Origin of the sequence: Klebsiella sp. K5-204 (assembly GCF_030128585.1) — a bacterium.
GTDB classification, from domain to species: Bacteria; Pseudomonadota; Gammaproteobacteria; order Enterobacterales; family Enterobacteriaceae; genus Klebsiella; species Klebsiella quasipneumoniae.
On the sequence record NZ_JAKUZS010000005.1, the window covers coordinates 1 to 113,996 of the forward strand.

111 protein-coding genes, 3 tRNA genes and 2 rRNA genes (1 of these 116 running past the window's edge) are annotated in these 113,996 nt (G+C 55.4%); 50 read left to right on the plus strand and 66 right to left on the minus strand.

Annotation, left to right across the window (positions count from 1 at the left end):
- From MKR05_RS13835 to dkgB, 4 genes are all read left to right on the plus strand, one after another.
- A 23S ribosomal RNA gene (locus tag MKR05_RS13835) occupies positions 1-81 on the plus strand; the annotation flags it as partial.
- Between the two features lie 197 nt (positions 82-278).
- Positions 279-394, plus strand: a 5S ribosomal RNA gene (gene rrf, locus MKR05_RS13840).
- A gap of 57 nt (positions 395-451) precedes the next feature.
- Positions 452-528: transfer RNA gene (locus MKR05_RS13845), tRNA-Asp, on the plus strand.
- A 164-nt stretch (positions 529-692) separates the two neighbouring features.
- Positions 693-1,496: a 2,5-didehydrogluconate reductase DkgB gene (gene dkgB / locus MKR05_RS13850; RefSeq protein ID WP_101989289.1), complete on the plus strand. Its 804-nt coding sequence runs from the start codon at positions 693-695 to the stop codon at positions 1,494-1,496.
- 32 nt (positions 1,497-1,528) lie between these two features.
- Here the strand turns inward: dkgB and yafC are convergent, their stop codons facing one another.
- Entirely contained in the window at positions 1,529-2,434 is a 906-nt protein-coding gene (yafC, locus tag MKR05_RS13855; RefSeq protein ID WP_023288494.1) for a DNA-binding transcriptional regulator YafC, read from the minus strand.
- A gap of 104 nt (positions 2,435-2,538) precedes the next feature.
- Between yafC and MKR05_RS13860 the strand changes: the two genes are divergently transcribed.
- The 3 genes from MKR05_RS13860 (at position 2,539) to MKR05_RS13870 (ending at position 5,489) form a co-directional block, all read left to right on the plus strand.
- Complete coding sequence (locus MKR05_RS13860; protein ID WP_023288495.1) at positions 2,539-3,729, plus strand: MFS transporter; 1,191 nt, start codon at positions 2,539-2,541, stop codon at positions 3,727-3,729.
- 102 nt (positions 3,730-3,831) lie between these two features.
- The gene (locus MKR05_RS13865; protein ID WP_072096514.1) at positions 3,832-4,629 is read left to right on the plus strand and encodes an endonuclease/exonuclease/phosphatase family protein; all 798 of its coding nucleotides are present in this window, start codon (positions 3,832-3,834) and stop codon (positions 4,627-4,629) included.
- A gap of 89 nt (positions 4,630-4,718) precedes the next feature.
- Complete coding sequence (locus MKR05_RS13870; RefSeq protein WP_049014291.1) at positions 4,719-5,489, plus strand: class I SAM-dependent methyltransferase; 771 nt, start codon at positions 4,719-4,721, stop codon at positions 5,487-5,489.
- Between the two features lie 59 nt (positions 5,490-5,548).
- Here the strand turns inward: MKR05_RS13870 and mltD are convergent, their stop codons facing one another.
- Positions 5,549-6,916: a murein transglycosylase D gene (gene mltD / locus MKR05_RS13875; protein WP_032428585.1), complete on the minus strand. Its 1,368-nt coding sequence runs from the start codon at positions 6,914-6,916 to the stop codon at positions 5,549-5,551.
- A 71-nt stretch (positions 6,917-6,987) separates the two neighbouring features.
- Positions 6,988-7,743: a hydroxyacylglutathione hydrolase gene (gene gloB / locus MKR05_RS13880; RefSeq protein ID WP_101989287.1), complete on the minus strand. Its 756-nt coding sequence runs from the start codon at positions 7,741-7,743 to the stop codon at positions 6,988-6,990.
- A 32-nt stretch (positions 7,744-7,775) separates the two neighbouring features.
- Between gloB and MKR05_RS13885 the strand changes: the two genes are divergently transcribed.
- Positions 7,776-8,498: a class I SAM-dependent methyltransferase gene (locus MKR05_RS13885; protein ID WP_004204619.1), complete on the plus strand. Its 723-nt coding sequence runs from the start codon at positions 7,776-7,778 to the stop codon at positions 8,496-8,498.
- On the opposite strand, the gene rnhA is transcribed toward MKR05_RS13885, so the two are convergent.
- The gene (rnhA, locus tag MKR05_RS13890; RefSeq protein ID WP_048334094.1) at positions 8,495-8,962 is read right to left on the minus strand and encodes a ribonuclease HI; all 468 of its coding nucleotides are present in this window, start codon (positions 8,960-8,962) and stop codon (positions 8,495-8,497) included. The two genes, MKR05_RS13885 and rnhA, sit on opposite strands and share 4 nt — an antisense overlap.
- Before the next feature lie 64 nt (positions 8,963-9,026).
- Between rnhA and dnaQ the strand changes: the two genes are divergently transcribed.
- Complete coding sequence (dnaQ, locus tag MKR05_RS13895; RefSeq protein WP_004204621.1) at positions 9,027-9,758, plus strand: DNA polymerase III subunit epsilon; 732 nt, start codon at positions 9,027-9,029, stop codon at positions 9,756-9,758.
- A 133-nt stretch (positions 9,759-9,891) separates the two neighbouring features.
- Positions 9,892-9,968, plus strand: a tRNA-Asp gene (locus MKR05_RS13900).
- 59 nt (positions 9,969-10,027) lie between these two features.
- On the opposite strand, the gene MKR05_RS13905 is transcribed toward MKR05_RS13900, so the two are convergent.
- A complete protein-coding gene (locus tag MKR05_RS13905) occupies positions 10,028-10,909 on the minus strand; it encodes a LysR family transcriptional regulator (RefSeq protein ID WP_012968890.1) in 882 nt (293 codons plus the stop codon).
- Positions 10,910-11,012: 103 nt separating this feature from the next.
- Here MKR05_RS13905 and eamB point away from each other — a divergent pair, with 103 nt between their 5' ends.
- Positions 11,013-11,603: a cysteine/O-acetylserine transporter gene (eamB, locus tag MKR05_RS13910; protein ID WP_012968889.1), complete on the plus strand. Its 591-nt coding sequence runs from the start codon at positions 11,013-11,015 to the stop codon at positions 11,601-11,603.
- Positions 11,604-11,631: 28 nt separating this feature from the next.
- On the opposite strand, the gene MKR05_RS13915 is transcribed toward eamB, so the two are convergent.
- From MKR05_RS13915 to fadE, 3 genes are all read right to left on the minus strand, one after another.
- On the minus strand, positions 11,632-12,732 hold the full coding sequence (locus MKR05_RS13915; protein ID WP_072422530.1) for an AI-2E family transporter: 1,101 nt from the start codon (positions 12,730-12,732) through the stop codon (positions 11,632-11,634).
- A gap of 248 nt (positions 12,733-12,980) precedes the next feature.
- A complete protein-coding gene (locus MKR05_RS13920) occupies positions 12,981-13,751 on the minus strand; it encodes an amidohydrolase (protein WP_050533150.1) in 771 nt (256 codons plus the stop codon).
- A gap of 178 nt (positions 13,752-13,929) precedes the next feature.
- Positions 13,930-16,374, minus strand: coding sequence for an acyl-CoA dehydrogenase FadE (fadE, locus tag MKR05_RS13925; protein WP_048296759.1), 2,445 nt, complete (start codon positions 16,372-16,374; stop codon positions 13,930-13,932).
- 239 nt (positions 16,375-16,613) lie between these two features.
- On the opposite strand from fadE, the gene lpcA reads away from it, so the two are divergent.
- Entirely contained in the window at positions 16,614-17,195 is a 582-nt protein-coding gene (lpcA, locus tag MKR05_RS13930; protein ID WP_004145825.1) for a D-sedoheptulose 7-phosphate isomerase, read from the plus strand.
- 74 nt (positions 17,196-17,269) lie between these two features.
- Positions 17,270-18,037: a class II glutamine amidotransferase gene (locus MKR05_RS13935; protein WP_004204630.1), complete on the plus strand. Its 768-nt coding sequence runs from the start codon at positions 17,270-17,272 to the stop codon at positions 18,035-18,037.
- Here MKR05_RS13935 and dpaA read toward each other — a convergent pair.
- Positions 18,008-18,748, minus strand: coding sequence for a peptidoglycan meso-diaminopimelic acid protein amidase (gene dpaA / locus MKR05_RS13940; RefSeq protein WP_023288503.1), 741 nt, complete (start codon positions 18,746-18,748; stop codon positions 18,008-18,010). The genes MKR05_RS13935 and dpaA overlap by 30 nt on opposite strands.
- Before the next feature lie 411 nt (positions 18,749-19,159).
- On the opposite strand from dpaA, the gene MKR05_RS13945 reads away from it, so the two are divergent.
- From MKR05_RS13945 to nqrM, 7 genes are read left to right on the plus strand one after another with little or no spacing between them, the layout of a single operon-like run.
- Complete coding sequence (locus MKR05_RS13945) at positions 19,160-20,503, plus strand: Na(+)-translocating NADH-quinone reductase subunit A (RefSeq protein ID WP_048296761.1); 1,344 nt, start codon at positions 19,160-19,162, stop codon at positions 20,501-20,503.
- Between the two features lie 3 nt (positions 20,504-20,506).
- Entirely contained in the window at positions 20,507-21,745 is a 1,239-nt protein-coding gene (locus tag MKR05_RS13950; RefSeq protein ID WP_023288505.1) for an NADH:ubiquinone reductase (Na(+)-transporting) subunit B, read from the plus strand.
- Positions 21,738-22,532: a Na(+)-translocating NADH-quinone reductase subunit C gene (locus tag MKR05_RS13955; protein WP_060591684.1), complete on the plus strand. Its 795-nt coding sequence runs from the start codon at positions 21,738-21,740 to the stop codon at positions 22,530-22,532. The genes MKR05_RS13950 and MKR05_RS13955 overlap by 8 nt, the downstream gene beginning before the upstream one ends.
- On the plus strand, positions 22,525-23,163 hold the full coding sequence (locus MKR05_RS13960; RefSeq protein ID WP_023288507.1) for an NADH:ubiquinone reductase (Na(+)-transporting) subunit D: 639 nt from the start codon (positions 22,525-22,527) through the stop codon (positions 23,161-23,163). The genes MKR05_RS13955 and MKR05_RS13960 overlap by 8 nt, the downstream gene beginning before the upstream one ends.
- A gap of 6 nt (positions 23,164-23,169) precedes the next feature.
- The gene (nqrE, locus tag MKR05_RS13965) at positions 23,170-23,766 is read left to right on the plus strand and encodes an NADH:ubiquinone reductase (Na(+)-transporting) subunit E (RefSeq protein ID WP_004177335.1); all 597 of its coding nucleotides are present in this window, start codon (positions 23,170-23,172) and stop codon (positions 23,764-23,766) included.
- Positions 23,767-23,778: 12 nt separating this feature from the next.
- The gene (gene nqrF, locus MKR05_RS13970) at positions 23,779-25,002 is read left to right on the plus strand and encodes an NADH:ubiquinone reductase (Na(+)-transporting) subunit F (RefSeq protein ID WP_284118252.1); all 1,224 of its coding nucleotides are present in this window, start codon (positions 23,779-23,781) and stop codon (positions 25,000-25,002) included.
- Between the two features lie 2 nt (positions 25,003-25,004).
- Complete coding sequence (gene nqrM / locus MKR05_RS13975; RefSeq protein WP_004204638.1) at positions 25,005-25,220, plus strand: (Na+)-NQR maturation NqrM; 216 nt, start codon at positions 25,005-25,007, stop codon at positions 25,218-25,220.
- Positions 25,221-25,231: 11 nt separating this feature from the next.
- Here nqrM and MKR05_RS13980 read toward each other — a convergent pair whose 3' ends face one another.
- Complete coding sequence (locus MKR05_RS13980) at positions 25,232-25,447, minus strand: hypothetical protein (RefSeq protein WP_131096065.1); 216 nt, start codon at positions 25,445-25,447, stop codon at positions 25,232-25,234.
- 8 nt (positions 25,448-25,455) lie between these two features.
- Complete coding sequence (locus MKR05_RS13985) at positions 25,456-26,316, minus strand: glycerophosphodiester phosphodiesterase family protein (RefSeq protein ID WP_032453039.1); 861 nt, start codon at positions 26,314-26,316, stop codon at positions 25,456-25,458.
- Between the two features lie 159 nt (positions 26,317-26,475).
- On the opposite strand from MKR05_RS13985, the gene dinB reads away from it, so the two are divergent.
- Both dinB and MKR05_RS13995 read left to right on the plus strand, forming a co-directional pair.
- The gene (gene dinB, locus MKR05_RS13990; RefSeq protein ID WP_072422529.1) at positions 26,476-27,531 is read left to right on the plus strand and encodes a DNA polymerase IV; all 1,056 of its coding nucleotides are present in this window, start codon (positions 26,476-26,478) and stop codon (positions 27,529-27,531) included.
- 2 nt (positions 27,532-27,533) lie between these two features.
- Complete coding sequence (locus MKR05_RS13995) at positions 27,534-27,980, plus strand: GNAT family N-acetyltransferase (protein WP_048296768.1); 447 nt, start codon at positions 27,534-27,536, stop codon at positions 27,978-27,980.
- A gap of 48 nt (positions 27,981-28,028) precedes the next feature.
- Here the strand turns inward: MKR05_RS13995 and pepD are convergent, their stop codons facing one another.
- Positions 28,029-29,486: a cytosol nonspecific dipeptidase gene (gene pepD / locus MKR05_RS14000; protein ID WP_101989286.1), complete on the minus strand. Its 1,458-nt coding sequence runs from the start codon at positions 29,484-29,486 to the stop codon at positions 28,029-28,031.
- Between the two features lie 257 nt (positions 29,487-29,743).
- On the opposite strand from pepD, the gene gpt reads away from it, so the two are divergent.
- The 3 genes from gpt to crl all read left to right on the plus strand — a co-directional run bounded on the left by gpt (position 29,744) and on the right by crl (position 32,008).
- Positions 29,744-30,202: a xanthine phosphoribosyltransferase gene (gene gpt, locus MKR05_RS14005; protein ID WP_002889733.1), complete on the plus strand. Its 459-nt coding sequence runs from the start codon at positions 29,744-29,746 to the stop codon at positions 30,200-30,202.
- Positions 30,203-30,307: 105 nt separating this feature from the next.
- The gene (gene frsA, locus MKR05_RS14010; RefSeq protein WP_023288512.1) at positions 30,308-31,552 is read left to right on the plus strand and encodes an esterase FrsA; all 1,245 of its coding nucleotides are present in this window, start codon (positions 30,308-30,310) and stop codon (positions 31,550-31,552) included.
- Between the two features lie 57 nt (positions 31,553-31,609).
- A complete protein-coding gene (crl, locus tag MKR05_RS14015) occupies positions 31,610-32,008 on the plus strand; it encodes a sigma factor-binding protein Crl (RefSeq protein ID WP_002889793.1) in 399 nt (132 codons plus the stop codon).
- A 97-nt stretch (positions 32,009-32,105) separates the two neighbouring features.
- Here the strand turns inward: crl and csiR are convergent, their stop codons facing one another.
- From csiR to glaH, 6 genes are all read right to left on the minus strand, one after another.
- Positions 32,106-32,798, minus strand: a complete 693-nt coding sequence (gene csiR, locus MKR05_RS14020; RefSeq protein ID WP_023288513.1) for a DNA-binding transcriptional regulator CsiR — start codon at positions 32,796-32,798, stop codon at positions 32,106-32,108.
- A 45-nt stretch (positions 32,799-32,843) separates the two neighbouring features.
- A complete protein-coding gene (gene gabP / locus MKR05_RS14025) occupies positions 32,844-34,244 on the minus strand; it encodes a GABA permease (RefSeq protein WP_050533149.1) in 1,401 nt (466 codons plus the stop codon).
- Positions 34,245-34,379: 135 nt separating this feature from the next.
- Positions 34,380-35,663 carry a 4-aminobutyrate--2-oxoglutarate transaminase gene (gene gabT / locus MKR05_RS14030; protein WP_023288515.1) on the minus strand — a complete coding sequence of 428 codons (1,284 nt, stop codon included), beginning with the start codon at positions 35,661-35,663 and terminating at the stop codon, positions 34,380-34,382.
- Positions 35,664-35,675: 12 nt separating this feature from the next.
- Positions 35,676-37,124, minus strand: coding sequence for an NADP-dependent succinate-semialdehyde dehydrogenase (gene gabD / locus MKR05_RS14035; protein WP_023288516.1), 1,449 nt, complete (start codon positions 37,122-37,124; stop codon positions 35,676-35,678).
- Positions 37,125-37,147: 23 nt separating this feature from the next.
- Positions 37,148-38,416 carry an L-2-hydroxyglutarate oxidase gene (gene lhgO, locus MKR05_RS14040; protein ID WP_032453044.1) on the minus strand — a complete coding sequence of 423 codons (1,269 nt, stop codon included), beginning with the start codon at positions 38,414-38,416 and terminating at the stop codon, positions 37,148-37,150.
- A 27-nt stretch (positions 38,417-38,443) separates the two neighbouring features.
- On the minus strand, positions 38,444-39,421 hold the full coding sequence (gene glaH / locus MKR05_RS14045) for a glutarate dioxygenase GlaH (protein WP_101989285.1): 978 nt from the start codon (positions 39,419-39,421) through the stop codon (positions 38,444-38,446).
- A gap of 466 nt (positions 39,422-39,887) precedes the next feature.
- On the opposite strand from glaH, the gene MKR05_RS14050 reads away from it, so the two are divergent.
- Entirely contained in the window at positions 39,888-40,145 is a 258-nt protein-coding gene (locus MKR05_RS14050; RefSeq protein WP_032453046.1) for a YjhX family toxin, read from the plus strand.
- A gap of 57 nt (positions 40,146-40,202) precedes the next feature.
- Positions 40,203-40,952, plus strand: coding sequence for a cyclopropane-fatty-acyl-phospholipid synthase family protein (locus MKR05_RS14055; protein ID WP_050533125.1), 750 nt, complete (start codon positions 40,203-40,205; stop codon positions 40,950-40,952).
- Between the two features lie 40 nt (positions 40,953-40,992).
- On the opposite strand, the gene MKR05_RS14060 is transcribed toward MKR05_RS14055, so the two are convergent.
- The 12 genes from MKR05_RS14060 to MKR05_RS14115 form a co-directional block, all read right to left on the minus strand.
- Positions 40,993-41,631, minus strand: coding sequence for a glutathione S-transferase family protein (locus MKR05_RS14060; RefSeq protein ID WP_048334109.1), 639 nt, complete (start codon positions 41,629-41,631; stop codon positions 40,993-40,995).
- A gap of 218 nt (positions 41,632-41,849) precedes the next feature.
- The gene (locus tag MKR05_RS14065; protein ID WP_023288522.1) at positions 41,850-43,112 is read right to left on the minus strand and encodes a PTS galactitol transporter subunit IIC; all 1,263 of its coding nucleotides are present in this window, start codon (positions 43,110-43,112) and stop codon (positions 41,850-41,852) included.
- A gap of 88 nt (positions 43,113-43,200) precedes the next feature.
- Positions 43,201-44,196: a 2-hydroxyacid dehydrogenase gene (locus MKR05_RS14070; RefSeq protein WP_044521147.1), complete on the minus strand. Its 996-nt coding sequence runs from the start codon at positions 44,194-44,196 to the stop codon at positions 43,201-43,203.
- Positions 44,197-44,212: 16 nt separating this feature from the next.
- Positions 44,213-44,974 (minus strand): SDR family NAD(P)-dependent oxidoreductase, encoded by a 762-nt coding sequence (locus MKR05_RS14075; protein WP_023288524.1) that lies wholly within the window; start codon positions 44,972-44,974, stop codon positions 44,213-44,215.
- A gap of 11 nt (positions 44,975-44,985) precedes the next feature.
- A complete protein-coding gene (locus MKR05_RS14080) occupies positions 44,986-46,524 on the minus strand; it encodes an FGGY-family carbohydrate kinase (RefSeq protein WP_048296783.1) in 1,539 nt (512 codons plus the stop codon).
- 20 nt (positions 46,525-46,544) lie between these two features.
- A complete protein-coding gene (locus MKR05_RS14085) occupies positions 46,545-47,096 on the minus strand; it encodes a glycerol-3-phosphate responsive antiterminator (RefSeq protein WP_023288526.1) in 552 nt (183 codons plus the stop codon).
- A gap of 14 nt (positions 47,097-47,110) precedes the next feature.
- Complete coding sequence (locus tag MKR05_RS14090; RefSeq protein ID WP_002889868.1) at positions 47,111-47,902, minus strand: class I fructose-bisphosphate aldolase; 792 nt, start codon at positions 47,900-47,902, stop codon at positions 47,111-47,113.
- Positions 47,903-48,418: 516 nt separating this feature from the next.
- Positions 48,419-48,670, minus strand: a complete 252-nt coding sequence (locus tag MKR05_RS14095) for a zinc ribbon domain-containing protein (RefSeq protein ID WP_023288528.1) — start codon at positions 48,668-48,670, stop codon at positions 48,419-48,421.
- 177 nt (positions 48,671-48,847) lie between these two features.
- On the minus strand, positions 48,848-50,245 hold the full coding sequence (gene lpdA / locus MKR05_RS14100) for a dihydrolipoyl dehydrogenase (RefSeq protein ID WP_101989284.1): 1,398 nt from the start codon (positions 50,243-50,245) through the stop codon (positions 48,848-48,850).
- Positions 50,235-51,770, minus strand: coding sequence for a 2-oxo acid dehydrogenase subunit E2 (locus tag MKR05_RS14105; RefSeq protein ID WP_101989283.1), 1,536 nt, complete (start codon positions 51,768-51,770; stop codon positions 50,235-50,237). The genes lpdA and MKR05_RS14105 overlap by 11 nt, the downstream gene beginning before the upstream one ends.
- A gap of 3 nt (positions 51,771-51,773) precedes the next feature.
- Positions 51,774-52,793, minus strand: coding sequence for an alpha-ketoacid dehydrogenase subunit beta (locus MKR05_RS14110; protein ID WP_044521157.1), 1,020 nt, complete (start codon positions 52,791-52,793; stop codon positions 51,774-51,776).
- Positions 52,794-52,804: 11 nt separating this feature from the next.
- Entirely contained in the window at positions 52,805-53,764 is a 960-nt protein-coding gene (locus MKR05_RS14115) for a thiamine pyrophosphate-dependent dehydrogenase E1 component subunit alpha (RefSeq protein WP_002889884.1), read from the minus strand.
- Positions 53,765-54,017: 253 nt separating this feature from the next.
- Here MKR05_RS14115 and MKR05_RS14120 point away from each other — a divergent pair, with 253 nt between their 5' ends.
- Entirely contained in the window at positions 54,018-56,783 is a 2,766-nt protein-coding gene (locus MKR05_RS14120) for a LuxR C-terminal-related transcriptional regulator (protein ID WP_311766171.1), read from the plus strand.
- Between the two features lie 468 nt (positions 56,784-57,251).
- Here MKR05_RS14120 and MKR05_RS14125 read toward each other — a convergent pair whose 3' ends face one another.
- The 7 genes from MKR05_RS14125 to MKR05_RS14155 all read right to left on the minus strand — a co-directional run bounded on the left by MKR05_RS14125 (position 57,252) and on the right by MKR05_RS14155 (position 61,542).
- Positions 57,252-57,584, minus strand: a complete 333-nt coding sequence (locus MKR05_RS14125; RefSeq protein WP_071994601.1) for a TA system toxin CbtA family protein — start codon at positions 57,582-57,584, stop codon at positions 57,252-57,254.
- A 34-nt stretch (positions 57,585-57,618) separates the two neighbouring features.
- Positions 57,619-57,969 (minus strand): type IV toxin-antitoxin system YeeU family antitoxin, encoded by a 351-nt coding sequence (locus MKR05_RS14130; protein WP_032410127.1) that lies wholly within the window; start codon positions 57,967-57,969, stop codon positions 57,619-57,621.
- 20 nt (positions 57,970-57,989) lie between these two features.
- Entirely contained in the window at positions 57,990-58,211 is a 222-nt protein-coding gene (locus MKR05_RS14135; RefSeq protein ID WP_004129348.1) for a DUF987 domain-containing protein, read from the minus strand.
- 15 nt (positions 58,212-58,226) lie between these two features.
- The gene (radC, locus tag MKR05_RS14140) at positions 58,227-58,700 is read right to left on the minus strand and encodes a RadC family protein (protein ID WP_032410128.1); all 474 of its coding nucleotides are present in this window, start codon (positions 58,698-58,700) and stop codon (positions 58,227-58,229) included.
- Positions 58,701-58,770: 70 nt separating this feature from the next.
- Positions 58,771-59,592: a DUF932 domain-containing protein gene (locus MKR05_RS14145; protein WP_162897387.1), complete on the minus strand. Its 822-nt coding sequence runs from the start codon at positions 59,590-59,592 to the stop codon at positions 58,771-58,773.
- A gap of 95 nt (positions 59,593-59,687) precedes the next feature.
- Entirely contained in the window at positions 59,688-60,365 is a 678-nt protein-coding gene (locus MKR05_RS14150; RefSeq protein ID WP_032410130.1) for a hypothetical protein, read from the minus strand.
- 283 nt (positions 60,366-60,648) lie between these two features.
- Positions 60,649-61,542 carry a GTPase family protein gene (locus MKR05_RS14155; RefSeq protein WP_284118255.1) on the minus strand — a complete coding sequence of 298 codons (894 nt, stop codon included), beginning with the start codon at positions 61,540-61,542 and terminating at the stop codon, positions 60,649-60,651.
- Between the two features lie 97 nt (positions 61,543-61,639).
- Here MKR05_RS14155 and MKR05_RS14160 point away from each other — a divergent pair, with 97 nt between their 5' ends.
- From MKR05_RS14160 to MKR05_RS14200, 9 genes are all read left to right on the plus strand, one after another.
- Entirely contained in the window at positions 61,640-62,791 is a 1,152-nt protein-coding gene (locus MKR05_RS14160; RefSeq protein ID WP_127717235.1) for a hypothetical protein, read from the plus strand.
- Positions 62,792-63,191: 400 nt separating this feature from the next.
- Positions 63,192-63,431 carry an AlpA family transcriptional regulator gene (locus tag MKR05_RS14165; protein WP_004129359.1) on the plus strand — a complete coding sequence of 80 codons (240 nt, stop codon included), beginning with the start codon at positions 63,192-63,194 and terminating at the stop codon, positions 63,429-63,431.
- 277 nt (positions 63,432-63,708) lie between these two features.
- Positions 63,709-64,287 (plus strand): inovirus-type Gp2 protein, encoded by a 579-nt coding sequence (locus tag MKR05_RS14170; protein ID WP_071994602.1) that lies wholly within the window; start codon positions 63,709-63,711, stop codon positions 64,285-64,287.
- A gap of 563 nt (positions 64,288-64,850) precedes the next feature.
- Positions 64,851-65,174, plus strand: a complete 324-nt coding sequence (locus tag MKR05_RS14175) for a helix-turn-helix transcriptional regulator (RefSeq protein WP_032410134.1) — start codon at positions 64,851-64,853, stop codon at positions 65,172-65,174.
- Between the two features lies 1 nt (position 65,175).
- Positions 65,176-65,889, plus strand: coding sequence for an arsenical resistance protein ArsH (gene arsH, locus MKR05_RS14180; protein WP_284118257.1), 714 nt, complete (start codon positions 65,176-65,178; stop codon positions 65,887-65,889).
- Between the two features lie 8 nt (positions 65,890-65,897).
- The gene (locus tag MKR05_RS14185; RefSeq protein WP_032410137.1) at positions 65,898-66,443 is read left to right on the plus strand and encodes a sigma-70 family RNA polymerase sigma factor; all 546 of its coding nucleotides are present in this window, start codon (positions 65,898-65,900) and stop codon (positions 66,441-66,443) included.
- Between the two features lie 75 nt (positions 66,444-66,518).
- On the plus strand, positions 66,519-66,881 hold the full coding sequence (locus tag MKR05_RS14190; RefSeq protein ID WP_284118258.1) for an arsenic metallochaperone ArsD family protein: 363 nt from the start codon (positions 66,519-66,521) through the stop codon (positions 66,879-66,881).
- Between the two features lie 20 nt (positions 66,882-66,901).
- Positions 66,902-68,659: an arsenical pump-driving ATPase gene (arsA, locus tag MKR05_RS14195; RefSeq protein ID WP_284118259.1), complete on the plus strand. Its 1,758-nt coding sequence runs from the start codon at positions 66,902-66,904 to the stop codon at positions 68,657-68,659.
- Between the two features lie 124 nt (positions 68,660-68,783).
- A complete protein-coding gene (locus tag MKR05_RS14200) occupies positions 68,784-69,320 on the plus strand; it encodes a GNAT family N-acetyltransferase (RefSeq protein WP_032410141.1) in 537 nt (178 codons plus the stop codon).
- A 34-nt stretch (positions 69,321-69,354) separates the two neighbouring features.
- Here the strand turns inward: MKR05_RS14200 and arsC are convergent, their stop codons facing one another.
- From arsC to arsR, 5 genes are read right to left on the minus strand one after another with little or no spacing between them, the layout of a single operon-like run.
- Positions 69,355-69,780, minus strand: coding sequence for a glutaredoxin-dependent arsenate reductase (gene arsC / locus MKR05_RS14205; RefSeq protein ID WP_017880248.1), 426 nt, complete (start codon positions 69,778-69,780; stop codon positions 69,355-69,357).
- A 12-nt stretch (positions 69,781-69,792) separates the two neighbouring features.
- A complete protein-coding gene (gene arsB / locus MKR05_RS14210; RefSeq protein WP_023305191.1) occupies positions 69,793-71,082 on the minus strand; it encodes an arsenite efflux transporter membrane subunit ArsB in 1,290 nt (429 codons plus the stop codon).
- A gap of 47 nt (positions 71,083-71,129) precedes the next feature.
- Positions 71,130-72,881, minus strand: coding sequence for an arsenite efflux transporter ATPase subunit ArsA (arsA, locus tag MKR05_RS14215; protein ID WP_032410144.1), 1,752 nt, complete (start codon positions 72,879-72,881; stop codon positions 71,130-71,132).
- Between the two features lie 17 nt (positions 72,882-72,898).
- Entirely contained in the window at positions 72,899-73,261 is a 363-nt protein-coding gene (arsD, locus tag MKR05_RS14220; protein ID WP_000855179.1) for an arsenite efflux transporter metallochaperone ArsD, read from the minus strand.
- 47 nt (positions 73,262-73,308) lie between these two features.
- A complete protein-coding gene (gene arsR, locus MKR05_RS14225) occupies positions 73,309-73,653 on the minus strand; it encodes an As(III)-sensing metalloregulatory transcriptional repressor ArsR (protein ID WP_096875271.1) in 345 nt (114 codons plus the stop codon).
- A 201-nt stretch (positions 73,654-73,854) separates the two neighbouring features.
- On the opposite strand from arsR, the gene MKR05_RS14230 reads away from it, so the two are divergent.
- Both MKR05_RS14230 and MKR05_RS14235 read left to right on the plus strand, forming a co-directional pair.
- Complete coding sequence (locus MKR05_RS14230) at positions 73,855-75,615, plus strand: hypothetical protein (RefSeq protein ID WP_284118261.1); 1,761 nt, start codon at positions 73,855-73,857, stop codon at positions 75,613-75,615.
- Complete coding sequence (locus MKR05_RS14235; RefSeq protein WP_284118262.1) at positions 75,537-76,562, plus strand: hypothetical protein; 1,026 nt, start codon at positions 75,537-75,539, stop codon at positions 76,560-76,562. The genes MKR05_RS14230 and MKR05_RS14235 overlap by 79 nt, the downstream gene beginning before the upstream one ends.
- A 268-nt stretch (positions 76,563-76,830) precedes the next feature.
- Here MKR05_RS14235 and MKR05_RS14240 read toward each other — a convergent pair whose 3' ends face one another.
- The 7 genes from MKR05_RS14240 to proB all read right to left on the minus strand — a co-directional run bounded on the left by MKR05_RS14240 (position 76,831) and on the right by proB (position 85,873).
- Positions 76,831-79,971, minus strand: a complete 3,141-nt coding sequence (locus MKR05_RS14240) for a DEAD/DEAH box helicase (protein WP_117040066.1) — start codon at positions 79,969-79,971, stop codon at positions 76,831-76,833.
- On the minus strand, positions 79,968-80,777 hold the full coding sequence (locus MKR05_RS14245; protein WP_032410149.1) for a hypothetical protein: 810 nt from the start codon (positions 80,775-80,777) through the stop codon (positions 79,968-79,970). Before MKR05_RS14245 ends, MKR05_RS14240 begins: the two co-directional genes overlap by 4 nt.
- A gap of 318 nt (positions 80,778-81,095) precedes the next feature.
- Complete coding sequence (locus MKR05_RS14250) at positions 81,096-81,653, minus strand: hypothetical protein (protein WP_071994603.1); 558 nt, start codon at positions 81,651-81,653, stop codon at positions 81,096-81,098.
- A 303-nt stretch (positions 81,654-81,956) separates the two neighbouring features.
- Positions 81,957-83,153, minus strand: coding sequence for a phage integrase central domain-containing protein (locus MKR05_RS14255; protein WP_032410151.1), 1,197 nt, complete (start codon positions 83,151-83,153; stop codon positions 81,957-81,959).
- Positions 83,154-83,316: 163 nt separating this feature from the next.
- Positions 83,317-83,392 (minus strand) — tRNA-Thr (locus MKR05_RS14260).
- 113 nt (positions 83,393-83,505) lie between these two features.
- Positions 83,506-84,759 carry a glutamate-5-semialdehyde dehydrogenase gene (proA, locus tag MKR05_RS14265; RefSeq protein WP_004147253.1) on the minus strand — a complete coding sequence of 418 codons (1,254 nt, stop codon included), beginning with the start codon at positions 84,757-84,759 and terminating at the stop codon, positions 83,506-83,508.
- 10 nt (positions 84,760-84,769) lie between these two features.
- Positions 84,770-85,873 (minus strand): glutamate 5-kinase, encoded by a 1,104-nt coding sequence (proB, locus tag MKR05_RS14270; RefSeq protein ID WP_008805306.1) that lies wholly within the window; start codon positions 85,871-85,873, stop codon positions 84,770-84,772.
- 289 nt (positions 85,874-86,162) lie between these two features.
- Between proB and phoE the strand changes: the two genes are divergently transcribed.
- The gene (phoE, locus tag MKR05_RS14275; protein WP_023288537.1) at positions 86,163-87,215 is read left to right on the plus strand and encodes a phosphoporin PhoE; all 1,053 of its coding nucleotides are present in this window, start codon (positions 86,163-86,165) and stop codon (positions 87,213-87,215) included.
- Between the two features lie 44 nt (positions 87,216-87,259).
- Here the strand turns inward: phoE and MKR05_RS14280 are convergent, their stop codons facing one another.
- Complete coding sequence (locus MKR05_RS14280; RefSeq protein ID WP_032428599.1) at positions 87,260-87,826, minus strand: C40 family peptidase; 567 nt, start codon at positions 87,824-87,826, stop codon at positions 87,260-87,262.
- Positions 87,827-88,237: 411 nt separating this feature from the next.
- Between MKR05_RS14280 and MKR05_RS14285 the strand changes: the two genes are divergently transcribed.
- Both MKR05_RS14285 and MKR05_RS14290 read left to right on the plus strand, forming a co-directional pair.
- Positions 88,238-89,107 carry a DMT family transporter gene (locus MKR05_RS14285; protein ID WP_284118265.1) on the plus strand — a complete coding sequence of 290 codons (870 nt, stop codon included), beginning with the start codon at positions 88,238-88,240 and terminating at the stop codon, positions 89,105-89,107.
- Positions 89,108-89,202: 95 nt separating this feature from the next.
- Entirely contained in the window at positions 89,203-89,868 is a 666-nt protein-coding gene (locus MKR05_RS14290; protein WP_232712561.1) for an HAD family phosphatase, read from the plus strand.
- A gap of 942 nt (positions 89,869-90,810) precedes the next feature.
- On the opposite strand, the gene phnE (MKR05_RS14295) is transcribed toward MKR05_RS14290, so the two are convergent.
- From phnE (MKR05_RS14295) to phnC, 4 genes are all read right to left on the minus strand, one after another.
- A complete protein-coding gene (phnE, locus tag MKR05_RS14295; protein ID WP_284118266.1) occupies positions 90,811-91,695 on the minus strand; it encodes a phosphonate ABC transporter, permease protein PhnE in 885 nt (294 codons plus the stop codon).
- Complete coding sequence (phnE, locus tag MKR05_RS14300) at positions 91,692-92,564, minus strand: phosphonate ABC transporter, permease protein PhnE (RefSeq protein ID WP_023288541.1); 873 nt, start codon at positions 92,562-92,564, stop codon at positions 91,692-91,694. Before phnE (MKR05_RS14300) ends, phnE (MKR05_RS14295) begins: the two co-directional genes overlap by 4 nt.
- 66 nt (positions 92,565-92,630) lie before the next feature.
- Positions 92,631-93,569, minus strand: a complete 939-nt coding sequence (gene phnD, locus MKR05_RS14305) for a phosphonate ABC transporter substrate-binding protein (protein ID WP_032428601.1) — start codon at positions 93,567-93,569, stop codon at positions 92,631-92,633.
- A gap of 22 nt (positions 93,570-93,591) precedes the next feature.
- Positions 93,592-94,434: a phosphonate ABC transporter ATP-binding protein gene (phnC, locus tag MKR05_RS14310; protein WP_284118267.1), complete on the minus strand. Its 843-nt coding sequence runs from the start codon at positions 94,432-94,434 to the stop codon at positions 93,592-93,594.
- An 840-nt stretch (positions 94,435-95,274) separates the two neighbouring features.
- Between phnC and MKR05_RS14315 the strand changes: the two genes are divergently transcribed.
- From MKR05_RS14315 to MKR05_RS14340, 6 genes are all read left to right on the plus strand, one after another.
- Complete coding sequence (locus MKR05_RS14315; protein ID WP_023288544.1) at positions 95,275-95,817, plus strand: helix-turn-helix transcriptional regulator; 543 nt, start codon at positions 95,275-95,277, stop codon at positions 95,815-95,817.
- A gap of 73 nt (positions 95,818-95,890) precedes the next feature.
- Positions 95,891-96,478: a common pilus major fimbrillin subunit EcpA gene (gene ecpA, locus MKR05_RS14320; protein WP_023288545.1), complete on the plus strand. Its 588-nt coding sequence runs from the start codon at positions 95,891-95,893 to the stop codon at positions 96,476-96,478.
- Positions 96,479-96,536: 58 nt separating this feature from the next.
- Entirely contained in the window at positions 96,537-97,205 is a 669-nt protein-coding gene (locus MKR05_RS14325; RefSeq protein WP_072420870.1) for a hypothetical protein, read from the plus strand.
- A 25-nt stretch (positions 97,206-97,230) separates the two neighbouring features.
- A complete protein-coding gene (locus tag MKR05_RS14330; RefSeq protein ID WP_284118268.1) occupies positions 97,231-99,756 on the plus strand; it encodes a fimbrial biogenesis outer membrane usher protein in 2,526 nt (841 codons plus the stop codon).
- Positions 99,746-101,389, plus strand: a complete 1,644-nt coding sequence (ecpD, locus tag MKR05_RS14335) for a fimbrial adhesin EcpD (RefSeq protein ID WP_044521199.1) — start codon at positions 99,746-99,748, stop codon at positions 101,387-101,389. The genes MKR05_RS14330 and ecpD overlap by 11 nt, the downstream gene beginning before the upstream one ends.
- Positions 101,358-102,068 (plus strand): fimbria/pilus periplasmic chaperone, encoded by a 711-nt coding sequence (locus MKR05_RS14340; protein ID WP_023288549.1) that lies wholly within the window; start codon positions 101,358-101,360, stop codon positions 102,066-102,068. The genes ecpD and MKR05_RS14340 overlap by 32 nt, the downstream gene beginning before the upstream one ends.
- 3 nt (positions 102,069-102,071) lie before the next feature.
- Here MKR05_RS14340 and MKR05_RS14345 read toward each other — a convergent pair whose 3' ends face one another.
- From MKR05_RS14345 to MKR05_RS14360, 4 genes are read right to left on the minus strand one after another with little or no spacing between them, the layout of a single operon-like run.
- Positions 102,072-102,761 (minus strand): amino acid ABC transporter permease, encoded by a 690-nt coding sequence (locus tag MKR05_RS14345; RefSeq protein WP_017900979.1) that lies wholly within the window; start codon positions 102,759-102,761, stop codon positions 102,072-102,074.
- Entirely contained in the window at positions 102,751-103,503 is a 753-nt protein-coding gene (locus MKR05_RS14350; protein WP_044521207.1) for an amino acid ABC transporter permease, read from the minus strand. Before MKR05_RS14350 ends, MKR05_RS14345 begins: the two co-directional genes overlap by 11 nt.
- Complete coding sequence (locus MKR05_RS14355; RefSeq protein WP_023288551.1) at positions 103,500-104,318, minus strand: amino acid ABC transporter ATP-binding protein; 819 nt, start codon at positions 104,316-104,318, stop codon at positions 103,500-103,502. Before MKR05_RS14355 ends, MKR05_RS14350 begins: the two co-directional genes overlap by 4 nt.
- A gap of 1 nt (position 104,319) precedes the next feature.
- A complete protein-coding gene (locus MKR05_RS14360; RefSeq protein WP_226327219.1) occupies positions 104,320-105,129 on the minus strand; it encodes an ABC transporter substrate-binding protein in 810 nt (269 codons plus the stop codon).
- A gap of 334 nt (positions 105,130-105,463) precedes the next feature.
- Here MKR05_RS14360 and MKR05_RS14365 point away from each other — a divergent pair, with 334 nt between their 5' ends.
- The gene (locus MKR05_RS14365) at positions 105,464-105,634 is read left to right on the plus strand and encodes a hypothetical protein (RefSeq protein ID WP_002890108.1); all 171 of its coding nucleotides are present in this window, start codon (positions 105,464-105,466) and stop codon (positions 105,632-105,634) included.
- A gap of 116 nt (positions 105,635-105,750) precedes the next feature.
- On the opposite strand, the gene MKR05_RS14370 is transcribed toward MKR05_RS14365, so the two are convergent.
- From MKR05_RS14370 to MKR05_RS14390, 5 genes are read right to left on the minus strand one after another with little or no spacing between them, the layout of a single operon-like run.
- The gene (locus tag MKR05_RS14370) at positions 105,751-106,446 is read right to left on the minus strand and encodes an ABC transporter ATP-binding protein (RefSeq protein WP_004204908.1); all 696 of its coding nucleotides are present in this window, start codon (positions 106,444-106,446) and stop codon (positions 105,751-105,753) included.
- Positions 106,439-107,221, minus strand: coding sequence for an ABC transporter ATP-binding protein (locus MKR05_RS14375; protein ID WP_032453292.1), 783 nt, complete (start codon positions 107,219-107,221; stop codon positions 106,439-106,441). The genes MKR05_RS14370 and MKR05_RS14375 overlap by 8 nt, the downstream gene beginning before the upstream one ends.
- On the minus strand, positions 107,208-108,257 hold the full coding sequence (locus MKR05_RS14380; RefSeq protein WP_008805324.1) for a branched-chain amino acid ABC transporter permease: 1,050 nt from the start codon (positions 108,255-108,257) through the stop codon (positions 107,208-107,210). Before MKR05_RS14380 ends, MKR05_RS14375 begins: the two co-directional genes overlap by 14 nt.
- Positions 108,257-109,156, minus strand: coding sequence for a branched-chain amino acid ABC transporter permease (locus MKR05_RS14385; protein ID WP_002890128.1), 900 nt, complete (start codon positions 109,154-109,156; stop codon positions 108,257-108,259). The genes MKR05_RS14380 and MKR05_RS14385 overlap by 1 nt, the downstream gene beginning before the upstream one ends.
- Before the next feature lie 19 nt (positions 109,157-109,175).
- Positions 109,176-110,282: an ABC transporter substrate-binding protein gene (locus MKR05_RS14390; protein WP_072096492.1), complete on the minus strand. Its 1,107-nt coding sequence runs from the start codon at positions 110,280-110,282 to the stop codon at positions 109,176-109,178.
- On the opposite strand from MKR05_RS14390, the gene MKR05_RS14395 reads away from it, so the two are divergent.
- Positions 110,275-110,418: a hypothetical protein gene (locus MKR05_RS14395; protein WP_032428606.1), complete on the plus strand. Its 144-nt coding sequence runs from the start codon at positions 110,275-110,277 to the stop codon at positions 110,416-110,418. The genes MKR05_RS14390 and MKR05_RS14395 overlap by 8 nt on opposite strands.
- 442 nt (positions 110,419-110,860) lie before the next feature.
- Here MKR05_RS14395 and eutC read toward each other — a convergent pair whose 3' ends face one another.
- The 3 genes in view from eutC to eat are tightly spaced (at most 9 nt apart) and all read right to left on the minus strand, a layout consistent with a single transcriptional unit that may run on beyond the window.
- Positions 110,861-111,637 carry an ethanolamine ammonia-lyase subunit EutC gene (gene eutC / locus MKR05_RS14400; RefSeq protein WP_284118269.1) on the minus strand — a complete coding sequence of 259 codons (777 nt, stop codon included), beginning with the start codon at positions 111,635-111,637 and terminating at the stop codon, positions 110,861-110,863.
- A complete protein-coding gene (locus tag MKR05_RS14405) occupies positions 111,634-113,022 on the minus strand; it encodes an ethanolamine ammonia-lyase subunit EutB (protein WP_023288556.1) in 1,389 nt (462 codons plus the stop codon). Before MKR05_RS14405 ends, eutC begins: the two co-directional genes overlap by 4 nt.
- Positions 113,023-113,031: 9 nt before the next feature.
- Positions 113,032-113,996, minus strand: partial view of an ethanolamine permease gene (gene eat / locus MKR05_RS14410; RefSeq protein WP_032453381.1) — the 3' portion only. It continues 415 nt past the right edge of the window; the window shows 965 of its 1,380 coding nt (coding positions 416-1,380); its start codon lies off the right edge, out of view; it ends in the stop codon at positions 113,032-113,034.

The following is a 113,996-nucleotide window of genomic DNA, read 5'->3' on the forward strand; positions in this document are numbered from 1 at the left end:
CGACGACGTTGATAGGCCGGGTGTGTAAGCGCAGCGATGCGTTGAGCTAACCGGTACTAATGAACCGTGAGGCTTAACCTTACAACGCCGAAGATGTTTTGGCGGATTGAGAGAAGATTTTCAGCTTAGATTCAGAGTTGAGTACGCAATAATTTGCGCAGCAGCAAGGCGACAAGCGAAGGAAAGGAAGGAGCATACTGAAGTATGTGACTGACTTTGCGAGCGCAGGCAACGCAGCTGATGCGATAAAGAATTGCGTACTGAGCACAAAGAATTTGCCTGGCGGCACTAGCGCGGTGGTCCCACCTGACCCCATGCCGAACTCAGAAGTGAAACGCCGTAGCGCCGATGGTAGTGTGGGGTCTCCCCATGTGAGAGTAGGGAACTGCCAGGCATCAAATTGCAGTAAGCCGGGGTGACAACCGGTGGTAATAAAGCGAAAAAATTCGGTGGAGCGGTAGTTCAGTCGGTTAGAATACCTGCCTGTCACGCAGGGGGTCGCGGGTTCGAGTCCCGTCCGTTCCGCCACTTAATAAGAGCCCTGAGCATCTGCTCAGGGCTTTTTTGTTTTATCTGTTTCCGATTATTGCTAAATCAGCAGAAATCCTCTGCATTAATCGCTCTTTTTCCCCTCCACACCATCAGCCATAATTTCACTCGTTAACCGAAATGAACAAATAACGAGGAAAAACATGGCAAACCCTGCATTTGGTCTTGGCACCTTCCGTCTGAAAGATGATGTTGTTATCGCATCCGTAAAAACCGCGCTGGAGCTGGGCTATCGTACTATCGACACCGCGCAAATCTACGACAACGAAGCCGCGGTGGGTCAGGCTCTCGCTGAGAGCGGCGTGCCGCGTGATGAGCTGTTCATCACAACCAAAATCTGGATCGAAAACCTGAGCAAAGACAAGCTGATCGCCAGCCTGCAAGAGAGCCTGCAGAAGCTACGCACTGACTATGTTGATCTGACGCTGATCCACTGGCCGTCACCGAACGATGCGGTGGCTGTTGAAGAGTTTATGGCTGCTCTGATGGAAGCGAAGGCGCTCGGCCTGACCCGTCAGATCGGTATCTCCAACTTCACTATTCCACTGATGGAGCGCGCGATTGCCGCCGTTGGCGCTGAAAACATTGCTACCAATCAGATTGAGCTTTCGCCGTATCTGCAAAACCGTAAAGTCGTCGATTGGGCGCATGAGCACGGTATCCATATCACCTCCTACATGACCCTGGCCTACGGTAAGGCGCTGAAAGATGAGGTGATTGCCCGTATCGCGGCGAAACATAATGCGACTCCGGCGCAGGTTATCCTGGCATGGGCGATGGGCGAGGGGTACGCGGTGATCCCGTCCTCGACGAAGCGTGAGAACCTGGCCAGCAACCTGAATGCGCTGGATCTGAAGCTGGATGATGAAGATCGCCAGGCGATCGCCGCGCTGGATTGCAACGATCGGCTGGTGAGCCCGGAAGGTCTGGCGCCGCAGTGGGATTAATCTCCTGCTTCCGGTATGCCCATCAGAGGTTACTACGACAGCTCCTTCGGGAGCTGTTTTACGTGTTCGCTCAGAAAATCAATAAACGCCCTGATACGTGTGCTGACGGCTCTATCGCTGTAGTACACCGCGCTGAAGGGCATCTCCACCGGCAAACGTTTGTCGGCCAGTAGTTCAACAAACTCCCCACTGGCTATCTCTTTATCCACCATATAATCCGACAGGCAGGCAATACCGTTCCCGGTCAGACACAGTTGCTTGAGCGTTTCCCCACTGTTCGATGATACCGCCGCCTCAATCTCTAACAACTGACCATCGCAACAGGATACCGGCCAGGTGTTCAGAGAGACGGGTTCAGTGAAGCCCAGACATTGATGTTGTTTCAGATCTGACGGATGCTGCGGCACGCCGTAGCGCGAAACATACTCTGGCGAGGCGACGATCTTCCGATAGCTGGTGAACAGCGGTCGGGCGCGCAGGCTGGAATCAGTTAAGGTTCCGGCCCGAATAGCCACATCCACTTTTCGTTCAATCAGATTAATAAATGTTTCTGACGACACGAGCGACAGCGTCATTTCCGGGTAACGCTCGCGAAATGGCTTCACCAGCGGCATGAGAAAATGCAGCATCACCGGCGTCGCGGCATCCACCCGCAGCAGGCCCCGCGGCGTCGTGCGCGTTTCCAGCAGGTCGTTTTCTGCCGCCGCCATCTCCTGCAATACCACCTGCATCCGGCGAAAATAGCGCTCGCCTTCCTCTGTCAGACTGAGCTGACGGGTGGTCCGATTGAGCAGGCTAACACCAAGCTTGGACTCGAGCTTTTTGACTGCCCGGCTGACGGCAGAGTTGGCCTGACCAAGCTGTTCGGCCGCCCGGCTGAAACTCCCGCTTTCCACTACCGCCACAAAGATGGCGATCTCCTCGGATGTGGCTCTCATTATTGCACCTGTGGCAAAATTCTATTGATACTTTGATAGTTTTTGTTATTTATACAACCCTTCATACTACGTGTCATCTTAATCCTGATGCTACGGAGTAAATTATGCCACTGGCGCTATTTGCCTTAACCATCGGTGCCTTCGCAATTGGCACCACTGAATTCGTGATTGTCGGCCTGGTCCCGACGATTGCCCAACAACTCTCTATTTCGCTGCCGTCGGCAGGCCTGCTGGTTTCTATCTACGCACTGGGCGTGGCGATCGGCGCCCCGGTGCTGACGGCGTTAACGGGGCGTATGCCGCGTAAACAGCTGCTGCTGGCGTTGATGGTCCTGTTTACGGCGGGTAATGTGCTGGCCTGGCAGGCCCCGGGATATGAAACGCTGATCCTGGCGCGCCTGCTGACCGGTCTGGCACACGGCGTGTTCTTTTCTATTGGCTCGACAATCGCCACCAGCCTGGTGGCAAAAGAGAAAGCAGCCTCGGCTATCGCCATTATGTTCGGCGGCCTGACGGTCGCGCTGGTAACCGGGGTGCCATTCGGGACTTTCATCGGTCAGCATTTTGGCTGGCGGGAAACGTTCCTCGCGGTATCGATTCTGGGGGTGATTGCGCTTATCAGCAGTCTGATTCTGGTGCCGAATAATATCCCGGGCCGCGCCAGCGCCAGCCTGCGCGATCAGCTGAAAGTCTTAACCCATCCGCGCCTGCTGATGATCTATGCCATTACCGCGCTGGGCTATGGCGGCGTGTTTACCGCCTTTACCTTCCTTGCGCCGATGATGCAGGAGCTGGCCGGCTTCAGCCCGTCAGCCGTGAGCTGGATCCTGCTGGGCTATGGCGTCTCGGTGGCTATTGGCAACGTATGGGGCGGCAAACTGGCCGATAGGCATGGCGCCGTCTCCGCGCTGAAGTTTATCTTCGCCGCGCTGGTTGTGCTGCTGCTGGTGTTCCAGCTGACCGCCAGCATTCACTATGCCGCGCTGGCAACGGTGCTGGTGATGGGCGTTTTCGCCTTCGGCAATGTGCCGGGCCTGCAGGTGTACGTGGTGCAAAAAGCAGAGCAGTACACCCCCGGGGCTGTCGACATCGCATCCGGCCTGAATATTGCCGCCTTCAACGTCGGCATCGCGCTGGGGTCGATCGTCGGTGGACAGACGGTCGAGCGGTACGGTCTGGCGCAGACGCCGTGGATTGGCGCGGTGATTGTGCTGGTCGCTTTGCTGTTGGTGGCCCTGAGCGGACGTTTAGATAAATTGCCACGCCGTTCGGCAGCGCTTTCTCCCGAAGGCTAAGGGTTTCTCGCAATTTGCATTGAAAGTGTATGGGAAAATCCCTATAACAGAATAACCAGTCGTCGTCGGGCTGGTTTCTGTTATCGAGGATTAATGCCCAAATTGCGAAAGAACACCTACGCCATGCGCTATGTCGCCGGACAACCTGCGGAGAGAATATTGCCTCCGGGGGCGTTTGCGGGCGTGAGTCCGGTTTATCCCGCCGGCACGCCGTTAAGCAGCGATGAGAAAATCCGCGTGCTGGTGTGGAATATCTTCAAGCAGCAGCGCGCAGAGTGGCAGTCGGTCCTTAAGAATTTTGGCAAAGACGCGCACTTAGTCCTGTTGCAGGAGGCGCAGACGACGCCGGAGCTGGTCAGGTTCGCGACCACCAACTATCTGGCCGCCGATCAGGTGCCTGCGCTGGTGCTGCCGCAGCATCCTTCCGGCGTGATGACGCTGGCTTCCGCCCATCCTATCTATTGCTGCCCATTGCGCGAACGTGAACCTATTTTGCGTCTGCCTAAATCAGCATTAGTGACTGTCTATCCGCTGCCCGATGCGCGGCTGTTAATGGTGGTCAATATCCATGCCGTTAACTTCAGCCTTGGCGTCGACGTCTACAGCAAACAGCTGCTGCCGATTGGCGATCAGATCGCCCATCACAGCGGGCCGGTGATCATGGCTGGTGACTTCAATGCCTGGAGCCGCCCGCGGATGAACGCCCTGTACCGCTTTGCACGCGAGATGTCGCTGCGTGAAGTTCGTTTCCCGGACGATCAGCGCCGCCGCGCGTTTGGTCGCCCGCTCGATTTTGTGTTCTACCGTGGGTTAAGCGTGCACGATGCTTCCGTGCTGGTAACCCGCGCCTCCGACCACAACCCGCTACTAGTCGAATTCAGTCCCGGCAAGCCTGATTAATTTAAGGTTGGTCAGGCCTGCCATGGGGCAGGCCTGCGCATGCATGGTGCTGCCTTTTATTACTCAAAATACCGTAAGGACAAGACAACATGACAACACGCTCTCACCATGACAACGTCGAAAAGCAGTTCGGCTCCCAGGCCAGCGCCTATCTGACCAGCGCCGTGCACGCCTCTGGTCGCGATCTGCAGCGGCTGGCGGAACGACTGGCTGATTTTCCTCAGGCGAAAGTGCTGGATATGGGCTGCGGGGCAGGGCACGCCAGCTTTACCGCGGCGGGACAGGTTGCCGAGGTGACCGCCTATGATTTATCGAGCCAGATGCTGGAGGTCGTTGCCGCCGCGGCAAAGGAGAAAGGTTTTAGCAATATCGTGACCCAGCAGGGGTATGCCGAAACGCTGCCGTTCGCTGATGCCAGCTTTGATATCGTTATCAGCCGCTATTCTGCTCATCACTGGCATGACGTTGGCCAGGCGCTGCGCGAGGTGAAACGTGTCCTCAAGCCGGGTGGGGTGATGATCGTGATGGACGTGATGTCGCCGGGCCATGTGGTGCGTGATGTCTGGCTGCAGACGGTGGAAGCCCTGCGCGATACCTCGCACGTGCGTAATTATTCCAGCGGCGAGTGGCTGGCGCTGGCGACGGAGGCGGGGCTGGTGATTAATCAGCTGTTGACCGATCGCCTGCCGCTGGAGTTCAGTTCGTGGGTGGCGCGGATGCGTACCCCTGAGCCGCTGGTGGAGGCGATTCGTTTATACCAGCAGAGCGCCTCGGCGGAGGTGAAAGCCTACTTTGAGTTACAGCAGGATGGTTCCTTTACCAGCGATACCATCATGTTTGAAGCGCATAAAGCGGTTTAATACGGACAACAAAAAAGGCACCGGGGGAAGTCGGTGCCTTTTTATCGAACCCTGACGTATCAGGACTCTGGTCGATCGCTGTTTTTCACAAACAGCGTTAGCTGATCGCCAGGCCGAAGATTGTCGGTATCGCTGTTCCAGCGCATGACGTCGCGAATATTAACGCCATGACGTTTGGCGATGCTCGACAGCGAATCACCTTTGCGAACGCGATAGGTGATGCTATCGCTGTTATTCGCCAGACGCTGCGCGCTGCTGCCGGCGCCGATAACCAGGTTCTGTCCAACCTTCAATCCAGAGCCGCGCAGGTTATTCCACTGCTGCAGATCGCGGGTCGTGACGCCGAGACGGGAAGCAATCCCGGAAATGGTATCGCCGGAACGCACCTTATAGCTTCGGCTGGTCAGCAGCGTATTATCCGCGAGCTGCGTCGGCTGTACGGCGGCAATGTCGCCAGAGGCCAGCGATTCACGCAGCTGGGCTGCGTGTTTCTGCGGCACCATGACGTACTTTGGCCCGCTAGCGCCCAGCGTTGACCCCTTTACGCCGGCGTTGAAGGTCTTCAGCTTGCTGACCGGCATACCGGCCATATCCGCGAGCTGAGAAATATCAACCGGACTGTCGAGGCGAACGCGCGCCAGCGCACGGCTTTCATCAGCCGTAGGCAACTTCACGCCGTAACGTTTGCTGTTTTTGAGGATGTCGCTCAATGCCAGCATTTTCGGTACGTAGACTTTCGTTTCATGCGGCAGAGACAGCGACCAGAAATCGGTGGGTTTGCCACGCGAACGGTTCGCTTTCACTGCCTTCATGACCCGACCTTCGCCGCTGTTATATGCCGCAACCGTTAACAACCAGTCGCCGTCGAACATTTTGTTCAGACGTTGCATCATGTCCAGCGCCGCGGTAGTCGATGCGACAACGTCACGACGCGCATCGTAACTGCGGGTCTGTTTTAAACCATAATTGCGCCCTGTGCTCGGAATGATCTGCCAGATGCCTGCGGCATTGGCGCCAGACGTCGCGTGTGGGTCAAAAGCGCTCTCCACTATGGGTAGTAATACCAGTTCCATTGGCATGTTACGTTTCTTAACCTGCCCGGCTATCCAGTACATATACGGCTCTGCCCGTAAAGTTACATCGTGGAGATAGCTCTTATTTCTTAAGTACTTCTGTTTTTGCTCGCGAATCCGGGGGTTATCCGGTATTCCCATCTTTAGCTCGTCGCCTATGGAAGTCCACAGATCCTGGTCTTGCGCGTAGAAGGTTCCATCATCTAACCAGCGCGCTTGACTTGTGAACTTGCCTGCTTCCCCTTGACCAGCCGCAGAAAGGCTCTGTGCTCGCTGTTCGACGGTGCCATCGTGCTTAGACGCCTGGCACCCCACCAGCAGGACAGAGGCGAATAATATCGCTCGTGCCTTCATGTGTGTGTCAATAGTTGCTTAAAAGACGACCAAGGATAACGGCGAAGTTAGCCGATGACAAGAATTAAATATCAGAATTCGTCTTTCTTTGACCTTAACCACGCAAATCGCGCCACAGAGTGTTGCAATTTTGTTTCTTTGTTAATTTTGTCAATTAAATCAACATCATTTACCCGTAAAAATAAATTTATACGCCGCTCGTTTTTCAGAATTACGGGTAGTGTCTTTTGTTTTTTTGCACGTAACTCATTAACTTTATGATAGTAATCGTTTATGTCCCTATCATCAGGCAGGATACTCAACGCAAACTTCATATTCGCTAACGTATATTCATGTGCGCAACATATAAAGGTTTCTTCAGGAAGGGCGTTAATCTTCATAAATGATTGATACATCTGCTCTGCAGTGCCTTCGAACAGCCTTCCGCAGCCGCCGGAGAACATCGTGTCGCCGCAAAACAGATAAGGTTCGCTGTAGTAACAGATATGTCCTAATGTGTGACCTGGCGTGGAGAAAATGGAAAAATCGACCCCGAGAATTGACAGCCGATCGCCATCGTCTACTACCTGAGTAACCCCCTTATCCTGGGTTTCTGCCGGCCCGTAAACCACCAGAGAGGGGAATTTTTCACGTAATTGTTTTACGCCGCCGACGTGATCCTGATGGTGATGGGTCAGTAAAATGGCCTCGGGCTGCCACTGGTTTTCTTCGATTGCCGCCAGAACCGGCGCGGCCTCGCCCGGGTCAACGATGATGCAGCGGCCGTGATTCTCAGTGAGAACCCAGATGTAGTTGTCCTGAAACGCGGGAATACTGATAAGATTCATAAATTACCTCTAAAGCGTAGCGGAAGGTGGCAATGAAGCCGGCAAGGATACCTCATACAGTGACAGCGCCTGAGCATTGGTCCAGTATGCCGTGGGGCGAATACTATCGCGAAACGCTGGAGCAGCAGATGAAGCCGTGGCTGGCTAAATTATATGGCTTTCATCTGCTTAAGATTGGCAATCTGAGCGCGGAAATCAATACCGAAGCTTGCGCCATCTCGCACCAGGTGAATGTCTCGCTGGCGGGAAACCCAATGCAGGTCCGGGCCGACCCGCTGCATTTGCCCTTTGCCGAAAAGTCCGTCGACGCCTGCCTGCTGGCGCATACCCTGCCGTGGTGCAGCGATCCGCATCGCCTGCTACGGGAGGCCGATCGCGTCCTGATCGATGATGGCTGGATGATCCTGACCGGGTTTAATCCGGTGAGCCTGATGGGATTGCGTAAACTGGTGCCGGTGCTGCGCAAAGGCACGCCGTACAATAGCCGTATGTTTACGTTGATGCGCCAGCTGGACTGGCTGTCGCTGCTCAACTTTGAAGTGCTGCATTATGGGCGTTATCAGGTTTTACCCTGGTCGCGGCATGGCGGCAAACTGCTGAGCACCCATCTGCCAGCGCTGGGCTGTTTGCAATTGATTGTCGCCCGCAAACGGACTATTCCGCTCACCCTTAATCCGATGAAGTCAGGGAAAGCGAAAACCCAGCTGCGGCCGGCAGTCGGCGCCACCCGGCAGTGGCGCAAGGGGCAGAATTAGCTCTCCGGCTGGTAGCCGAGGTCGTCCTGAGTGGGATGGGAGGCCGCAGCGCGGGCCAGCTCGTCGCAGCGTTCGTTTTCTGGATGGCCGGCGTGGCCCTTCACCCACTCCCATTTGATCTTATGCTGGCCAAGCGCGGCGTCCAGCCTCTGCCAGAGGTCGACATTCTTTACCGGTTTTTTCTCTGCCGTTTTCCAGCCGCGCTTTTTCCAGTTGTGGATCCACTGGGTGATCCCCTGGCGGACATACTGGCTGTCGGTGCTGAGCACCACCTCGCAATGCTCTTTTAACGCTTCGAGGGCGACGATCGCCGCCATCAGTTCCATGCGGTTATTGGTGGTCAGACGGTAGCCGGCGCTAAAGGTTTTTTCGTGCTGGCGGTAGCGCATGATGGCGCCGTAACCGCCGGGTCCTGGATTTCCCAGGCAAGAGCCGTCGGTGAAAATTTCTACCTGTTTGAGCATCTCTGGTAGACTTCCTGTAATTGAAATCGATTTGTAAACGATAAGTCTGACATAAATGACCGCGATGAGCACTGCAATTACGCGCCAGATTGTTCTCGATACCGAAACCACCGGTATGAACCAGATCGGGGCGCACTACGAAGGACACAAGATCATTGAGATCGGCGCCGTGGAGGTGATCAACCGCCGCCTGACCGGTAACAATTTCCACGTCTATCTCAAACCCGATCGGCTGGTGGATCCGGAGGCGTTCGGCGTGCACGGGATCGCCGACGAATTCCTGCTGGATAAACCCACCTTTGCCGACGTTGCCGATGAGTTTATGGATTACATCCGCGGCGCGGAGCTGGTGATCCATAACGCCTCGTTCGATATCGGCTTTATGGATTATGAGTTCGGTAAGCTGAACCGCGGGATCGGGAAAACCGAGACCTTTTGTAAAATCACCGACAGTCTGGCGCTGGCGCGGAAAATGTTTCCCGGCAAGCGCAACAGTCTGGATGCGCTATGTTCGCGCTACGAAATAGACAACAGCAAGCGTACGCTGCACGGGGCACTGCTCGATGCCCAGATCCTTGCCGATGTCTATCTGATGATGACCGGCGGCCAGACGTCGATGGCGTTCTCTATGGAAGGCGAAAGCCAGCAGCAGGCGGGCGAGATGGGGATTCAGCGCGTCGTCCGCGCCGCCAGTCAGTTACGGGTGGTTTATGCCTCTGATGAAGAACTGGTGAACCATGAATCCCGCCTCGATCTGGTACAAAAGAAAGGCGGAAGCTGCCTGTGGCGTGCCTGATAACCACTAAAATGGATTAAAAGTAGGCGGTTGGGCGATTTTTGCAGCAAACGATTCAAAACGGTAGAAAAAGCGTTGACGGGGTAGAGGGGAATCCGTAATATTCGCCTCGTTCCCAACGGAACAACAACGCGGAGCGGTAGTTCAGTCGGTTAGAATACCTGCCTGTCACGCAGGGGGTCGCGGGTTCGAGTCCCGTCCGTTCCGCCACTATTCAGAAAGCCTGAATCAGCAATGATTCAGGCTTTCGTCGTTTTCGTCGCCGAATTTCAGCGCGCCTCTTGTTCCTCCTGCATACACTGCATGAATACCCGCATCGCCGGACTGATTGCTTTCCCGGCGTGATGGGCGCAGAGCGCATGGATCGTCAGCGGCGTCTCGCTGAACGGCAGCTCGACCAGCGTCCCGCGTTTGAGTTCCTCCTCTACCGCAAAGCGCGGCAGAAAACTCACCCCCAGATTGCCCGCCACGCACTGCTTGATGCTTTCAATACTCCACAGTTCGATGGTGTTCTCCATGGTAATGCCGCGCTGGCGCAGGGTACTTTCAAAAATCTGCCGGAACACGCACTGGGGTTCGTTGATGATAAAGCTCAATGGGATATGCTGCCGCGGGCGCAGGAAGTCGACCGGCGCCTGATCGACTGACGCGACCAGCGCCAGCGGCTGCGGGCCAAGTTCCATCATGGTGAGCGCATCATCGTTGCCAACCCGGTAAAACACCCCCAGGTCGACTTCGTCAGCGAGCAGCGCATCACGGATGCTGTAGCAATTGAGCGACTGCAGTGACAGGCGGACCTTCGGGGCGCGTTGCTTAAAACGCTGCAGCACCGGCGGCATTTTGTACGCCAGCAGGGTTTCACCAGTGGCGACGCGAAGTTCGCCGCCGGGTTCATCGTCCTGGCGCGCCGCCTGGCGAATCGACGCCATCACTTTGGTCAGATCGTAGACGTGCGGCAGGACATTTTTACCCGCGGCGGTGAGACACATTCGTCGGCCAATTTTCTCAAACAGCGGGATGGCAAGCTCCTGCTCAAGCTGCTGGATATGAAAGGTTACGGTGGACTGGGTGCAGCACAGTTTCTGCGAGGCGCGCAGAAAGGATCCTTCTTCGACAACCGTTTTGAAGGTGATAAAGCGTCGCAGATCCATATTTCCTCTTTATATCGACATTCTCGAATTCAGAATGAAAAAACATTCATTTTTTTAAATTATCAGCTTCGGGTACTGTCTGCCAGTCAAGAGGAGAAAACACGTGACACCTACCCTGATTAGCGCCTTTTTAACTTACACCCTGATCACCGCTCTGACGCCCGGGCCGAATAATATTCTGGCGCTGAGCAGCGTCACCGCGCACGGCTTTCGACGGAGCATGCGGGTTCTGGCCGGCATGAGCCTGGGGTTTGTGATCATCATGCTGATTTGTGCCGGGCTGACGTTCACTCTCGTTACCCTGGATGAGGGGATAACCTCCCTGCTACGCTGGGTCGGCGCGGGGTATATCCTGTGGCTGGCCTGGCATATTGCCCGCAGCGACCCGGCCAGCGGTGGGCAGGAGGAGCGGCCTGTCAGTTTCTGGGCCAGCCTGGGGCTGCAGTTTGTGAATGTAAAAATTATCCTGTACGGCATCACGGCCCTGTCGACCTTTGTTCTGCCGGTGACTCGCGAGCCATTCTGGCTGGTGATGATAAGCCTGTTGCTATCAGTAATAGGCGTTGCCGGCAATCTTTGCTGGGCGCTGGCCGGTCAGCTGTTTCAGCCGGTGTTCGAACGCCATGGAAGAGGGTTAAATCTGCTGCTGGCGCTGCTGTTGGTCTGGTGCGCGGTACGAATGTTTATGGAATGAATTAAGGGAGCGTAACGCTCCCTTGAGGTTATTTATCCTGCGCCAGGGCGGGTTGCCCTTCATTTACCCAGGTCATAAAGATCCGGTAACCGATGGCCAGCAGGGTGGCGCCGAGGAACATACCGAGAATGCCGTTAGAGGCCATTCCGCCGAGGGCGCCCAGCAGCACCACCGGCATTGGCGCGTCGACTCCGCGCCCCAGCAGCAGAGGTTTGAGGACGTTATCGGCCATGCCGGCGACGATCAGCAGGATGGTGTAGAAGATATCCATGCCGGTACTGTGGGTGCCGAGACTCCACATTAGCGCAATGGCCGGGGCCGTCACCAGGATCACCGGCACTTGGGCAATGCCGAGGATCAGGGCCAGAATAAAGAAGATCCCGACGGCGGGAATGCTGGCCATCAGCATGATCACGCCGACCAGCAGCGCCTGGATCAGTGCCACCCCGATGACGCCCTGGGCGACCGCGCGGATGGTGCTGGTGCACAGGCGGGTGAGGGTCACGCCTTTATTCTCATCGGTAATACGGATGGCAATACGCTGGGCGCTGATGGCGCCCGCTGCGCCCCAGGCCATCATAATTCCCGAGACGATAAACGAAATAATAAAGCCAATCAGCCCGCCGCCCATGCTGGCCAAAATACTGAGAAACTGTTTGGCAATGTCGCCGATTTGCGAGCGGTAATTACTGAGCAATCCTGGCAGATCGACGGAAGCTCTCATCCACAGGGCGCTAAGCCGTTCGCCAATGATCGGTAACGCGGCAATGCGCGAGGAGGGCGGGGGAATGGTAAAGCTCTGGCTGCCCATCCGGTCGATCATCGCGCTGGCGCTTTCCGCCAGCGAGGTGATCATCAGCACCGTGGGGATAATAATCAGTAAAATACCTAACAGCACCAGCACCACTGACGCCAGTCCCTGTTTGCCCGCTAACAATCCGGCAAAATATTGATGTAAGGGATAGAGCGCCACGGCGAGGATCAGCGCCCAGAGCATCATATTGATAAAGGGAGAAAAGACGGTAAAACAGAATGAGGCCAGCGCCAGAATAAGCCCAAACCGAATAAACATATCGAGAAAGCGGGTGACCAGCCGTTTTTCTATTAACTGAAGATTATTATTATCCATTTTCTATTACGCTCATAAAATATGCATACGCCAACGCTCAGCCGGGTTCACCAAAACAAGCTGGCAACAGAAAAGTCATGCGTTTACAACGCAGAAGTTAATTGAAAATGATCTCCGCCCGTTTGGTTGTGGGCCTTTTAATGAGTGTAGAACAGAAATGAAGGGCGCCCTGTAAATATTCTGTTGGGCGCGGCAAGAGGAAATTCCGCTTTCTTTTCCTGCAGAAGGGGGAAGAAAGCGGAGGGGGATTAATCCAGAGTAAAAGGATCGGCATCGCGCCAGGCGGGGAATTTTTCACGATATTCCTGGAGGGCGCTCAGCGACAGTTCGGCGTCAAGACGAGTGGCCTGATGCGGATCGGCGGTGGCGACAATCTCCCCCTGGGGACTGATAATCCGGCTATCGCCGCGGTAATGATGGCCGTTGCCGTCGGTGCCGACCCGGTTACAGCCGGCGACGTAGGCCTGGTTCTCAATCGCGCGGGCGACCAGCAGCGACTGCCAGTGCAGCGAGCGCGGCGCCGGCCAGTTCGCCACATACAGCGCCAAATCATAGTCGTTAAGGTTACGCGACCATACCGGAAAGCGCAGGTCGTAACAGACCAGCGGCAGGATCCGCCATCCGCGCCATTCAAAGACCACGCGCTTGTCTCCGGCCTTATAGTGATGGTGTTCATCCGCCATACGAAACAGGTGACGTTTATCATAATGATGGACCGTGCCGTCAGGCTCGACCAGCAGGAAGCGGTTAACGGCCCCGCGCTCAGTTTGCAGCGCCGCGCTGCCGGCGATCAGCGCCTGGGTTTGCGCCGCCCTGGCATGCATCCACGCTACCACCTCGGCCTCGGGTAAAGACTGTTTTGCCGCTTCCATCGCAAAGCCGGTGGTAAACATCTCAGGTAAAACAATGATATCGCGCCCGACAATCCCTTCCAGTTGGCGATCAAAATGGCGCAGGTTAGCAGGGCCGTCCATCCAGACCAGCGGTTGTTGCAACAGCGTAATTTTCAGGCCAGGCACAATGGTCAACTCCATTCTCATGAGGGGGTTAGGTTAACTGTAACACCTTATCAGCCTCGCGGCGGTCCGCGGAATATTTTGTTAAAAAAATGCTACTAACAGGAACGGCGGGGGAAGGAGAGACGAAAAAAAGGCGGGGAAAATTCCCCGCCCGGCGTGTGATGTGGTTGTTGTTTTATTATGCGGCTTCAACGTTGCGAACTTTTTCCGGCAGCTTTACCGGCTGGGTTGCCAGCTCCTCTGGCGCAAAGTCGTCAACGTTAATGCTGCGCAAGCGACTGTGCTCTGCTCGGGTCAAAATGGCGGCTTCATCCTGACTGATTAAGCCTTTCGCCAGGGCATGGGCGGCCAGTTCGTCGAGACGGGTGAACGGCAGATTTTTACCCAACTCTTTGCAGATACGCTGGTGGATAGGATCGGCCGCCATCACTTCCAGCAGCGCCTCTTCCAGCAGGCCGACCGGGTTATGCTCGCTCGGCGTCAGGTACTGACCGCGACCGATGCGGGAGCGGGTGGCGCTGGGCACCTGCAGAATTTTAGCGACTTTATGGTCCAGCTTATCCGACGGCGCATGATGATGACGACCGGTCGGGAAGATGACCAGGCGCATTGCGCCAGCCACCAGACGGTTGGGGAAGTTTTTCAGCAGATCGTCGATGGCCTGCTCGGCCTGATGCAGCGCATCCTGCACCCCCCAGTGAACCAGCGGCAGATCGGCTTCATTGCGTCCTTCATCGTCATAGCGTTTCAGCACCGCCGAGGCCAGGTACAGCTGGCTTAACACATCCCCCAGACGCGCGGAGATACGTTCGCGACGCTTGAGACTGCCCCCCAGCACCGCCATCGAGACGTCTGACAGCAGCGCCAGGTTAGCGCTCAGACGGTTCATTTGCTGATAGTAGCGGCGGGTGACGTCGCGGGTCGGCGCGCTGCTGGTGCGTCCGCCGGTCAGGCCCAACCAGAAACTCCGTACTTTGTTACTACCGACATGGCCGATATGTTTGAACAGCAGCTTGTCATAGGCGTTCAGGTCGTTGTTCTGCGCGGCAGCCATCTCCTCCAGCACGTACGGATGGCAGCGAATCGCACCCTGACCGAAGATCATCATGCTACGGGTCAGAATGTTCGCACCTTCCACGGTGATGGCGATAGGCGCGCCCTGATATGCCCGGGCGAGGAAGTTGCCTTCGCCCAGCATAATGCCTTTCCCGCCGGTAATATCCATTGCGTCGATAATGGCGCGCTGGCCGCGGTGGGTGCAGTGATATTTCACGATCGCGGAGAGCACCGCCGGTTTCTCGCCGAGCATAATGCCGTAGGTGATCAGCGACGCCGCAGCATCCATCACATAAGCATTACCGGCAATGCGCGCCAGCGCCTCTTCAATGCCTTCCATTTTACCGATCGAGATTTTGAACTGGCGGCGAATATGGGCGTAAGCCCCGGTCGCCATAGCCACCGATTTCAGGCCGCCGGTGGAGTTGGACGGCAGCGTAATACCGCGGCCCACCGACAGACATTCAACCAGCATGCGCCAGCCCTGACCGGCCATCCCCGGCCCACCGATGATGTAATCGATCGGCACGAAGATATCTTTGCCGCGGGTTGGGCCGTTCTGGAACGGGACGTTAAGCGGGAAGTGGCGACGGCCAATTTCCACGCCCGGGGTGGAGGTCGGGATCAGCGCGCAGGTGATGCCCAGCTCTTCTTCCCCGCCCAGCAGACGATCCGGGTCAGAAAGTTTAAAGGCCAGTCCCAGCACGGTGGCGATAGGCGCCAGCGTAATGTAGCGTTTGTTCCATGTCAGGCGCATACCCAGCACCTGCTGGCCCTGCCAGTCGCCCATGCAGACCACGCCGGTATCCGGGATGGCGCCGGCGTCGGAGCCCGCTTCCGGGCTGGTGAGTGCGAAGCAGGGGATCTCCAGCCCGCGTGCCAGACGCGGCAGGTAATGGTTTTTCTGCTCTTCAGTACCGTAATGCTGCAGCAGCTCGCCCGGGCCCAGTGAGTTCGGGACGCCGACGGTGATCGCCAGAATGCCGGAGACGCCAGAGAGCTTCTGCAGCACCCGCGACTGGGCATAAGCGGAGAATTCAAGCCCGCCATACTCTTTCTTGATGATCATCGCGAAGAAGCGGTGTTCTTTCAGATACGCCCACAGCTCCGGCGGCAGATCGGCCATTTCGTGGGTGATGGCGAAGTCGTTAGCCATCCGGCAGGCTTCTTCCACCGGGCCGTCGAGGAAGGCTTGCTCTTCGGCGGTCAGACGCGGCTGCGGATAGTTATGCAGCTTATGCCAGTCAGGATTACCGCGAAACAGATCCCCCTCCCACCAGGTAGTCCCGGCGTCGATGGCCTCTTTTTCGGTACGCGACATCGGCGGCATGACCTTGCGGAAGGCGCGAAACGCCGGTGCGGAAATCATGGATTTACGCATAGGCGCAAAGTTAAACGGCAACAGAATGATCGCCAGCGGCAGCAGCAGCCAGATATTCCACAGACCGGCCGCGCCGAGCGCTGCGGTCCAGGCGAGCAAGATCACGCTGCTGAGCAGCAGGCTGACCCGGTGATAGAAGAGCGCACCGAGTAAAACAACGGTTGCAACAATACTCAAAATCATCATAGAGAAATGCTCCCTGTGCTTGTAGGAGGTCTGACCACTTGTGATGTATTGGTTGTAGTGCATGCCTTTTTATTTAGCAATGTGTTTACAAAATAATTACAACCTTGCTCACATTGTTGTATGCAAAAGCGGCACATAAAATCAAAAGGGCGGGGGATAACGCAGCCTGCTGCTTCTCGCTTCGGCGGCTATCCGGTACACTGCCAGGGTTATTCCACTCATACTGAAGGATTATCCTCATGTACCAGGATCTTATTCGTAACGAACTGAACGAAGCCGCGGAAACGCTGGCTAACTTTCTGCAGGACGAAGCCAATATCCATGCTATCCAGCGTGCCGCTGTCCTGCTGGCGGATAGCTTTAAGGCGGGTGGTAAAGTGCTGTCCTGCGGCAACGGCGGTTCCCATTGCGATGCGATGCATTTTGCGGAAGAACTGACCGGACGTTATCGCGAAAACCGCCCGGGATATCCGGCCATTGCGATCTCCGACGTCAGCCATCTCTCCTGCGTGAGCAATGATTTTGGCTATGAGTATGTCTTCTCCCGCTACGTTGAATCCGTTGGCCGCGCGGGCGATGTGCTGCTCGGCATCTCCACCTCCGGCAACTCCGGCAACGTAATCAAGGCCATTGAGGCCGCGCGGGCGCAGGGGATGAAAGTGATCACCCTGACCGGTAAGGACGGCGGTAAAATGGCCGGTAGCGCCGATGTGGAAATTCGCGTGCCGCACTTTGGCTACGCCGACCGCATTCAGGAGATCCACATCAAAGTGATCCATATCCTGATTATGCTGATCGAAAAAGAGATGGCGAAAGGCTAACAGGCAGGTGAGTGTGTACTGTTGACGGCGGCCTCGCTTCGGCGCCGTCGTGATTTGTGATGGTGAGGTGATCTATGTGCGAACTGCTCGGGATGAGCGCCAATGTGCCAACAGATATCTGTTTTAGCTTTACCGGGCTGGTACAGCGCGGAGGCGGGACGGGGCCGCATAAAGACGGCTGGGGCATCACCTTCTATGAAGGCAAAGGTTGTCGCACATTCAAAGATCCGCAGCCGAGCTTTCAGTCGCCGATCGCGAAACTGGTCCAGGATTACCCCATTAAGTCCTGTTCCGTCGTCGCGCATATCCGCCAGGCCAATCGCGGGATGGTGGCCCTGGAGAATACGCATCCGTTCACCCGCGAGCTGTGGGGGCGTAACTGGACCTACGCGCACAACGGGCAGCTCAAAGGCTATAAATCGCTGAAAACCGGCAATTTCCACCCGGTAGGTGAAACCGACAGTGAAAAGGCCTTCTGCTGGCTGCTGCACCGCTTAACCGAGCGCTACCCGCGTACGCCGGGCAATATGCTGGGAGTATTTAAGTATATCGCCACCCTTGCGGGGGAACTGCGTGAGAAAGGGGTGTTCAACATGCTGCTGTCGGACGGACGCTATGTGATGGCGTTCTGCTCGACCAACCTGCACTGGATCACCCGGCGGGCGCCGTTCGGCGTGGCAAAACTGCTGGACCAGGATGTGGAGATCGACTTTCAACGCGAGACCACACCCAACGATGTGGTCACGGTTATCGCCACGCAGCCGCTGACGGCCAATGAGACCTGGCATAAGATCATGCCAGGCGAGTGGGCGTTATTTTGTCTCGGGGAGCGTATAGTTTGAGGCCAGCTGCGGCTGGACAACCTCGTGGCTGAGCGGCTTGCTCACCACATAGCGGCCGTCGGTCACTGATACGACCGGCGGTTTGTGGGTTTGCTGGAAATAATCATAGCCAGGCTTCAGCTGTTTCCAGAAATCCGCATAGTAGGAGTATTTGTGGCGTTCCATATTGGCGTTGGTCATGCGGAACGGATAGATACTCACCTGCACGCTTGGCTGACCGAAGACTAAGGCGCCGGTCACGAACTGGAAGATTTCATCGATCCCGCTGTCGGTCATGGCGTAGCAGCCGACAGAGACGCAGTCGCCGTGGATCATCAGGTATTTCCCTTCATAACCATGGGCGCGATCGTAGGCGTTCGGGAAGCCGATATTGATCGCTTTATAGAAGCGGCTGTCGGGTTTGAGCTGGCTGCGAGTGACGTTATAGAACCCTTCCGGACTCTTGAAATCGCCCTGGCGCTGTTTCGGGCCCAGGCCTCCGGAGTAGTTGCAGATCCGATAGCTGTCGAGGAGCTGGTAGGTCTCACCCATTTTGACGTAAAGGTCGAGCATGCGCTCTTCTTTAAAGATCTCAATATAAACCGGTGAACCCATTAATTGCTGCTTATATTCTTTGCTAACCGGCGTCGTCGGGCTGTTGCTGCTGAGCAGCCCGGCAAATGACATGCACGGCAGCAGAAGCATCGCAATAAATAATGCGATTTTGCGCATACTGCTTGTTCCTTGATAAAACAAAATAGCCACATTGCCAGGACGGCAAGAGAGACCCGAAATCAGAGTTTTCTGGATTTAGAGCGCTCACATTAGCATCACGGCATTTTTTCGCAAGGGCGACGTGGCGGCGTTTACAATTCCGCCTCACTTTATACCCTGCCAGCGACGAAAACACAGTGAGAACTTTGCGCAATAGCTCGCATTTTAGAAGCACTTATTGCCTCTCGCGCTACAGCCGACGCTCACGAAATGTTACACTTGCGCCGGTTCATCACCAGAGTAAGAAAGGATGCTTCTCTTCCGTCCTGAGCGCATCTGGCGCCGTTTCGCCCTTTCTTCTCTGCCATTCTGTCAATAAGCTGGCCCCGGCCTGCGTCGGGGTTGAGGTTACGGATACCTGCTAACGATATGATTAAAATCACAAAAGGGCTGGATTTGCCCATAGCTGGCATGCCATTACAGCAGATTTCTTCCGCGCCAGCGGTGAAGCGCGTCGCGCTACTCGGCGAAGAGTACGTCGGCATGCGTCCCGCCATGGCGGTCAAAGAAGGCGATCGGGTCAAAAAAGGTCAGATCCTGTTCGAAGATAAAAAGAACCCCGGCGTCTGCTTTACCGCCCCGGCGAGCGGGGTCGTCAGCGCGATCCACCGCGGTGAACGGCGCGTGTTGCAGTCGGTGGTGATTGATATCGAGGGCAATGACGCGGTGGCGTTTACGCGTTACGCCGCGGACGCGCTGGCTGAACTGCCGCGCGACACCGTGCAGCAGCAGCTGCTGGCGTCGGGCCAGTGGACCGCGCTGCGCACACGGCCATTCAGTAAAACGCCGCTCCCGGGCAGCGTGCCGGCCGCCATCTTTGTCAACGCTATGGATACCAATCCGCTGGCGGCGGAGCCGCAGCCGATTATTCTGGCCGAACGGGCCGCTTTCGACGCTGGCCTTACCGTGCTTACGCGTCTGACCGACGGGAAAGTCCACGTCTGCCAGCCCAGCGGCGGCAAGCTCGGCGGTCATCCTGTCGGCCAGGTCAGTTTTAACCAGTTTAGCGGGCCGCACCCGGCGGGGCTGCCGGGAACGCATATTCATTTCCTCGAGCCGGTGAGCCTGAATAAGCAGGTCTGGCACCTCAATTATCAGGACGCGATCGCCATTGGTAAGCTTTTCCTCGACGGGGAGCTCTACTGCGAACGGGTGATCGCGCTCGGCGGCCCGCAGGTGATATCGCCGCGACTGGTCAAGACGACGCTGGGCGCCAGCCTGGACGATCTGCTGGCAGGCGAGTTGCAGGAGGGGGAAAACCGGGTCATTTCCGGCTCGGTGCTCAGCGGCACCCGCGCCCATGGCCCTCACGCCTTTCTCGGGCGCTTCCATCTGCAGGTGAGCGTGGTTAAAGAAGGGCGGGAAAAAGAGCTCTTCGGCTGGGTGATGCCGGGCAAAGAGAAATTCTCGATTACCCGCACCACGCTGGGCCATTTCTTCAGGCGCAAGCGCTTTCATTTCTCTACCGATACCCACGGCGGCGAGCGGGCGATGGTGCCGATCGGCAATTACGAGCGGGTGATGCCGCTTGATATCCTGCCGACCATACTGCTGCGCGATCTGCTGGCCGGGGATACCGACAGCGCTCAGGCGCTGGGCTGTCTGGAGCTGGATGAAGAAGATCTGGCGCTGTGCACCTACGTCTGCCCCGGTAAGTATGAATATGGCCCTGCGCTGCGCAGCGTATTAACCCGGATTGAGCAGGAAGGATAAGAGATGGGCTTAAAGCATCTGATTGAAAAAATTGAGCCGCATTTCACGCACGGCGGCAAGCTGGAAAAATATTACCCGCTGTATGAAGCGGCGGCGACCATCTTCTACACACCAGGCCAGGTCACCCGCGGCGCAGCGCACGTGCGCGACGCCATCGACCTCAAGCGGTTGATGATCCTCGTGTGGTTTGCCGTCTTTCCGGCGATGTTCTGGGGGATGTATAACGTCGGGCTGCAGACCATACCGGCGCTGCATAAGCTTTACGGCGCCGAACAACTGCAGCAGGCGATCGCCAACAACTGGCACTATAGCGTCGCCCAGTGGTTAGGGGTGAGCTTCAGCGCCGACGCCGGCTGGCTGAGCATGATGACCCTGGGGGCGGTCTTCTTCCTGCCGATCTATATCACCGTCTTTATCGTCGGCGGCTTCTGGGAAGTGCTGTTCGCTATCGTGCGCAAGCATGAAATCAACGAAGGCTTCTTTGTCACCTCGATTCTGTTCGCGCTGATCGTCCCGCCCACGCTGCCGCTGTGGCAGGCGGCGCTGGGGATCTCCTTCGGGGTGGTGATCGCTAAAGAGATTTTCGGCGGTACCGGGCGCAACTTCCTCAACCCGGCGCTGGCGGGGCGCGCGTTCCTGTTCTTTGCCTATCCGGCGCAAATCTCCGGCGACCTGGTGTGGACGGCGGCGGACGGTTTTTCCGGCGCTACGCCGCTCTCCCAGTGGGCCAGCGGCGGCGGTGAAGCGCTGGTTAACGTCGCTACCGGCATCCCGGTGAGCTGGATGGACGCCTTCCTCGGCAATATTCCGGGCTCGATTGGCGAAGTCTCCACACTAATGATCCTGATCGGCGGCGCGATCATCCTCTTTGGCCGCGTCGCGTCCTGGCGCATCGTCGCCGGGGTGATGATCGGCATGGTCGCCACCGCGACCCTGTTTAACGTTATCGGCTCCGACACCAACCCGATGTTCGCTATGCCATGGTACTGGCATCTGGTACTCGGCGGCTTCGCCTTCGGCATGATGTTTATGGCGACGGACCCGGTATCCGCCTCGTTTACCGATAAAGGAAAATGGAGTTACGGCGTGCTGATCGGCGTGATGTGCGTGCTGATCCGCGTGGTGAACCCGGCTTATCCGGAAGGGATGATGCTGGCGATCCTCTTCGCCAACCTCTTCGCACCGCTGTTCGATTACCTGGTGGTGCAGGCCAATATTAAGCGGAGGAAGTCGCGTGGCTGAGAAGAAAAGTAACGATAGCATCGGCAAAACGCTGCTGGTGGTGCTGGTGCTTTGTCTGGTCTGCTCCATCGTGGTAGCGGGCTCGGCCGTGGGGCTGAAATCCCGCCAGCAGGCGCAGCGGGCGCTGGATAAGCAGCGTAATATCCTGGCGGTGTCCGGCCTGATGCAGCCCGGCATGGATGCTGATGCGGTCGCCGACACCTTCGCGGCGCGCATTTCGCCGCGACTGGTGAATCTGGCGACCGGCGAGCTGCTGGAGAAAGACCCGGCAAAATTCAATCAGGCCCAGGCGCTGAAGGATCCGCAGCAGAGTATGGCGCTGGATGCCAGCCAGGATCCGGCGGGGATTAAACGCCGCAGCAATCTGGCGGAAATCTACCTGGTGCGCGACGCGCAGCAGAAGATTGAGCAGGTGGTGTTGCCCATTTATGGCAATGGCCTGTGGTCGATGATGTACGCCTTCGTGGCGCTGGACATCGATGGCCGCACGGTGAAAGGCATTACCTACTATGACCAGGGGGAGACCCCGGGGCTGGGCGGCGAAGTGGAGAACCCGAACTGGCGCCAGCAGTTTGTCGGCAAGCAGGTGCTGGATGACAACGGCATGCCGGCGCTGAGAGTGGTCAAAGGCGGCGCGCGCGCTGGTGACCTGCATGCGGTTGATGGCTTATCGGGCGCCACGCTGACGTCAAATGGCGTACAGCACAGCTTTGATTTCTGGATGGGTGAACTGGGCTTTGGTCCGTTCCTGAAAAAGGTGCGTGAAGGAGGGCTGAACAATGGCTGAACAGAGCGAGATGAAAGAGGTGAAGCGCGTGCTGGTGGGGCCGCTCATCGCCAATAACCCCATCGCCCTGCAGGTGCTGGGCGTCTGCTCCGCCTTGGCGGTCACCACTAAGCTGGAAACCGCCTTCGTGATGACCATTGCGGTGACCCTGGTGACGGCGTTCTCCAGCATGTTTATCTCGATGATCCGCCACCACATTCCCAACAGCGTGCGCATCATCGTGCAGATGGCGATCATCGCCTCGCTGGTTATCGTGGTGGATCAGCTACTGCGGGCTTTCGCCTATGAGACTTCCAAGCAGCTGTCGGTATTCGTCGGGCTTATCATCACCAACTGCATCGTGATGGGGCGCGCTGAAGCTTACGCCATGAAGTCGCCGCCGCTGGCCAGCTTTATGGACGGTATCGGCAACGGTCTCGGCTACGGCGCGATCCTGATTATCGTCGGCTTCCTGCGCGAGCTTATCGGCAGCGGCAAGCTGTTCGGTATCACAGTGCTGGAGACGGTGCAGAACGGCGGCTGGTATCAGCCGAACGGCCTGTTCCTGCTGGCGCCGAGCGCGTTCTTCATTATCGGTTTACTGATTTGGGCCCTGCGTAGCTGGAAGCCTGAACAGCAGGAAAAGGAGTAATCGATGATGGCTCATTACATTAGCCTGTTTGTCCGCGCGGTGTTTGTTGAGAACATGGCGCTGGCCTTTTTCCTCGGGATGTGTACCTTCCTCGCGGTGTCGAAAAAGGTCTCCACCGCCTTCGGCCTCGGCGTTGCGGTGACGGTGGTGCTGGGTCTTGCCGTACCGATCAACAACCTGGTGTATAACCTGGTGCTGCGCGACGGCGCGCTGGTGGAGGGGGTAGACCTCAGCTTCCTGAACTTCATCACCTTTATCGGGGTGATCGCCGCGCTGGTGCAGATCCTCGAGATGATCCTCGATAAGTACTTCCCGGCGCTATACAACGCGCTGGGGATCTTCCTGCCGCTGATTGCGGTTAACTGCGCGATTTTCGGCGGTGTGTCGTTCATGGTGCAGCGTGATTACAACTTCCCGGAATCCATCGTTTACGGCTTTGGCTCCGGCATCGGCTGGATGCTGGCGATCGTGGCGATGGCGGGGATCCGCGAAAAGATGAAGTACGCCAACGTGCCTGCCGGTTTGCGCGGGTTAGGGATCACCTTTATCACTACCGGGTTGATGGCGCTGGGCTTTATGTCCTTCTCCGGCGTGCAGCTATAAGGGCGAATAAGTATGGGAATTATTCTTGGCGTCGTGATGTTCACGCTGATTGTGCTGGTGCTGTCGGGGCTTATCCTGGCAGCGCGCTCAAAGCTGGTGAACGCGGGCGACGTGGTTATTGAGATCAATAACGAAGCGGATAAGCAGATCCGTACCCCGGCGGGGGATAAGCTGCTGAACACGCTGTCCAGCAACGGGATTTTTGTCTCCTCCGCCTGCGGCGGCGGCGGCTCCTGCGGCCAGTGTCGGGTGACTATCAAAGAGGGTGGCGGCGATATCCTGCCGACCGAGCTTTCGCATATTACCAAACGCGAAGCCAAAGCCGGCTGCCGTCTGGCCTGCCAGGTCGCGGTGAAGCAAAACATGAAGATTGAGCTACCGGAAGAAATCTTCGGCGTCAAAAAATGGGAATGCGAAGTTATCTCCAATGATAACAAAGCTACTTTCATTAAAGAGCTCAAGCTGCGGATCCCCGAGGGGGAGGTGGTGCCGTTCCGCGCCGGGGGCTATATTCAGATCGAATGCCCACCGCATAAAGTGGCCTATGCTGACTTCGATGTCCCGGATGAATACCGCTCGGACTGGGACAAGTTCAACCTGTTCCGCTACGTCTCTGAGGTGAAAGAGCCGACCCTGCGCGCCTACTCGATGGCTAACTATCCGGAAGAGAAGGGCATCATTATGCTCAACGTGCGCATTGCGACGCCGCCGCCGAAGGTGCCGGATGCCCCGCCGGGGATCATGTCGTCCTATATCTGGTCGCTGAAGCCGGGCGATAAGGTGACGATTTCGGGGCCGTTCGGCGAGTTCTTTGCCAAAGAGACCGACGCCGAGATGGTGTTTATCGGCGGCGGCGCCGGGATGGCGCCGATGCGTTCGCATATTTTCGACCAGCTCAAGCGCCTGCACAGCACACGTAAAATCAGCTTCTGGTACGGAGCGCGCTCGCTGCGCGAGATGTTCTACGATGATGAGTTTGAACAGCTGGCGCGGGATAACCCGAACTTTACCTTCCACGTTGCGCTCTCCGATCCGCTGCCGGAAGATAACTGGACGGGGCATACCGGCTTTATCCATAACGTTCTGTACGAGAACTATCTGCGCGATCATCCGGCGCCGGAAGACTGCGAGTTCTACATGTGCGGGCCGCCGGTAATGAATGCCGCAGTGATTAAGATGCTGAAGGATCTGGGCGTCGAGGACGAGAATATTCTGCTCGACGACTTTGGAGGCTGACGATGCTGACGGTGTTTGTCGCAACCTTTGTGATTTTTGCGCTGGTGATCCTCGGGATGTCGCTGGGCTACCTGGTGAAGCGCAAGAGCATTCAGGGCAGCTGCGGCGGGATCTCCTCGCTGGGACTGGAGAAAGTCTGCGACTGTCCTGAGCCTTGCGACGCGCGTAAGAAACGTCTCGCCCGCGAGGCGCAGCGCCAGCAGCGGCGCATTTTGTAATCTTTGGCCATTTAGGCCTGATGGCGCTGCGCTTGCCGGACCTGCTGCTTCAGTTTTGTAGGCCGGGTAAGGCGCAGCCGCCACCCGGCATAAAGCGGCTCCGTGCCCGGTGGCGCTGCGCTTGCCGGGTCTGCTGCTTCGGTTTTGTAGGCCGGGTAAGGCGTAGCCGCCACCCGGCAACAACATGCCAGCAACGTGAGGCCGCTTTCGCGGCCTTTTTTAGCCATTGACTCCCTTACTGCCAGCTTTTCGCCTGCGCCGGGGAATCGACCATCACGCCGTCAGCGCCCAGCTCTTTCGCCGTGCGGTAATCTTCCGCACTGTTGATGCCGAAGAAGATAATGTGCGCTTTACCCTGCGAGCGGAAGCAATCCATCGCCTCTTTATCCCAGGTGAGCGTCGCCGGGGAGACCCCTTCCCCAAGGGTGAATTTCTCCACCACCTCTACCTTGCGCTTCAGCTCCAGCCCATACCATTGCTCGCCTTCGCGCTGGCTGGCAGGCTGGCACTGATGGCTGAGCGAAATACTGGCAAGTCTGGTGCGGGTTTCGCTGCGGGTGACGAAGCGGGGAATAGCCGGCGGCAGCGCGGCGATATAGCGGTCTTCGGTGGAATAGACCCGCACGCGATCGAGGCTGTGCGTAGCTTTTAACACCGCAAGCAGGCGCTCGCCCATCACGGTCGGGTCGGCATCCGGAGATTTAATGTCGATGTAGAAGAACGTGTGCGGCCATTGCTGCAAAACGGCTTGCAGCGTGGGAATGGTGGCCTGCCTGCCGCGCCAGGGGTGGCTGTCATCACCCCATTTCCAGCCGGCATCGACTTTCGCCAGCTCGGCGGCGGTCAAACTGGAAACGTTGCCCTCGCTATTGGTCAATGCGGAAAGATCGCTTGACCGGTAGAGCACCGGCACGCCGTCGTGGCTTAACTGCACCGTGACCCAGATGGCCTCGGCGTTATTCTCCAGCGCCAGCTTAATGGCCGGCAGGGTATTTTCTGGCGCATCGCCGGTGCCGCCGCGATGGGCAATCAGCTGCGGGGCGGCCCAGGCGCCGGCGGAGGCCAGCAGGCAAAGTGCGGTAAGTATTTTCTTCATGATTATATCTTCCAGATTTATAGGTTAACTTTATGAAAATAAACATAATTTATTGCAGTTTTATGTTTTAACCGCTTTTCTGGGCGATGAAATAAAAAAAGCATAAAATTCGCAGCGAGTTTTGCTATGCTGTATGGGTATACAGTGTTGAGTCTGACGATGCGTAAAATTATCCATGTCGATATGGACTGTTTCTTTGCGGCGGTGGAGATGCGCGACAACCCGGCGTTGCGCGACATACCTCTCGCGATAGGCGGCAGTCGGGTACAGCGTGGCGTGATTAGTACCGCGAACTATCCTGCGCGTAAGTTTGGCGTGCGCAGCGCCATGCCGACGGCGACGGCGCTCAAGCTGTGCCCGCATCTCACGCTGCTTCCCGGCCGCTTTGATGCCTACAAAGAAGCCTCGAACCATATCCGCGAAATTTTCTCCCGCTATACCTCGCGCATTGAGCCGCTGTCGCTGGATGAAGCCTATCTCGACGTCAGCGACAGCGTGCATTGTCACGGGTCGGCCACCCTGATCGCCCAGGAGATCCGCGAAACCATCGAACGGGAGCTGCGCCTCACCGCCTCGGCGGGGGTGGCGCCGGTAAAGTTTCTTGCCAAAATCGCCTCCGACATGAATAAACCCAACGGCCAGTTCGTTATCGCTCCCCATGAGGTGGCTGAGTTTGTACGGGCGCTGCCGCTGGCGAAAATACCCGGCGTCGGGAAGGTATCGGCGGCGAAGCTGGAAAATATGGGCCTGCGTACCTGTGGCGATGTACAGAACAGCGATCTGGCCATGCTGCTTAAGCGCTTCGGTAAATTCGGCCGTATTTTGTGGGAGCGCAGCCACGGGATTGATGAGCGGGAAATCCATAACGACCGGCAGCGCAAGTCAGTGGGGGTAGAGCGGACATTAGCGGAAGATATCCATGAATGGTCAGAGTGCGAAGCGATTATCGAAAATCTCTATCCCGAACTGGAGCGCCGGCTGGCGAAGGTCAAACCGGACCTGCTGATCGCCCGTCAGGGTATTAAACTGAAATTCAATGACTTCCAGCTGACCACCCAGGAGCACGTCTGGCCGCAGCTGAACAAAGCGGATCTGATTGCCACCGCGCACAAGGCCTGGGATGAGCGCCGCGGCGGACGTGGCGTGCGCCTGGTTGGGCTCCACGTGACGCTGCTCGATCCGCAGCTGGAAAGGCAGCTTTTATTAGGGATTTAACCATGCACATTCGTCCTTACCGCGACAACGATTTACCACTGCTCTGTCGGATATTTCTGCGCGCGGTGCGGGAAACGGCCTGCCGGGACTATACTCCGGCGCAGATTGCGGCCTGGGCGCAGGTGGATGAGACACGCTGGCGGCAAAAGCTGGCTGATGCAAACGGGCTGGTGGCGGAGATAGAGAATCAACCGGTTGGCTTTATCACCGCCATCGGGACGCATATCGATTTGCTCTTTGTCTCGCCGGATCACGGCCGGCAGGGTATCGGCGGCGCGCTTATCGAGGCGCTCTGCGCTCAGTATCCTGCGCAAATCCTGACGGTGGACGCCAGCATTACCGCGAGACCCTGTTTTACGGCCCATGGCTTTAAGGTGGTGGCTGAGCAGCGGGTGGCGGCGCGCGGGGAGTGGTTTATTAACTACCGGATGGAAAGCGCGGGACGCTAAGGTGAGGCGAGGGAGAAACCGGCGGCGGGCTGCCGCCGGTGGTGGGGCTTATTTAGCCGGAATGGCTTTCAGCAGCTCGGTCAGCAGCGTCCAGTACTGGCCGACGCTCTCGATATGGACCTGCTCATCCGGGGAGTGCGGACCGGTAATGGTTGGCCCGATGGAGACCATGTCCATCTCCGGATACGGTTTTTTGAACAGACCGCATTCCAGACCGGCGTGGATGATCTGGATGTTCGGCGTTTTGTTGAACAGACGCTGGTAAGTCTCGCGCACCAGGTGCATTACCGGCGAGTTGGCGTCCGGCTGCCAGCCAGGGTAAGCGCCTTTGGCTTCGGTTTTCGCCCCCGCCAGTTTACCCAGAGATTCCAGCATGCTGACCACATAGTCTTTGCCGCTGTCGATCAGCGAGCGGATCAGGCAGTGGATCTGCACATTTTCATCGGTCATGGTGACGACGCCGACGTTCAGCGAGGTTTCTACTACGCCTTTCGCCACGTCAGAGTTGCGGATAACCCCGTTCGGCGTGGCGTTCAGCAGGCGGATGAAACCGTCGCGGGAGGCCTGAGTCAGCGCCGCTTTGTCGTTCTCTACCGCTTCCAGGAGCACCACCAGGTTCTTCTCTTTGGCCGCCAGCTCGTTTTGCAGCAGCGCCTGGTAAGTATTCACCAGCGCTTTCAGCGCATCGGCTTTATCCGCGGCGACGGCGACAGTAGCGTATGCTTCACGCGGGATGGCGTTGCGCAACGTACCGCCGTTGAAATCGACCAGACGCAGATCCAGCTCATCGGCATGACCGGCAAGGAAGCGCGACAGCAGCTTGTTGGCGTTACCCAGACCGAGATGGATGTCACCGCCGGAGTGGCCGCCCTTCAGCCCTTTTAAGGTCACTTTAAAGCTCTGGAAACCGGCCGGAATCGCTTCGCGGGTCAGCGCCAGGTTTGAGGTGAAATCGATCCCGCCGGCGCAACCCATATAGATTTCGCCTTCTTCTTCGGAGTCGGTGTTGATCAGGATATCGGCCTGCAGCCAGTTGGCCTGCAGACCGAAGGCGCCGTCCATACCGGCTTCTTCGGTCATGGTCAGCAGCACTTCCAGCGGGCCGTGAGCGACGCTGTCGTCGGCCAGTACCGCCAGTGCGGACGCCATCCCGATACCGTTGTCCGCGCCCAGCGTGGTGCCGCGCGCTTTCACCCATTCTCCGTCAATGTACGGCTGGATCGGATCTTTGGCGAAGTCGTGGACGGTGTCGTTATTTTTCTGCGGCACCATATCGAGGTGCGCCTGCAGCGCTACCGGCTTACGGTTTTCCATACCGGCAGTCGCGCCTTTACGAATCAGAATGTTGCCAACCTGGTCGCGTTCCGCGTGTAAGCCTTTTTCTTTTGCCCAACCCATAATGTGCTCGGCGAGCTGTTCTTCGTGATAGGACGGGTGCGGGATGGAGCAAATCTTGGCGAAAATATCCCAAAGCGGCTGCGGGGATAGTTGAGACAGTTCAGACACGGTAAGTCTCCTTACAGACTCCTGCATACAGCGGTTGCAGGACGAGGGTTAGCGTTAAAATACACAACAAGCCCGGGCTTGCGCGATGGGGGTGAGAATACCACTTTCCACCGCCGCAGGTAGTGTAAACAACGCAAAAAGCGTTGCGCAAACCGCTTAACACTGGTTTTTAGTGCGTCAGATCTCTATAATCTCGCGCAACCATTTTCCCCCTCGAACATTATTTAAGCCGTATTACACAGGCTGGGACACTTCACATGAGCGAAAAATACGTCGTCACCTGGGACATGTTGCAGATTCACGCCCGCAAACTGGCCAGCCGTCTGCTGCCGGTTGAGCAATGGAAAGGCATTATTGCCGTTAGCCGCGGTGGACTGGTACCGGGGGCGTTACTGGCGCGTGAACTGGGCATTCGTCATGTTGATACCGTATGCATCTCCAGCTACGACCATGATAACCAGCGCGAGCTGAAAGTGCTGAAACGTGCGGAAGGCGATGGCGAAGGCTTTATCGTTATCGACGATCTGGTGGATACCGGCGGGACCGCCGTAGCGATCCGCGAAATGTATCCCAAAGCGCACTTCGTCACCATTTTCGCCAAGCCGGCAGGCCGTCCGCTGGTGGATGATTACGTGGTTGATATTCCGCAGGATACCTGGATTGAACAGCCGTGGGATATGGGCGTGGTGTTTGTACCGCCTATCGCAGGTCGTTAATTCTTCAGGACAGTGCTATTTACCACGCCCGGCTTGCCGGGCGTGGTTTTTTTTATCCTCTAGCAGGTTACAATATCCGGAGTGGCACTACGACGGAGACTGCACATGTCACAGGCTAACCTCAGCGAAACGCTGTTTAAACCTCGCTTCAAACATCCCGAAACCTCTACGCTGGTACGCCGGTTTTCTGCCGGAAAACCCCAGGCGATGCAGTCAGCGCTGAGCGGCAATCACGTCGAACACTGGTACCGTCTGATCAATCGCTTAATGTGGATCTGGCGCGGCGTAACCCCGCAGGAGATCCTTGATGTGCAAGCGCGCATTGTGATGAGCGAGGCCGAACGAACGGATCCCGAGCTGTTCGATACCGTCATCGGCTATCGCGGCGGCAACTGGATCTTTGAGTGGGCGAAAGAGGCGATGCAGTGGCAGCAAAAGGCCGGGCAGGAAGCCGATCCTTTGCTGAGCGGCCGCCACTGGCTGCATGCTTCGAACCTGTACAGCATTGCCGCTTATCCGCATATTAAAGGCGATGAGCTGGCGGAACAGGCGCAGGCTTTAGCCAACCGGGCGTATGAAGAGGCCGCCCAGCGGCTGCCTGGCGCCCTGCGCGAGCTGGAGTTCACCATTCCTGGCGGTTCGCCGATCACCGGCTTTTTGCATATGCCGAAAGGCGAGGGGCCGTTTCCGACGGTGCTGATGTGTGGGGGGCTGGACTCGCTGCAGACGGATTATTACAACCTGTATGAGAACTACTTCTCACCGCTCGGCATTGCCATGCTGACCATTGATATGCCCTCCATCGGCTTCTCGTCAAAATGGACGCTGAATCAGGATACCAGCCTGCTGCATCAGCACGCGCTGCGCCATCTGGAAAATGTGCCATGGATCGACCATACCCGGGTCGCCGCCTTCGGCTTCCGTTTTGGCGCCAATATCGCGGTGCGTCTCGGTTACCTGGAGCCGCAGCGGCTGAAGGCCGTAGCCTGTCTGGGGCCGGTGGTCCACGGTCTGCTGGTGGATCCTCTGCATCAGGGGCGCGTGCCGGAAATGTACCTCGACGTGCTGGCCTCGCGGCTGGGCATGCATGACGCGTCCGATGAAGCGCTGCGCGTGGAGCTCAACCGCTACTCGTTAAAAACCCAGGGACTGCTGGGACGCCGTTGCCCGACGCCGATGCTCTCCGGCTTCTGGAAGGACGATCCGTTCAGCCCCGAAGAGGAGTCGCGGTTAATCACCTCGTCATCTGCCGATGGCAAACTGCTGGAGATCCCGTTTAACCCGGTGTATCGCAATTTTGATCACGCATTGCGACAGATCGCCCGCTGGATCAACCATAGATTTGGTTAATTTATTGCTAAATTCTATTGGTTTGGTAAAACAGTTGCATCACTAAAGGAGATCGCAATGACGTTACCGAGTGGACACCTGAAAAGTAAGTTGATCAAGAAATTCACGGCGCTAGGGCCTTACATTCGCGAAGAGCAGTGCCATGACAACCGTTTCTTTTTCGATTGCCTGGCAGTTTGCGTCAACGTTAAGCCCGCACCGGAGAAGCGTGAATTCTGGGGCTGGTGGATGGAAATGGAAGCACAAGAGTCACGTTTCACCTATAGCTACCAGTTTGGCCTGTTCAATAAAGAAGGGTCATGGCAGGCGGTCGACATTGACGACCCGGAAGTGAGCGACAGACTGGAAAAAACGCTGCGCGAGTTTCACGAGCGCGCCGCAGCGCTGCTGACCACCTTTAATCTGAAGCTGGAACCGGCCGACGATTTCAGCGAGCCGGTTCGCCTGCGCGCCTGATTGATCTACAGATACGATTCCTCCACGCCCGTGCGGCGTGGAGGAGCGTGACGAAGACTTTGCCGCCCCACCCGCACTCTCCACACCGCCACCTGACTCACACTGCCTGCGGCTGCAGCTTGCCGGCCATCGCCTGCTGAATAATCGGGATCGGCGTCAGTAAGTGCTCGCGCATCAGCGCGCTGGCCTGCTCGGCGTCGCGCGCCAGAATAGCGTCCACCAGGGTCTGATGCTGGACATGCTTATCTTCCAGCATCTCCACCGACAGGACGGTGGTGCGCAGCCAGATAAAACGGTAGCGGGCTGCCAGATCGAAGAGCCGCTCGCGCATTTGCAGCAGATACTGCGAACCGCAGCCGGCGACGATGGCGGTGTGAAACGCCTGGTGGCGCTGGTCCCACTCATCGAGTAAGCGCTCACTTGCCTCGCACGACTCCAGCTTGTTGAGCAGATGGGCGCGGGCCAGCAGCTCCGCCTCCCACTCATCGCCGCCGCGCTCGATGGCGAGGCGCACCAGCATGGCTTCCATGTTGGCGCGCGCGTCGAAGATATCGAGAAGCTCCTGTTCCGACATGGGCGCCACCCGATAGCCTTTCTGATTGACCACCGTCACCAGCCGCTCGGCCACCAGCTGCGAAAGCGCCTCGCGCAGCGGACCGACCCCCAGGGCATAGCGCGAGGTCAACAGGCTCATCCGCAGCTTCTCATCGGGTTGGTAGACCCCGCGGATGATGTCGTTTTTTAACCAACGGTACCCGTCAATGGCCGTCGCCTGGGAAATGGCGGTCATGATCTTACTCCTGAATACTCTTCCCGGCGGGGGCCGGGAACAGGGTTAACGCGTATTTTGCAGCGGCAGTTTTTGCCACAATACCAGCTTTTTCCAGCGCGACATAATCGGTACCGTACAAATAATTCCCAATGCTAACAGGCCGGTAGAGATCACCTCCAGCTGCTGCGCCGGACGGAACAGCATCACCACCAGCACGAAGGTGATAAAGGCGATCACCAGCCATGTCAGGTACGGATAGAGCCACATTCTGAGACGGATCTCGCCGCCTTGCGCCTGAAGGATTTTACGCATCCGCAGTTGCGAAACGGCGATCACCAGATAGACCAGCAGGGCGATGGCGCCGGAGCTGTCGATGAGGAATTTAAACACCTTGGCAGGCGCGTAGTAGTTCACCACCACGGTGAGGAACGCCGCGCCGGTGGAGAGGAGCACCGCCACGTACGGCGTTTTGCTGCGGTTGGTCCGCCCCATGAAGGCCGGCGCATCGCCGCGGCGGCTCAGGGAGTAGAGCATCCGCGAGGCGGTATACAGCGCCGAGTTCAGACAGCTGGTGACCGACAGGAGGATCACGCCGTCCATAATCAGCTTGGCATAGGGAATATGCAGCAGCTCGAGCACCGAGCGGTAGGAGCCGATGCTCTTCAGCCCCGGCATATTCCATGGGATGAGGGCGACGACGATAAAGATCGAGCACAGATAAAAAATAGAGATACGCCAGATCACCGAGTTGGTGGCGCGCACGATATGTTTATCCGGGGTATCCGATTCGGCGGCGGCAATAGTGACAATCTCCGCGCCCATAAACGAGAACATGGTGATCAGCATCGCGCTCAGCACCGCGCCGAAGCCGTTGGGCATAAAGCCGCCGTGATCCCACAGACGCGAAATGCCGCTCACCTCGGCATACGGATAAAAGCCGGTAATGGCGACCGCGCCCAGTACGATAAACGCCAGAATAGCGACCACTTTGCACAGCGCCAGCCAGAACTCGAATTCGCCGTAGTTTTTGACGCTCAGCAGATTACTGCCGGTGAGGGCGAGGGTGATGACCAGAGAGAACAGCCACACCGGGACGCCCGGCACCCATGAATGCAAAATAATCGCCGCGATATTGGCTTCCAGCGGAATAACCAATACCCAAAACCACCAGTACAGCCAGCCGATGGTATACCCCGCCCAGCGGCCGATGGCTTTATCGGCATAGGTGGAAAAGGAGCCGGTATCCGGCGTGGCGACCGCCATTTCGGCCAGCATACGCATAATCATCACCACCAGTAGCCCGGCAAACAGATAGGCCAGCAGCACCGCCGGGCCCGCCTCGGCAATGGCGACGCTGGATCCGACAAATAAACTCGCGCCGATCACCCCGGCGATAGATAACATCGTGACGTGGCGCGACTTCAGCCCCGCCCCTAAATCCTGTGATTGCGACAGTTGCCCCATCATTTACCCTCTCGAAGTGTGTCACCTGGGAGAGCGCCCCGACATTCCCGCGCCGGGGCACGCGTATTATTGTTGTTTTGCAGGTCTCGTCTTTATTCCCTTACTAACGTACTTCGTGTCCGCATGTCTGGTGTGCTATGCCTGTTTCGCCTCGGTAAAGCAGTCGGCGATGATCTTCAGCCCCTGCTCGATCTGCGCCTCTTCGATGGTCAGCGGCACCAGGATGCGCAGCACGTTGTAGTACGGCCCGCAGGAGAGCAGGATCAGACCTTTGTCGCGCGCCCGGGCGACAATATCCGCCGTCAGCCTGGCGTTCGGCCTGCTGTGGTCGCCCTCTTCAAACAGCTCAATGGCGATCATCGCTCCCAGACCGCGCACGTCGCCGATCTCCGGATGATCTTCTGCGATCGCCAGCAGGCCCTGGCGCAGGGTATCGCCGAGCTGGTTGGCTTTTTCCAGCAGATTCTCCTGCTCGAAAATCTGCAATACCGCCAGGGCGGCGGCGCAGGCGATGGGGTTGCCGGCGTAGGTGCCGCCCAGTCCGCCCGGGGCGATGGCGTCCATCACCTCCGCGCGGCCGGTGACGCCCGCCAGCGGGAAACCGCCGGCGATGGATTTGGCGAAGGTGGTGATATCCGCCGCGACGCCCATCTGCTCCATGGCGAACAGGGTACCGGTGCGGCCCGCGCCGCTCTGTACTTCATCGGCGATGAGCATAATGCCGTGCTCGTCGCACAGGGCGCGCAGACGCTGCATAAAGGCCGGGGAGGCGGCATAGAATCCGCCTTCACCCTGCACCGGCTCGATAATGATGGCGGCGATATCTTCCGGCGCGGCATCGTTTTTGAAGATACGATGGATGCTGGCGATCGCCTCTTCATCGCTGACGCCGTGCAGCGCGCACGGATAGAGGGCGCGATAGACGTGACCCGGCATTAAGCCCATACCGGCGGAGTATGGATTCACTTTACCGGTCAGCGACAGGGTGTAGTGAGTGCGGCCGTGATAGGCGCCGGTGAAGGCGATCGCGCCGCTGCGCCCGGTTGCCGCGCGGGCGATCTTCACTGCGTTCTCCACCGCTTCCGACCCGGTGGTCACCAGCAGGGTTTTCTTGGCGAAATCACCAGGCACCTTCTGGTTCATCTTTTCGCACAGCGCCAGGTAGGGCTCGTAGGCCAGCACCTGGAAGCAGGTATGGGACAGTTTTTTCAGCTGGTCCTCCACGGCGGCGACAATCTGCGGATGCAGGTGGCCGGTATTGAGCACCGCGATACCGCCGGCAAAATCGAGATATTCCCGCCCTTCGACGTCCCACACCCGGCAGTTCTCCGCGCGCTCGGCGAAGACAGGATGGATCTGGCCGACGCCGCGCGGGACCGCGTCGTTGCGACGCGCCATCATTGCTTTATTGCTGTTCATCCGTCACTCCTGTTAAAGGCCAATACACATGTATTTGATTTCTAAGTAGTCTTCGATGCCGTACTTCGACCCTTCGCGGCCGAGGCCGGAGGCCTTAACGCCGCCGAACGGGGCGACTTCGGTGGAGATAATTCCGGTATTGATGCCGATGATGCCGTACTCCAGCGCTTCGCCGACGCGGAACACACGGCTCAGATCGCGGGCGTAGAAATAGGCGGCGAGACCGAACTCGGTATCGTTGGCCTGGGCAATGACGTCGGCTTCATCTTTAAAGCGGAACAGCGGGGCCAGCGGGCCGAAGGTCTCCTCTTTCGCCACTTTGGCGCTGTCGGGCACGTTGACCAGGATGGTGGGCTGGAAGAAGTTGCCGCCCAGGGCGTGCGGTTTGCCGCCGGTGACCACCTTTGCGCCTTTGGCGATGGCGTCGGCAATGTGTTCTTCAACTTTGGCGACGGCTTTCTCGTCGATCAGCGGGCCGGTCGTGACGCCCTCCTGCAGGCCGTCGCCGATGCGCAGTTTTTCCACCGCCTGCTGCAGCTTCTCGGCGAAACGGTCATACACCCCGTCCTGGACGTACAGGCGGTTGGCGCAGACGCAGGTTTGCCCGGCGTTGCGGAACTTCGACGCCAGCGCCCCCTCGACGGCTTTATCGAGATCGGCATCGTCGAAGACGATAAACGGCGCGTTGCCGCCCAGCTCCAGGGAGACTTTTTTGATGTCTTTCGCGCACTGCTCCATCAGCTGGCGGCCAATCTCGGTCGAGCCGGTAAAGGAGAGCTTGCGTACCAGCGGGTTGCTGGTCAGTTCGCCGCCGACCGCGCCGGCTGAGCCGGTGACGACGTTGAACACCCCGGCGGGGATCCCGGCGCGATTCGCCAGTTCGGCCAGCGCCAGCGCGGAAAACGGCGTCTGGCTGGCCGGTTTCAGGACCATGGTGCAGCCCGCGGCCAGCGCCGGGCCCGCTTTGCGGGTGATCATCGCCGCCGGGAAGTTCCACGGGGTGATGGCGGCGGTGACGCCGATGGGCTGCTTAATCACCAGCAGGCGCTTGTCGGCCTGGTGGCCCGGAATGGTGTCGCCGTAAATGCGTTTACCTTCTTCGGCGAACCATTCAATAAAGGAGGCGGCGTAACTGATTTCGCCTTTGGCTTCCGCCAGCGGTTTCCCCTGCTCGAGGGTCATCAGACGGGCGAGATCGTCCTGGTTCTCCAGCATGAGATCGAACCAGCGGCGCAGAATATTCGCCCGCTCTTTGGCGGTGAGGGCGCGCCAGGCGGGAAGGGCGCGGTTAGCGGCTTCGATCGCTTGTCGGGTTTCGTCAGCGCCCATTTTCGGCACGCTGCCGAGCTGCTCGCCGTTGGCGGGGTTGGTCACCGCAATCACGTCGCCGTTGGGCGCATCGCGCCACTGACCATCAATCAGCGCCTGCTGGCGAAACAGAGTCATATCGTTGAGTTGCATAATCGCTTCCTGTCTTCAGGGGGTTAACGGGTAAAAGCGGCGTGTAGTGTCTCCACGCTACGTGCCGCACGCAGCGTGCGTCCGGGATTGCTCTGGCTGGCCAGCAGGGTCTGCACCTTGCTGACGATATGCGCGCCGATCGGGATAGCCGACGTCGCCGCGGGTGACGGCGCGTTACAGGTGTGAATGGAACGCGCGGTGGTGACGAAGAGAAAATCGTCGATCAGTTTGCCCTGCGGCGACACCGCCTGCGCCCGCACACCGGCCGGCCACGGGCGCAAATCGCGCAATGTCAGGCTCGGGCAGTATTTCTGCACCAGCCGCAGATAGCCGCTTCGGCACAGCGAATTTTTCATTTCGCCCAGCCCGGAGCGCAGGTTGTTTTGCAGTACCCGGCGAATGCCGGGCGAGGTGAGGATCTCCAGGGTATCGGCCAGCGAAATATCGCGCTTGCGATAGCCTTCGCGCTTCAGGGCCAGCACGGCGTTGGGGCCGACGGTGACGCTGCCGTCGATCATGCGGGTCAGGTGGACGCCGAGGAACGGCATCGCCGGATCGGGGATCGGATAGATCAGATGGTTGACGATCTGATTGTGCTGCGGAGCGAGCTGGAAATACTCCCCGCGGAACGGGCAGATGATAAACCCGGGATCGACGCCGAGCATTTTCACCAGTCGATCGGCCATCAGCCCGGAACAGGTAATCAGCGTCGAGGCTTCATACTCGCCGCCCTGGCGGGTGTGGACGACCACGCCGCTGGCGTGTTCTTTCAGGGCGCTGACTTCGGCGTTGTAGACGATGGCGCCGCCTTTCGATTCGAAGTTCTTCGCCATCGCCGCCGCCACGTCGCGATAGCTGACGATGCCGCTGGAAGGGACGAAGATCCCGCCGAGTCCGCTGATGTTCGGTTCGCGCTCGCGCAGCTCCCCGGCGCTCAGCCATTCCCGCTGCAGGCCGTTGGCGGCGGTGCGATCCCACAGGGCGCGCATCCGCTCCATCTCCAGCGGCGAGGTGGCGACCAGCATCTTGCCGCAGACGTCGTAGCGGATGCCGTTCTGCTCGCAAAAGGCTTTGGTGGCGCGGTTGCCGGCGAGGCAAAACTGCGCCTTGAGGCTGCCGGGCGTGTAGTACACCCCGGCGTGGATCACGCCGCTGTTATGGCCGGTCTGATGGCAGGCCGGGCCGGCCTCTTTTTCCAGCAGCGCAATGCGGGCGTCCGGGTAAATCTCAATTAACTGCATGGCGGTCGACATGCCGATGATGCCGCCGCCGATAATCACGAAATCATACATCCGCTCAATTCCTTCGCCTGAAAACCCTTATTGATGAGTCTGGTAATGATTCGTGGAATACGCAAAGTAGCCGCGCTGGCGCATCAGCTCGCGGCGCAGGTCCGGGTGCGGCGTAAAGCGGTCGCGGCCGTGCAGCCAGAACAGGTTGTTTATCAACAGAAATTTGCCTACCGGAACCGGTACAGAAAGAATGTTTTTGCTGGTCTCCAGCGCGTCGGAGAGGCGGCTCAGCCAGGTGCCTTCTTCGAAATCTTTCGGCTGGACGAACTGGTCGATATAGCGCATCACCGGGCGACCCAGCTGGTCGACGTCGAATACCGGGTGGAAGACATCTTTGCTGACGTTTTTGCTCGGCGGCGCGGCCCAGCGCATCGGGCGGCGGGCGAGCGGGTCGCGGAAGAATTCGTCGAGATGCTCCCAGTCGTCGAGATGCAGCAGCAGGGAATTGCCGCCCTGCATGTTCTGCTCGTCGATCTTCATCATCAGCACATAGTCGGTTTGCTCTTCGACGTAGGTGCCGTCGTTGTGCAGCTCCATCACCCGGTGCGGCTGGCGCAGATAGCTGTCGGAGTTATCGACGTTTTTCACCACGAAACGGGCGTAATACTGGCCGCTCATGGCGTCGAAATTGGAACGGCCAATCAGGTGCGCCACGGCGGTGGCCAGCTTGACCATCTCCTCGGCCTGGCTGACGTTATCGATCCCTTCGCCGTTGATCAGCAGCGCGCCTTCCGCGCGGTCGAGCAGCTTTTTGATCAGCAGCGGCTGCAGCTGGTTGCCGCACAGATCGTCGAGGATCTTGCCCACCTGAAAGCGTAAGAAAGATTTGTACTCCAGCGCCTGCACCGGCCACTGCGCGACCTGCTGCAGAAACTGGGCGGTGGTGTCGGCGGAAAAGGTGAGCTCCAGCAGGCGCGGCGACTGGGCGGAAGGGGCGACGGTAAAGCCAGGGAAGTGTTGAGCTAACGGCGCGGATGTCGGTTTTACTGCGGTCAGGGCGTTCATCAGGATCGTTCCTCGCAATGGAATGGAAGGTCAGGGTGATGTTCATTTCGTAGCCATAAATTAAAAATATCTACATTTTTATAAAATGCGTACGGAATGGCCTTTTTGTTTCTATTTTGTGATCTGACAACAATTATTTAACAATGCGAGGGGGATAAGGCGGTGGTTAACGTTGAGGAACAAAGCGGGTGGCGGAAAAGGCAAAATGCCGGGGAGGGTGAAGGTAAATCATAACGCCGATCACAGTTTTTAATCTGTGCAATACCCTTACCAGATGAAGGTGTTAACATTCAGCCGGTAAATACCTTTCAATGCTCACCGAGGCTTCGATGCTGGAGAATGTCATTATCAGATAATCAGCTTCCCGACCTGCCCAGGCCGGACTGATTATCGCTGCGCTTAAACCTTACGCACACACCTGCGGGTGTAGGCATGTTTTCGCACATGATAATGAACAGGTTTCAGTATGAATTTATCCCGTCAGGAACAACGGACCTTACACGTACTCGCCAAAGGTGGCCGTATTGCGCACGTCCGTGATACCTCCGGCCGCATTACCGCCGTCGAATGCTACACCCGGGAAGGGCTGTTGCTGAGCGACTGCACCCTCGCGGTCTTCAAAAAGCTCAAAACCAAAAAGCTGATTAAGTCGGTGAATGGCCAGCCGTACCGGATCAACACCACCGGTTTGACCAACGTTCGCGCGCAGGCGGACAACCGCTGATACAGCGACCCGGGCAGGGTCGCTGCCCGGGCGTATGGCTCTCAAGGAGAAAAACCCATGATCGATATCCCTCGCATTTTTACTATCAGTGAAAGCGAACACCGTATTCATAACCCTTTTACCCCGGAAAAGTACGCCACGCTGGGGCGGGCGCTGCGAATGGCGCCGGGCGCCTCCATTCTTGACCTCGGCAGCGGCTCCGGAGAGATGCTCTGTAGCTGGGCGCGCGATCATCAGATCGTCGGCACCGGGGTGGACATGAGCCTGCTGTTCAGCCAGCAGGCGGCCGCCCGGGCAGAGGCGCTCGGGGTGAGCGACCGGGTGACCTTTGTGCACCAGGATGCCAGCGGGTATGTCGCCAGTCAGCCGTGCGATATTGCCGCCTGCGTGGGGGCAACGTGGATCGGCGGCGGCGTGGCAGGCACGATTGCGCTGCTGAAGCAGAGCCTTAACCCAGGCGGCATGCTGCTGATCGGCGAGCCATGGTGGCGCAAACGCCCCGCCACGGCGGAAGAGGCGGTTGCCTGCGGCGCGCACTCTCCCGACGACTTCCTGACGCTGCCGGCGCTGGTCGCCCACTTCGGCGAACTGGGCTATGACGTAGTGGAGATGGTGCTGGCGGACCAGGAGGGCTGGGATCGTTATGAAGCGGCGAAATGGCTGACGATGCGCCGCTGGCTGGAGGCCAATCCGCACGATGACTTCGCGCCGGAGGTTCGCCAGCAGTTGACCACCGCGCCGCTGCACCACGTCACCTGGACCCGGGAATATCTCGGCTGGGGCGTGTTTGTCCTGATGGCGCGTTAACCAGCGTGTCGGTAGCGTCGGGAGGCGCTACCGACCATCTTCAGACCTTCAGCTCCTCGTAGCTGACCATGACGTGTTGGCGAAAGGCGGGCCGTGCGGTTAGCCGTGCATAATAGGCCGCAAGATGGAGGAGGGGACGACGGGTGATATCGATTGCAAAGTAGCGGTACAGCACATGACCAAACTGGATGTCGGCCAGGGTGAGCGTATCGCCCACCAGATAGCGACTGCCGGCGAGACGTGCCTCGGCAATCGCCAGCTTTTGCTCCAGGGCCGTCACCGCCGCGGCGATGGCCTGCGGATCCCGCTCGGCGGCAGGCGTGCGCACCACGCGCCAGAACACCGGCGCCGTAAAGCCGAGGGCAATATTCTGCTTTGACCACTCGGCCCAGCGATCAACCTCAGTACGAGCCAGCAGGTCGCCCGGCCAGAAGGCGTCGTCGGCGTAGCGGCTGGCTAAATAGCGAAGGATCGCGCCGGTTTCCCACAGCGGCGGATTATCGCCATCCTGCAGCACTGGCACCGTACGATTGGGATTGAGCTGATAAAACGCCTCGCTGTCGGTACCGCCATAGCGATGGCCCACGTCGAAGCGGAGATAGTCCAGACCAAGCTCGCCAACACACCACATCAGCGCCTGCACGTTAGAGGAAGTTTTTCGGCCCCAGATAGTCAGCATCGGGATCTCCTGTGAACAGGGGAAAGAAGGAGCATAGCAGGTAGGGTTGAAAACGGGAGGGGTCACAAAAGAAATGAGTCACCTCGCCGCGCAGGGGGCGGCCGCGCTGGTCAGATGTTCAAACCAGAGGCGTCGCTGAGCCAGCTATTCAGCGCACAGCATGAGAGGAAGAAACAGAGGGCAACAGTTTGCCCTCTGTTTACTTAAGTGGTCTTGTACTAAGGTGTGGCGCTAAAAAACTCGCCAAATTTGACGGCCAGCCAGCCGACAGGCGTCGTGGCGCCGCCGACGATATTGGTGATCTCGGCCATCCCTTCCGGTACCGGAATATGTGAGTTCACCGCCGCCTGAGTATATTCTTGCGAAATGTCCGTCCCGACATACAGGATGCAGGTCACGATCAGGGTTCCGGTTATGAACATGCGGAACATATTTCGTTTACAGAACGGCGTGACCATTGCCAGCAGGAACATTAACGAAGCCAGATCGACAAAGGGCAGTACGCGGTTGCCGGGCAGAATGATAGACAGCACCACAGCCATAGGGATTAACAGCAGACCGGTCGCCAGTACCGAAGGTTCACCGATCAATAACGCCGTATCCATCCCGATGTAAAAATCGCGCCCCGGAAATTTAGCCTTCAGTTTTGCTTCAGCGGCATCACGAACAATCAACAATCCCTGCACCAGAATTTCAATCATTTTCGGCAGCAGCAGCATGGCGGCTGAAACCTTAATGGCCAGTGAAACGGCAGCGGAAATGTCATATCCAGCCAGGAAGGCCAACAGCAGTCCCAGCACAAACCCCAGGGTAAGAGGCTCGCCAAAAACGCCGAATTTTTTATTAATACTTTCCGGATCGAAATTGATTTTATTGATGAGCGGGATCTTATCAATGATGTAATTACAGGCAATGCCAAACGGCACGTAAGCTATACAGGTAAGATGTGGGAATGATATCCCTTTAAGATTATAGTTTTTTTGTAAATACGGCGCCGTTAAATCTGCGGCCAATAGCGTCAACACAAAAATAGCGAAAGTAATACCGACAGAAAGCCAGTAATTTCCCGTTCCGGCATAGACCACAGACCCCATGATCAGGAAAATCCAGTAATTAAAAATATCGATATTCACCGTTTTGGTTAATTTCAACAGAAGCATGGCCAGGTTGATGACGATAAAGCCCACCACGACGGGCAGCATCAGCGGCGAACCCCAGCCAATAGTCGATGCGGTAGGCCAACCGGTATCAACGACCGTTAACTGCAGGCCGATACGCTCAACCATCGCCTGCGATGCCGGGCCCAGGTTTGTCAGCAGCAGGCCAATCACCAGCCCCACCCCTTCAAAACCAATGCCGACCAGCATCCCTGCTTTAAATGCCGTACCGATTTTAACGCCAAAGCAAAGCGCGATAATAAAGAATATTACTGGCATCATTACTGATGCCCCCAGACTAATAATGCTGTTGATAATATCCATAATGATTCCTTAAAAGGCGGGCGAATTGGGCACGAGTTAACCCGTGCCCATTGGGCCCTGTTAATACCTTTAATGGTTCTTTTAGTATTTAACTGAGTTTCTTTAAAAGGATCTCAGCGAAGCGTTTGGGCGAATTACTGAATGCGTCAATGGTACTCCCGGCAATATGGGGCGTAATGGTCACGTTATTCAGGGTATAGAATGCACTGTCGTCAGGAAGCGGTTCGTCATCAAAGGTATCAAGCGCGGCGCCCATAATTTGCCCGGATCTGAGCGCATCAATCATCTCTTTTTCATTGATTAACCCGGAGCGTGCCGTGTTAACAATGATGGCACTGCGCTTCATCAGCGCGAAATGGTGTGCGTTAATCAGATTTTCGGTTTCCGGCGTCAGGCGAGCATGTAACGAGATAACGTCGGCGCGTTGTACCAGTTCGTCCAGTGAATCGACTTTCTCATAACGTTCATGGCCTGCAACGTACTTATCGTAAAAGATAATCTCCGTGCCAAAGCCGCTGAGAAATCCCGCGACCAGTTGGGCAATATGGCCGAGGCCAACCAGCCCCACGACTTTTCCGCCAAGCTCCGGGATCGCCTGATGGTTCGGGCTGTCTTTACGCCAGTATTTATCACGCAGGGCATCGTGTGACCGGGCGATATTGCGCATTTCCGCCAGGATCATGCCGACCGTGAATTCAGCGACGCTGCGAGCGTTACGCCCCGGGGTGTTCATCACCTCAACGCCCCGGGCGTTCGCCACCTCAAGATTCACGTTTTCCACGCCACCGCGGAGTACGCCTACATATTTCAGCGTGGGTAGTTTATCGAACACCGCAGTATTGACGGGGGCAAACTGAGTGATCAGGATGTCAATATCACCCGCTCCCTGAAGCAGATCTTCCGGTAAGGCCACGGCTTCCGCGCCCTCCTGTTCAACCCGCAGATTATCTTCCTGAAGTTTCTCAATGGAGTCATGTGACCACTCGCGTACTTCGACTTCAATCCCGTTATCCCTGAGCGCTTTCAGTCCTGATTCCATCATTGCTGCATTGATAAACAGATCGGCAATTGCCAGACATTTCATAATGATTCTCCCTCGATTAACGCATCAACATACCGCCGGTAACGTCCAGAGTTGCTCCCGTCATATAGCTGGTCTTAGGAGAAACCATGAAGACACCGATGTCGGCAATTTCCTGAGGCTGAGCCACGCGGCCCACCGGAATACGACTGACGTAATAGTCAGGGTTTTGCTCAATGTTCTTACGGATCATCGCAGTATCCATGATCCCGACGGCGATATTGTTCACATTGATTTTTTGTTTGGCGACTTCACGCGCCAGAGAAATAGCAAAGGCGACCAGACCGGCCTTACTTGCCGCGTAGTGCGCATGTCCCGTCGTGGAGCCGTGGAACGCGGCCTGCGAGGTAATATTCAGAATGCTGCCCATCCGGTCATGCTGCAGGCAGTGATTTACAAATAGCTGGCTGAGATGGAAGATGGCTTTCAGATTGACATTCATCACCAGATCCCAGTCCTGCGGGCTGATCTCGGTGACGTAGCCGCTCAGCCAGATCCCGGCGTTATTCACCAGAATGTCGGCTTTGCCCAGCCTGTCAATACAGGTGGCAAACAGATTTTCCCGGCTCTGTTCGTCAGAGAGATCGGTTTTAACCGCGATGATCTCTACGTTCGCGCTGGCCTTCACCGTTTCGATCAGCCGTTCGGGATGCTCTTCTTCCCGCATATAGGTAAAGCAGATATTGACGCCTTCTTTGGCGAGCGAAAGAACAAACTCTTTCCCCAGGCCGGTTGCGCCGCCTGTCACGATGGCCGTACGATTCGTTAAATTCAGATCCATTTTGTCCTCACTTAGTGCGCGATGTAGTTGCTGCAGCTTTTCCACGGCGACTGCATTTCTGATAACAGGTTTTTATAAAGCTGGTATTTGGTCTGGTAGACCCGGTGATTTTCCGGATTAGGGGAGACGGTGCGTGAGACATGGACCATTTCGTTTGAGGCAGCAAATACCTCTGCAAACCAGCCCACCATGACGGCTGCGGTCATCGCGGTACCCAGGGTCCCGTGCTCTTTGACGTCAACGATTTCCAGCGTGGCCTGGAAGATATCGGCGAATATCTGTAGCCAGACCGGGGAGTTCGTGACACCGCCGGCAATACGAATTGTGCGGCTTAACTTCGGGTTAATATTGCGCAAGCGCTCGGTGTGGTAGAGATGGCTAAAGGCCACGCCCTCATAAATCGCCCGCAGAAAATGGGCTTTTTTATGAAAGCTGTTTACACCGATAAAGCCGGCCGAGGCGTCGGGAATGGTGTTAGAGCCAAACACGAACGGAAAGAACAGCAGGTGGCTTTCATCCGGCGTCGTTGACGAAACCAGCTTATTGCACAGGTCATAGACCGACGATCCTTGCTCGGCGGAGGTTTTCCGATCGCTCTCCATAAAGTTGTTAATAAACCACTCCAGGTTGCTCGCGGAGGTGGGGCTGGCCTCGGTGATGAGCCATTTACCCTCAATGGGATAAATGGAGGTCATAAACAGATCTTTATCAATAACCGGGTGGTCGGTAACGTATTCGTTTATGCTCCAGGTGCCGGTGACGATCGCCATCTTATCGAGACTGTTGATCCCCGAGGCAATGGAAGAGGCCGAGATATCAAACACCCCGCCAGAAACCGGCGTACCTGCGCATAAACCGGTCAGACGGGCCACGTCGTCAGTGATTTTTCCGCAGCATTCCGTTGAGCGTTTGATGGGGGGCAATTTGTCCCGCAGTTCATCAAGTCCCCACCATGCCAGCAGTTCATCGTCATACTTGCAGTCACGTACGTTGATCAGGTTGGTGCCTGAGATATCGGTCAGCTCAAGAAAAGCCTCTCCGGTCAGGTAAAAACGGATCAGGTCCTTGACCATAAAAATATAACGCGCTTTTTGCAGCGTCTCGGGCTCGAAGTCCTTCAGCCATGCCAGCAAGGCGACAGGTTGTCCGGCCCAGATGGACTGCATTGTTTTTGGCAAAATGTCGGTAAGGAATTCTGGCGAGCGTTGCCATCTCTCAACGTACTCTTTTGCCCGGCTGTCGGTGGATATAATGCCGTTACGCACCGGGTGACCTTCTTCGTCAACCAGATACAGACCGTTACCATGACCGGTGACGGCCACACCTTTTATCTGGCTGGCATCAATACCTGATTGCTCAATCGCTTTTTTAATCACTTCGACATTAGCGGCCCACAGCTCATCGATACTGCGCTCTGTGTGGAATTCCCGGGGTGTCAGCATCTGCGTGGATTTTGAGGCGATCGCGAGCACCTGTCCTTTACGGTCATAGATGGCTGCCTTGGTGACGGTTCCACCATTGTCGATGCCCATGACGTATTCATCTTTCATTCGCGTGGACTCCTTATTGGTTACCATAAGCCGGGCTCGCTGGTGGTTATCCCTTTAAATCCGGCATGGAATATTTTATCTACAAGGTATTTGCGCTTAACAAAGCCTCCGGCGATGAATACCACATCAAAGCCTTTCAAATTTCGGCTAATCAACTCCAGACACTGGCAGGCATATTCAGCAGGTAAGATTTCAATTGCGTCCGGTGGACTGTGTTTAACAATATCGAGCGACTGATCAAGCGATCGCGAATCGATAAGTAAAACCCGATATACGGTCAGCAATCCCTCTTTTTTGGCGTAGCGTAGCGCGGAGAGATTGGAAGAAATAACACCATCAACCTTATAATAATTTTTCAGTAGATTGATCCCCGCCTGATCCGGTTTAAAACCACCCAGTAATTCAAGATGAACGAGGACCTTCTTACCGCTTTGATGGCATTTGCCAATCAGCGACTGCAGATTGCCGATATTCGCTTCGGATAGCAGCACATATTCTGACTGGCAGGTTAATGCTTTCTCAAAGTATTTATACTTCCTGATGGAAGGGATGATGGTGTTATTTAAAATCATATTAATTTCCGATGTTATTTAGCCATGTAGAGGCTGTATGCATCTTCCGCTGTTGCGTTTTCATGGATGATGGCATTCAGACCTGCTACCACTTTCGCCGGCTGCGGATCCTGGGTAATGTTTCGTCCCACAGCCACGCCTTTCGCACCCATCTGCATACAGTGCTGAACAAATTTGAAGTAACCATCGATGCCGGTTTTTGGCCCCCCTAAGGCAAGCACCGGCACGCCAGCAGCTTCAACGATCAGTCGGTCCTCTGGTGAACCGGTAAAACGCGTTTTGATGACGTCCGCGCCCAGCTCCACCGCTGCGCGGGCCGATGCAGCGATGATCGCCGGATTGTTAGAGTCATCGCTGGTGACGGGATAACCATACGGGAGCGATTCGACAATCAGCGGTACGTTCCAGCGATCCGCTGCCTGCGCGAGTTGCATCGCCATAATGTGGGTTTTTTCTTCATTGAAGGCGCCGGGGAAGGTCATGCAGACCACTCCCTCGGCAGCGACTTTAAGCGCATCTTCGACGGAAAAAACGGGGGTAGTATCGGGAACGGTATTGTCAAAGATACTGACCGTGCTGTCGACGCGTAACACAACGGGAACGCTGTTCAGCGCTTCACGATAATTCTTCAACATGCCGTACGTGACGAGCGCGCAATCCAGGCCGTGTTCCACCAGAGCAGGGAGCTGATTTATCGTATTATCAATACCATTTGTTTTCGTGGAAAAATAGTAGCCATCCAGCGCTAAGGTCACGGATTTACCATCTTTTGCGAATATTCTTGAGAGACGACGTTCTTTAGACATTTATTTACTCCTGAGATAAAAAACAAAAAAAAGCCCTCAGAGACTCGCGTCTCTGAGGGCTTTCTGTTCACATACCCTTTTGATAATGGTTCGGGAATCCAAAGCATTATCAATGCAATTTTTTAGCAAAGTGAGAAAGGTTTAATTTTTGTTTAAATTAAATCTGTTCTCTTGCGTGATTAAATAACTAACACACGCGATAACTTACTGTCCAGTTGGTATCGTTGAAATGAGAGATTCATCACATCAATATGTTGTATTCTGTGAAAAGTGCCGGGTTAAATACAGAAACCGAACCCTTAAGAAACCAGGCAATAACGCATCCTGACAAGGGGGAGAACGCCAGGCGTTTATTTCATCCGCATGAAGAACCCATCCATGCATGCTCCTGCCTGCAGGTCGTCATCCACAAACGCGCATTTATTCCCGTCCGGATGGCGTACAAAAACGTTATAGCATCGTTGTCGGCATGGCGGTCTGTCCCCCGGAATGATTTTTTCCCGCCGCCCGGGCAAATTACTCGTCCGCTTTGTGCGCCCAGGCAGGCATCGCCGTCAGGTAACGTTTTGCCCGTTTCCGTGATTCCGCTACGCCCACCTTTTGCCAGGAGTCGAGAAAAGCCGCCAGACCGGATACGGCCTCTTCCCAGGATTTCAGATTACCGTCGCTGTCGCTGCAATACGCGCAATATTTATCGCTGGCCCCTTGCGCATCGGGTGCGGACATCGGCATTCCGCAGGCCTGGCAAAACCGTTCGTGCTGTGTCATAGAGCGCTCCTCCTGTCGTTGAGTTGTCTACTAAACATACAGAATTTACGCCTGGCGTTTAGCGTTTCAGATCAATAGATCCTGCCGTAACCGTTCTGGTGGATCTTCTGCCGGGGCGTGCGGGAGGGATAACGGACAACTTACTCCGTATCGCGCAGCTATCGCCTCCCTTATTTCTTATTGATGCAATGGTTGATCGCAGGCCGCGAGGATGGATTCATGCATCGCTTCGGAAAGTGTTGGATGCGCAAAGATCATCGACAGGAGACTTTCATCTGTGGCCTCCAGGTGACGGGCGATGCCAAACCCCTGGATCAGTTCCGTGACCTGTGCGCCAACCATATGCGCGCCCAGCAACTCGCCGGTTTCAGCATCGAAAATCGTCTTCACAAAACCCTCTGTCTCGCCGCTGGCCAGCGCCTTACCATTATTCTGCCAGGAGAACTTACCGATCCTGACGGGCCGTCCCCTGGCCAGGGCCGTCGATTCCGTCAAGCCCAGACTGGCAACCTGGGGCCGGGCATACGTGCAACCGGGCACATAGTCGCGATCAAGCGGGCGGGCGCCTTCGACACCAGCCAGTGTCTCAACGCAGATCACGCCTTCGTGGCTGGCCTTGTGCGCCAGGCACGGCGGGCCGGCTACATCGCCGATGGCATAAAGCCCGAATACGTTAGTGCGACAAGCGGTGTCCGTCTTGATAAAACCGCGGTCTAACTCGACGCCCAGCGTTTCCAGCCCCAGATCTTCAATATTCGGCTGTACGCCGACCGCCAGCAGCACACGTTCGACGTCCTGAGAATATTCGGCGCCGGTGTTTTTCATGGTGCAGCGCACCCCGGTCCCGGTGAGCTGTACTTGCGTCACCAGGGTCTGGGTATGGACCTGAATACCGCGTTTTTCGAATGACTTACGCACTGCTGCAGACACCTCGGCATCTTCCACTGGCAAAATCTGCGACGCCAGCTCGACCAGCGTCACTTTACAGCCCAGATCGTTATAAAGGCTGGCGAACTCGACGCCAATCGCCCCTGAACCGATGATTAATAGCGACCTGGGCAATAGCTTAGGCCGCAGCGCCTCGAAATAGGTCCAGATATATTCGCCATCTGGCGCGATGCCTGGTAATGCGCGTGGTCGGGCGCCCGTGGCCAGGATCACGTGATCGGCCCGGTAATCGCGCGTCTCCCCTCGGGCATCCTCGACCGTTATTTGCCCCTTGCCGCGCAGCCGCGCGGTGCCATCAATGACCTGCACGCCATTTTTCTTCAACAGGTACGCCACCCCGCCGGTGAGCTGTTGCGATACGGTACGGCTAAACTGCACCAGTTTCTGCAGATCGATGTTCACCTCACCCACGCTGATGCCCAGCTGACTGGCATGGGTGATACTGTGCGCGACCTCAGCGCCATGCAACAGCGCCTTGGTTGGAATGCATCCCCAGTTCAGGCAGATGCCGCCCAGATGTTGTTTCTCCACTAATGCGGTACGAAGCCCTAGCTGGCCGGCACGGATGGCGGCCACGTATCCCCCAGGACCACCGCCGATGATCAGCACATCGTATTTATCGTGCATAGCTCGTCTCCTGGATAAACATCAAGGTTGGGGTTTCCGTCAGTCGCCTGAGTTCCCGGAGAAAAGCCGCACCTGCCGCGCCATCGATAACCCGGTGATCGCAGGATAGCGATACCGTCATTTGCTGGCGCGCGACGATTTGCCCGTCGCGTACTACCGCCCGCATTTCGCCGGCGCCAATGGCGAGGATTGCGCTTTGCGGTGGATTGATGATGGCGTCAAACTGCCGGACGCCAAGCATCCCCAGATTTGACACGCTAAAGGTCCCCCCCTGGAACTCTTCCGGCTTCAGCGTGCCCGCTTTGGCCCTGGTCACCAGCGAGTGAATTTCGTTCGATATGTCGCTAATTGATTTCCGGTTCGCCGAGCGGACAATAGGGGTAATTAGCCCGGCAGGCAGCGCAACGGCCACCGAAATGTCGGCATCCGCAAAGCGGCGGATACTTTGTGTCGCTTCATCAAACTGAATGTTGACGTCAGGCACGGCCACCAGCGCCAGGGCGCAGGCCTTCACCAGCAGGTCATTAACCGAAATCTTGACGCCGGGTACTTCGCGGTTAATTTCCTGACGTAGCGCTAACAGTCGTTCCAGATCGAGATCGACGCTCAAACGGAAATGGGGAGACTGTTGCTTGGACGTTTGCAGGCGAGAGGCGATAGCCCGGCGCATACCGGACATGGGGATGCTTTCATAGGGTACCGGGGTACTCTCCTGTACCGGGCTGGTCTGCGGGTGCTCGTCGAGTAACAACGCCGCGGCCAGCACATCATCGCGACTCACCCGGCCGCGTGAACCGCTGCTTCGGCAGTCATGCAAGTTGATACCCAGCTTGCCGGCCAGACGGCGCGCCAGCGGGGTGGCCGATACCTGGCTGTCATCGGCATGCGAGCGGGGCGCTTTGCTGCGACGAACGGGGGGCGTCGGAGAGGCCAGGCGACCGCCGGCGGCAAGGATCGCGCTTTCCAGATCAGAAACAGAGATACGATCCCCGCGCCCGCTGCCGCGGACTTTTTTCAGGTCGACACCCCAGCGGGCAGAGAGTCGTAACGCATGGGGCGTGGCATTAACCTGAGTCACATCGGTCACGCCTTGCAGACTGACGGGGATGTCGGTCTGCCCAACGGGGGGCTCGGGGCTGTTGGATGGCGGCGAAACAACGGAAGGTGGCTTAGCGCCTGCCTGTGCCGCTACGTCCGGCGCGGCAGCCTCCGTGCCAGGGGCTGCGGATTTCGCCGTAGCCAGAGTGGCAGCGAATTCGTCCAGGTCAGCATCGCTGACCGAAGCGTCAGCCGCCAGGGCCAGCACGGCGCCTACCTGAAGCGTTTCACCCTCTCGGGCGAGTATCCGACGTAACGTACCGGCAAAGGGGGCCTCCAGCACATTGACGATTTTACTGGTTTCAATCTCACAGATTTCCTGCCCTGGGGTGAAGCTGTCACCCTCCTGGATTGCCCACCGAGCGAGCAAGCCTTCTTCCATGGAAAGCCCCCACTTTGGCATTTCAAGCGTCTTGATTTCGCTCATAGGTTAATCCTCCAGCACTTGACGGACGGCGGCTTCGATACGTTCTACGCCAGGGATCCAGAGTTTTTCGAGAGCAGGGGAGAACGGGACCGGCGTGTGTGGCGGCGTCACCAGCAGAACGGGCGCTTTGAGGAAATGGAATGCCTGGGACGCGATCAGCGCCGCGACATCATGAGCAAAACCGAAGCGTGCCGCGGATTCGTCGACAATCACTACCCGCCCCGTGGACGCCACCGATTCCAGAATCCCTTCCTCATCCAGCGGCGAAATGGTCCGCGGGTCGACCACCTCGACCGAGATCCCCTCTCTGGCCAGTTTGTCCGCCACCTGATTGGCTTTATGCACCATTGCCGACAACGCAATGATGGTGACGTCTTCTCCTTCGCGGGTATAGTTGGCTACACCTAGCGGGATGGTATAGCTCTCGTCCGGTACCTCGCCCTTGAGGTCGTACAGCATTTTATGCTCGCAGAAAACCACCGGGTCGTCGTCGCGAATTGACTGGATTAACAGACCTTTGACGTCATAAGGCGTCGAGGGCACCACCACCTTCAGCCCTGGCGTGGTGGCAAAGATATTATAGGGTGACTGTGAATGCTGGGCCGCGGCGGAAAACCCCGCGCCGATCATACCTCGCATCACCAGCGGGGCTCTGGCTTTGCCACCAAACATGTAGCGGAACTTAGCCGCCTGGTTGTACAGCGCATCGTGACTCACGCCAAAAAAATCCATGAACATCAATTCCGCGACCGGCCGCAGACCCGTCGCTGCGGCGCCGGCCGCCATTCCGATGATGGCCGACTCGGTAATGGGCGTGTCGATCACCCGATCGGAGCCGAACTGCGTCCACAGCCCTTTAGTGACGCCGAGCACACCGCCAAAGGCTTCTATCTTCGCCTCTTCGGGCGCATTTCCGCCATGACCGCCACGCAAATCTTCACCGATGAGCACCACGCGTTCATCGCGTTCCATTTCCTGAGCCAGGGCTTCCTTGACCGCTTCACGATAGGTTTTAATCGCCATAGTTATCACCCTCAGTATGAGACATAAACGTCTGTCAGCAGGTCTTCCGGAGCCGGATAGGCGGCGGCGCGGGCCTTCAATACCGCATCGTTGACAAGGGCTTCGACTTCCTCGTCAATCGCCGCCAGTTCTTCCTGGGTGATATGCTGTTTGACCTTAGCGGTGAAAATCTTCAGCGGATCATGTTGTTCACGCAGGCGTTGCACTTCACCTTCCGCGCGGTATAGCGCGGGATCCCCCTCAAAATGACCGTGCCAGCGGAAGGCTTTGGCCTCAATGACGCTTGGGCCACCGCCTTCTCGCGCACGTTTGACCGCCTCTGAAGTGGCCTCATAAACGGCAAAGAAATCGGTGCCATCAACGGTCACTGCCGGCAGGCCGAAGCCAGCGGCGCGTCGGGCGATATCACGCCCACCCACGGCGTAGTCATGACCGGTCCCTTCGCCGTAACCGTTGTTTTCGAAAATAAAGACGGCCGGAAGCTGGAGCACGACGGCCATATTGATGGCTTCAAAGACCAGGCCCTGATTAGAACCCCCATCGCCCGTAAAAGAGACACCGACGTTGCCGGTTTTTAGCGTCTTTGCCGTTAGCGCGGCGCCGATGGCCAGGGGAGGGGCTCCCCCAACGATAGCGTTCGCTCCCAGCATTCCTTTCGACAGATCGGCAATGTGCATCGACCCACCCTTACCGCGACATAACCCGCTGTCCTTACCGAATATTTCGGCCATCATGCCGTGAATGTCGCACCCTTTAGCAATACAGTGGCCATGTCCACGGTGTGTTGAACCAATAAAATCTGCGCTCGTTAAATTTTCGCAGACCCCCACCGCGATGGCCTCCTCACCGGTGTAAAGGTGAATGAAGCCGGGAATATCACCGCTGGTATTTTCCTGATGCAACCGCTCTTCAAAGGTCCTGATCTCCCGCATCTTGCGGTAAGCCTGCAATAACGCCTGTTTGCTGAGCATGATTTAATTCTCCTCAATAAAGGTCACCCAGGCGGGGCCAACAGACAGGGCGGATAACCCTGGCCACACCCATGCAATGAATCTACGAGCGGTTAAAGGGAGTGCGAAGCCACCTTCATGGGGGGGTAGGTGGGGGTTTTCATGCTTGAGGTCAAACTTTCTAAATTTTGTGTAGCTATAAAGTTTGGCGGCCCCATGTCATCCCGGGGGCTGGCGTACAATTGAAAAAAACAAAGCGAGTAGATAACCACGGATGAAGCCATTGGATTTAGAAAGTCGCCAATCACCATCACTGGTCTCCGGGCCATTGCGGCTGACGCGAGGCTTGCCGCTAATCCTGACCAAATTCGTCCCGCCTCGCTCCTCGATACAATTGCTGGAGCGCCCGCGGCTTCTTCAGCTTCTCAATCCCGTTCAGCAGTGCCGGCTGGGCGTCGTTTGCGCTGGCGCTGGATTTGGCAAAACCACGCTGTTGGCGCAATGGCATCAGCAGATGGTCGCCCAGGGGGAACGTATCGCCTGGCTGAGCCTCGATGAGGATGATGATGACGTATGGCAGTTTATTCCTTACCTGCTGCAAGCATTGCGTCCACTCTATGCTGACTGGGACGCCGATTTCTGGCGTGATATGGAAGAACAGAAGCTCTCCAGCTCCGAGCAGCTGCTGGCCGGGCTCATTAACCAGCTACACTACTGCCCGCATGACATATACCTGATTATCGACGACTTCCACGTGATTAACGATCGTGGGGTCTATGAAGCGCTGGGGTATTTACTCAAGCATGCGCCTGCCGCCTTGCATCTGATCATTGGCAGCCGTTTCCACCCCAATCTTGCGCTGAGCCAGCTGCAGGCCCAGGACCAACTGGTGGAAATCTATGATCGAGACCTGCAATTCACGCTCGAAGAAACGAAACACTATTTTAGCCGCACGGTTGCGCTACCCCTCAGCAACCACCATGCACAGCGGCTGCAGTCCGTGACTGAGGGCTGGATCGCAGGGATGAAGATCGCTTCATTGTCCGCAGAATTACAGCATGATCCCGAGCATCTGTTGCGCAATATGCATGGAGGAACACGGTCCATTGCCCGCTATCTTAAAGAGGTGGTCCTGGACCCGCTGCCGGAAGAGGTGCTTGATTTCCTGGTGAAAACGTCCTTCCTCAGTCGGTTAAATGCCGAACTATGCAATGCAGTGACTGGACGAGATGACAGCCAAGCAATGCTGGCATGGATTGAGCGACACAACCTTTTTTTGTCAGCCCTTGACGAACAAGGCTACTGGTTCCGCTACCATCCTCTGTTGCAGGAAAATCTTCGGACCATGCTGCAGCAGAACAACGATATTGATCGCAAACAGCTACATGAATTAGCCAGTCATTGGTTCGTCGAACAGAAGCTGTGGTCTGAGGCGGTACGCCATGCGCTCAGCGCAGGCAAGCCGGTGCATAGCCCCGGGCAGGACGGCGCAAGCGCTCAGTCACTGGCGGAAGAAGGGGATATCGATACCCTGATCTCATGGATGCATCATTTACCGCCCAGCACCGATCCTGCGCGCATTGACCTGCAAATTAACCTGGCCTGGGCACTGGCGCATTATTTCCACTTTGATGAGTCGAGGCAGCTGCTTGATAACCTCGATCAGATGGTGCTTCATCACCGTGATGATTTAACCCGCAGCACCTGGTGTAAATTGCGCGTTGTGCGGGCAATTTGCGAAGCCTTTGCTGAAAACATCCCGGAGAGTCTGGCTATTGTTCAGCCGTTGCTGGCCGAAGTGCCCTGCGGCGACACCTGGGTAGATGGTCTGATATGCAATATTCTCAGCTATTGCCATGTTGTTAAGCAGCGCTATCACGACGCGCTGGAGGTTCAACAGCATATGCCCTCTCCGGAAAGCCCTTTAGATAATCTGTTTGTCTCGGTTTATCGCGCGTTTATCATTGCCCAGTGCCATCTTTGTCAGGGGGATCTGGGAAAAGCCGGGTGGTACGCAGAGAAAACGTTGCGCCAGGCTGAATGTTATACTGGCACCCAGTCGACCAGTGGCGCGACGCTGGCGCCGCTGCTGGCGGAGATAGCCTATGAATGTCAGAGGGGTGACTCGCCCGAGCATCTGTTAGCCGACCGGCTCGAATTCATCGACCGATTCAGTCCACCCGACGCGCTGAGGCGTTGCTATACCTATCTCGCGCGTCAGGCCTTAGATAGCGATATGCCCTATGAGGCCGAGCGATTGCTGGAGCATGCGCAGCGCCTTGCGGTGTCTCGCGGCTGGCAACGGCTCCAGGCCATGTTGTTAGCCGAGCAGGTGAGGGTGCGACTGCAGCGCGGCAATTTCACCGGCGCAGAGCAACTGCAACGGCAGCTTGAACAAATGGTCGCCAGCTTCAGAATGGATGCCGAACATCCCTGCCAACGCGCCATCGTTATGTCTGCATCCCTTAGCCGCAGCCGGCTTCTTCTCGCCAGAGGCCAGGCGCCGCAAGCCTGCATTTTACTGGCTGAGATGGTCTCCGATCAGGAAAGCCGGGGGGACAGGTTAACCGCAGCGCGTCTGCGTACGCTCTGGTCATTAGCCTTGTGGAACAGCGGCAAAATTGCCGCTGCGCGCACGACATTTCAGCCAGTGCTGCAGCTGGCTGAACAACAGCATCTCAAGGGCCTCTTTCTTGACGCTGGCGATACCTTGCAACCTTTGCTTGCCGGTATGAATGAAACCTCTTCGGCTTGTACAGAGGAAGGGGGAGTGCAAGGTCCCTGGGCAGACAAGCGCGCGCCTGCAGACAGTACACCGTTTAATAGTGGAAGCCCCGATATTCATGGGGAACTCAGCGAGCGAGAATTTCAGATATTACAGCTGATCGCTGAAGGTCAGATGAACAAAGAAATCGCTCGCTCCCTCGCTATTTCTGCCGAGACGGTCAAATGGCACATCAAAAACATCTACGCGAAGCTTAAAGTGAATAGCCGCACTCAAGCGATGAGCCGGGCGCTGGAGATGAAATTACTGGATTAACGGATTGAACAGGGGGGCTGGATAGAAAATCTTATTAAGACGAGCCACTTTCTTAACGGGGCTATGAGCCATGGATAATCGAGGTGCTGCTGAGCACATGGGGTTATCTTTGAACAATGATGGCAGTTTTGATGCCCTGGCTCAGTGATATGAACATTGAGGTTAGGGGGGGCGACGCCAGGGGAAAGTCATCCCAGAGAGACTTTAGGCGATTGTTTTCTTTAACGTTTTGATTGATGTGGTGCGATAATAGGAACATAACACACCACATAAAACAATTGATAAATATACACTTTTCCTTGTTTCATCTTTATAAATGCCCCCATTTATGCCCCCATCTTGTTTTTTATGCGACTCGATGAGCCTTTCATCAAGTCGCTAATCCCACTAATATCTTCACAGACCGTATAAATTTTCTCAGCTATTGAAGTACACCTCACTGCCGCGGTCGGCTAAGAACAATATTACTTACCGATAAGGACAACTGTTCGTTAATCCACATTCTCTCCTGGCATGAAGGATATCTGTCACGGTCAAATATGGCACTTGTCCCTGTGAGCTAAATCCTCTGCGATCGATACGGATCAATTCGTACTTCTCCACCAGAAAATTAACGGCATCGACAAGCGTGATACCAGCTTCGATATGTCTTTTAAGAACAGCCTCATCGCTGAACGGCGTGTCATTTAAGGTCAGGCCATAGTGCTGCTCAAGTAGTCGAGCAAGCAGCATTTGCCAGACAACCACGGGTGATAAGCATGTCTGAACAGCCCGCTGGTTTATTGCAGGTAAAGTATTCATGAGTTGTTCTCGTAAAAGTGAGTTCTAAAGTTAATTAGCGTTGAGTAGGATAAATGGAGATATAGACGTGACCACAGGAACCCAGTGTATCAGCTTCGCAGGTCAGCCCCTTTGCATAGAGGGTGACGCAATGCTGGTGTCGGGGATTCAGTTCGCCGCTGGTAAGCATGAGCTCCGCCTGCTTCAGCAGAACAGGAAATGCCTGGTCAAGACGGAGCAAATCCGCTTTATTGAATAGGCCTATTATGCTGGCGCGGTCAGACAGGTAATATAGGCGGTTACCTTCCTGGACCAGACGCGCACCAAAACAAGGAATGACATTACGATTCAGCCCCCACCAGGGCTCAGCGGTATCATCATTCACTGTGAGTGTCTTACTCGACATCTGAAGCTCCTTTAATAAGGTTAATTGAGAGTGACGCTGCGCAGAGAGACATACGGTCCGTTCCGGTCCTTGCGTCGCTCGGCAAAGACAGCCAGAACACCCTTGATATCCGGAACTTCACGACCGTAGTAATGGCAGACGCTCCCGGACCAGCAATATTTCCCGGTACAGAATTGAAACAATCGGGATTCAGGATGCAGACGATAAATTGCCATCGCCTGACGCTTACTGATGATTTTCATTAGCCCTTCCTCTTCTTATAGCCATCCATGCTCAGCAAACGACAACGCTTCACCATCACCAATGATGAAATGATCCAGTAGCCGGACATCGACCAGCCCCAGAGCCTCTATAATCCTGGACGTAATGGCTCTGTCAGCTTTACTGGCATCGGTAATGCCAGATGGGTGGTTATGGGAGATGATTACCGCAGCTGCATTATGACGCAGTGCAGATTTCACAATTTCGCGAGGATGAATTTCGGTATGGTTAATCGTACCGAGGAAGAGCGTTTCATGCTCCAGCAGACGATGTTGATTATCGAGATAGATAACAACAAAGACTTCGCGCTCCTGCTTTGCCAAATAGAGCTGTAACCAGTTTTTCGCGAAACTAGCGGCAAGGAACGACTCACTGGGCTGCCGCTGATATTTCTCCAGTAATCGCAGGGCACGACGGATGGTACGTTGCTCATTCATCGGGAAGACCGAAGGTAAAATCAGTTCGGACATGGCGGCTCCTTAAAAGAAAAAGCCCCGTAACAACCAGCTACAGGGCTATAAACAAACACGGAGATATCGTTCATGAGGCGAGATGCAGCATATTTTCTGCCATCACCCACAGAGCTCGATTCAGCTTCACATCACCATCAATACCTTTAATTGCACGTGTATGTGAGCGTCCTCCTTTTGCATTGTGACCGTTCAAACCACCTTTGATTAGGTTCTCCTGAATACGCTGATAAGTTGTCCAGAGATCTCCGGACTCATCCTGCCAGCGACGAGGGGCCAATAGCTGTGATTCCGTCACGGGCTGATGCTCCTCGCCAAAGCGATATGTCAGTGCAGCTTTTGCCAATGCCTGTTGTGCTGGTGGCGGAAGCATTAGTGACTGCATGGCGTCGCGTTTTTCCTCCACCCTGTCAAACACCCCAAGCACCTCGTAAGCCCCTTCGACAACCTTTTCCACCACGTTGCCCTTATGGGGCACTCGCACCTCTCCAAAGCTCTCGCCGCAAATCAGTCCGTTCTGACAGACCGCTCGGAACAGTCCCGGCAGCATCTGGTAGGAACTAGAACCGTCATGGCTGTTAAGCAGGATAATTTCCGGCACCTGTTTACCGGTAATCTGCCCTTCGCGGCGCAGACGTAGCATATGTTTGGTGTGTTCCCGCTTGTCGGGGTTACGCACACGGGTCTGGCAGGCAAAGAACGGCTGAAAACCTTCGCGCTGCAGGTTATCCAACAGAGTGATGGTCGGGATGCAGGTATAGCGCTCGCTGCGCGATTCATGCTTTTCCTCACTGAACACGCTGGGAACATAGTGAGCAAGTTCATCACGGGTTAAGGGACGGTCACGGCGAACAAGGTTCACCGCACCAAAGCGGGATGCTAATCGCATAATTCACTCCTTTGTGCGTTTATCGGTATAAAAAGAAAAGGCCACGCTCCCGAAGGAACATGGCCTTTAACATTAAAAATGGCGTGGCGGATAAGACGTTATTGCCCCATATATTCAACCCTGGCACTGGTGGCCTTACCATCAGCACCTACGGTCACCACCACCTTATCGTAGGTACGATACCCGGCATTGTAGACCTCATAAACCACAGTATTTCCCTCCACTTTGTAGCTGCCAAAATCAGCGGCCTCAGCCGTGTCACGGTCATACTCTTTCGTGTACGCTTCTTTGGCCGCTTTCATGACTGAGCCTTTGTTAATCTCCGTCGCTCGACTACCAGCACTGGCAGCAAGGCCAGATACGTATTTCGGGCAGACCGTCATCATGTCCCCGCGGGTGAATGTCAGTTGCGCACCAAAGACCTGAAGGGTCGATGTTTCCTGACCTGCAATCGAAGCAATTGCCTTTCTGGCGGCTGCAGGTGCCTGCCCACCTTCAACCTCAACAGCCTTAAATCCTGTTTGCTGGTTGCACAACTGAGACGTGGGTACCAGATTGCCGTTTACATTTATGCGACTCCCCATCAGCTCCTGCGGGCCATTGGGGCAGCCCTGCAACTGACCAAAGATGCCAATGGTATTGTTTTTCAGCATCACCAGTGCCTGACCATTATCGGTCAGCGTCTGACACCAGCCGTTTTTCACAGCCCAGTTACCCGCCTGAGCAGAAACCGAAACGGCTGACAAAACAAGTGCAATCACGGTCTGAATTTTCATATGTCACCTTATTAATGAATCAGAAGCGGCAACGGGGGACGCGGTACACAGAACCTGATGCACCTTTGTATCCGGACCATCATGTCAACGTCCCTGTGCGTCGTGCTCATGAACACTTTTGAGAAAGAAATATCCCTTTGCTTTGATAGGTAAAAGCGATCAATAGGGGCTTATACATCGATATTTTAATAGATAAAAACGATCGATATTCTATTATCGATCGTTTTTACAGATCAATATACTGTTTTTTGAATGTGGTAATTGAGGGGTAAAGCGGCAGATTTCAGCCAAATACTCGGTCCCATAATGTCGTGGCAAGTTGCACTAATTTTTGTCGGAGACTCCTTAACAGAGCAGTCCAGACAGAAGGCAGGTGGTCAGGATTAATCACAGAGTCAAAAGCCTTACCCGCTGCCTCACCAAACTGCTGCCGTACAGCGGCGTCAGTGCCCGGGGTCTGATGCTCTGGTTTCAGCTGGCAATACACGGCACTGCTGGCCTGTACGGGCAAGGCATGCACAATCAACTCCACCAGGGCGGGCAGGTTATAGCCGGTATGTGCTGAGACAGCCATGACCGGGAAAGAGGACGGCAACTGACCGGCAACCTGCGCACTGACTGCAGCCAGTGAAAAGCATTGCTCAGAAGAAGGTGATGCCTGCCAAGGCTCACCATCCCTTAGGGGTGGAATACGGTCGGCCTGAGTCAGTACAAACAGGAAACGTGAAGGGTCAGCACCGGCTTCCATCAGTGCCCTGTATGCCGTGATATCCGTTGCCCGGGCACGGTCATCGGCACGCAGTACCCAGATAATCAAATCCAGCTCTCCCAGCAACGCCTTATAGAGCGCCAGATATTCCTCGTCGTATTCTGGTGTCTCACCCACACCCGGTAAATCCACCAGTGTCATGCTGCGGTCACCAACGGTGAGTAACAGACGCTGGGGTTCGCGGGTGCAGCCTAGCAAATCACTGGTCAGACAAACGGGTTGCTGAAAAAGCGCGTTGCATAATGAACTCTTGCCCGCACCACTTTTGCCCATGATGCCTATCACGGGTTCATAGTTAATCGCCTCCTGGAGACGGGATTGAATACGTTCAGTAGCCTGCCGGGGTAAGAGATTGAGGCAGGTACGCACCGCATCACTGGTATCCTGCGGATCGGGGATTTGAGGCATGATTTACTCCTGTGGAAAAATAGCGCCGAAAAATGGTTAACCGTCTGTTCAAAGGAGTAATATAGGTTTAAATTTTTCTGGAATGAGGGAATATGAAATGGCTAAATGTGTACGAAAAAACTGCAAGCGTTTAGTGTCCCCATTACCTGAAGCAAAACGTAAAAGGCTCTGTAAAAAACATTATTTGCGCTTCTGCGAGCTGAGTGAACGCAAGAAAAAAGACCTTGTTTATCAGATTAATAAATATATCCCTCGTAAAATAAAACGATTAAAGAAGGGGCGAATTTACTATTGCGCATTCAATAGCAGGAGGGGATATGTCAGAAAGATATCTTCAATTGAAGATGCTGGATTAATAAGACAGGCCAGAGAGAAGCTTGTATTAATACGAAAAACACCGGCCTGGAGAAACACAGAAAGCTATGTACGCCGTATAAGAATCGGGTCAGAACTCCCTGTCTCATTAAATGAAGTAACGGAACTGTATAGTATCTACTCCTGGATTGATTTTTGTAAAAACAGCACGCTTTATGCAAAAAATCATCTTGGTGGCGGCGAAGGAAATTTAAAATTGCAACTTTATAAACTTCCGTTCCCAGGTAAGACAGAAGATTCCTCATCCCAACAAAACATTATTATACCTATTACTTTAAAAAACAAAGTAATTAATCAACTCGCAAAAAACCGCAACATCAGGGGTACTGCCAACATAAAAAAACCACTCAGCCTGTACAAATCTTTAATTGCGTTAGAGGATGAACGGTCTGTGGCATTAAAATTACTCCAATTAACAATTGAGACACCTTTACACCCTCACCAATATAGTAATAACCTACCATATCTTAGCCCTGGTGATGCTCCTCCATTATTTGGCCTCTTATTAAATGAACTGAAAAGATTGAATGTCATTGGTGTGAATGATTCGATGTTAAAACTCGCTAAAAAATATAAAAATGAATCCTTTACGTTAGAGTTGATAGCAATTTATATTATTTTTAACATAGCAAGAAATGGCACCCCTGAGGTTTATTCATTTTTATCAAACTTATTTGATAAAAATGGTTATTTGTACAGGTCCGTAATGATTACCTTCATGATGCTTGAGTTGGATTTGGATTCTTATTCTGAATTAGTAGGGTTTTACAACTCTTTCTTTAGTACGGATGTAATCAAAATCAAAGATAATATATTGCTATGGGCGTCAGGCAAGAAAGAAATACTCCCTTTTGAATACCGACCTGGAATTTAAGAATTAAAGGTATCTAACACCAATAAATCTGATGTCGATTGTCATTCTCATTTTTAAGTTTCGTTTTTTAAGCATGCGCGAAAAAAACGATCATGGCGGTGAAAGCCTCGTTAGCGCTATGACATAGCTTGCTATGCGCTAAACGCGCAGAGCTGTGAATCTCAACCTTGAGAGGTACTTCTGGAAAATCAACATAGCTTTACACAGTCTAAAATTTGCTTGCAGGCGGCTCGACAGGACTCTCTTAAGTACATCCTAAAAAAGGGGCTCATACTGAGCATAAAAGATATTAACTGTATTTTTTTACTGTTGAGTACCATGGTGTGAGGTGAATATCCAAGGTACCACTGGGTACCACGCATCGCCTCCCGAACTCACACTAAATTGCGGGAGCTTTTCCATGACAAACAAAACTCATCCGATATCATCCAGCACCCAGACAACCACATCTTTACTGAATGATCAGCTCGTTGATATGACGTTCATCACCGCCTATACAAACATGACAGACAAATGGTTCTACCGATTAATTTCAGAGAATGCGTTCCCTGCACCAATTAAGCTGGGTCGCAGTTCACGCTGGCTAAAAAGCGAAGTGGAAAAATGGATGCTGGATAGAATACAAGCATCTCGAGGTTAGAACCTTTAATGCTGGTGTTTTATACAGGAAGGCTACGTAATTTAATATAGGTTTTTTAATATAATTACACTCACTCTCATTTGTTCTTATATTCACCGCTTACTGTCAATGTCTCTTTTAAACACCCTCGCAAATACTATTGCAACAACCAACCTCATCTTTAAAGCAATAATTAATTTAAGCATCAACTCAGCATTGCCTTAAAAAAAGTCTTGCATGAAACATCACTAACTTAGTGCTTGCACTGACCTCTCTCATCATCAGCAGTGGAATAATCATGCTCAAAAATTCAGATAGAAATTTTAATGAAGACTGGTTCCTGGCTTCAGTTCTCAATGCACACATCGATGAAATGATAAACAGATACTCATGCCTTTTGGCATTACGCATGGATTTTTTCTACAAAAAGAAAAGTGCCAGGTATTCACACTTAAATCACCAAACACTTGAACATGACTTGCGTGTACTAATGGAGAAAATGACAAAAGAGAAAGGTGTGGTGGGCTATTTCTGGGTTGTCGAATGGACTGAACGACATAGATACCATGCGCATGTCGTATTCTGGCTGGACAGACAAAAAACACAGCACTCTTATCCCTTTGCCCTTACAGCAAATACACTTTGGGAGGAAATAACGCACCGGGACGGCGTATCGCACCGATGTGAATATCGGCCGCAGTATTCTGTAAATATCAATATACCTGTTCGGTATAACGATCCGGAAAGCATTAACAATATCCGTCATGTTCTGAGCTATCTGGCTAAGGAAGAACAAAAAGAAGGTTTGTGTGCATACGGCTGTAATGACGTTCCTCCACGCTCAGCGGCAGGGCGTCCACGTAAGCCAGGCCCCTGATCCTACGGCTACGCAACTGGCTCGGCCATCCTGTACAAACCCCGTTATTACGGCGATAAATAATGTCCTCGCAGTCGTGACTGAACCTGCCCCTGGAAGCCTGACGTTCCGACCTTTACTGAATCAACAATTCACAACTCCATTTATACCCGACAGCTTACCTGTCGGGTATTTCTCATACCTGTCAAACAAGGGAAATCAAAAATGAAACAGCATAGAACACAATCGCGGTAAAAGTGGCGGAATACCGTTTACACATCACCCGGCTAAGGGTCTGCCGGGATAGCCTGGCTGGATGTTGCAGTGATGCCGAGCGGCGTGGCTGGCGTTTGAGAGCACTTGAGCAGTTAAGTACAGCCTCATCGCTCTACTGCCAAAGGGCTAACTCTGCCGATACCAGCAGTGGAACAGCCCTTCAACTCAGGTTTAGCATCGTGACCACTGGAACCTCCGTTGCAAATTAAGTCGTTTCTCCAGTTTGGCTCTCAGGCATGTTGACTATGGTTTCCTGGGAAAATAAGTTATTATTTCCATAATTCCGGAGATATAGAAATGAGATGCAAATGGAGCTTTCGAAAGCAGCAGAAACCCTGAAAGAGCTGGGTCATCCTACGCGCCTGAGCTTGTATAGAGAGCTGGTTAAAGCCGGGCATGAAGGTTTACCTGTTGGCGAGCTGCAGAAGCGGCTCGAAATCCCAGCGTCTACGCTGAGCCATCATCTTTCCTCGTTGATATCAGTTTCTCTGATACGACAGGAACGTCAGGGCAGAACGCTCTTTTGCCATGCTCGATATGAAAACCTTGAGGCTCTGATTGCCTTCCTGACCGAAGAATGCTGCTCAGGAACTGACGACTGCCTCACCATGCCCCAGAAGACGGAGAACTAAAATGACAGGTGATCTTAAGAATGTTGATTCGGGTTTGTTCGACACCTCAATCACAGAGGCAAGATTCGGTGTTCCTGCCGTTCCCCATCCTCCACGTATCCTCATGTTGTACGGCTCTGTGCGCGAACGTTCCTATAGCCGACTGGCAACGGAAGAAGCGGCAAGGTTACTGACCGCAATGGGCGCAGACGTGCGGATCTTCAATCCTTCTGGCTTGCCTCTTCCTGATGATGCACCTGACTCGCATCCTAAAGTCATGGAACTGCGCGAGCTGCTTCGTTGGTCCGAAGGGATGGTGTGGTGTTCCCCTGAACGCCATGGTGCGATGACCGGCATCATGAAGGCCCAGATTGATTGGATACCGTTATCAGAAGGTGCAGTTCGCCCTTCGCAGGGTAAGACGCTGGCCGTAATGCAGGTCTGCGGTGGCTCTCAGTCTTTCAATGCCGTAAACCAGATGCGCATTCTTGGCCGCTGGATGCGGATGATCACCATCCCGAATCAGTCCTCTGTCGCAAAAGCCTGGCAGGAGTTTGATGAAGATGGACGCATGAAGCCGTCGTCTTATTACGACCGGATCGTGGATGTGATGGAAGAACTGGTGAAATTTACTCTGCTGACCCGAGGTAACTCAGCCTATCTCGTTGATCGCTACAGCGAACGAAAAGAGTCAGCAGAAGAACTTTCCCGGCGGGTTAATCAGAGCAAAATCTGAGGGCTGGTATGAGTGATATAACGGCATTCAACAACTGCATGAGCGTGTTCTGGCGGCAACATGAAGCCGAACTCTCTCGCTTCCTGACATCGAAGACAGGTGATAGCGAAAAAGCAGCCGACCTTCTGCAAGAGCTATTCCTGCGTGCCCGCGCTCATTCAGACAGTTTCTGCGAGATGGAGAATCCGCGAGCCTGGCTATATCGGGCGGCGAGGAATCTGCTGATTGATGAGTACCGCACCACCAGGGAGTTTGTTGAGCTGGAAGAAGATGCCCTATTAACAGACGCATCCCCTGATGCAATCTCAATGCTGGGTATATGCCTGCCTGAAACATTACAGGCTTTACCCGAAGATGAGCGGTGGTTGATTGAAGAGTCCGACCTTAACCGGCGTCCCCAGCAGTCTCTGGCCGATGAACTGGGAATCACGCTTACGGCGTTTAAATCCCGTCTGCTTCGGGCCAGGAAGCACCTGAAAGAAACGATGACAGAACTTTGTCAGATTGAGGCGGATGACACGTCTCCCGTCTGCTGCCACAAAAAAATGAATTAATCGCGCATCTTTTTCCCACCACCTTCGTTTACCTCAGTGTAAAGCCAAATGACTAAACACAGAGGTAAACAGTCCATGTCAAAAATTGAGATCTTTGAAGCTGCAGGCTGCTGCGCAACCAGTAGCGTTGTGGTCAGTGACGAAGCCGTCAAATGGAACGCCAGCGCCGAATGGGCGAAAAAAAATGGCGTTGATATTCAGCGCTACAGCCTCGCGAAGAATCCGCAGCAGTTCCTGAATACGCCTGTCATCAAAGAGTTCCTGAACACATCAGGGATGGAATCCCTTCCTGTCACCTTACTTGACGGCAAGCTGGTAATGGCAGGCAAACTGCCGACTCGTGAAGATATCGCCCGTTGGGCCGGTATTCAGCTTCCTCAGGGCTGGAGTGAAGACAGCGCGGAACCAAGCTGCTGCTGCATTCCACGTATGCCTTAATTCCAGAGGAGCTATCGCTGATGAATATGCCATTTTTAAAAGACATTCCCCCGTTCATCTTCTTCACCGGTAAAGGTGGCGTGGGTAAAACATCCCTCGCTTGTGCTACTGCGGTGTGGCTGGCCGATCAGGGTAAGAGAACGCTTCTGGTGAGTACCGATCCGGCTTCCAATGTCGGTCAGGTATTTAGCCAGACTATCGGCCACCGAATAACAGATATCAGTACCGTCCAAAATCTTGCGGCGATGGAAGTTGACCCGATGGCTGCAGCACAAGCCTATCGTGACCGAGTGCTCGACCCTGTTCGCGGGCTGATGCCTGCCGATGTAGTCAGCAGTATTGAAGAGCAACTCTCCGGTTCTTGTACTACGGAAATCGCGGCATTTGATGAGTTTACTGGTCTTCTTACCAACCATGAGTTGCGGGAAAAGTATGACCATATCGTATTTGATACCGCGCCAACCGGTCACACTATCCGCATGCTTGAGTTGCCGGGGGCCTGGAGCGGTTATCTCGAAGCGAACCCTGATGCCGCCGCTAACCTCGGGCCGCTGGTGGGGCTGGAGAAACAACAGCACCAGTACTCAGACGCGGTTAAGGCTCTCTCTGATGCTGCACTCACGCGTCTGGTTCTGGTTGCCCGTGCCCAGGTTTCGACACTAAAAGAGGTTTCCCATACGCATGATGAGCTGTCTGCTATCGGTTTGCAGCATCAACACCTTGCCATTAATGGTGTCTTGCCACCATTTGTGGGTGAGAATGATCCGCTGGCGCAAAGTATTTTGGCTCGGGAGGGAAAAGCACTACTTGCTATGCCAGAGAATCTGGCGAACCTTCCCCGCTCGCAGCTGTTTCTGAAGCCATTTAATCTGGTCGGTCTCGAAGCCTTGCGTGAGTTATTTACAGAGAGCGAAGCCTCGATGTCTCTCCCAACTACCACGCTAAATACTCTGGATTTACCGAAACTTGCCTCATTGGTGGATGAACTCAGCCTGACAGGTAAAGGTCTGGTAATGACGATGGGTAAAGGCGGTGTGGGCAAAACGACTGTTGCGGCATCGGTGGCGGTATCTCTGGCAAAACGCGGCCATAAAGTCCATCTGACGACGTCCGATCCGGCAGCACATCTGTCTTATACGCTGGATGGCTCGCTACCAAACCTTCAGGTCAGCTGTATTGACCCGAAAGTAGAGACAGAACGCTATCGTCGCTTTGTTCTGGAAAATCAGGGGAAAGGGTTAGATGCAGAAGGGCTGGCGGTGCTGGAGGAAGATCTCCGCTCACCATGTACTGAAGAGATCGCCGTCTTCCAGGCATTCTCGCGGATCATCAAAGAGGCAGACGATCATTTTGTCATTATGGACACAGCACCAACAGGCCACACGCTTCTGCTACTGGATGCAACAGGAGCCTATCACCGGGAAATGGTGCGCCAGATGGGGCAAACGCATGACAATGTGTTGACGCCAATGATGCAATTGCAGGACCCGGAGAAGACGAAGGTGATTATCGTGACGCTTGCCGAAACGACACCTGTACTGGAAGCAGCAAACCTGCAGCAGGATTTGCGTCGGGCTGAAATTGAGCCATGGGCATGGGTAATTAATAGCAGTCTGGCTGCTGCGAAACCGTCCTCACCGTTCCTCGTAACCCGAGCAAGTCGCGAACTGTCATTGATAAATGACGTTATAGAGCAGTATGCAAAGCGTATTGCATTAACGCCACTGCAGAATGAAGAACCTGTGGGTACGGCTCTGCTGGCAGAAATGGCGGGCTAATAGATGGGGCTGCGGCCCCATTTACTGCAGCCAAACTTTTGCTTATACAGGTTATAAGTTTAAGTACTTAACCTGCTGTCGCGAATTCCGGTAGTTTGTAAAACACCATTACTGGAGCAATTCGATGCACATTATTAAAGCTGAAGAACAGCACATTACCGCGATACGCAATATCTATGCTCACCATGTTCTGCATGGTACAGGTAGCTTCGAAACCGAACCTCCGGATACGCAGGAAATGCTTAACCGACTGAGGAGCATTCAGTCTCGGGGATTCCCTTGGTATGTCGCTCTGCATGGCGATACGGTCATCGGCTACTGTTATATTTCCCGTTACCGTGAACGCCATGCCTATCGGTATACGGTCGAAAATTCGATATATATTGATTCGGCTTATCAGCGACAGGGCGTCGGAAAAGCACTGCTCGATCATGCATTAAAATGGGCCGAGTCCGAAGGCTATCGCCAGATGATTGCTGTTGTGGGTGACAGCGCTAACGTCGCTTCTGTAGCGCTTCATATCCGCGCAGGATTTACTGAAATAGGTACATTAAAGGACATTGGTTTCAAACATGGCCGCTGGCTTGACACGGTTTTGCTGCAAATGAAACTTGGTGAAGGAAATAGTACTCTGCCAGAAGATTCAGATCTTATGCTCTGAGGCAGGAATAAGGGGGCGTCTGCCCCCTTTATGTTTATTTCAATCGCTTACCTGTTTCATCAACGACTTTCTCGCCGTCTTCCTTAGCAAATGCGCCTTTTTGCGCATCCGGAAGAATATCCAGTACCACTTCGGAAGGGCGGCAAAGGCGCGTTCCCAACGGTGTTACCACAATCGGGCGGTTAATCAGGATCGGATGCTGAAGCATAAAATCGATTAACTGATCGTCAGTAAACTTGTCTTCGGCAAGCCCCAGTTCTTCATAAGGCTCGACATTTTTACGCAGCAGCGCCCGTACTGTAATCCCCATATCTGCGATAAGTTTGACCAACTCATCGCGTGACGGTGGATTTTCAAGGTAATGAATGACTGTCGGTTCATTACCGCTGTTGCGGATCATCTCCAGCGTATTACGCGACGTGCCGCAGGCTGGGTTGTGATAAATGGTGATGTTGCTCATATCAGTATCTCATTACAAAGTGAAAGAGAGACGTAGCGCCAGCGCGGCTAGCGTTACAAACAGCACAGGCAGAGTCATGACGATCCCGGTGCGGAAATAGTATCCCCAGGTGATGGTCATATTCTTCTGTGAAAGGACATGCAGCCAGAGCAGCGTTGCCAGGCTACCAATAGGTGTAATTTTCGGGCCCAGATCGCAGCCAATCACGTTGGCGTAGATCATCGCTTCTTTGATAACGCCTGTTGCGGTGCTTCCATCGATAGAAAGAGCGCCAACCAGCACGGTAGGCATGTTGTTCATGATGGAAGACAGGAAAGCCGTCAGGAAGCCAGTACCCAGCGTCGCAGCCCAGAGTCCTTTATCCGCCAGTACGTTCAGCACACCGGAAAGGTATTCGGTTAGCCCGGCGTTGCGCAGACCGTAGACCACCAGGTACATCCCCAATGAGAAGATGACGATCTGCCATGGCGCACCGCGCAGCACTTTGCCAGTGTTAATGGCATGGCCTCGTTTCGCCACCGCAAACAGAATGACAGCTCCTACAGCAGCAATCGCGCTGACCGGGATACCCAACGGCTCAAGGACGAAAAAGCCAACCAGAAGAAGGATCAACACTATCCAGCCGGTTCTGAAGGTTGCCAGATCTTTAATCGCCTTTGCCGGTGCTTTAAGGAGAGCCAGGTCGTAAGTCGGTGGAATATCTTTGCGGAAGAACAGATGCAGCATCACCAGCGTGGCGATAATAGCGGCAATATCCACCGGCACCATCACCGACGCATATTCGGTGAATCCCAGACCAAAGAAGTCCGCCGAGACGATATTCACCAGGTTCGACACGATAAGCGGCAGGCTGGCCGTATCGGCAATAAACCCGGCAGCCATGACAAATGCCAGTGTCGTGCCTTTGCTGAACCCTAATGCCAGTAGCATGGCGATGACAATTGGAGTAAGAATCAATGCCGCACCATCGTTGGCAAACAATGCCGCCACCGCTGCACCTAGCAGGACGATATACGTAAAGAGCAAACGGCCACGACCGTTACCCCAGCGCGAAACATGCAATGCCGCCCATTCGAAAAAGCCTGATTCATCAAGCAGCAGGCTGATAATAATCACGGCAATAAAGGTCGCCGTCGCGTTCCAGACGATATTCCACACCACCGGAATATCGCCCACATGCACAACGCCAGATATCAGAGCCAGTCCCGCGCCCAGCATTGCACTCCAGCCGATCCCTAATCCCTTTGGTTGCCAGATAACCAAAACAATGGTCAGGACAAAAATAGCGCCTGCCAGTAACATAAAACCTCCTGACAGGGCGACTTTGTCGCCCTGTATATGCCAAAAAATTAACTCATCAACTCTCTGAGCTTTTCAATACCGGCGGGCTCTGACGCCAGTACCGGAACGAGCGCTATACGGGTAGCGTGCTGATTCTTAACAGCCTCAATCTGAGGCAGTTCCTGCTGGGCGCGCTGGCAAAGCAACGGAGAACGCGTATCCGCAATGGAAAGGCTGTTATTGATAATCCAGCCCCACGGATGAATCCCCGCTCTTTCAAGGTCAGCCTGCAGGTTTGCCGCTTCCAGCACCGGTGTGGTTTCAGGAAGCGTAACCAGCAGAACTTTGGTTCTATCCGGGTCCTGAAGCTGCATCATTGGGGTAGTAAAATGACCTTTACTCCCCATTTTCTTGGCAATCTCTCGGTGGTAAGCCCCAGTCGCATCCAGCAGCAACAGCGTGTGTCCGGTAGGGGCGGTATCCATGACAACAAACCGTTTACCCGCTTCACGAATCACCCTGGAAAAGGCCTGAAACACGGCAATTTCTTCAGTACAGGGAGAGCGCAAATCCTCTTCCAGTAGCCGTTTCCCTGCTTCGTCCAGATCTCTTCCTTTCGTCTCAAGAACATGCTGGCGATAGCGTTCGGTTTCATCGTGAGGGTTGATGCGGCTGACCTGAAGGTTTTTGAGGCTGCCGTTCAGCGTTGTACTCAGGTGCGCAGCAGGATCAGAGGTCGTGAGATGCACGTCAAATCCCATGTCTGCCAGCCTTACGGCGATGGCAGCAGCCATCGTGGTTTTCCCTACGCCACCTTTGCCCATCAGCATAATCAGGCCGTGTTCGCTGCGAGCGATATCATTGACCAGGCCAGAGAGCGATAAATTTTCAGGCGTGTACTGGATGTTCGTTACCGGGAGCGGTAATGCCTCAGAACCGGTATCCAGCAGTCCCTTCAATGCTGAAACACCAACCATATTGACTGGCTGTAGTAATAGGGTATCTGTCGGTAGCCCAGATAAACCGGCAGGAAGATTTGCCAGTGCCTCCTGCTCACGTTGCCAAATCGCAGCGGCCAGGGCGTCATGTTCAGTTTCGGCTTTAGGCAGCACACCATTAATCACCAGGTATTGGTTTTTCAGGCCAATTGCGGCGAGTTCTTCATGGGTGCGGGCGACTTCCTGCAGCGTAGATTTTTGCAGTCGTGCAACCAGAACCAGGCGGGTACGTTCAGGATCGGACAACGCCTCTACTGCATGAGCATACTGCTCACGCTGCTTTTCCAGCCCGGCCATTGGGCCAAGACAGGAAGCACCATCTGGATTACTTTCAATGAAGCTACTCCAGGCACCGGGAAGCTGGAGAAGGCGAATCGTGTGGCCCGTCGGCGCTGTATCAAAAATGATGTGATCGAAACGGGTCAGCAGGGAAGCGTCTGTCAATAAGCCGGTGAACTCATCAAACGCCGCAATCTCAGTCGTACAGGCTCCTGAAAGCTGCTCGCTGATACTGTTAACAACATCATCAGGCAGAAGACCTTTGATAGGATCAACGATTCTGGCGCGGTATTGCTGGGCGGCTTCCTGCGGGTCAATCTCCAGAGCAGAAAGCCCAGGAACTGCCGTCACAGGGCGAATGGTATTACCGATAGCCTGATCGAATACCTGACCGACATTGGAGGCCGGATCGGTACTGACCAGCAAAACCCGCTTACCCTGTTCAGCAAGGCGGATTGCCGTCGCGCAGGAAATAGAAGTTTTACCTACACCTCCCTTACCGGTAAAAAACAGGTAAGGCGGGATATTCTGTAAGAATTTCATATGTCCTCCTGACATATTCAGCAACAGGAAGTATTACCACCACAGCAGCTGGTGGGAGCTAACCCTACCTTCTCCAGCGGAATACCGAACCAGCGAGCCAGCTCAGCGCGTTTTGGGTATCGCCCTGCCATCACCGTTTCACCGTCCAATAGCAGTAACGGAAGACCTTCTGCTCCAGATGCTTCGAGGAATGCTTTCGCTTTCTCATTCTGAACAAAGCTCATGGGCTGCTGCGCCAGGTTGTAACGTTCAACCTGTACACCACGTCCTTTCAGCCACTGCACATCAGCAGAAAAATCAACCAGAACCTGATCGACATCTGAGCCACATACGCCGGTACTGCAGCACATTGCCGGGTCAAACACCGTTAACGTCTTCATTTTGAATACCTCACATTTGGAAAAACATATATGTTCAGGCAAATTTTTTAGATGCAAACAGCCTTACCGCTACCAGAGCAGTTTGCCGATGCCAGCTTACGGGCGATGGCCTGTACGTCGTCCTGTTGGCTTAACCAGGCCTGCTCAATCACCTGAGCAGCCCAGGATGGAATATGCGGGGATAAGCGATAATGAACCCATTTCCCCTGCTTGCGATCCAGCAATAGACCGCTTTCCCGGAGCATTGCCAGATGGCGGGAGATCTTGGGCTGCGACTGATCCAGCGCTGTACAGAGATCGCACACGCACAGCTCTCCCATCTCTCTGAGCAGCAGTACGATCCCTAGACGGGTTTCATCGGAGAGGTTTTTGAAGAGTTGTAGGGGCTTCATAGGAATTTCTCCTCTGACGGAAACATTCATTATCACGCGGAAAAATGAAACGATCAACATCACATGCATTTTTTCATATATGAAAGCAAAACTCAAAATTTTTAAAATTTAATAGTAAAAAATGTGAATAGGAAATATGATTTAACATCATGTTTTAAAACAATAAAACGTTTCAGCTTAATAACTTAGTAGGACTTTGATATGTACACTAATGTAGGAAGCTATTGGTATAAATTTGATTTTCATACACACACTCCTGCCTCATCAGATTACAAAGCGCCAGCAGAAACAGCAAAAGAGTGGCTCATTGCCCTGATGGAAAGAGAGGTTGACTGCGTTGCAGTAACTGACCATGTTAGTGGGGCATGGATTGATATCTTGAAGCAAGAGCTAAAAGCGCTTGAAACATCCTATCAAGAATATCGCCCATTAATTTTATTCCCAGGATGTGAAATAACCGTAAGCACCGGGCAATCTAGGGTTCATATATTATCAATTTTTGACCCCTCTTGTGGCACAGCTAAAATTAATGGTGTGCTTGGCATGTGTGGGATTACGGAAGGACATGGAGATGCAGAGTCAACATGCGCTACCGAATCTGTTGATAAAGTAATTGAGCTGATAAGCAAGGAAAATGGAATTGCTATTCCTGCGCATATTGATGGTCCTAAAGGGCTATTAAAGGGAATAAAAAACAACAACTCAGAAATAAGTACATGGGCAAAAAAAATTGTTGCAGCAGAATTTGTCGATTTAAACTTCCTTGATAGCGTAGATGTAGAACTACAAAAGACATTTCAAGATATAGGTAGAGTTAAAGGTTCTGATGCTCACGAAAAGTCTAGACTAGGAGCTAATACCTCTTGGATCAAGATGGGAAAACCAACAATTGATGGTTTAAGGCTTGCCTTATACGATAATAAATTCTGCGTAAGTAACGAAATTGACGATCCTAATTCTCTACCAAACCTGTCAATTAACAACCTAACAATTAAAAAAATGACCCACTGTGGAATTATCCCAGGAAAACCTGTTGAGATAAAACTGCACCCTCTCTTCAATGCTATAATTGGTGGACGTGGCGCTGGTAAATCAACATTTGTTGAATCACTACGAATTGCGATGGGTAGATCTGAAGAGTTAGTCGGCTTACAATCTATAAAAAGAGATCTAGATTCTTTTATTGATGGAGTTACTAGAGATGATACCGAAATCAGTGTAGGAATAAAGAGGCGTGATGATTTATTTAATGTTATATGGACAAAAAATAATGACATTGAAATAAAGAAATTTGAAAATGAAGAGTGGCAAGATGCTCCGGGCAAACCAGAGGAAAGATTCAATATAAGCATTTATAGCCAAAAGCAAATCAATGCCTTAGCATCTAATCCTGAAAGTTTACTAAACATAGTTGATCGAACACCACAAGTAGATATTTCCAGCTGGAAACAGAAATTAGCTTCCCAACAAGTTACATCAATTAATTTAGCAAAAAGCATTAGGAAAATTGAGCTGAGCGCTCTTGAAAAAACCTCTATTCAAGCTCAAATTGATGACTTAAACTCTGATATATCCAGCTTTGAAAAGGGTGGGCATAAAGATGTTTTTAATAACTATCAAACGCTATCAAAAAAACAAACAAAAATAGAAGATAGTTTCCAAATAGAAAGTTTGAGCAATGCATTACAATCAATTATTGATTTTAACACAGTCCCTCTTGATTTATCTAATTTAGGACATGAGTTAGAAAATGAAAATGAAGTAAGTGAAATTCATAAAAATTTCACTGCTGAAATTGATAAAGTCATATCTGATATCAAATCATCAAAAGAAAAGATTGACAACATTGTACAGCAAACCGTACAAGCACTCGATAACTCTGAATGGAAAAAAATAGTAAAAAAATCATTGATCGGTATAAGGACGTTGTTCAAACTTACGAAAGCAAAGGGCATGAACTGAACCCTCAAGAATATGAACAATGGATCGAAAAAAGAAATAACACACAAAAACAGTTAGATGAAATCGTAGAAGAAGAAAATAAACTTGAGTCTTACAAAACAGATTTTAATCGTTCGATTTCCTTGAGTTACATCTTACGTAGACGCCTACAAAAAAAACGAGAGAAATTCATCCGTTCAGTAATTGGGAATAATAAATATGTTAAAATGTCAATCATTCCATTTGGAGATAAAAACAATATTGAAAATGATTTCCGTTCTATTCTAGGTTATAGCAATGGGTTCAATTCATCCATTTATCAAGATGATCGTGAAGATAGTTTACTTTATAAAGTGATAAATGATGGTGGAGATTTAAGAAAAACGATAAAATATATCTCAGAAATAAAGGATACTATATTCAAAATTGCAGCAAGTGAAGATGTAACTATACATAGAGTCGATGGCAGATTTAAAACATCGTTATGTGAAAAAATAAAGTCGCAGCCAGAAATATTAGAAAGAATAATTAATTGGCTTCCACAAGACCGTTTACTGGTAGAATATGCAAGAGATGTTGAAAAAGGGAAGTTCGCCTCAATTGACAGAGGTTCTGCGGGACAGAAAGCCGCTGCAATTCTCGCATTCCTGTTAAGTCATGGAGATAATCCAATAGTAGTCGATCAACCAGAAGATGATTTAGATAATGCTCTAATCAATAAGTTAATAGTATCTCAAATACATAGCAATAAAAGAAGAAGACAAATTATAATCATTACCCACAACCCAAACATAGTTGTAAATGGAGATGCTGAGTACATAAATGTTATGCATTTTAACGGCGGTCAGGTGCAATTACTATCTGCAGGTGGTTTATGTGACACTGATGTCAGACTTAATGTTTGTGAGATAATGGAAGGTGGAAAAGAGGCCTTCAACTTAAGATATAATCGCTTACTTAAAATGTAAGAATAATCTAATTGTAGCAAAGGATTGCTACAATTAGACTCAAGAATATATAGCTCTTAGTATTTTAAAAGTAAACAAGAGTTCTCTATATCACTATATAACCCACATAAACGCTAGCGTGTTATACGTTTCGCGGATTAGTTTTTATCGACGTGAGCAAGCTGTAACTCACTCAAGACAGTGTTAAATTTCTATTCATGCAAAATGGTACGCATCATGTGGTGGAACCCATGCAGCATAATGCACCGTGCTACGAGTCCACCAGACATCAGTATGAGCTTAAAACGTAATTGAAATAAGCAGGGGTTCCTTTGACAACTTGCTCAATAACGCTTAAATGATTTTGCCTAGCCTCATCAAATGAGCTGCCTCCATATCCATCCTGGAGGAGAGCGTCGCGAATAGCTTGAGAAATAAAACGGTCAGCAAATCCCGCCTCAAATATACTCATGGATAGCACGTCAGGGAGGCCATTTTTTAGGCTCTTCTGAAAATGAGCGAGCGATGCCCCTTGCTCTCCGATTATTTCCTCTGGACTAAAAAGGAATTGTGCAAGAGCTGCCAGAATGAGCGAACAATCAAATGCCAGTGTGCTCTCCAAGAACTTAAGAATATCGTCGTCACTCACTTTTTGTTTACGCTTACCGGCTTTCTTTTTAACCTGCATCTGAGATGCTTTCTTGAAGATTTCTCCGTAACTCATTCCGCACATCCACGAAAGTGCGATCTCGAACCCTGCACCTGCAGGCTCGACGCTACGGAAAAAACGATTGTCGCAGAGCTCGGTCAGTAGTGGCCAGACGGCATTGAGCCATCCATTAGAGGAATCCAGCGCTAGCAGCATTGCTCTATGTTCGCCTGACCATACTTCAATAAATTTAGTCTGCTTTGCGCCCAGCAATGTCTTGCCGAAGAATGCCTGCTTTAAGGGTGAGCTCTCAACCGACTCAATACGTCTGGCAACCAATCTGAAGTATTCTTCAAGTTTCTCAGCCTCTTCGGCAGAGGCAAGCGAGTACGCCAATGTCTCGCGTGCAAGTTCCCCGGCCCTCTGTTCAAAGGCGGTTGCATCCATCGCAGCACAGTTTGCCATTAGATAGCTTTCAAGTGTATGCGTCATCTTTTTCCGTTCTGCCAAGGAGCTCAACAGCGCTTTTACTAGAGCATCTTTTTGCGACTTACTGAGGCGAGGGTCTGAATCCGCCACCAGATTAGCCCAGCCTTCCCACTCAACCTCCTTATCCATAAAATCCAGCAAATCGCCCCCAGCAAAGGGCAATTCTTGGTTACGGGGGAGTGCAAAAGGTTTTAACAATAAAAGGAGTGAACTGGTAACGCCTTCAGCGCGGTCAGGAGAGAGAAGCTCCACAGCGCTTTGAAATTTCCATCCTTCCTGCCAATTTTTCCTTCTGTCCCAAACTGTTGAATCAGCGAAGATTACAACCCCCTCAGTATGCATCCCTGCACGACCGGCACGCCCAATAAGATTCTGGAAGTCGCGAACTTTGACACGTCCTACCCCCTGATATACTCCCTGCACGATAAGATAGCGAATAGGCAAGTTTACACCTTGAGCAAGCGTAGATGTGCATGCAATAAAGTTAATCAGTCCTTTCTGCATACCATGTTCTAGTGCTAAGCGTATACCCTGAGGTGTATTACTGTGATGCGTGTATATACCCAGCTTTGCAGCTTTTAAAAGAAAGGAATTGCTACCGAAATTACCCTCAATAATAGTTTTCAGTGCCATGACTTCTTCAGGATTAGCGTAGGTTGAAGGCCATAACGTGTTATATCCTGCATCCGCAATCTGGACAGCCCTTTTTGCTATACCATTTGCAATCAACTTTGTCCCACAGAAAATAGCTACGGATCCCTTACTAATAACGCGTAGACCCAAATAGAGCGATACGTCGCTCGATTTCGTCCGGGTCGGAAATATCGAGCTGTCTGCTTTAATTCCCGATAGCTGTGCCGCTTCGATTATTCTCGGAACAAAGTAGTCCTCTTTGTCATATCCATTTTCATAAAACATTAACTGTCCAAGCGACTCTGTCCAGCTTGCAAAGGCAACAGACCGGCTCGTAGGTAATAGCGTTGCGCCGTCAATAACCTGTGCCTTATCCTCACCCATCAGCCAGCTAGCAATGGCCTGTGGATTTTGCATCACAGCTGAAATAAGTAGAGTCTGCGCTGTATCAGGCAGCAATCCCTTGATTTCGGTGAGCAACAATTCATAGGTTATACCTCTCACGCCAGTATCAAACTGGTGCCCCTCGTCGTAAACGACAAGACCAATGTGTTTCAAAGCCTGAGAGGACTGACGCAGCACATAGAGAAACTTTTCGGGTGTGAGGACTAATACGTTCGATGTTGAGGGCGGGGCACTTCCCAGAAGGTCAGCAATTTGTTCAACGAAGTCAATCTGCAAGGCATCCGTCAGTTCATTGACTTTAATGTCATCGCCGGCCAAATCTTGCCGAAGTGATAAGGCAATTTCATGGCAGAGTGCCCGAAAGGGTGCAACCACAACCGCAAGCTTCGTGCGCCCAGACATGAATGCACTGCGCAGAACTAACTCAATCGACCTAGTTTTCCCGGCACTTGTAGGCATCTGAATCAAGCCCGAGTCACCTCTGAATATCCCTCTTTCCCCTAAAAGAATCTGAGAAGGCCAGAGTTCTTTAGGAAAGCGTTCCCTCTGAATGACCGGCCGCCAATGATCCACTGATAAACCTGAATATTGGGAGAGGGTTACCCAAGCAGATGCTGCAAGCCTCATACGACAAATCGATATGGCGACATCTGCATAAAGCACTTCCTCGGGAGTGCCCATTTTATAAGCCTCATTCCTGAGGAGTTTCATCAGTACATCAATCTCTTGTAGCTGGGTACCTTCGGCAAAATGGTTAGCAACAGCACGCGAAAACGATGTTAGCAGCGGTCCATAACGTTTGTCGTCTAAAAGCCAGTAAGTCCTCCAGTCCGCTTTGAGCAACCATTGAAGCAAATGCTCAACATTGTTGTCTTCTTCTTTAGGTTCAATTCGACGGGCAAGGACTAAGCTACTTCCCGGGCGTCGAGCCACATAATAGGCGGCAGAGGCTAATAGTAATGTTGTGCTTTCGAGGCCTTGTGCAAATCCTGAATCCAGAACTGCGTCAAAAAAGCTGGCGCAGAAATTCAGCTCCGCTTGCGGCTCAGGGGGAAGAGAAACTAATGGCAGTGACAGCTCAGCCAGCACCCCGGTAACGTCGCCCAAGGTTGCTACGGTCATAATAAACAGCTGCAGAGGATCTGAACCTTCAGGCATTCTGAGATGCAGAGACTCATCCAGACCAAACTCGTACATCTTACCTTTCGAGCGTGTTATGCCAAAGAGGCGTTTGCTATTGAATCCAGCCTTCATTTGCAGGCCCTCTCGTAAAGTTCATGAACCAGTTTCATCTGAAGATCGGATCTCACAACCATCAGATAAAGTGCTGCCTCATTTGAGTGCGTGTTGGCCAGTGTCTTGGCAAGCTCTTCTTCATTGAAAGCTGTGTTGCAAAGAACAGCAACCGCACCTGAGTAATATGTATAAGGGTTATCTGCAGGATTCTGAAACCGTGCAATTCGGCTCACTTCCAGTGTCTTTCCTTCACGAAGGTACCTACGTTTAGTGGCGTTTAACGTGAAAGCTTGCCTTATGTGTTGATCGTTAGAACCATCGTCAACAGCATTTTGGAGCTGGCCACCATATATACCACCTGAAAGAGACGCTTTAACTTCAAAGGCATAAAGGGCATCCCCTCGATTGGGAGTAGCAATATCCAACTGATGGAAGCCTAGTATATCAACGCCTTTGACGGACTCATTGTTGCTGGCTTTGTCAGCGTATTTTCCTCGGGGCACCCACAGATTGAGCGTGAACTCCAAGTAGTCGGAAATGAGAAATTCAGCGAAATCACCAGAACGAATTGATGGCCCGGGAGCCTTGACTTTGTCGGGGAAAATATGTGCATTTAGATACTGTTCTATCGTCATTCCTGTCCCGCACAAGAGCTCAGGAAGCTCCTGGTCTGTACAGTATTGCCGACGAAAATGCAGTGCCCAACTGTCAAGAATCGCCGGATCAGTTGGGGGCGAGAACTCCCAAACATTTATGGTCCGGCCTTCAACGGTTATCAAACCTGCTGACCTTAAATGTAAACCTTTTAAATGGTCGGGTAGCATAACAGCTCCTTTTGTTGGGCATTCACCTTAAAACAAGATCGGCAATCCATTACTACTGTAACAATGCTGTCAAAACATTAGATTAAACGGGGGATAGTAACCTCGTAAACAATTACTGGTTTGCAGTGGGGTAATTTACGGCATACTTGCCACCGCAATTAGTAGTTTTGGGGCTGACATTTATGACGGACGTCCTCGAGTCTGAGTTAAGGTATCTTATTCTGTTTATACGCACCCGCGAAACCCTAGCCTGCCTCCTCTTAATCAGCTCAAACACATGCTAAAATGTCAGCCCTCAACACAGGTCTGACCAGATACCTATTCACCGCCCGTTGAATGCCACTGGAGCGATGATTCAATAATACGCCGATACATGGTGTCGATCTGACGCGGTGCACGACGAATGTATTGCTCCGCCCTATCTCTTTGTTCTCCAGATAGTTGTTCTAAATACTTCACAATTTTTTCGGCTGTTGGAAGGATTTCTTTACCGTTGAATTTTGGAGGGAGACCGGTCCATACCACATGGTCCACGTTATTGGTGTCAGCCCATTCAGACAATCCTGGGATCAGTTTTGGAGAAGGCTGACCAGCAGACCACCTGCAAACATGCTTTTCAATATTTTTTATTGGGATACCTTCACGGCAACGTAAAGCCTCAATACTAGAGGTAAGATCCACTGATTCCATTATCGCCCACAGGGAAGGCACTAATCGATCAGTTTCGACTAGCACAAGCGTAATCCGTCCATCTAGCGACTGTCTGGCGAATTCAACGGATATAAGTGGGCCATCCTCAGACCATTTCCCCTGAACAGGTAAACCTCTTGGCTCCCAAATTAAGGAACCCCATCCAAGACAAGCGATACGAGCCATTATGCCTCCATTAGCATGGTCAGTTTAAAGGTAAAACTCACATATCTTACCGTGCCCCATTGGCACTACATTCAATCGACTTTCTGAATCCCTCACAGAGCGTTATAGCCTGCGTTTGTATCTATCGTTTGAACTTACATAACTAAGCAGATCTTCAGAAGTAAATGTAATTTTTCTCCAGAAAGCAGAAATGAAACTCAGCAAAAAAAGAAATTTTCTGGTATGGAACTCCTCCGTTTTGAAGGAGACCTGCTTGTATTTTCACTTTATCTAACGAATAAGTAGCTAAGTTTGTAGGTGAAATTATGATGCTATGATTAGATTAATTTTACCAATGTTATCAATGTAATCCGCATACCACTGCATCATCTCCCTCCGCCCTTCCAGATACAACGCATGGTTGTACGTCCCACGAATCGCATTCTTATCGACATGCGCAAGCTGGGTTTCAATCCATGCCGTATTGAACCCTTCCTCGTGCAAAATCGTACTCATCGTGTGACGGAAACCATGCCCCGTTACCTTCCCCGTGTATCCAATCCGCTTGAACACCTGATTTATACTCGCTTCGCTCATCGTTTTACGGGGGTCATTCCTTCCTGGAAACACCAGAGGATATTGCCCAGACATCACTTTGAGCTGCTGTACGATCTCCAGCGCTTGGGTAGAGAGGGGGATAAGGTGAGGCCGTTTCATCTTCATTCGCTCGGCAGGAATTTCCCACACCGCTTTCTCAAGATCAAACTCACTCCAGAAAGCACCTCGAAGCTCGCCAGTACGGACTCCCGTAAGGATCAGCAGACGAGCGGCAAGAACAACCAGCGGACTTCCTGTATAGCCTGAGAGAGCTTTGAAGAAATCAGGTAACTCCTCAACAGTAAGGAAGGGATAATGCTTTGATTCATGCCCTGACATCGCGCTGGTTAGATCCGCCGCAGGATTGTATTCCGCACGGCCGGTAACGATGGCGTAACGAAAGACTTCGCTGCAGCGCTGGCGAACCTTCTTAGCCTTCTCTGTCGCACCACGGCTTTCCATTCGACGTAGCACATTCAGCAGAACTAGCGGTTTGATTTCATTCACCGGTTGCTGGCCTATATAGGGGAAAATATCTTTATTGAAAGCTTCGATAATGTCGGAGGCATAACCTTCTGACCATCGGCTCACCTTCGTTCCGTGCCATTCAAGCGCAACTGCCTGAAACGTATTATTGAGCTGCACATCCCGAACCAGCTTTTCTTCTTTCTTGGCAAACGATGGATCGATACCCTCGGCCAGTTTTTTCTTGGCTTCATCACGCAGTGCTCTCGCTTGTGCAAGGGACACTGCCGGATAGACCCCAAAAGCCATACGCTTCTCTTTTCCATTGAAGCGATATTTCATCCGCCAGTATCGGGAGCCAGAGGGAACAACCTCAAGATACAAACCAGCACCATCTGCCAGCTTATAGGCTTTCTCTCTGGGTTTAGCTGCATCTACCTGTCGCGCATTTAGCTTCATTGGGGGCATCTCCCTGGACCGAACACAGAATGCCCCCACTTATGCCCCCAACTGTAACTTGATTTCGGTTGAATACAGTTGATAACAGGAGATAAGATACGGGCTAGAAACCGCAGTATAAGGGCTTTGAGTTGATTTCGGTAGACTTGAGAAGAGTTTGAAATGGTGCCGATAATAGGAGTCGAACCTACGACCTTCGCATTACGAATGCGCTGCTCTACCAACTGAGCTATATCGGCCCTGCAAGAGGTGTTCACGAGCGTGAATCACGAGGCAAAAGGTTAGAACTTAGCGGGCGATGCGTCAATAGCCAGTGGAATCAACTGCCTATTTTTGCATCGCCCGTTCTCATTTACGCACGAATGGTATCGTCGCCGAAACCAATCCACTTATAGGTGGTTAACGCTTCCAGCCCCATCGGGCCGCGGGCGTGCAGCTTCTGGGTGCTGACCGCCACTTCCGCGCCGAGGCCGAACTGGCCGCCGTCGGTGAAGCGCGTGGAGGCGTTCACATATACCGCGGAAGAGTCCACTTCATTGATAAAGCGGTTGGCGTTACGCAGGGTCCGGGTCAGGATGGCGTCGGAGTGCTGGGTGCCATGCTCGCGGATATGGGCGATAGCCTCATCCATATCGGCCACCACTTTGACGTTCAGATCCAGCGACAGATACTCGTCGTCATACTGCTCCGCTTTCACCGGCTCGACCTTTGCAGGGCCATTTTGCAGCGCGGGCAGGGCGGAGGGGGCGGCGTGCAGGGTGACGCCGCTCTCGGCCATCTGCTTGCTTAACGCCGGCAGGAAGGTGTCGGCGATGTTGCGGTGTACCAGCAGCGTTTCCACGGTATTGCAGGTGCTCGGCCGCTGGGTCTTGGCGTTGACAATGATCTTCAGCGCAGGGGCGATCTCGGCGGTTTCATCAACAAAGATATGGCACACGCCAATCCCGCCGGTGATCACCGGGATCGTTGACTGCTCGCGGCACAGCTTGTGCAGGCCCGCGCCGCCGCGGGGGATCAGCATATCGATGTATTTATCCATCTTCAGCATTTCCCCCACCAGCGCGCGATCCGGGCTCTCGATAGCCTGTACCGCGGCGGCCGGCAGACCGCACTCCTGCAGCGCCTGCTGGATCACCTTCACCGTGGCGGCGTTGGTGCGCCAGGTCTCTTTCCCGCCGCGCAGGATCGCTGCGTTGCCGGTTTTCAGGCACAGGGAGGCGACGTCGACCGTCACGTTGGGACGCGCTTCATAAATCACGCCAATCACCCCCAGCGGGACGCGGCGACGTTCAATACGCAGACCGCTGTCCAGCAGCCCGCCGTCGATCACCTGGCCGACCGGGTCGGCCAGATTGCACACCTGGCGCACATCGCTGGCGATGCCGCTCAGACGCGCCGGGGTCAGCGCAAGGCGATCGAGCATCGCTTCACTCAGACCATTGGCGCGAGCTTCCGCTAAATCTTCCGCGTTGGCGCGCAGAATATCGTCGGTCTGCGCTTCCAGATAATCGGCGATCTTTTCCAGTACCTGGTTCTTTTCCCGGCTGGAGAGTAACGCCAGCTGCCAGGAGGCCGCTTTGGCGGCAATGCCCATTTGTTCCAGCATTTTCAGCTCCTTAACGGATGATCATATCATCGCGGTGGACGGCCACCGGGCCGTATTCATAGCCCAGAATGGCATCGATTTGCTGCGAGTGCTGGCCGGCGATAAGGCGCAGCGCGTCGCTGTTGTAGCGGCTGACGCCGTGCGCGATATCGCGTCCTTCGCTATTGCGGATGCGGATCACTTCGCCGCGGGAGAAGTTGCCGCTGACGATTTTGATGCCTTTTGGCAGCAGCGAGCTGCCTCGTTCGAGGATCGCCTGGGTCGCGCCCGCATCGACGGTCAGTTCACCGGCCGGCGGGGCGCCGAAGATCCAGCGCTTACGGTTCTCCAGCGGAGACTCCTGCGCGTGGAAGCAGGTGCCTACCGGCAGACCTTCCATCGCGTGGCCGATGACGTCCGGGCGGTTGCCGGCGGCGATAATAGTATCAATCCCCGCGCGGCAGGCGACGTCCGCGGCCTGCAGCTTGGTGCCCATGCCGCCGGTGCCGAGACCGGAGACGCTGTCGCCGGCGATGGCGCGCAGCGCGTCGTCGATGCCGTAGACGTCTTTAATCAGCTCCGCCTGCGGGTTGCTGCGCGGGTCGGCGGTGAACAGGCCAGGCTGGTCGGTTAACAGCAGCAGCTTATCCGCCCCGGCGAGGATCGCGGCCAGCGCGGAGAGATTGTCGTTATCGCCCACTTTGATTTCCGCGGTGGCGACGGCGTCATTTTCGTTAATGACCGGGACGATGCTGTTATCCAGCAGGGCGCGCAGGGTGTCGCGGGCGTTGAGGAACCGTTCTCTGTCTTCCATGTCGGCGCGAGTCAGCAGCATCTGGCCAACGTGAATGCCATAGATAGAAAACAGCTGTTCCCACAGCTGGATCAGACGGCTTTGTCCCACCGCCGCCAGCAGCTGCTTGGAGGCGATGGTGGCGGGCAGTTCCGGGTAACCAAGGTGCTCGCGCCCGGCGGCAATGGCCCCGGAGGTCACGATGACAATACGGTGTCCCATGGCGTGCAGCTGTGCGCACTGGCGCACGAGCTCGACGATATGGGCGCGGTTCAGGCGACGGGACCCGCCTGTTAAAACACTGGTGCCCAGTTTTACCACCAGCGTCTGGCTTTCACTCATGATTCTCTGCCGTTCAAAAGGAATATCGATATCGAGCTGATGTTGTAGCAGGAGTCGGCCCGCTTGCCAACACCCGGGGCGGCGGGCGCGCCATTTTATTGCGCGGGATCGGGCATTCTGGAGAGGGAGTATGACAAAAATATGTCAGATACATTTAAATACGCTTTTTTATAAAAAGTTCCACCTTGTCATAAATATTTAATCTCACGGCGTTAAAAAACCTCCTGTTTTTGATGGGCGAGCGCCCGCAATTGAATAGCGCGTATAAATAAATCACCAGGACTGAATAATGAAAAAGAGTACTCTGGCATTAATGATGATGGGCTTTGTGGCTTCGACGGCGACGCAGGCAGCGGAAGTTTATAATAAGAACGCGAACAAGCTGGATGTGTACGGCAAGATCAAAGCCATGCATTACTTCAGCGACTATGACAGCAAGGATGGCGATCAGACCTACGTGCGTTTCGGTATTAAAGGCGAAACGCAGATTAACGAAGACCTGACCGGCTATGGCCGTTGGGAATCTGAATTCTCCGGTAACAAAACCGAGAGCGACTCCAGCCAGAAGACTCGTCTGGCGTTTGCCGGGCTGAAGCTGAAGAACTACGGCTCCTTCGACTACGGTCGTAACCTTGGCGCTCTGTACGACGTGGAAGCCTGGACCGATATGTTCCCGGAATTCGGCGGCGATTCCTCTGCTCAGACCGATAACTTTATGACCAAGCGCGCCAGCGGCCTGGCGACCTACCGCAACACCGATTTCTTCGGTCTGGTGGATGGTCTGGATATGACCCTGCAGTACCAGGGTAAAAACGAAGGCCGTGAAGCGAAGAAACAGAACGGCGACGGCGTCGGCACCTCGTTAAGCTATGATTTCGGCGGCAGCGACTTCGCCGTCAGCGCGGCCTACACCAGCTCCGACCGTACCAACGATCAGAACCTGCTGGCCCGCGGCCAGGGTTCGAAAGCGGAAGCCTGGGCGACCGGCCTGAAATATGACGCCAACAACATCTATCTGGCGACCATGTACTCTGAAACCCGCAAGATGACCCCGATCAGCGGCGGCTTTGCCAACAAAGCGCAGAACTTTGAAGCGGTGGCGCAGTACCAGTTCGACTTCGGTCTGCGTCCGTCCCTCGGCTATGTGCTGTCGAAAGGGAAGGATATTGAAGGGGTGGGGAGTGAAGATCTGGTTAACTACATTGACGTGGGCCTGACCTACTACTTCAACAAAAACATGAACGCCTTCGTGGATTACAAAATCAACCAGCTGAAAAGCGATAACAAACTCGGCATCAACGATGACGACATCGTCGCGCTGGGCATGACCTACCAGTTCTGATCTACTTCAGAACTATCCGCCGCAGCCCTGGCTGCGGCTTTTTTTTAGCGGCGGTTCTTCGCCAGATGCAGGGTGTCGCTGTTCATGGTGATCTGCGCGTTATACTCCTTCGGCAGACGGCGCGCCTGATAGAACGCCGACTCCCAGTAAGGGTTGTCCAGCGAAGAGCGCATCACGCCCTGGCTGCTCGAAGCGTGAAGGAAATTATGATCGGTATCGTAAAAGCCAACGTGCATGCCGGCCCGGGTGCGGAAGAAAACCAGATCGCCGGGACGTAAATCGCGCTTATTGACCCGCACGCCCATGTGCAACAGCTCGCGGGTGGTGATCCGCTCCATCGGCAGGTTAAAGCGATCCTTCAGCGTGCGCCAGACGAAACCCGAGCAGTCGACGCCGCTTTGTTCAGTCCCGCCCCATTCATAGGGGGTTCCCTGCCAGGTGTGCATCTGGTCATGCAGGGCCGCCACCACCGGGATCAGATCGTCCGATCCGCTATCAATGGTCATATCCGCATGAGATTTTGTGTGTTTTGCCTGTTTCGGTGAGGAGGAGCATCCTGCCAACAACAAAAAAGGAATTAACAAGAGAGCATGCTTCAGTTTTGGCTTCATATCGTTATTTTCGAAGTAGCAAGCAGACTGCTTTGTTTTATAGCCGATTAAAAAGAACGGCTAAATAAGCTGATGCCGCCTTTACGTTTATTTACGATTAAAAATAAACAACGATGGGATGGATCAGCCATAAAGGGCAGTTGTCACTTCGCAACAGTCTGTGCCAGGATTCTGTCATCAACATCTCACGAGGCATTCCATGACGCATAACGCCATCGCCACCGAGACTTTACCCGGCGCCGCTTTCGACGCGGGGTGGATGACGTCTGCGCCTCATTATTGCTTCGCCACGCTCTGCCCACCGCCTCCCCCTCCAGACCGGGTTGTTTTCGGCGCTTAACGCCGTCTTTCCAGGTGCTTACCTGCCGGTATGACGCTTGATACCTTGTGTTTGACGTTCGGGAGCATGCTATGCACGTTCGCTATTCTCTGCTCGCCTCGCAGGCGACAACGGCCACCTTTGTGCTGCTGTGGGGCAGCGCGGCCATTTTTACCCGCTGGGGACTGGACAACGCCTCGCCGATGGCGCTGCTGGTCTTTCGTTTTCTGATTGCCCTGGCAGCGCTGGCGCCGCTGGCCATCGCCCGTCGACGCTGGCTGCCCGCGCCGGGCACTCGCCTGCAGACAGCGGCCACCGGCCTGATGCTAATTGGCGGCTATTCGGTCTGTTACTTCGAGGCGATGGCCAACGGCGTGACGCCGGGGCTTATCGCCACCATCATGGGGATCCAGCCCATCCTTACGCTTTGCGTGGTGGAGCGCCGCCTGCAGGGGCGGCGGCTGTTGGGGCTGCTGATTGCCCTGGCGGGGCTGGTGCTGCTGGTGTGGCGCAGCCTGGCGGCGTCGCCCATGGCGATGGCAGGGATCCTGTTTGCGCTGGCGGCTCTGCTGCTGATGACCTTTGGCGCGCTGTGGCAAAAGCGCAGCCGCCAGTCGCCGGCGGATGTCCTGCCGCTGCAGTATGCCGTTAGTCTGGGACTGTGCCTGTTGATCGCCCCGTTCAGCGGCTTCCGGTTTACCGTTAACGCCGGGTTGATTATTCCGGTGCTGTTTCTCGGGCTGCTGATTTCGGTGGTCGCCCAGCTGCTGCTGTACCGTCTGCTGAGCGCGGGGAATATCGTCAATGTCACCAGCCTCTTTTATCTGGTGCCAGCGATCACGGCGCTGCTGGATTATCTGCTGCTGGGCAATCGTCTGCCGGCGGCGGCGATGGTCGGTATGGTGGCGATCGTCGGCGGGATCGTGCTGGTGTTCCGCACCGGCAAGGTCCGCGCCGGCTGACGGCGAGCCGGGCGCGGTGGCGTCCGGTTCATTTTCCTGTCATCTTTTTTACGCATGCTCCCGGCAGCTTATTTTGACCAGTAAGGGAAGGTACCATGGGCAACACGCTGACGATTTTCGATCTCGATAACACCCTGATACAGGGCGATAGCAGTACGATCTGGAGCCAGTTTATGGTTCGCGAAGGGCTGGCGACGCAGAAGGGGTATCTTGCCCGCGAGGCGCGGCTGATGGCGGATTATGACCGGGGAGAGATGAATATCGCCGATTATGTGGCCCTGATCCAGGCCCCGCTGGCCGGAATACCGAAATCGGACGTAGACGCGCTGGTGGCCCGCTGCGTGCGCGAGGCGATCCTGCCCCGGGTCTATCCGAAGGCGTGGGAACTGATTCGTCGTCTGCGGGCCGAGGGGGAGCAGATGCTGATTATCTCCGCCTCGGTTAGCCTGCTGGTGCAGGCGGTGGCCGCCGCGCTGGAGATTGAGCAGGCGCTGGGCATTGACGTGGCGATGGTCGACGGCGGCTACAGCGGGGAGATTGCCGGGATCCCCAGCTATCAGCAAGGGAAGGTGGCGCGTCTGGCGCAGTGGCGCGAGGCGCATCCGCAGTATGACGGCGAGGTGACTTTTTACACCGATTCCATTAACGATCTGCCGCTGTGCCTGCATGCGGATCGCGTGCGGCTGGTCAATCCCTGTCCGCAGCTGCAGGCGGCCGGTGCCGGATATGGCTGGCCGGTGCTGAGCTGGCGGCTGGAATAGCGGAACGGATAAATGCTTCTGCGGGTTCAGTCGTTGTCGGCCGGGCAAGGCGTGAGCCGCTATCCGGCATAAAGGGGGCTTCGTACTGGCGGTTATTGCCCGGCGGCGCTACGCTTGCGCGGGCCTACAGACTGAGCTGGCGGCTGGAATAGCGGAGCGGATAAATGTTTCTGCGGGTTCAGTCGTTGTAGGCCGGATAAGGCGTGAGTCGCCATCCGGCATAAAGACGGCTTCGTGCCGGCGGTCGTTGCCCGGCGGCGCTGCGCTTGCGCGGGCCTACGGGGTGTGAGCCTGTGAGAGGAACTTGTAGGCCGGGTAAGGCGCAGCCGCCACCCGGCAACATCACGGGTACCGCGCCTGGCGTCTCGCCCGGCGGCGCTGCGCTTGCACGGGCCTGAACGCCAGCCGGACTGTTTCCTGGAGAGGGGAAGCATTGCCGTGTGGTTGTTTATGTTATCTGTGGCTTCAGCGTAGTTTGCGCTCCCGGTTCGTCTTCTGAGTTATGTCCCTTATGGCGCAGGGAGCGCACAGGGGGCGGCCAGTCGCCGCCGCCCCCTGTACCCCCGGGCTCCGGCCAGCAAAATCGCCACTGCGTGGTGCCTTCGACTTATCCCTGCAGGCTTCGGGTCGGGCCGAGGCAGCGTCCGTGCAAAACACGGCCCTCAGCCCGCATCCATGCGGGCTGCCCCGGCCTTCCGGGAACGTCTCAGCGATTTTGAGGCCGTCAGCACCGGCAGTTTCAGCAACAATGATGAATAAATTAACGACAGGTCGTAAGAACGTAGGCCGGGTAAGGCGCAGCCGCCACCCGGCGAAATCAAGGATACCGTGCCTGATATCTTGCCCGGCGGCGCTGCGCTTGCGCGGGCCTACGGGGTGTGAGCCTGTGAGAGGATCCTCCAGGCCGGGCAAGGCGCAGCCGCCACCCGGCACAAAGGCGCGCTAGCGTTCCTCCTGATACAGCGGCACTACGGCGCCGCCGATATAGCGACGGCGCAGCCAGGCGGAGAGGGTGTCCATGATCATCACCACCGCCACCAGCAGCAGCGTGATAAACATCACCACATCCCAGTTCCACAGGCGCATATTCTCGGCATAGATAAGCCCGATACCGCCGGCGCCGACGAAGCCCAGCACCGCCGCGGAGCGGGTGTTGGATTCAATCTGGTACAGGCTCAGCGCGAGGAAGGTCGGGAAAGACTGGGTAAAAATACCAAAACGATGCTTTTGCAGGCCGTTCGCGCCCACGGCGGTCAGCCCGCGCCCGGGGGAGCGGTCCACGGCTTCGTGTCCTTCCGCGTACAGCCGTCCCAGCAGACCGGTGTCCTGCATGATGATCGCCAGCACCCCGGCCAGCGGCCCGAGGCCTACCGCGCGCACGAAAATCAGCCCCCAGATAGCCATGTCGATCCCGCGCAGCACATCAAACAGGCGGCGCATCAGCAGGGCGAGGGTCCCCAGCACCATGCCGCGCATGATGTTGCGGGCGGCGAAGAAGGAGAGCAGCAGCGCCAGCACCGTGGCGGTGAGCGTCCCGGCGAAGACGATAGCCAGGGTAATGCCGATTTGCATGAAGTAATAGCCAAACGGCCAGTTCCAGAAGTCGTGCCAGACGAACATCCGCGCCAGATAGCGGCCAATCTGCTGCAGGCCGGTGGTCAGCTGTTCGCCGCTGATGCCGAACTGCAGAAAAAACCAGGCGTAATAGAGCACGCAGGCCAGCTCCACCAGCCCGACGTAGCGCAGGTAGCGCCCCTGGACCTGATAGAGCTGTTTATGCTGCCGACGGCTGGCGGCGATATCCGGTTGCATGTGCCAGACGCTCATTTCTTACCCTCCAGTACCCACAGGCGCAAACGACCGGACAGCATGTCCAGCGCCGACACCACCAGAATGATCAGCAGCAGGGTGATGCTCACCTGATCGTAACGGTCGAGCTTGATGTTGGTCATCAGCTCCTGGCCGATGCCGCCCGCGCCCACCAGCCCGAGAATGGTCGACGAGCGGAAGTTGATTTCAAGCCGCATAAAGCCGTAGGAGAGAAACAGCGGTTTCACCTGCGGCCACAGGGCGAAGCGAATTTTCTGCAGCGGCGATGCGCCGCAGGCCGCCAGGCCGCGTACCGGTTTGTTTTGCGCGCTTTCCACCGCCTCGTAGAACAGTTTGGTCAGACTGCCGACGGTATGCAGCATGAGCGCCAGAAAGCCCGGGATCGCGCCGATGCCGAACGCCATCACAAAGATCACCGCCCACGCCAGCTCGGGCATGGTGCGCAAAAACGCCACCAGCACGCGAATGGCAAAGCGCACCGGCGCCGGGGACCAGGCGTTATTGGCGGCGAGAAACGCGAAAACCGTGGCAATGGCGACCGCCACCAGGGTTGAGGCCAGCGCCAGCTGCAGGGTTTCCCAGATCAGCGGCAGCTGGATCGGCAGGCGATAGCCCCACCAGGCCAGCGACCCTTTGGTCTGCACGTCGGCGAACAGGTTGCCGGCGCTCAGGGGCGGAATGGTCTCTGCCATATAGTCCAGGAAGTGGGGCAGCGAGTGCCAGATAGTCAGCAGATTAAATTCCGCGGCGCTGCCGGCGGCAAAATAGAGCGCCAGCAACAGCAGCGACCAGCAGACGGCATCGCGCTTTTGCCGCGAGCGTACCTGCTGGTAATAGCGTTCAAATTCGATGTGGGTCGTCTTCATGCGTCGGGGATCTTCAACGTAGCGCCGCCGCTCACCTCAGGGCAAGCCGGCGGCGTTGAGGCAGGATTAACGCGCGCTCACCAGCTCGCGTTTCATATCGATAATCTGCTGGAAATCAGCCACGCTGCCCGGGCCGATGTGCTGCGTACCGCCCATCGCTTTGATAAAGCAGGCGTGATCCTCAGTATCCAGTTTTTTCACCGCCGCCACGACCTTCGCCTTAAAGTCCGCCGGCAGCGCATTGCTCACCAGGATCGGGCCGTTCGGGATCAGCGGCGATTGCCAGATAATGCGGATCTGCTTCATCAGATCCGGATGATCCATGCGAATCAGGCGGTTGAACGCGCCGGTGGTGTAGCCGGTGTTGTAATCGCCAACCATCGAGGCCCAGGTCACCGCTCCCGCGAACTGGCCATTCAGCACGCCGAGGATGTCCTGCTCGTGGCCACCGGAGAAGGTGACGCTGGAGAAGGTGTTGTTGTATTTGTTGTCGGCGTTGCCGCCAAATTTTTCTTTAAACGCATGGTTTGGGATCAGATACCCGGAAGTGGAATCCGGGTCGGCGAAGCCAAAGGCTTTGCCTTTTAAATCGTCCAGCGTTTTATACGGGGAGTCGGCTTTGACAATCACCACCGAGTGATAGCCGCGAGACTGATCTTTGTCGTCCACGGCGATGCCGACGATATCCACCGCTTTCGGGTTATTGAGATAAACCGAGGCGTAAGAGGAGGGGGACATGCTCAGCACCACGTCGACTTTACCCCCCAGCAGACCCTGAATCACCCCGGAATAGTCGGAAGAGTTACGCAGTTTGGTATCCACGTTCAGCTCTTTATCGAGGAAGGTCTTCACGCACTGGTTATCGCCGATTTGCTGGGTGGCGTTCTGGCCGCCGAGAATGCCCAGATTCAGCTCTTTCGGCTGCGCCGCCGCTGCCTGCCATGCCATCATCATGCCCGCGACCATTGCGGATAAACGAACTGCGCCAGTCATATATTTTTTCATTATCTTGCCCGTGTGAGTGAAATTAATGCAATTGGCTAACGTCATCGCCGTACAGCTGCTGCAGTACATCCTGCGTCAGCCGGGCGGGGTGATCGTCAAAAATAAGCTGTCCGTTGGCGACGCCGATAACCCGGGTGCAGTAGGTCCTGACCAGCTCCACCGAATGCAGGTTGACCATCACGCTGATGCCCTGCTCGCTAATCTCGCGCAGCACATCCATGATGCGCTGAGTGTTTTTCGGATCCAGCGAGGCGACAGGCTCGTCGGCGAGCAAGATCCCGGGGTTTTGCATCAGCGCCCGGCAGATCGCCACCCGCTGCATCTGCCCGCCGGAGAGGTTCTCCGCCCGCTGCAGCGCGTGCGGCAGCATGTTCATCCATTCAAGCAGCGCAATGGCGCGCGCCCGGTCGGCTGCGGGAAAGATTTTAAACAGCGATTTCAGGGTTGAAGTCTGGCTGAGGCGGCCCAGCAGAACGTTGGTGAGCACGTCGAGGCGCGGCACCAGGCAGAAGTCCTGGAAGATCATCCCGCAGTGGCTGCGCCAGGCGTTGAGCGCGCGGCCTTTCAGCCGGGAGACATCGTGCGGGGTACCGACTTCCGGGTAGCTAAGAATTTCGCCGCCGCTGGCGCTGTGGGTGCCATTGAGAACATGCAGGAGCGTCGATTTACCGGCGCCGGAGCGGCCAATAACCCCGACCATTTCACCGGCGTGCAGATCAAAGCTGATGCCGTCCAGCACCTTGTGCTGAGCATGATAGGCTTTCGTCAGGTTACGCACGCTTAAGACCTTCCGCTGCAGGCCGGCATTGAGATCGGTGAACGGCTGGAAATCAGTTTCGGCCACCGCGGCAAGAGAGCTGTTCATAAGAGTGTCCAGGTTCGTCATTAACTGGCCACTATTAATAGGTTTTTATGTGAAATTTCGATGACGGTATTGCGAACAAACCGTGAACAGGCGGGAAAGGGCGGTGGTGAGCGGTCCACCCGCGCGCGCGGTACGCTGGCGAAGCGCCGAAAAGCGGCTATGCTTTCGGGGGCGCGGAGGCAGGCGCCCCTTGACGGCAGGAACCCTCGTCAATCTTCGCTTAATCTTGCTGATGAGAACTGTTATATCGAATAGATAATGCGTCTGCCTTTGTTTAGCATTCAACATTCCGCAGGTATTAACATATACATAACTATTTTGTGCGGCAGGTTAATCTATTCATGAGTCTTATGTATTGGTGAATCATCCTGGTTGTTGCTTGTTTTTGGATTTATATTCTTTATTTTTTAATAAATTTGGTTTATTCGACAACTTCATTCTATCCTCCATTAAGAATATTCCTAACATAATAGGGTGAAGATCCTGGGTAATATAAAATTCAGCTAAGAATCGACGGTAATATTGTCAATAACCTCATGAAAATAAATGTCTTTTTTCTTTCCTCAAAAAAACGATATTTTCAGTTTTTGTAAATATTGACCTGGGCGCGAAATTCATTGCCTTTCCGCATGTTGACACTCTATAGGAAAAAACTTAAATTCAACGCCAAGCAGAAAATAATTATAGTTTAACCCCGCTTATCCAATATTGATAGGTAATGCGTGTCTTATTTAATGGCGATTTATTAAAGGAATGGAATACGCCAGTTAACTTTATAGGCCTGGCAAGCAGTGACGTTGTAAAAATGATTACTTCAAGGACTATGAGGTTAAAAACTATATGGAATATAAAAGCTGTTCCGATAAGTATATTTGGTCTGCCCATGACTCCTACTTCTATAAAGGATTATCCGAACTGATTGTAGATATCGACGAATTAATTTATCTGTCGCTAGAGAAAATCAGAAGAGATTTCGTGTTTATCAATCTCAATACGGCTTCGTTAAACGAGTTTATCAGGCGCGACAGCGAATGGCTATCCGCGGTAAAGGGGAAACAGGTCGTATTAATTGCGGCCAGAAAGTCAGAGGCCTTAGCGAATTACTGGTATTACAATAGCGATATTCGCGGCGTGGTATATGTTGGCCTGAGTCGCGATATTCGAAAAGAGCTGGCCTATGTGATTAATGGCAGGTTTCTCCGTAAAGATATTAAGAAAGATAAAATTACAGACCGGGAAATGAAAATTATCCGCATGACCGCCCAGGGCATGCAGCCGAAATCGATCGCCAGAATTGAAAATTGTAGCGTGAAGACAGTGTATACCCATCGGCGCAATGCTGAGGCCAAGCTGTATTCCAAAATATATAAGTTAGTTCAGTAACACCCAGGCAAGTTAATTTTTGAATGGTTCACCGGGACATCATGTCCTTAATTCAACTCAGGAAGAAAAAGCGATGAAAAAAAAGGTTCTGGCAATAGCTCTGGTAACGGCGTTTACCGGTATGGGTGTGGCGCAGGCTGCTGACGTAACGGCTCAGGCTGTAGCGACCTGGTCTGCGACCGCCAAAAAAGACACCACCAGCAAACTGGTCGTCACCCCGCTCGGCAGCCTGGCGTTCCAGTATGCCGAAGGCGTGAAAGGTTTTAACTCACAGAAAGGTCTGTTTGACGTGGCAATTGAGGGTGACGCAACAGCGACCGCCTTTAAGCTGACCTCGCGTCTTATCACCAACACCTTAACCCAGCTGGATACCTCCGGCTCCACGCTGAGCGTGGGCGTGGATTATAACGGCGCAGCGGTGGAAAAAACCGGTGATACCGTGATGATCGATACCGCCAACAACATTCTGGGCGGCAACCTCAGCGCGCTGGCTAATGGCTACAACGCCAGCGGCCGCACCACCGCGCAGGATGGTTTCACCTTCTCTATCATCAGCGGCACCACTGACGGCACCACCGCTGTGACCGATTACAGCACCCTGCCGGAAGGGATCTGGAGCGGCGACGTTAGCGTACAGTTCGACGCCACCTGGACCAGCTGATCCTTCTGATGCACCAGCAGGGGGGGCTCCCCCTGCTTTTTTCACGGACGGAATTGTTATGAAAAAGCACCTTCTTGCCCTCGGGCTGCTGTTTGCCGGAGTGTCGCCGGCGCAGGCGCTGGATGTCGGCGATATCTCATCTTTTATGAACAGCGGCAGCAGCACGCTGAGCAAAACGATCAAGAACAGCACCGACAGCGGCCGGCTGATCAATATCCATCTCGAACGGCTCTCTTCCCCGCTGGATGACGGACAGGTTATCCCGATGGATAAACCGGACGAGGTGCTGCTCACTCCCGCCAGCCTGCTGCTACCCGCTCAGGCCAGCGATGTGATCCGCTTCTTCTACAAAGGCCCGGCGGATGACAAAGAGCGCTACTACCGCATTGTCTGGTTCGACCAGGCGCTCAGCGATGCCCAGCGCGATAACGCCACCCGCAGCGCGGTGGCCACCGCTTCCGCCCGCATCGGCACCATCCTGGTGGTGGCGCCCCGGCAGGTGAACTACCGCTTTCAGTACGCCAACGGCTCCCTGACCAACACCGGGAACGCGACGCTGCGGATCCTCGCCTACGGCCCTTGCCTGAAGGCCGCCGAGGGTAAGGAGTGTAAAGAGAACTACTACCTGATGCCGGGTAAATCACGCCGTTTTACGCGCGTGGACACGGCGGATAAAAAAGGACGGGTTGCGCTTTGGCAGGGTGAGCAGTTTGTTCCCGTGAAATAGACAGCTGTGCAGATGGATAACGACGATGCCTCAACAACGGATTTCCCCAGGACTGAAAACACGGCTTGCCTTCGGCATGTTTTTTTTGTTCGTTCAGCCCGACGCCAGCGCGGCTGCCCCAGGGGCGCAGCAGATTGGCGGGGTGATTATTCCGCAGGCCTTCAGCCAGGCGCTGCAGGACGGCATGAGCGTTCCTCTCTATATTCATCTTGCCGGCAGCCAGGACACCCGGGACGATCAGCGGATCGGCAGCGCCTTTATCTGGCTGGACGGCGGCCAGCTGCGCGTTCGGCAGATCCGGCTGGAGGACAATGAGGGTAACGCCAGCGTCAGCGAACAGACCCGCCAGCAGCTGACTGGCCTCGCCAACGCCCCGTTCAGCGAGGCGCTCACCATCACGCTGACCGACAGCGCGAAGTTGGATCTCAGCCTGCGCCAGCTGCTGCTGCAGCTGGTGGTCAAGCGCGAGGCGCTGGGCACCGTGCTGCGCTCGCGCAGCGAAGACATCGGCCAGTCGAGCGTCAACGCCCTCAGCAGCAACCTGAGCTATAACCTCGGCGTCTATAACAACCAGATGCGCAACGGCGGGAGCAACACCTCCAGCTATCTGTCGCTGAACAACGTCACGGCGCTGCGTGAGCATCATGTGGTGCTCGACGGCTCGCTGTACGGGATCGGCAGCGGTCAGCAGGACAGTGAATTATATAAGGCCATGTATGAACGCGATTTCGCCGGCCACCGCTTTGCCGGCGGGATGCTTGACACCTGGAACCTGCAGTCCCTGGGGCCGATGACCGCTATTTCGGCGGGCAAGATTTACGGCCTTTCCTGGGGGAACCAGGCCAGCTCCACCGTCTTCGACAACAGCCAGTCCGCCACGCCGGTGATCGCCTTTCTGCCGGCGGCGGGCGAGGTGCATCTCACTCGTGACGGCCGGTTGCTGAGCGTCCAGAACTTCGCCATGGGGAACCATGAAGTGGATACCCGCGGCCTGCCGTACGGTATTTACGACGTGGAGGTCGAGGTGATCGTCAACGGGCGGGTGGTCAGCAAACGCACCCAGCGGGTCAATAAGCTGTTCAGCCGGGGACGCGGCGCCGGCGCGCCGCTGGCGTGGCAGGTGTGGGGCGGCAGTTTTCATATGGATCGCTGGTCGGAGAGCGGGAAAAAGACCCGGCCGGCGAAAGAGAGCTGGCTGGCGGGCCTCTCGGCCTCCGGGTCGCTCAGCACCCTGAGCTGGGCGGCAACGGGCTATGGCTACGACAACCAGGCGGTGGGAGAAACCCGCCTGACGCTGCCGCTGGGCGAGTCGATCAACGTTAACCTGCAAAATATGCTGGCCAGCGACAGCTCGTGGAGCAGCGTCGGCAGCATCAGCGCCACGCTGCCGGGGGGCTTTAGTTCAGTGTGGGTCAACCAGGAGAGAACCCGCATTGGCGATCAGTTGCGGCGCAGCGATGCCGACAACCGGGCGATCGGCGGCACCCTCAACCTCAACGCGCTGTGGTCGAAGCTGGGGACGTTCAGCGTCAGCTACAACGATGACCGTCGCTACAACAGCCATTACTACACCGCGGATTACTATCAGACGGTCTACAGCGGCGCCTTTGGCTCGCTCGGCCTGCGGGCGGGGATCCAGCGCTATAACAATGGCGACAGCAGCGCCAACACCGGGAAATATATCGCCCTCGATCTGTCGCTGCCGCTGGGCAACTGGTTCAGCGCCGGGATGACCCATCAGAACGGCTACACCATGGCTAACCTCTCAGCGCGCAAGCAGTTTGATGAAGGCACCATTCGCACCATCGGCGCCAATCTGTCGCGGGCCATCTCTGGCGATACCGGGGATGACAAAACCCTCAGCGGCGGGGCGTATGCCCAGTTCGACGCCCGCTACGCCAGCGGCACGCTGAACGTTAACAGCGCGGCGGACGGCTACGTCAACACCAACCTCATCGCCAGCGGCAGCGTCGGCTGGCAGGGCAAAAACATCGCTGCCAGCGGACGAACCGACGGCAACGCCGGGGTGATCTTCAACACCGGGCTGGAGGATGACGGTCAGATCAGCGCCAGGGTCAACGGGCGGATCTTCCCGCTCAGCGGCAAGCGTAACTATCTGCCGCTCTCACCCTATGGCCGCTATGAGGTGGAGCTGCAAAACAGCAAAAACTCGCTCGACAGTTACGACATCGTCAGCGGGCGCAAGAGTCATCTGACCCTCTATCCCGGCAACGTGGCGGTGATTGAGCCTGAGGTGAAGCAGATGGTCACCGTTTCCGGTCGTATTCGGGCGGAAGACGGCACGCTGCTGGCGAATGCGCGGATTAACAACCATATCGGCCGTACCCGCACCGATGAAAACGGCGAGTTCGTCATGGATGTGGATAAGAAATACCCCACGATCGATTTCAGCTACGGCGGCAATAAAACCTGCGAAGTGGCGCTGGAGCTCAGCCAGGCGCGCGGCGCCGTCTGGGTGGGGGATGTGGTTTGCAGCGGCCTCTCGTCGTGGGCGGCGGCGCAGCAGACAGGAGAAGAGAATGAAAGTTAACCCTTTAATCGCCCTGGCGATCCTCGCGCTGCTCTGGCCGGCGGCCGCGCTCAGGGCGGCGGTGTCGAAGACCACCTGGTCGGATGCGCCGGCGCGCGAGTTTGTGTTTGTGGAAAACAACTCCGACGACAACTTTTTCGTCACCCCCGGCGGGGCGCTGGATCCGCGCATGACCGGCGCCAACCGCTGGACCGGCTTAAAATACACCGGCTCCGGGACCATCTATCAGCAGAGTCTCGGCTATATCGATAACGGCTACAACACCGGGCTCAATGCCAACTGGAAGTTTGATATGTGGCTGGAAAACTCGCCGGTTTCGCACCCCTTAACCGGCCTGCGCTGCATCAACTGGTACGCCGGGTGCGATATGGCCACCAGTCTGATCCTGCCGCAAACCACCGACGCCAGCGGGTTCTATGGCGCGACGGTGACCAGCGGCGGCGCGAAGTGGATGCACGGTATGATGTCGGACGCCTTCTATCAGTATCTGCAACAGATGCCGGTCGGCGGCAGCTTCACGATGACCATCAATGCCTGCCAGACCTCGGTGAACTACGACGCCAGCAGCGGCGCGCGCTGTAAGGATCAGGCCTCCGGCAACTGGTATGTGCGCAACGTCACCCACACCAAAGCCGCGAGCCTGCGGTTGATAAACACCCACTCGCTGGCGGAGGTGTTTATCAACAGCGATGGCGTGCCGACGCTCGGGGAAGGGAACGCCGACTGCCGGACGCAGACCATCGGCAGCCGCTCAGGATTAAGCTGTAAGATGGTCAACTATACCTTGCAGACCAATGGGTTAAGCAACACCTCGATCCATATTTTCCCGGCGATCGCCAACTCGTCGCTGGCCTCGGCCGTCGGGGCGTACGATATGCAGTTCAGCCTCAACGGCAGCTCATGGAAGCCGGTGAGCAATACCGCCTATTACTACACCTTCAACGAGATGAAGAGCTCAGACGCGATCTATGTGTTCTTCTCCAGCAACTTCTTTAAGCAGATGGTGAATCTCGGGATCAGCGATATCAATACCAAGGATCTGTTCAACTTTCGCTTCCAGAACACCACCTCGCCGGAGTCAGGCTGGTATGAGTTTTCCACCTCCAATACGCTGATTATCAAGCCTCGTGATTTCAGCATCAGCATTATCTCCGACGAATATACCTCGGCGCCGTCGCGGGAGGGGTATGTCGGCAGCGGCGAACCGGCGCTCGATTTCGGCTACATCGTCACCACCAGCGGTAAAACGGCCGCCGACGAAGTGCTGATCAAAGTGACCGGACCGGCGCAGGTGATTGGCGGGCGCTCCTACTGTCTCTTTAGCTCCGATGACGGTACGGCGAAAGTGCCGTTCCCGGCGACGCTCTCTTTTATCACCCGCAGCGGCGCGACGCAGACCTACGACGCCGGGTGCGATGACAGCTGGCGGGATATGACCGATGCGCTGTGGCTGACCACGCCGTGGACCGATATCTCCGGCGAAGTGGGGCAGATGGATAAGACCACGGTGAAATTCTCGATTCCGATGGATAACGCCATTTCACTGCGGACGGTAGACGATAACGGCTGGTTTGGCGAAGTCAGCGCTTCAGGAGAGATTCATGTCCAGGCGACGTGGCGCAACATTAACTAAGGCCCTGCTGACGGTGGGCTGCCTGCTGGTGGCTCCGCTGGCGCAGGCTATCTCGGTCGGCAACCTGACCTTTTCCCTGCCGGCTGAAGCGGATTTCGCCAGCAAACGGGTGGTCAACAACAATAAAAGCGCGCGGCTGTACCGCATCGCCGTCAGCGCCATCGATCGCCCGGGCGGCAGCGAAGTACGCTCCCGGCCGGTGGATGGCGAGCTGCTGTTCGCCCCTCGTCAGCTGGCGCTGCAGGCCGGGGAGAGCGAATACTTCAAATTTTACTATCATGGCCCGCGGGACAACCGCGAGCGCTATTATCGGGTCTCGTTTCGCGAAATCCCCACCCGCAACCTGACGAGGCGCAGCCCGACCGGCGGCGAGGTCAGCATGGAGCCGGTGGTGGTGATGGATACCATTCTGGTGGTGCGCCCGCGCGAGGTGCAGTTTAAATGGTCTTTCGATAAGGTGGCCGGGACGGTGAGCAACACCGGCAATACCTGGTTTAAGCTGCTGATTAAGCCAGGATGCGATTCGACCGAAGAGGAGGGGGACGCGTGGTATCTGCGTCCCGGGGACGTGGTTCGCCAGCCGGCGCTGCGCCAGCCGGGGAACCACTATCTGGTCTATAACGACAAATTTATTAAGATCAGCGATACCTGCCCGCTGAAGCCCCGCCCCGCGGAGTGAACCTTACCCGGCGGTCGCACGGCGGGTAAAGCGCCGGCTGGCCAGCAGGCTCAGACCGCAGCACAGCAGGTAGTACACCGCGCCGGTGAAGACGAAGATCGCCAGGGGATAGATTTGCACCCGGTTGTTGACCTGGCCGGCCACGGTGGTCAGCTCCGGGACGTTGACGATAAACGCCAGCGACGTGTCTTTCAGCAGGCCGATAAAGATCCCCACCAGCGAGGGCTGAACGTTACGCAGCGCCTGTGGGAGCAGCACCAGGCGCAGCGTTTGCCCGGGGGCGAACCCCTGGGTCAGCGCCGCCTCATACTGTCCTTTCGGCAGCGACTGCAGCCCGGCCAGCACCGAGTGCATCACCGAGGCGGCGGTAAACCACGCCAGCGCCAGGGTCACGGTCACCGCGCCGGGCAGATCGCCGCCGGTCAGCATCGGCAGCAGATACCACAGCCAGAAGATGACAAATATCAGCGGGATGCCGCGGATAATTTCCGCCCACAGAAACAGCAGACGCCGCGTCAGTCCTCCGTAGCGCCAGGCCAGGCCCGCCAGCGCAATGCCTCCCGGCAGCGCCAGCAGCGTGGCGCCGATAGCCATCAGCAGGGTCAGGGCCACGCCGCCGGGCTGGCCCTCCGCCAGCCGGCCCCACAGCAGGTAATCAAGGTTATCGGCGATCACCGCCAGATTAGCGTTCATGTTGGGCGCTCCGTTGCAGTTTTCTTCCCGGGCCGAGACGCGTTAGCGCCACGCCCATCGCCACCCCCAGCGCCAGATACAGCGCGGTGCCGACGGCAAAAGCCTCCAGGGCGTGCGCGTTATAGCTCTCAATCTGCCGCACCTGATAGGTCAGTTCCGCAAAGCCGATGCCGCTGGCCAGCGATGAGAGTTTCATCAGGTTGAGATACTGGCCGACAATCGGCTGCCAGGCGTTGGCCAACCCCTGCGGCAGGAGGATAAAGCGCAGCTCCTGCCACGGCGTAAAGCCCTGCGACAGCGCGGCTTCCCGCTGCCCGTGGCTGACGGCGCGCAGTCCGGAGGCGATCTCTTCCACCAGAAAGGCGGAGGTAAAGACCCCCAGCCCCCACATTGAGCAGAGGAACTCCGGCGTCAGCCACCAGACGTTGCCCGGCAGAATGGACCAGGCGTGCTCGTCGTTCACCACGTTCTTCACCGCCAGCGGCAGCAGGTTCCAGGCGGCAAAGTACCAGAACAGCAGCTGGACCAGCAGCGGGGTATTGCGAAACAGCGAGACCCACGCGGCCACCAGCCCGCGCCCCGCGCGGCCGCCGCCGAGACGCAGGGCCAGCAGCAGAACCGCCAGCGCAGTGGCGAGCAGGATCCCGGCGACGCTGACCCAGACGGTGGTGAGAAAACCAGAGATAATCCATTGCAACGGCTGTCCGCTCAGGACGCCGTGCCAGTCAAGCATCGGCGTCACTCGAGGCTCTCCTGGTGCAGCGGATCCAGCACCTTCTGCAGAAAACGCCGCGCGCGGGCATGCTGCGGATGGGCGAAAAACTCAGCCGGCGGGGCGACCTCGAGAATGTCGCCGCCGTCGATAAACACCACCCGGTCGGCAATTTCGCGGGCAAACTGCATCTCGTGGGTCACCACCAGCATGGTGATCCCGCTGTGGGCGAGGTTTTTCATCACCTGCAGCACTTCGCCGATCATCTCCGGGTCGAGCGCTGAAGTGGGCTCATCGAACAGGATAATCTGCGGCGAGGAGGCCAGGGCGCGGGCGATCGCCACCCGCTGCTGCTGGCCGCCGGAGAGCTGCGCCGGCATCTGCTGCGCTTTCTCCTCCAGCCCGACCTGACGCAGCAGCGCCAGCGCCCGCTCCTGTGCCGCGCTTTTTCCCCAGCCGTGGACGCGCTCCAGCGCCAGCGTGATGTTCTCCTGCGCCGTCAGGTGGGCGTAAAGGTTGAACTGCTGGAAGACAAAGCCGACGCGGCTGCGCAGCTGGCGCAAGGCGCTGCCGCTCAGCCGGCTGGTGGGTTTGCCGTCGATCAGGATCTCGCCGCCGCTTAAGGATTCGAGCTGGTTGATCAGGCGGATCAGCGTCGATTTTCCCGATCCGGAAGGGCCGAGGATCGCCACCACTTCGCCGGGATCGACCTGCAGGTTGATGGCGTTGAGCACCTGATGATCGCCGTAGCGCTTGGCCACCTCACGAAAGGTAATGCTGGCGCGCTGCAGACGTGAAAAATCCGCGGCCGGGGCCGCGGAGTGGGAGAATAAACCCGAGAACATATTATTTCGCTTCTATGGTAAAGGCGCGCGGCTGCGGCGTTTTAGTGGCAGGGCCAAACCAGACATCGTAAATTTTCGCGGCTTCGCCGGTTTTCTCCAGCTTCACCAGCTCATCGTTGACGGCCTTCAGCAGGGCCGGTTCGCCTTTCTTCACCCCCACGCCAATCTCTTCTTTGCTGAGCAGGTCGGGCAGAATTTTAAACTTGGCTTTATCCGGCGCTTCCGCCAGCAGACCGGCAAGGATGGTGCTGTCCTGGGTGATGGCCTGCACGTTGCCGTTGCGCAGGGCGGTCAGGGCCAGCGGAATATCGTCATAGGAGAGGACGCGAGCCTGCGGGAAACGCTGGTGCAGCGCCTGTTCGCCGGTGGTGCCTTTCACCGCGCCGATGCGCGCTTTGCTGTACTCATCAAGCTTATCCGGAGAGCCGGCCGGCACGAGGAACTGCTGGCCGGTGACGAAATACGGCGTTGAGAAATCAATAACCTGGGCCCGCTCCGGGGTGATGGTAATGTCGGCGACGATCAGGTCGGCTTTGCCGGACTGCAGCAGCGGAATACGGTTGGCCGGGTTAGTGGTCACCAGTTCGAGTTTGACGCCGAGCGCTTTCGCCAGCGCCTGGGCAAAGTCGACGTCGTAGCCGACGATATGGTGGGTTTTGGCGTCCACGGAGCCGAACGGCGGGTTGGCGTCAAAGGTGGCGACTTTCACGACGCCGGCGGCTTTGATGTCAGCCAGCTGGTCGGCCTGCGCCTGCGAGGCGAGCAGCAGCATACCCAGCGCCAGTGCGATTTTTGTGGTTTTGTTGCGCATATTTTTTCCCCTGAATCCCTGTTTTGTTTTGTGGACATCACGCTCCCACACATTGCCCGTCGGCGGCAAAGAAGAAAAAATTCTTATCTATAACGAAAAAGAACTTAACAAACCTGTGGGTATTCTTTATGCGCTGGTAGCGTTTTACCGGCGCAGTCACGACTGCCGGGCGGTCCCTTCTTCCTCAGGGAGAGGGCCAGGGTGAGGGTGACAGGACCGGGCGTAATATGCGCCAGCCAGGATTGCAAATTCGGAATTAATATTTCCCGCGCCCGGCCAGCTGTGGTTGAAATAGACCCAGGCGATTCGCTTCCCGACAGAGGAGAAAACGAAAGTGGCATTGTGGCAACGGTTAACGGGCTGGCTGGCTTTTTTGTCCAACGGTGAAGCCGGACAGCAAGATACTCAACGCGTCATGGAGGCGATCCTGCCGGTGGCCAGCCTCTACGGCGTGGACATTGGCAACGTGGAAACCCGGTGGTTCCGTCATGATAAGACATACTGAGCGACGCAGGACGCGAGAAGCCTACTGGAACGAGGTGTGCTTTGTGTAGCAAGAGACTGCCTGAGGTTGCGGCATCGCAGGAGGCGCCGCCGCAGCCCAGGCAGTTTTAACCACCCTTATCCCCCCAGATACATCCGCTTAATTTCCGGGTTAGTCAGCATCTCCCGCGCCGCGCCTGACAAGGTGATCCGGCCATTCTCCAGGACATACGCCCGATCGGCGATCGCCAGCGCGGCCGTCGCATTCTGCTCCACCAGCAGCACCGTCATATTCTCTTCGCGCAGTTGCTTAATGATGCCGAACAGCTCGCCGACAATTTTCGGCGCCAGCCCGAGGCTCGGTTCATCCAGCATCAATAACACCGGCTCGCTCATCAGCGCCCGGGCGATGGCCAGCATCTGCTGCTCGCCGCCGCTCATGGTGCCCGCCATCTGATGGCGCCGCTCCTTGAGCCGTGGAAAGAGGGCGTACATACGATCGCGCAGGCGGGTGTAGCCGGCGAGATTATTGTAAGCGCCCATGCGCAGGTTCTCTTCGATGGTCAGGTTGGTAAAGACCCGGCGTCCCTCCGGCACCAGCGCCAGCCCGCGACGTACGATCTGGTGGGTCTGGCTGCGCGAGATATCGTCGTTGAGGAAGCTGACGCGCCCGCTGGAGCGCACCAGGTTGACGATCCCATTGAGGGTGGAGGTTTTACCGGCGCCATTGCTGCCGATCAGGGTGACGATCTCCCGGTCATAAACATCGATATCGACGCCTTTCAGTCCCTGGATCACGCCGTAAAAGACCTTCAGTTCCCTGGCGTTAAGCATAATTGGCTTCTCCCAGATAAGCGGAAATGACGTCCGGATGCTGGATCGCCTCGGCCATCAGGCCGCTGAACAATGGCTTACCATACTCCAGGACCATCACCCGTTCGCACAGGCGGTTGACGAAGGGCATATCGTGCTCGATTAACAGGACGCTGAGCTGATAGTCATGGCGCATGCGGAAGATCAGCTCCGCCAGATCCTCGGTCTCCTTTGGGTTCATCCCGGCGGCCGGCTCATCGAGCAGCAGCAGCTTCGGCGAGGTGGCCAGCGCGCGGGCGATCTCCACTTTGCGCTGGTTGCCATAGCTCAGGTTCGTGGCCTGCATATGGGCGAAGTGGGCGATGCCGATGTCTTCCAGAATGGCCATCGCTTTGGCCTTCGCCGCCCGCTCGGCCGGAAAGTAGCGGCCAATGTGCAGGGCCGCCTCCAGCAGCGAGTAGCGGCTGGCGCGGTCGAGTCCAACCATCACGTTCTCCAGCACCGTCATCGAGTTAAACAGCCGGATATTCTGGAAGGTACGGGCGATCCCGGCGTTCACCACCTGGTTGGGCTTTAGCCCCTTCAGCGACGTGCCCGCGAGGGTGACGCTGCCGCTGGTGGGCTTATAGTTGGCGGTGATGACGTTAAACAGGGTGGTCTTGCCCGCGCCGTTAGGGCCGATAAGGCCAAAGATCTCCGCTTCGTCAACATGGAAGCTGACGTTGTCGATGGCCCGCAGGCCGCCAAACTGCATGGTGACGTCCTGCACCTGCAGGATGATTTTATTTTCCGCCATAGCTGCTGTTCCTTCTTCCCATCTGCCAAATCTCTTTTTTCCCCAGCAGCCCTTCGCGGGCGAAAAGCATGATGATCAGCAGCAGCAGGGAGAAGACCACCATTCTCAGGCCCGGATAGGCGCCGAGATCGTGACCGAAGAACTGCAGCGGCTGGTCGAGAAAGCGCAGCCACTCGCCGCTGCCGACCACCAGCACGGTGCCGAGCAGGGCGCCGGTGGTGCTGCCGAGCCCGCCGAGGACAATAATAATCAGCAGCTGGAAGGTGAGCATAAAGTCGAACAGCCCCGGGGAAATGGTGGTCAGCAGGGAAGCCAGCAGACCGCCGCCGATCCCTTCGAAGAAGGCGCTGGTGGCGAAGGCGCAGGTTTTAATGCGGAAGGTGTTGACCCCCATGGCGATCGCCGCATCTTCATCGTCGCGAATGGCTTTCATCATCCGGCCATACTTCGACCACACCAGCTGGAGGATCATGCCGGTAGCCAGCAGGGCGAACAGGCCGCACCAGAACAGGAGATGCGGCTGCTGCGGAATATCGTTCAGCCCGATGGCGCCGTTGGTGATTTGCGGGTTGTTAATGGCGAGGATCTTGATGATAAACCCGAAGCCGAGGGTGACGATGGCCAGGTAGTCGCCGCGCACCCGGAAGACCGGCACGGCGAGGCACACCGCCAGCGCCGCCGCGCACAGGCCGCTTATCAGCAGGGCGGGGAGGAAGCCCGCGTGCAGGCTGAGGATCCACGGGCTGGGGGCGGCCATTTCAAACATGTCTACCTTGCTGTCGCTGGAGAGGATCAGCAGGGCGGTGACGTAGGCGCCCACCGCCACGAAGCCGTTCGGCTCCAGCGACAGCTGGCCGGTCACGCCGTTGATCAGGTTGTAGCTGACCGCGAGGATCATAAAGATAAAAATGGTGCTGATGACGCGAACAATGTAGTCATTGAAAACCACGTTGATTCCGGCCAGCAGCGCGATACAGATGACAATAATGGCCAGGTTGCGCAGCTGCGCCCCGGCGGTGGTCGTCGCGTTGAGCATCAGAAACGGCTCCTTTCCAGACGTTCGTCGCCCATAATGCCGACCGGGCGGAACAAGAGGACCAGAATCAAGAACAGGAAGGCGAAAGCGTCTTTATAGCCGCCCAGTTCGGGGAAGATCGCCACCGCGACCACCTCGGTAAAACCGAGGATAAAGCCGCCCAGCACCGCGCCGGTGACGCTGCCGATCCCGCCCAGCACGGCGGCGGCGAAGGCCTTCAGGCCGATAAGCACGCCCATCAGGGGATCGATCGTCGGGTAGCTGATGGAGTAGAACACGCCGCCGAGCGCCGCGAGGCTGCTGCCGAGGGCGAAGACCAGGGAGATGATCCGGTTGGCGTCAATGCCCATCAGACGCACGGTGTTGACGTCAAAGGCTACCGCGCGGATCGCCATTCCATAGCGGGTGCGGTACAGCAGCCAGAGGATCGCCAGCAGCAGCAGGACGGTGATCAGCGGCACAATCCACGCCACGTTGGTAATGATGACGCTGCCGAAGGCCCGGGTCTGGTTGAAAAAGTCAGGGGCGGAGAAGAAGCGCGAGCTGCCGCCAAACAGCACGTTAAACAGGTTTTCGAGGAAGAAGCTGACGCCGATGGCGGTGATCAGCATGGAAATTTTCGAGGCCTGGCGCAGCGGACGATAGGCGACCCGGTCAATCAGCATGCCAAACAGGCCGCACAGCCCGAGAGTCAGGAAAACGGCTACCCCGAAGGGTAGCCCAACCGAAGAAAATAAAAACAGCGTACTAAACGCGCCGACCATCATCACGTCCGCATGGGCGAAGTTGATCAGCCTTAGCACGCCATAAACCATCGTATAACCGATGGCAATCAGGGCGTACATGCCCCCAAGACTCATTCCATTGACCACTTGCTGGAGAAAAATGGCGCCGTCCATTTTGTAGCCTCGTCACAACTTAAGGGTTAACCACGGTACGAAACGCCAGCTTGCCATCTTTCACTTCGTTGATGACCGCGCTGCGAATGGCGTCGCCGTTCTGTAACGTCAGCGTGCCGGTCACGCCCTGGAAATCTTTGGTGGCGCGGATTTTTTCATTCACGCAGACCCGATCGTGGGGATCGCTGCACTGGTTCATGGCGTTGACGATGACGTTATAGGCGTCCGCTGCCATTGCGCCCCAGGTATGGGTCGGCTGCTGGTATTTGGCTTCCCAGGCTTTGATGAAGGTTTCCCCGGCCGGGGTCTGCTCTTTGGCGTTCGGCGAGTAGTAATCGGTGGTCATATAGCCGTTGACCGCGTCTTTACCCACATCGAAGAAGACCTGATCTGCGGCCAGACCGTCGCCGCCCACCACCGGTTTGTTGAGCCCCAGCTGTTTTGACTGCACGGCAATCAGCGCCCCTTCGGTGTAGTAGATCGGCATATAAATCATGTCGACATTCTTCGCCTTGACGCTCGCCAGCTGGGCTTTAAAGTCCTTGCTGCCGCCCGGGGCCTGTACCTCGATGGGAATGGTGCCGCCGTTTTTCAGGAATTGGGTGCGGAACGCTTTCGCCAGGCCGACGGAGTAATCGTTGCTACTGTCAAACACGATGGCGGCGGTTTTGGCTTTCAGATCGCGGGAGGCCAGATTGGCCCCGACCACCCCCTGGAAGCTGTCCGAGAAGCAGACCCGGCTGACGTACGGATGGTTGCGGGTGACGCGGTCGTTGGTGGCGGTGGAGGAGACCAGCGGCGTTTTGCTGTCGTCGGCGATCTTGGTCATCGCCAGGGTGTTGGAGGAGGTGACTTCCCCGATCACGGCATCCACTTTATCGCTGGAGACCAGCCGCTGCATGGCGTTGGCCGCTTCGACTTTGTCGCTTTTATCATCGATAACGATAAGCTTGATGGTATCGCCATTTTTTAACGTCGGGGTGATGGTCTGAATAATGTCCAGCCCTTTCTGCGACGGCTGACCATAGCCGCTGAGGGCGCCGCTCAGGGGTAATACCACCCCGATTTTAATTTCCGCTGCCTGCGCGCTGCTCGCGCCGGCCAGCGCGGCTACCAGCGTGGCCATTAAAGACGCTTTCCCGGAAAACGATTTCATTGGTATTTCTCCGTCGGTCGATTATTTATCTTTAACCATCAATGACTGCATAACATTGAGGAATAATTCGCCAGCGTATCTGGCGAATTATTGGCTGTTATGTTGAATAGATAACGAGATATATACCCTAAATAATTCGAGTCGCATGAAGGCGGCATGTGAGCGAGTCCCCAGACGCTTACAGAAGTCAGTGACTGGGGGGGAGAAAACGCAGCCAACACACATGCAACTTAAAGTATGACGGGTATTTTTAAGGCGCTGAATTACCTTACAACGTCCGTTTCGTTTTTACTCATGCAATATTCTTATTACCTGCAGGCAAGGGCATAAGGCTGGTGACAACACGGCTTTTGATACGCTGAATGTATTTTTCCGGGTGGTGACTGGCGCCTTATCCGGCCTGGACAATACGCAATATAAACCGGTTGAACGGTTTCCACAGGCTCGCGCCAGCGAAGCGCCGCCGGGTGATTTCAGCGCGCACCCGAATATAATATTCAGGTGCGCCAGGTAATATTAAAAATCTATTCTTCGGCTCGCGTGACTTATTATTTTAAAGGGGTCAATGGTTTTATTTTTCCATGCAGCGCCGGATTATCGCTTTCATCTTTCAGGCGCACGCCGGTAAGTCGTCGTAAAAAAGCCTGCTCCAGCAGCCAGGCCAGTTTAAAGGCGGCGGCGTCATGGCTCAGCCCTTCCGGGCGAATATTGGAGATACAGTTGCGCTCTGACTCCAGCCGCTGCCGATGGGGCTGCCAGGTGAGGTAGACGCCGAGGCTGTCCGGCGAGGAGAGGCCCGGTCGTTCGCCAATCAGGATCGCCACCGCGCGGGCTTTCAGGGTTTCGCCAATATCATCCCCCAGCGCCACCCGCGACTGATGGGCCAGCACCACCGGCGCCAGGCCGATCCCCAGCGTCTGCAGCCAGGGCAGCAGGGCGCGGATCAACGGCACCGCCTGACGCTCTACCGCCCAGGAAGAGAGGCCGTCGCCGATCACCAGCAGCAGGTCGGCGGGGCGGACGCCGCTGGCGGCGAGGTCGGCGCGACTCTCGTCGGCGAGCTGCCGCCCGAGATCCGGGCGCCGCAGATAGGTATGACGGTCCTGCGCGGCGCTGTGCACCGTCAGGGTGTCGAGGCCGAGCGCCGCCAGCGGCGCCACCAGCAGCTGGCTGGCGAACGGCTGATGAATGGCGTCCCGCGCTCTGGCGTGGGCCAGACCAAAGTTAAGGACTTCGCGGGTCGGCAGGCTGGCGCCGCTGCGGCCCAGGGCGATCCGCGCATCGGTAAATTCACGCAGCGGGTTCCAGGCGTCGGGACGGTTCATACGGGGGCTCCTTGCGGCAGAACGGACAGCAGCGGATGGCGGGCGTCGGTGAGCCGCAGCGCGCCGTGCGGATCGATAATTTGCATCTTCGCCAGCCAGTCGGCGAACTCCGGGGCATGCTTTAAGCCCAGCAGACGACGGGCGTAGAGCGCGTCATGGAACGAGGTGCTCTGGTAATTAAGCATGATATCGTCCGCCCCTGGCACGCCGATCAGGAAGGTGAGCCCGGCGGCGCACAGCAGGGTCAGCAGGGTGTCCATATCATCCTGATCCGCTTCCGCGTGGTTGGTATAGCAGACGTCGCAGCCGATCGGCAGGCCCATCAGCTTGCCGCAGAAGTGATCCTCCAGCCCGGCGCGAATAATCTGCTTACCGTCGTAGAGATACTCCGGACCGATAAAGCCGACCACCGTATTGACCAGCAGCGGTTCAAAGTGGCGGGCGACGGCGTAGGCCCGCGCCTCGCAGGTCTGTTGGTCGACGCCGTGGTGGGCGTTGGCCGACAGGCAGCTCCCCTGGCCGGTCTCAAAATACATTACATTGTTGCCGAGGGTGCCGCGACCGAGGCTGAGGGCCGCCTCGCGGGCCTCCTGCAGCATGGCAAGGTTGATGCCGAAGCCGCTGTTGGCCGCTTCGGTTCCCGCCACCGACTGAAACACCAGATCCACCGGCGCGCCGCGCTCAATCAGCTGCAGCGTATTGGTGACGTGGGTCAGAATGCAGGACTGGGTGGGAATGGCGAAGCGCTGGATAATATCGTCCAGCATCACGTTCAGCTGCGCCAGCACCGGTAAGCTGTCGCTGGCCGGGTTGATGCCGATCACCGCATCCCCGGCGCCGTACAGCAGTCCGTCGAGCATACTGGCGGCGATGCCTTTCAGGTCATCGGTGGGATGATTGGGCTGCAGGCGCACGCTGAGGTGGCCGGGCAGGCCGATGGTGTTGCGAAAGCGCGTCACCACCTGACACTTGCTGGCGGCGAGGATCAGATCCTGATTGCGCATCAGCTTGCTTACCGCCGCCGCCATCTCCGGGGTGATAGCGCGGGCGACCCGCTGCAGCGTGGCGGTATCGGTGGCATCGTCCAGCAGCCAGTCGCGGAAATCGCCGACCGTCAGGTGACGCAGGGCGGCAAAGCCCTGCGCATCATGGGTGTCGAGGATCAGGCGGGTCACTTCGTCCTGCTCGTAGGGGATAAGCGGGTTGTCGAGAATGTCGGTCAGCGGCACCTCGGCGAGGGTCATTTTCGCCGCCATCCGCTCTTCGGCCGAGTGGGCGATAACGCCCGCCAGGGCGTCGCCGGAGCGGGCCGGCGACGCTTTCGCCATCAGCGTTTTCAGACTATCAAAGCGCCATACCTGGCCCGATAGCGTGGTTTTATACATGCCGCCTCCTCAGGAGACCGTGCGCAGTTGAGGATCCACTGGCGCCCGTTCACGGGCCGCTGCGGTTTTGCGGAACCACAGGTAGCCGCCGAGCATCATCGCCGCGAAAATCAGCGCCAGCAGCAGGTTATACCAGACCATCGCCACCAGGCAGATCACCGCCATGCCGAGGGCAAAGGCCGGCGCCAGCGGGTAGAGCGGCGCGCGGAACGGACGGATCAGCTTCGGCTCGCTACGGCGCAGTTTGAACAGCGCCGCCATGGAAGTGATATACATAACAATAGCCCCAAATACCGACATGGTGACGATGCAGGCGGTCAACGGCATGCCGCTGATGGTGATCAGCGAGTCGGAGAAGATCGCGGCGATACCCACCACGCCGCCGGCGAGGATCGCCAGATGCGGGGTGCGGGTGCGGCGGTTGAGGGAGGCCAGCCCGGCGGGCAGATAGCCGGCGCGGGCGAGGGAGTAGATCTGCCGCGAGTAGCCCATAATGATGCCGTGGAAGGAGGCGACGAGGCCAAACAGCCCCAGCCACACCAGCATATGCAGCCAGCCGCTGCCGTTGCCCACCACCGTCTTCATCGCCTGAGGCAGCGGGTCGTTGATATTGGACAGCGCGCGCCAGTCGCCGACGCCGCCGGCGAAGACCATCACGCCGATCGCCAGCACCGTCAGCGTCAGAATGCCGCCGCCCAGGGCGCGCGGAATGGTGCGCTGCGGATCTTTGGCCTCTTCGGCGGCCATGGAAGCCCCCTCAATGGCGAGAAAAAACCAGATAGCGAACGGAATGGCGGCGAACATCCCCGGCAGCGCCAGGCCGCTAAAGCTTTCCGCGCCCGCCCAGCCGTTGGCGGTGAAGTGGCTCCAGGAGAAGCCGGGGGCGACCACGCCCATAAACACCAGCAGCTCGAAGATGGCCAGCAGGGTGACGATCAGCTCGAAGGTGGCGGCGATGCCGACGCCGAGGATAT

Coding starts and splice junctions, on each gene's coding strand:
- dkgB (WP_101989289.1), top strand. CDS start 693: ATGGCAAACCCTGCATTTGGTCTTGGCACCTTCCGTCTGAAAGATGAT.
- yafC (WP_023288494.1), bottom strand. CDS start 2,434: ATGAGAGCCACATCCGAGGAGATCGCCATCTTTGTGGCGGTAGTGGAA.
- MKR05_RS13860 (WP_023288495.1), top strand. CDS start 2,539: ATGCCACTGGCGCTATTTGCCTTAACCATCGGTGCCTTCGCAATTGGC.
- MKR05_RS13870 (WP_049014291.1), top strand. CDS start 4,719: ATGACAACACGCTCTCACCATGACAACGTCGAAAAGCAGTTCGGCTCC.
- mltD (WP_032428585.1), bottom strand. CDS start 6,916: ATGAAGGCACGAGCGATATTATTCGCCTCTGTCCTGCTGGTGGGGTGC.
- gloB (WP_101989287.1), bottom strand. CDS start 7,743: ATGAATCTTATCAGTATTCCCGCGTTTCAGGACAACTACATCTGGGTT.
- MKR05_RS13885 (WP_004204619.1), top strand. CDS start 7,776: ATGAAGCCGGCAAGGATACCTCATACAGTGACAGCGCCTGAGCATTGG.
- rnhA (WP_048334094.1), bottom strand. CDS start 8,962: ATGCTCAAACAGGTAGAAATTTTCACCGACGGCTCTTGCCTGGGAAAT.
- dnaQ (WP_004204621.1), top strand. CDS start 9,027: ATGAGCACTGCAATTACGCGCCAGATTGTTCTCGATACCGAAACCACC.
- MKR05_RS13905 (WP_012968890.1), bottom strand. CDS start 10,909: ATGGATCTGCGACGCTTTATCACCTTCAAAACGGTTGTCGAAGAAGGA.
- MKR05_RS13915 (WP_072422530.1), bottom strand. CDS start 12,732: ATGGATAATAATAATCTTCAGTTAATAGAAAAACGGCTGGTCACCCGC.
- fadE (WP_048296759.1), bottom strand. CDS start 16,374: ATGATGATTTTGAGTATTGTTGCAACCGTTGTTTTACTCGGTGCGCTC.
- lpcA (WP_004145825.1), top strand. CDS start 16,614: ATGTACCAGGATCTTATTCGTAACGAACTGAACGAAGCCGCGGAAACG.
- MKR05_RS13935 (WP_004204630.1), top strand. CDS start 17,270: ATGTGCGAACTGCTCGGGATGAGCGCCAATGTGCCAACAGATATCTGT.
- dpaA (WP_023288503.1), bottom strand. CDS start 18,748: ATGCGCAAAATCGCATTATTTATTGCGATGCTTCTGCTGCCGTGCATG.
- MKR05_RS13945 (WP_048296761.1), top strand. CDS start 19,160: ATGATTAAAATCACAAAAGGGCTGGATTTGCCCATAGCTGGCATGCCA.
- MKR05_RS13950 (WP_023288505.1), top strand. CDS start 20,507: ATGGGCTTAAAGCATCTGATTGAAAAAATTGAGCCGCATTTCACGCAC.
- MKR05_RS13960 (WP_023288507.1), top strand. CDS start 22,525: ATGGCTGAACAGAGCGAGATGAAAGAGGTGAAGCGCGTGCTGGTGGGG.
- nqrE (WP_004177335.1), top strand. CDS start 23,170: ATGGCTCATTACATTAGCCTGTTTGTCCGCGCGGTGTTTGTTGAGAAC.
- nqrF (WP_284118252.1), top strand. CDS start 23,779: ATGGGAATTATTCTTGGCGTCGTGATGTTCACGCTGATTGTGCTGGTG.
- nqrM (WP_004204638.1), top strand. CDS start 25,005: ATGCTGACGGTGTTTGTCGCAACCTTTGTGATTTTTGCGCTGGTGATC.
- MKR05_RS13980 (WP_131096065.1), bottom strand. CDS start 25,447: ATGGCTAAAAAAGGCCGCGAAAGCGGCCTCACGTTGCTGGCATGTTGT.
- MKR05_RS13985 (WP_032453039.1), bottom strand. CDS start 26,316: ATGAAGAAAATACTTACCGCACTTTGCCTGCTGGCCTCCGCCGGCGCC.
- dinB (WP_072422529.1), top strand. CDS start 26,476: ATGCGTAAAATTATCCATGTCGATATGGACTGTTTCTTTGCGGCGGTG.
- MKR05_RS13995 (WP_048296768.1), top strand. CDS start 27,534: ATGCACATTCGTCCTTACCGCGACAACGATTTACCACTGCTCTGTCGG.
- gpt (WP_002889733.1), top strand. CDS start 29,744: ATGAGCGAAAAATACGTCGTCACCTGGGACATGTTGCAGATTCACGCC.
- frsA (WP_023288512.1), top strand. CDS start 30,308: ATGTCACAGGCTAACCTCAGCGAAACGCTGTTTAAACCTCGCTTCAAA.
- crl (WP_002889793.1), top strand. CDS start 31,610: ATGACGTTACCGAGTGGACACCTGAAAAGTAAGTTGATCAAGAAATTC.
- csiR (WP_023288513.1), bottom strand. CDS start 32,798: ATGACCGCCATTTCCCAGGCGACGGCCATTGACGGGTACCGTTGGTTA.
- gabP (WP_050533149.1), bottom strand. CDS start 34,244: ATGGGGCAACTGTCGCAATCACAGGATTTAGGGGCGGGGCTGAAGTCG.
- gabT (WP_023288515.1), bottom strand. CDS start 35,663: ATGAACAGCAATAAAGCAATGATGGCGCGTCGCAACGACGCGGTCCCG.
- gabD (WP_023288516.1), bottom strand. CDS start 37,124: ATGCAACTCAACGATATGACTCTGTTTCGCCAGCAGGCGCTGATTGAT.
- lhgO (WP_032453044.1), bottom strand. CDS start 38,416: ATGTATGATTTCGTGATTATCGGCGGCGGCATCATCGGCATGTCGACC.
- glaH (WP_101989285.1), bottom strand. CDS start 39,421: ATGAACGCCCTGACCGCAGTAAAACCGACATCCGCGCCGTTAGCTCAA.
- MKR05_RS14050 (WP_032453046.1), top strand. CDS start 39,888: ATGAATTTATCCCGTCAGGAACAACGGACCTTACACGTACTCGCCAAA.
- MKR05_RS14055 (WP_050533125.1), top strand. CDS start 40,203: ATGATCGATATCCCTCGCATTTTTACTATCAGTGAAAGCGAACACCGT.
- MKR05_RS14060 (WP_048334109.1), bottom strand. CDS start 41,631: ATGCTGACTATCTGGGGCCGAAAAACTTCCTCTAACGTGCAGGCGCTG.
- MKR05_RS14065 (WP_023288522.1), bottom strand. CDS start 43,112: ATGGATATTATCAACAGCATTATTAGTCTGGGGGCATCAGTAATGATG.
- MKR05_RS14070 (WP_044521147.1), bottom strand. CDS start 44,196: ATGAAATGTCTGGCAATTGCCGATCTGTTTATCAATGCAGCAATGATG.
- MKR05_RS14075 (WP_023288524.1), bottom strand. CDS start 44,974: ATGGATCTGAATTTAACGAATCGTACGGCCATCGTGACAGGCGGCGCA.
- MKR05_RS14080 (WP_048296783.1), bottom strand. CDS start 46,524: ATGAAAGATGAATACGTCATGGGCATCGACAATGGTGGAACCGTCACC.
- MKR05_RS14085 (WP_023288526.1), bottom strand. CDS start 47,096: ATGATTTTAAATAACACCATCATCCCTTCCATCAGGAAGTATAAATAC.
- MKR05_RS14090 (WP_002889868.1), bottom strand. CDS start 47,902: ATGTCTAAAGAACGTCGTCTCTCAAGAATATTCGCAAAAGATGGTAAA.
- MKR05_RS14095 (WP_023288528.1), bottom strand. CDS start 48,670: ATGACACAGCACGAACGGTTTTGCCAGGCCTGCGGAATGCCGATGTCC.
- lpdA (WP_101989284.1), bottom strand. CDS start 50,245: ATGCACGATAAATACGATGTGCTGATCATCGGCGGTGGTCCTGGGGGA.
- MKR05_RS14105 (WP_101989283.1), bottom strand. CDS start 51,770: ATGAGCGAAATCAAGACGCTTGAAATGCCAAAGTGGGGGCTTTCCATG.
- MKR05_RS14110 (WP_044521157.1), bottom strand. CDS start 52,793: ATGGCGATTAAAACCTATCGTGAAGCGGTCAAGGAAGCCCTGGCTCAG.
- MKR05_RS14115 (WP_002889884.1), bottom strand. CDS start 53,764: ATGCTCAGCAAACAGGCGTTATTGCAGGCTTACCGCAAGATGCGGGAG.
- MKR05_RS14120 (WP_311766171.1), top strand. CDS start 54,018: ATGAAGCCATTGGATTTAGAAAGTCGCCAATCACCATCACTGGTCTCC.
- MKR05_RS14125 (WP_071994601.1), bottom strand. CDS start 57,584: ATGAATACTTTACCTGCAATAAACCAGCGGGCTGTTCAGACATGCTTA.
- MKR05_RS14130 (WP_032410127.1), bottom strand. CDS start 57,969: ATGTCGAGTAAGACACTCACAGTGAATGATGATACCGCTGAGCCCTGG.
- MKR05_RS14135 (WP_004129348.1), bottom strand. CDS start 58,211: ATGAAAATCATCAGTAAGCGTCAGGCGATGGCAATTTATCGTCTGCAT.
- radC (WP_032410128.1), bottom strand. CDS start 58,700: ATGTCCGAACTGATTTTACCTTCGGTCTTCCCGATGAATGAGCAACGT.
- MKR05_RS14150 (WP_032410130.1), bottom strand. CDS start 60,365: ATGAAAATTCAGACCGTGATTGCACTTGTTTTGTCAGCCGTTTCGGTT.
- MKR05_RS14155 (WP_284118255.1), bottom strand. CDS start 61,542: ATGCCTCAAATCCCCGATCCGCAGGATACCAGTGATGCGGTGCGTACC.
- MKR05_RS14160 (WP_127717235.1), top strand. CDS start 61,640: ATGGCTAAATGTGTACGAAAAAACTGCAAGCGTTTAGTGTCCCCATTA.
- MKR05_RS14165 (WP_004129359.1), top strand. CDS start 63,192: ATGACAAACAAAACTCATCCGATATCATCCAGCACCCAGACAACCACA.
- MKR05_RS14170 (WP_071994602.1), top strand. CDS start 63,709: ATGCTCAAAAATTCAGATAGAAATTTTAATGAAGACTGGTTCCTGGCT.
- MKR05_RS14175 (WP_032410134.1), top strand. CDS start 64,851: ATGGAGCTTTCGAAAGCAGCAGAAACCCTGAAAGAGCTGGGTCATCCT.
- arsH (WP_284118257.1), top strand. CDS start 65,176: ATGACAGGTGATCTTAAGAATGTTGATTCGGGTTTGTTCGACACCTCA.
- MKR05_RS14185 (WP_032410137.1), top strand. CDS start 65,898: ATGAGTGATATAACGGCATTCAACAACTGCATGAGCGTGTTCTGGCGG.
- MKR05_RS14190 (WP_284118258.1), top strand. CDS start 66,519: ATGTCAAAAATTGAGATCTTTGAAGCTGCAGGCTGCTGCGCAACCAGT.
- arsA (WP_284118259.1), top strand. CDS start 66,902: ATGAATATGCCATTTTTAAAAGACATTCCCCCGTTCATCTTCTTCACC.
- MKR05_RS14200 (WP_032410141.1), top strand. CDS start 68,784: ATGCACATTATTAAAGCTGAAGAACAGCACATTACCGCGATACGCAAT.
- arsC (WP_017880248.1), bottom strand. CDS start 69,780: ATGAGCAACATCACCATTTATCACAACCCAGCCTGCGGCACGTCGCGT.
- arsB (WP_023305191.1), bottom strand. CDS start 71,082: ATGTTACTGGCAGGCGCTATTTTTGTCCTGACCATTGTTTTGGTTATC.
- arsA (WP_032410144.1), bottom strand. CDS start 72,881: ATGAAATTCTTACAGAATATCCCGCCTTACCTGTTTTTTACCGGTAAG.
- arsD (WP_000855179.1), bottom strand. CDS start 73,261: ATGAAGACGTTAACGGTGTTTGACCCGGCAATGTGCTGCAGTACCGGC.
- arsR (WP_096875271.1), bottom strand. CDS start 73,653: ATGAAGCCCCTACAACTCTTCAAAAACCTCTCCGATGAAACCCGTCTA.
- MKR05_RS14230 (WP_284118261.1), top strand. CDS start 73,855: ATGTACACTAATGTAGGAAGCTATTGGTATAAATTTGATTTTCATACA.
- MKR05_RS14235 (WP_284118262.1), top strand. CDS start 75,537: ATGGAAAAAAATAGTAAAAAAATCATTGATCGGTATAAGGACGTTGTT.
- MKR05_RS14240 (WP_117040066.1), bottom strand. CDS start 79,971: ATGAAGGCTGGATTCAATAGCAAACGCCTCTTTGGCATAACACGCTCG.
- MKR05_RS14245 (WP_032410149.1), bottom strand. CDS start 80,777: ATGCTACCCGACCATTTAAAAGGTTTACATTTAAGGTCAGCAGGTTTG.
- MKR05_RS14250 (WP_071994603.1), bottom strand. CDS start 81,653: ATGGCTCGTATCGCTTGTCTTGGATGGGGTTCCTTAATTTGGGAGCCA.
- MKR05_RS14255 (WP_032410151.1), bottom strand. CDS start 83,153: ATGAAGCTAAATGCGCGACAGGTAGATGCAGCTAAACCCAGAGAGAAA.
- proA (WP_004147253.1), bottom strand. CDS start 84,759: ATGCTGGAACAAATGGGCATTGCCGCCAAAGCGGCCTCCTGGCAGCTG.
- proB (WP_008805306.1), bottom strand. CDS start 85,873: ATGAGTGAAAGCCAGACGCTGGTGGTAAAACTGGGCACCAGTGTTTTA.
- phoE (WP_023288537.1), top strand. CDS start 86,163: ATGAAAAAGAGTACTCTGGCATTAATGATGATGGGCTTTGTGGCTTCG.
- MKR05_RS14280 (WP_032428599.1), bottom strand. CDS start 87,826: ATGAAGCCAAAACTGAAGCATGCTCTCTTGTTAATTCCTTTTTTGTTG.
- MKR05_RS14285 (WP_284118265.1), top strand. CDS start 88,238: ATGCACGTTCGCTATTCTCTGCTCGCCTCGCAGGCGACAACGGCCACC.
- MKR05_RS14290 (WP_232712561.1), top strand. CDS start 89,203: ATGGGCAACACGCTGACGATTTTCGATCTCGATAACACCCTGATACAG.
- phnE (WP_284118266.1), bottom strand. CDS start 91,695: ATGAGCGTCTGGCACATGCAACCGGATATCGCCGCCAGCCGTCGGCAG.
- phnE (WP_023288541.1), bottom strand. CDS start 92,564: ATGAAGACGACCCACATCGAATTTGAACGCTATTACCAGCAGGTACGC.
- phnD (WP_032428601.1), bottom strand. CDS start 93,569: ATGAAAAAATATATGACTGGCGCAGTTCGTTTATCCGCAATGGTCGCG.
- phnC (WP_284118267.1), bottom strand. CDS start 94,434: ATGAACAGCTCTCTTGCCGCGGTGGCCGAAACTGATTTCCAGCCGTTC.
- MKR05_RS14315 (WP_023288544.1), top strand. CDS start 95,275: ATGGAATATAAAAGCTGTTCCGATAAGTATATTTGGTCTGCCCATGAC.
- ecpA (WP_023288545.1), top strand. CDS start 95,891: ATGAAAAAAAAGGTTCTGGCAATAGCTCTGGTAACGGCGTTTACCGGT.
- MKR05_RS14325 (WP_072420870.1), top strand. CDS start 96,537: ATGAAAAAGCACCTTCTTGCCCTCGGGCTGCTGTTTGCCGGAGTGTCG.
- MKR05_RS14330 (WP_284118268.1), top strand. CDS start 97,231: ATGCCTCAACAACGGATTTCCCCAGGACTGAAAACACGGCTTGCCTTC.
- ecpD (WP_044521199.1), top strand. CDS start 99,746: ATGAAAGTTAACCCTTTAATCGCCCTGGCGATCCTCGCGCTGCTCTGG.
- MKR05_RS14340 (WP_023288549.1), top strand. CDS start 101,358: ATGTCCAGGCGACGTGGCGCAACATTAACTAAGGCCCTGCTGACGGTG.
- MKR05_RS14345 (WP_017900979.1), bottom strand. CDS start 102,761: ATGAACGCTAATCTGGCGGTGATCGCCGATAACCTTGATTACCTGCTG.
- MKR05_RS14355 (WP_023288551.1), bottom strand. CDS start 104,318: ATGTTCTCGGGTTTATTCTCCCACTCCGCGGCCCCGGCCGCGGATTTT.
- MKR05_RS14360 (WP_226327219.1), bottom strand. CDS start 105,129: ATGCGCAACAAAACCACAAAAATCGCACTGGCGCTGGGTATGCTGCTG.
- MKR05_RS14370 (WP_004204908.1), bottom strand. CDS start 106,446: ATGCTTAACGCCAGGGAACTGAAGGTCTTTTACGGCGTGATCCAGGGA.
- MKR05_RS14375 (WP_032453292.1), bottom strand. CDS start 107,221: ATGGCGGAAAATAAAATCATCCTGCAGGTGCAGGACGTCACCATGCAG.
- MKR05_RS14380 (WP_008805324.1), bottom strand. CDS start 108,257: ATGCTCAACGCGACGACCACCGCCGGGGCGCAGCTGCGCAACCTGGCC.
- MKR05_RS14385 (WP_002890128.1), bottom strand. CDS start 109,156: ATGGACGGCGCCATTTTTCTCCAGCAAGTGGTCAATGGAATGAGTCTT.
- MKR05_RS14390 (WP_072096492.1), bottom strand. CDS start 110,282: ATGGCCACGCTGGTAGCCGCGCTGGCCGGCGCGAGCAGCGCGCAGGCA.
- eutC (WP_284118269.1), bottom strand. CDS start 111,637: ATGAACCGTCCCGACGCCTGGAACCCGCTGCGTGAATTTACCGATGCG.
- MKR05_RS14405 (WP_023288556.1), bottom strand. CDS start 113,022: ATGTATAAAACCACGCTATCGGGCCAGGTATGGCGCTTTGATAGTCTG.